We start from the raw sequence: 115,343 nt of genomic DNA on the forward strand, positions 1-115,343 counted from the left end.
CCAGCGATCAGATCGACTTGGGCATAGGCATGTAATTGTGTTGGCGATATTCGCTTCTCCAGCAACTTGAAAGGCAGTAGGAGTCGTAAATTGCTTAAGAAGTTGCAGAGAGACTCTGGAATAGAGGTCACCGAAGATACCTCTGTAGTCTGGGAAAACCTGATCTAAAACGGCTTGGAACTGAAGTTTTACCTGTACATACATTTGCGTAAGAGAGTCATACTGACGCGTTAAATGTCTAAGATTCAATAATTGAACGCCACGTTTTTTATGGTCTTCAAATTCCTCTTTGTAATACAGTTCACATAGCCGGAAGGCATCAACCGCATCCGTTTTCACTTTGCGTAGACTTGATTTCTTGGCTTGATGTGAAATGAGAGGGTTTACGACTAAGAACAAGATGCCGTGCTCCTCTAAATACTGTATAACAGCTTGGTGATAGTGGCCCGTGGATTCCAAAATAACAATCGGGGCCTTTTCAGCCTTAATCTGCACGTTGGTAATGACGTCTAGAAGCTGCTTAAGACCATCTTGATTATGCTGAAAACAAAATGGATGTCCAAAGGGCTGGCCTTTGTCTAAGAAAACTTGTCCATCACTTTTACCTTTTGAAATATCCAGGCCAATGACTGGATTCATGAAAAACTCACCCTCTCATGTATATTGCCGGCACCCCTAAGCACTGCTCATAGTTCCATAACATCGCTTGTTATGCGAGATCTGTTCGTCTCAACCAGCTTAAACATGGTTTCTATAAGTAGGGGGGCGATCAGTTTTAGCGACGGGTTACGGACCCAGGGGAACGACCGATCTGCCCCGGCTACTGACAAATACACCACCAAAATAAAAAGTGGTCAACCAGTAATAACTGGCTGACCTCATAATACGACAGGTAACGATAGTTTAGCGACCCAGTTGAGGTGTTTGCGAAGTTCGCAAGGAGCATGAACTGATAAAAAATAGGTCTTGTTTTCAAGGAGGTAAATCATGGATTACACTTCACTAATTGAAGCGGCGTTAATGGAGAAGCGGTGGCCTAAAGATACCATAGCAGCTGGTCGGCGTCATTCTGTTGGTCTTAAATCGGACGGCATGGTGACGGCTGTGGGCGATAATAAATATGGCCAATGTGATGTGAGCAGCTGGCGCGATATGGTGGCGGTTGCGGCGGGTAATGTGCATATGGCAACGAACACGGGTAATGCTCATACCATCGGGCTTATATCGGACGGCACGGTGACAGCTGTAGGTTGGAATAAGCATGACCAATGCGATGTAAATGACTGGCGCGATATTGTAGCGGTAGCAGCGGGTTGGCGTCGTACCATTGGGCTTAAATTGGATGGCACGGTGGTGGCCGTGGGTCGAAATAATGAAGGCCAATGCAATATAAGCGGCTGGCGGGATATGGTGGCGCTAGCGGCGGGTGACTGGCATACTGTCGGGCTTAAGTCAGATGGCACGGTGGTGGCCGTGGGTAATAATCGATATGACCAATGTAATGTAAGCGGCTGGCGCGACATAGTGGTGGCGGCAGCTGGTTACCTTCATACCGTTGGGCTTAAATCGGATGGCACGGTGGCAGCTGTGGGTTGGAATAAGCATGACCAATGCGATGTGAGCGGCTGGCACAGTATGGTCGCGATAGCGACGGGGAGTAATCATACAATCGGGCTTAAATCGGACGGCACAGTGGCGGCTGTGGGTTGGAATGAGCATGGCCAATGCAATGTAAGTGGCTGGCGGGATATAGTGGCGGTTGCGGCAGGTTGCGCTCATACTCTTGGCCTTAAATCGGATGGCACAGTTGTAGCTGTGGGTGATAATGAATACGGCCAGTGCGATGTAAGCGGCTGGCATGGAATCCAACTTCCCGGCAATTAGTTGAACAGAATAAGGTGCAGTTACTAAGGTAGCTGCACCTTATTTCTATTAAGCTATCGAGAAAACGGGTCCCCTGACAGCAGGAGGACCCGTTTCAACTATTCTAGCGATGCTGCGGCAATTGCTCCGAATGCCCAATGAGAAGCTGGAACATCCTTCCATAACAACTGTACCGAAGCGTTCGCATTTGGCCTACCCAGCACCTTGTTGATAATGGTAGCTGCTTCCGCGCGTGTTAGCGCCTGATTCGGCTTGAACGTGCCATCGTTATAGCCGTTAATAAAGCCGTAGGACTGAACCTTCATAATATCGCTTTGCGCCCAATGCCCCGCTACATCGCTAAAACCTTTGCTGGATTGCGAGTCCGAATCGCTCACAAGCAATTGCGACACAAGCCGTGCCATCTCAGCACGCGTAACAGATTGGCCAGCTCTAAATGTCCCATTGCCATATCCCTTCATTAAACCCATCTGGGTCATGTCGGCTATATACTCCTTAGCCCAATACCCTGCAGCTACATCCGCGTAATTTATATTCGCCGTATCCGCCTTATGGCGCGTCAGTACACGGGACAGGATGGCGGCCATCTCCGCCCTTGTAATCCGATTGTCCGGCTTGAACGTGTCATCCTCGTAGCCTTTCATATAAGCGATGCCTAGACTAGACTGGTCCAGCCCCGATATATGAAGCAGCGTGAACAAGCTGAATTGGGTTACGGTAAATGCAAGCCCTTTGTCGCCCTGATCGTTGTAGGGTACGACAGTCCCCCTGAGCAGTTCCTTCGTTCCGTCGCTATGCTCGATATACACGGCTAGATTTTGCCACTCTGCTTCCTCAAGCTTAATGCCCTTTAACGGTAAAATAATCGTAACTTCCGCATTTTGCAAATTGGTTTCAATGTTCATCGGACGACCAACAACCGTCGCCTCACTATCACCCGTGACAATGCTGACGGCTGCTTGGCGATTCGCCTGACCAGCAAGCTCCTGCTGCTTAACAACGTCCTTCATTGGTGCCAGCTTAAAATACAGCTCATCCTGCAACCCCGCTAATGTGCCGCTGCCGACCGCAATAACAGCATTAGCAGTAGATAACTGCAGCCCAACCTCTGCTGTCGTCAAGGTTTTGACCGCATCCTTGGGAAGCTTAAACGCTGTTTCACCAACTTCATCCAGCGTGTCTGGAATGCTAATGTTCACAGCCTTCGCACCTGATGCCGCCGCGCTTGCCGCCGCTTTGCTAGCCTCCTCTGCTGTCAGCGCAAGCTCATCTTGCTTGCTGCCGCCCACCTGCTTCGTTCTGTTGATGGTCTTTTTGATCCCTTTCCCTACGTCAACTGTAATCAGCTCCGATGATGGAGCCGTACCGTTCCCCCCCGATGCGGGAGGAGCAGTGGTTGCCCCTCCCCCTCCGGCTGGTGCTGGTGTTGGCGTCGCAGGTTCTATAGATGGTGCTGGTGTTGACGTCGCTGTTGGCTCTGTTGACGGTACTGTTGTCGGCGCACTGGTTGGCGTCGTTGTTGGCCCCGTCGACGGTACGGTTGATGGCGTACTGGTTGGCGTTGCCGATGGCTGCGGCTGACCACTTACTGCAAACTTAACGCCGTCCAGCAGCATGTAATCCCCTGTTTTTTTCATCGCTTTAATCGTATGAACGGTGTCAGCCAGGCCGGTCACTGCGTAAATCTCCTGCTGCGTAAATCGGCTTGCGTTGACGGCGCTAACCGTTTGTTGGAATATGTTATCGATGTAAATATCAACATCACCCTGAACGGCTGATTTTGGCGCAATCAGGGCAACGCCTGTGCCAGTAAACGAAAATTCGGCATAATCCCCATTGGTCATTGTACTGTGCAGATCGTTGTGATAGTCGCCACGGTAAGAGATGGCTAAGCTCACAGCTCCATCAGGCTGCGATGCCAAATATTCCTTCTTAATCGTAATATCACTGCCCGAAACGATATAGTCCACACCAGCCGTGAGCGTTGCATGGCCATTCTTCACACCCAGCAGATTGCTTCCATCAACCTGAAGCGTTGTTGTTATATCCGACTGCGCGGTTTTGTCAAAGCTGCCCGTATCCGGGGTAATCATATCCGCCATTCGGAATTTCAATTGGTCGATCAGCATGTAGTAGCCGGATTTTTTGACCGCTTTGAGCGTATGCTCGCCCAGTGTCAGGCCTTCGGCGACAAATACGGTCTGATTCACCTGGCGGCTAGGATAATACGTGCTGACCGTTTGCTGGAATACGCCATCAATATAGATGTCCATATCGCCTTGGGACGAATCTTTTTCGGTTATGAACGTAATGCCTGTGCCCTCAAACGTATATTCCAAATAATCGCCCGTCGTCTCCGTGTAATGGACGTCGTCCTTATAATCACCAAGACCTCTGTTGCGACCATGCTGCCAGGCGCCCTTATACGAAATCTCGCTGTCATCGTTGTTGACTGCCACATAGCGGCCTCTGGAAGAATCGCTAATGGCAACGGCCAGCGTTTGCTCAGCACCGCCACTGAAGGACAACGTCAAATTCGTCATGCCATTTGGCATTTGGGCAAGATAGCCCTTGCGTATCGTGAGCTGGTCGCCGAAAAGCTGGTAGTCTGTTCCCTCTTGCAGCGCTGTCGCGCCATTAGCAATTCCAGTTAGCGTATTGCCGTTCAAACTAACCGTCGTCGCAATATCTGCTTGTGCCGCCGCTTTATGATCAAAGCTTAGTGTGCTTGGGCTAATCGTACTGTTCTGCCCAGTGGTGTCGGTGATCTCGACGGCCAGCGTCTGCGGAGCCCCCGCACTAAAATCAAAGCGCAAGCTTGTTGTGCCTAACGGCTGGCTGGCAAGGTACGCTTTGTGAAGAAGCACATCGTTGCCGGATACGGTGTAGTCCGTGCCCGCTGTCAGAGCCGCTGCATGGTTGCTGATGCCCGAGAGCGTGTTTCCGTTCAGCGTCAATGCCACAGCAACGTCGGTCTGGGCGGAAGCTTTTTTGTCAAAGCTCGCCTCAAAAGGGCTAATCGTGCTGTTTGCCGCCGCTGAATCGCTGACAGCTACAGCAAGCGTCTGCACAGCCCCTCCTGCGAACGAAAACGTCAAGCTTGTTGTACCAATTGATTGTGCCGCCATATATTCCTTCTTCAAGGTAATGTCATTGCCAGATACGGTGTAATCTGTTCCCTCTGTCAGAGCTGCTGCACCGTTTGAAATGCCGCCGAAGCCGCTGCGAGCTCCTGTCGTCGTAAAGACCAAATCTGCCTGCTGACCCGCTGCCTTGTCGAATCCGCCGCCCGCTGCGCTTACAAGATCAGGCAGAAGTACCCGTAGCTTATCGAGCAGAAGAAAATAACCTGATTTTTTCACCGCTTTAAGGGTATGCGTACCGTCAGCCAGGCCAGTGATGTTAAACACAGGCTTCTGCGCCAGTCTTCCAATATGGTACGTACTGATCGTCCGTTGAAATTGATCGTCGATATAAATGTCGATTGCACCTTGGGATGGGTCAAGCTCCGTAATAAATTCAATTCCCGTGCCTGTGAACGTATACGAAAAATAATCGTTGTCATTCACTTCGGCATAATGCACATCATCCATATAATCGCCAAGTCCACGATTCCAGCTGCGATTCCAACCTCCAGTGTAGACGATGGATGAATCATCATCGTTCAGGGTGAACGATCCGCCAACTGCTGTATCCTGAATGACAAGCGATACCGTCTGTTCCGCTCCCGCACTAAAGGTAAAGGTGAGTGCCTTCGTTCCCGCCTGCTGCGCAGCAAGCCACGGTTTCTTGAGCGTCAGCGTATTGCCGCTTACGGTATAGTCAGTTCCTGCTGCGAGCGTATTGCCATCATGCTTGACGTCTGTCAGCGTATTGCCATTGAGCGCCGTTGTGAGCGTTACATCCGTTTGCGCAGACGGCAACAAATCGAAGCTGACCGTTGACGGAGTCACCCGGCTGTCTCTAATGGTCGAATCATTAATCGCAATAGATAGCGTCTGCGGCAATCCGCCGCTAAATGCAAAGGAGAGATTCAGCGTACCAACTGCCTTGCTCGCCAAATACTCCTTTTTAATCGTCACCTCGTTCCCGTTCACCACATAATCCGTACCTGCCGTTAACGCTGTCCCGCCCGCCGAAATACTGGCCAGCGTGTTGCCATTCAGCGTCAATGTCGTTGTGACATCAGCCTGCTCGGATTGCTTTTTATTGAAGCTGGCCGTTGAAGGAGCGATGCTGCTGCTCTGTGCTGCCGCATTGCCTACATCGATAACGAGGTTTTGTGCGCCGCCGGCAAGCTCCTGCCCTCCATTGCGCGTCCAATCCCCCGTATACTTAAAGCCAGTATCGTCATCGTTAGCGATTGAAGTTCCGCCAAGCGACGTAACCTTCAGCAATCTCGAACCATGCGAAGCCAAATTTGCCGAACTGTAGCCTGAGTTAAATGTACCTAAATCCTGATGCGTCCACAGATCGCGTACCTTGGCTGGCCCCTCCAGTCCGATATCGCTCCAGTCCACGTTTACCGTTGCCGCCGAATTTCCCAGATTGAACAGTCCAACGGTATAGGTGCCATCGCCATTGTTGGCATACCATACTTGCTGCTCGGCAGCTGTAGATACGGGATGTCCCGGTCGGCCTGCCTGATTAACAGCGATGACCTCTTCATTGGTCAATAGCTCTAGCCCATAAGCATCGAGGTTGGTCATGTCATTGCCAATGTACAATTGCGCGGATGACAGTGCCCAGAACGACATGGCTGTTCTGCGTTCATCCTGAGACAGGCCATCCATCGAGCCATTTCCAACATTCAAGGAATCGAAGTCATTCCAGCCGCCCGGCCCGGCATGGCGCCAAAATTGTTCGGCTTTCGGGAAGAGACGGGCAATGCTTGACCATACCGTCAAGCCGCCAGTGCCGCAATAACACTCCACATCCCAATCTACGCGCCAGCCGTTGGCGTATTTTTTCCAGTAGTCGATGTATTTGATGTCCAGCGCCCATGAAAGCTCCAGCCAAATATTGTGCGGCTCAAGCGCCTGCGACCATGCTTTGACGTCATCGCGCGCATCAAGCGACAGATCCGATATGCCAGAACCCGGCGTCACACTGTCGAACTTGAGGAAGTCGATTCCCCATTCACCATATAAATTGGCAATCGAATCAATATACTTCTGTGCGCATGGCTGATTGAAATCGATTTTGTAGCCGAGACCCCAGTAGTCCGATTCTTGCAGCGGCTGCGCAGCAATATCCTGCATGGTGCAGCCCGGCGCATCGTAAATCGGCAAATCCTGATCATAGGCCTGCGGCGACATGCCCGGAATACCGTACAGCCCTACCTTTTGTCCGTTGTCGTGAATATGGTCGATCACTTCCTGCAAGCCGTTTGGATAAAGGGTCGTACTTGGAATCGGCCGCCCGTAGCCATCCATGTCACCGTTCCAGGCCGCATCGATATTAATGTATTCATAGCCGTAAGGCTGCAGCTTCTCGTGCATCGCATCGGACTGCGCCTTGATTTGATCAGCGGTAATCCAGTGGCCGTTGTTCGTATACACCTGCATGCTGTAGCTGCTCCAGCCCATGTAAGGCTTCTGGGCAAGTCCATTGTCCGCAGCTTTCGCTACATTTCCGTAAGGCGCTACCAGTCCAAGCTGCATCGTGAGCAGAACGACAACGAGCAGCCAAGGCTGTATTTTTTTCATGAATGGGATCATAATTAAGCTCCTTTTTCAGAAAATAGGACCAGGCCATTATCTCGCAATAATAACCTGATCCTGTCCGTTCTATGTTGCTAATTAATCCGCTGTATCCGCTGTATTATTTAAACGACGCGTCATATGCTTTCTGCAAAATTTCCAGATAACGATCGATTTTCAGATCCTTCAAGCCTTTCACATAAGCGTCCCAGTCCTTCTCCAAGCTTTTGTTGCCGGTAATAAATTGCAAAGCGTTCTGCTCAATGTAAGATTTAATGTTCGTTTGCAAAATGCTTACTTCGTCCACCTCGTTCTGATCGACCCAGATCGACCACAGCGGGAACAGCTCCTTCGGCTCATGGCCTTGGTACAGCAGTGTCGCCTGATACAATCTGCGCTCGTAGCTGGCGGAATCATAAATATCCGTCCCTTGAACGAAGCTGTCCCGGTACTCCTTCGGCATATAGAAATGGGCGGTTCCGCTCCAGCCCGCGTTGCGAGGGGCTTCGCCTTCAGCGGCAGGAATCGTGGCAATTTGCGGTATTACGCCTTCGCCAAGCGCAACCTCGCCATCCTTCGGCTTTCTCCAGTCAATGCCTTCCATGCCGGAGGCGCCATTGGTCTGGCCTTCTTGCGTGAACATATAATCGACTAGCTTAATCAAGGCGATTTTCTGCTCTTCGGATGCTTTATTCGTAATGACAAACTTGGCGCCAGGAGCCACGCCTCCCCCATCATGCGTTGCATAGGAGCCATGTGGTCCAGTAAGCGGCGGTACCGGATTGTAATCGGCCGAATTTTTGTTGCCAGCGTCGATATTTATGAAAATAGCTGGGTGCATGCCCGCTCCCGCGCCCAAAATTTGCGAATCGCCGTTTTCGCCGATTTTTTTGAACGCTTCCGCGTTTTGCGCGAATGCGCCCGGGTCAATCAGCCCTTCATCATACAGGGATTTGATATAGCTCAGCCCTTCTTTCCATTCCGGCTTCACCGCCGCCGATTCCACCTTGCCGCCCGTCATGTTCAAATAGTTGCGATCATCATCGTAGACGAAGCCGTTCATTAGGAATGGAATAACACGTACGCCAAAATCCTCGATCGAGCCGCTGAGCGGCACTTCGTCGGCAACTCCGTTGCCATTTGGATCTTGGGTTTTGAACGCCTTCAGCACCGCTTTAAATTCCTCCGGTGTCTTCGGCATTTCAAGCTGGAGTTTATCCAGCCATTTCGTGTTGATCCACATTTTGTTCGGATACGAGCAATGGAAACATTGGCTGTATGCAACAAGACCATAAATATTGCCGTCAGGGGCAGTATTAAACGCTTTCAAATCTGCGTCCTTTTCCATGGCAGCTTTGATGTTCGGCGCATATTGCTCAATCAGGTCGTTCAACGGTACAATCACGCCCTGCTTGCCGTACTTCAATACATCAGCCTGCGAAAATTGATCGATATAGCCCGGAAGCATGTAAGCATCCGGATAATCGCCGCTTGCGAGCGAAATTTGGCGTTTTTCCTTTGCCCCGTCCGGTGGTGTCGTATCAAACTTAAACTTCATATTGAACTTCTCTTCAACGAATTTGGTGAACTTGTTAGTCGTCAGATCAATGCCCGACTCCTGCACGGCAAACATCGTAATTTCAACCGGTGCGGTGCTTCCCGTCTCTTCCGATTGCGAATCAGGCGCAGTCGTCGCGCTGCCCGCGGGCTTATTGTTCTGCGAGCATGAAGCAAGCATCATGCTAACTACCACTGCAATGGCGAGCAGGCCTAACAGTCTCTTCTTCATTGTTGTTCGCTCCCTTTTCATCTCATAATAATGGCTGTCTGCCTTGCATTCGCGCTTCCGATCCCAAGCCTCACCTCCCTTCATTCTCCAGTTGAGCATCAGCCCTTGACCGAGCCGACAAGCATGCCTTGCACAAAATACCTCTGTACGAACGGATAAATGATAAGCACCGGCAGCGTAGCTACGACGATCAGCGAGTATTTCAGCAGCTCGGATAGCTGCTGGCGCTCCACTTGCTTCAGGGCGTCCGTCACGCCTGCGGTATTATTCATAATGATGATGCTGCGCAGCACAAGCTGGAGCGGAAACAGATTGGCTGACTTCAAATAAATAAGCGCATCGAAATAGGCGTTCCACTGGCCTACCCCATACATCAAGAACAGCACGGCGAGTATCGGCTTGGACAAGGGAATGACGACGCTGCGCATAAACCGGAGATCGCTGCAGCCATCAATTTCGGCCGCTTCCATCAACTCATCGGGAATCGACGACTGGAAGAAAGAACGGGCGATGATCACCTGCCATACCCAGATCGCATTCGGAATGAGCAGCGCCCAACGCGAGTCGATCATGCCGAATTCTTTGACTACCATATAAGTTGGAATGAGGCCGCCGCTGAATAACATGGTGAACGTGATCAGCATCATAATAACGCCACGGCCAAAAAAGGTTTTGCGCGACATCGGATACGCGATCATAACCGTCAGCGCTACGCTAATCAGCGTTCCCGCCGTCGTATAGAACAACGAATTGCCATAGCCCGTCATAATTTGCGGGGTATTGAACAACACCTCAAAGCCGCGGAAGGAAATATCGACGGGCCACAGCCAGACACGTCCAGAAGTCACCGCGGCCGGGCTGCTAATCGAGCTGCTCAAAATATAAATAAGTGGATAAATGACTGCGAGCAGCACAAGTGAAAGCACCGTATAAATGATGAACAGGAACAGCCTGTCACCAGCCGATTCTCTGATTTTCAGCCTGAACGGCCGTTGCTGCCCTGCTGGTTTTGTTGCTGCCATAGGCGTACTCCCCTTCTTCTACCAGATACTCGATTTCGTTAAGCGTTTGGCCAAGCCATTCACCGTAACCAACAACACCAAATTAATAAGCGAGTTGAACAAGCCGACTGCGGTTGCAAAGCTGTAATTGGCATTAAGCAGCCCAATTCGATATACATAAGTGGCAATAATTTCTGAATGAACCATATTCAGCGGATTTTGCAGCAAATATATTTTCTCGAACCCAATCGCCATCACGCTGCCCACATTCAAAATGAGGATTATCGTAATCGTCGGCAGCAGGCCGGGAATGTCCACATGCACAATCTTTTGAAAGCGCGAAGCGCCGTCCACCTTGGCTGCCTCATATAACGTTGGATCGATGCCCGCCAGCGCCGCCAAATAAATGACCGCCGAATAGCCTGCCGTCTGCCAAATATCAGACCATACATAGATCGAACGGAACATGCTGGCCTCGCCGAGAAAGTTGATGGAATCCAAACCAAAAAAATTCAGAGCCACATTGGCAAAGCCAAGCCGCGGCGCAAGAAACAGCATAATAATCGATACCATGACGACCGTCGAGATAAAATACGGCGCGAAAGTAACGAGCTGGACCAGCCGCTTGAATCTGCCACTGCCCACCTCATTTAACATAAGTGCCAGCAAAATCGGCACCGGGAAACCGGCGAGCAGCAAATAGCCGCTGACGAAAATGGTGTTTTTGACGAGCGGCCAGAACATCGGATTATCAAAAAACAGCTGAAAGTTTTTGAAGCCTACCCACGGACTGCCCCAGATCCCTTTAATGACGTTATAGTCCTTGAACGCCAGCACCGCATTAAGCATCGGATAATATTTGAATATAAGGAAAAACAACACCGGCGGTATAACAATCAAATAGAGCTGCCAATGTTTCCTTAAGGTTCTTGCCGCTTCCTCCGTCACTCTTCGCTTAACACCGCCGTTTAACATTTGATGCTCCAGTACAACCTCTTTCTCCAGAACAATCCCCCCTAAGTCACTGCCTGATGATGAATGATAGCGCTTTCTATACGCTTGATCATAGGGGATTCAGCCTCGCTTGCGACAGGTACACTTGCGTCGTTTAGCGTACAATAACGCCATTTTCAGGGGGACAATTGGCTGTGGGGCGTACATTTTGCGGCAGCTTCGGGGGAAGCAAGTGAGGATAGGCTTAATCTAAAGCAGTTGGTCTGAACTAACCTTTTGTCCTGACCTATTCAATAACAACGGACATACGAAAAAAACCGGCTCAACCATCAGCCGGTTTACAAATTTTATTTTTTATATAGATCATAAGCCCTTTGCATAATCTCCACGTACCGATGAATTCTCATATCACGCAAGCCTGCTACATAGCCGTCCCAATCGTTGTCTAAATCCCAATCGCCTGTAATGAAGCGCAATGTGCTTTGTTCGATATAATTAGTTAAATTCGTATGCAATATGCCAGCCTCGTCCGCTTCGGCCGGGTCCAGCCATAACATCCAGAAGGGAAAAATATCTTTAGGCTCATGCCCTTCATACAGCCTCGTGGCTTCATAGAGCCGGCGCTCATAGCCATCAGGCGTATACATATCGCTGCCCGCTACCCAGCTATCGCGATACTCCCGAGGCATATATAGATGCGCCATCCCGCTCCAGCCGGAATTGGTCGACTCTGCTTCATTGATTAGAATGAGGCTTGTGAACAACGGCTTGACGTCTGCACCAAGCGCCTGTTCCCCGGCTTGCGGCTTTCGCCAGCCAATGCCTTCCAAACCGTTTTGCGACGTCGTTTGTCCTTCTGGGGTGTACATATAGTTAATGATTTCGATTAATTTGCGCTGCGCCTCCTTGCTCGCCCGGTTCGTGATGACAAACTTGGCTCCAGGCTGCATACCGCCCCCTTGATAGGTAGCATAGGAAGCATAAGGTCCCGCAAGCGGTGGAATCGGCACATAATCGTTCATGCTCTCGCCTGCGAAAATAGCGGGATGCATCCCAGCCGCCACTCCCAGCATAGGTGCACCATCATTGTCGCCGATTCTTTTTAAAGCTTCCGCATTTTGAATAAAAGCTCCCGGATCAATCAGCCCCTCCTTGTAAAGCGATCTGATATAGGCCAGCCCATCCTTCCAACGCGGCTTATCCGCAGCCGTCTCAACCTTGCCACCTTCCAGCATTAAATAATGGCGATCATCATCATAAATAAAACCGTTCATTAAATACGGAATCATTCGCACGCCAAAATCCTCGGTCGAGCCGCTGAGCGGAACCTCATCAGCCAAACCATTGCCGTTGGGATCCGAGCTTTTGAACGCCTCCAGCATTTCCTTAAATGCCTCGGTTGTCGTTGGTACATCCATCCCTAGCTTCGCGAGCCATTTGACATTTACCCACATTTTGTTCGGATAGGAGCAATGGAAGCATTCGCTGTAGGCTGGCAGCCCGTAAATGTTCCCATCAGGAGCTGTGCTGAGCGCTTTGAGCTCCGAATGCTCCGTCATAGCAGCTAACACATGGGGAGCATATTTCGCAATTAACTCATTTAAGGGCAGGATAATGCCTTGCTTGCCGTACTTCAGCAGATCCGATTGCGAGAATTGATCCATATAGGCAGTCAGAAAATAGGCATCCGGATAGTCGCCGCCTGCAAGCGATATTTGCCGCTTTTCCCTTGCCCCGTCTGGTGAAATAACTTCCCAATTGAAATGCACGTTAAATTTTTGCTCCAGATAACGAGTGAAATCATTTGTCTGAAGCTCAATTCCCGGCTCCTGTAAGGCAAATACATGCAGCTCTGTCGGCGCTTCCTCATGCGTGCCTTCATCTCCGCTCACAGGTTTACTCTCTTTAGCAGAGCATGAGACGAGGAGCAACAGCCCCACAAGCATAAGCACAAGGACAGCCATGCCGGTCCGGATCTTCATTTCTCCTTCACTCCCTCCACGCCTGATGGGCGCCTAGATATGAATGGACTGCCTATAGGAGCTTGGCGCAACGCCCATTACCCGCTTGAAAGCTCTGCGGAAGGAATGCGAGCTGTTATAGCCGACGCGCGAGGCAATTTCGTCAACTGTGCAGCCTTCTGTGCGCAGCAAAGAGGCAGCGCGCTCGATTCGGACCATCTCCAGGTAATCGGACACATTCATATCCGTCACCTCTTTGAATAGCTGTGAAATATACTTCTCAGGACGTTCAACCTTCTCGGCGATTCGGTATAAGGTCAGCTCTGAGTCGCTATAACTTTCGGCAATAAATCGTTTGATGTCACCCGCGGTCTGAATATGGGCACTATTTTTCTTGCTGTTAATAATGCCGCACAACGCTTCGATAATGCCGTTGATCTCTTGCTGAATATCCGGCAGCATATCTGCTGCCTGGATGCCAATCATTTGATTTTTCAACGTATGAAGCAGCTCCGATTGGACGAGCGCCTTCTGATCCAGCAGCTTGAGCAGCGTTCCCTTCAGCTCGCCGACAAGCTGCTGCTTCATTTCCGGAGACAGCTGGTGCTGATCCGAGTTTTTGTCCATCACCGTCGATACGATCCGCTTGGCTTCCTCCGGCTCTCCTGCACGAATCGTACTAATCAGCCGCTGCTCCATGTCTAGCGGATAATAATAGGTCGCCGTTTCCCGGCTGGAATCACTGAACCACAGTATGCTTTGCATGCCGGATAGCTCTGTATACTCCAGCGTTTGTCCGGCCTGCTCGTACGAATGGCTGACATCCATCAGCGTGTGGAAGCATTCTCCAAATGCAGCTGACAAGGAAACCTTGTATTCGGAGTAGGCTGTTCGTGCGAGCCCCGTCAGCCCTTCATCTAACCGTTTACGGAAATCGGTCCCGCTCGTCTGCTCCCCCTGCTCCAACCAGATCATAACTAAACGATCTGATCCAAGCTCGGTCATCAGCAAATTCCCCTCGGTTTCGGACAATGCCTGCTTCATAATCAGCCTTGCCGCAGAAAGCTCCTTTAATATATCGATGCTATCCATGCCAGAATAGCCGTTTATTCGCAATATGCCCACGTAACCTTCCCCACCTGCAAGGCTAACGTCCGCTTGCGCCGCCGCAGCCGCAATTTCCTCCAGCGTATGAAATTCGCCTGCCAGCAGGCGCTTGAGAAAGCCGTCTCGAACGAGCGGCAGTTGACGCTCAAGCTCCAGCTCCAATTGCCGATTGCTCGTAATCATTTTCGAAATATTGCCCTGCAAAAAATCATATTCATTGCGCTCCGCCAAACCGTCCTTGCCGAAATGCTCCTTCATCACGCCAAGCAGCCGGTTAATTGGCACACTGTTGCGATAGGCGAGCAAGAGCCCCGCCAGCAGCCCAAGCACCAATGCAATGCCGGTTACCATCCAGGTCATATGCTTAATCTGATTTGCATTTTCCATTAGCACCTGACGCGGTATGCCTGCGCGATAAGTCCAGCCGCTCGTATCGGATTGAATCGTTATGACAAGATCGTCATGGTAAAATTGGCTGCGCTTCGTCTGATCAAGTTCAGTGGACGTGGACAGCTGTCTTGCCGCTGCTTCCGTAATTCCCCGCACCCCTATCGTATTTCCTTGCGCATCACTAATGTGAGCCCAGCCGCCGTAGCGGTCTTCCAGTCCAGCAAGCAGATTGGAAATATGCTCCTCATCGATCATAACAACGACTGTAGCTGGCGACGAGCCATTGAAGCTGTCGAGCGGCAGCGACTGCATGTAGGTGACGACCGAGCTTTGCTTCTTATTGCTCAAAAACGAACGGAGCGGCATCATCTCGCTGCTATGCGTTTTTCCGAGCACCTCATCCTTCCACTCATCGAGCGAAAGATCCGTGTAGTGGAAATTTTGGTAATAATGCTCTGGCCGGAAGTAGGCTGAGCCTTGGGTGAATATAACGTCATAATTTTTTAGATATATAAAATAATTTTGCAGAAAATCATTCGTCTGGCTAAATGGCGTAACCTGCTTCACCATGCTCCAGATACCATAGACGTTGATTTCGTCTCCCTTTTTCTGCTCATTCATGAGCTTATTCAGGTCGGGATTCAAAGCAAGCTGGCGGGTGAAGCCTTCCACCTCTACCATTCTTCGCTCCAATATTTCTTGGCTGCGCTGCAGCTGGGTCACGCTATTCTCGATGGAAATGGATTGCGTAACCGAAATCGAAGTGCGATACGACACATAACCCGCTATGCTTGGAATGATCAGTATAATTAAATAAGACACCAGAAACTTGCGAAAAATAGTCGTATATTTGGGCACAGCCAACCCACCCCTCTATATAATAGCGCTTTCATAAAAAGCGAAAGCATTGCCATCCCATTCTAAAAACGGCCGCACCTACATCATAACCTAACGAAGCGAAAAGACAACTACTTTATACTAAAGCGTAGTTGTCTTTTCTTTTATAAAATGGACTACCCAGGCTGCTGCTTTATTGCTCTACCGCCATACGCTCCGATATTTGCAGCTCGGCATCAAGCCTGTAAGCCTGACCGGCCTCAAGCTCAACCTTCACAGCAAGCTCACCGAACCGAACGACCACCTGTGCCGAGGCATGTGCGTATAGTGTAGCTTCTGTAAGCCGATTGTTGCCCCATGCGGCATCCACCTCAATGCTGCCTTTCGCACGCAGGCCCTTGAAGGAGCCTGACCGCCAAGCCGAAGGCAAGGCCGGGAGCAGATGAATGTTTCCTGCATGGCTATGCAGCAGCATATCTGCCACCGCCGCCGTACCGCCGTAATTGCCGTCAGCAATAAAAATATTCGTATCTGCCCCGGCAACTCCCGCCTTGGAATAGGTTAGCAGGTTATCAAAGCATAGCTCGCTGATTAGATGGGCAATATGCCACAATGCACGGTCGCCATCATACAGGCGGGAAAAGCCGGTTGCAAACAATACCGCCGTAAATTCAATATCCTCCAGCTCATCAGTCATACGACCTAGCAGCGTCTGCCTCGCGGCTGCGCTTAGCTCAGGCGTATCGCGCGGATTGATCTGGCTGCTTGGATAAAGGGCAAACAGATGGGCAAGATGGCGATGCTCGGGCTGTGCCTCTTCGTAATCCTCCAGCCATTCCTGCAGCTGTCCTCTGCTGCCGATCTTCAGTGGAGGCAGTAGGGAAATCGCATGCTCCAGCTTCGCTTGAAGCTCAATATCCGTTCCGAGTAATTTCGCCGCAGCCAGACAGAAGTCGAATAAATCCCGCACCAGCACCTGATCCATCGTCGAGCCCATCGACAGCTGCTGCGGTCCCTGCTCCCGATCCGCGGGATAAAAGCTGTTCTCAGGCGAGTTGGATGGCCCGGTCACAAGCCAGCCCTTGGCTGGATGGATGGCCATATAATCAAGGAAAAAAGCGGCTGCCTCCTTCATCACCGGATAAGCATGTTCCGTCAAGAAGGTGCGATCCAGCCCATATTCATAATGCTCCTTGAGGTGCATGGCAATCCATAATCCGCCTGTGACATTAAGCCCCCAGCCCGTCTCCCAGCCAGGTGCCGCGAAGCCCCACGCATTGGAGAATACATGTGCGACCCAGCCCTCGCAGTCGTAAAAATCCTTGGCAGCCAGTCTCCCCGCTTCCGCCAGCCGCTCAATGTAGTGCATGAGCGGAACATGGCATTCTGCCAAATTGACGATTTCCGTCGGATAATAATTCATCTGCGTATTAATGTCCAGATGGTAATCGCAGCTCCAGGCCATCCGGTTCGCCTCGCCGTCATTCCATATGCCTTGCAAATGCAGCGGCAGCGGCGAATTTGCGCGTGATCCGGCTATCGTCAAATAACGGCCATATTGGAAAAACAAAGAGATAAGCTCCGGATCGTCATGTCCCTCCTGCCGCAGCAGCCGCATGCGCTCATCCGTCGGAAGCGCAGCAGCCTCGGATGCTCCGAGGTCCAGAGCTACACGGGAATACAGCGAGCGGTAATCCGCTACATGGTCGGCTTTCAATTGATCATAGCCTTTGGCAATAGCGGCTGCGAGCTGTTCCCCGCTTCGCGCTTTCCAGTTCTCATCCGTTTGGCCGTAATCCGTATGCATGGCAAAATAAAGATAGGCTTCGTCTGCGCCTGTCACAACAAGCTTATCCGCCCTTGACTGGACGCTGCCGCCTTGTACGACCAGCTTCACCAGCCCGTCGCACCAAACACCGCATGTGCCGTCGCTATGCATATCCTCTATTGCTTGCCCACGAAAGGCGATAGAATCATCACCTACTGCGACTGCCGCAAACTGTCCTGAGCGGCCGGTAACCCTGAGCGTGAAGCTGACGCTTTCTGCCTGCTCGCCCGCAAACCGCGCTGCAACGATGCCGTCGACATTAGTTGCAAAAGCTTCGCGGGTGAACGTCTGGCCTTCGCTTGAATAAGACATCGCTGCCGTAGCTTGCTCCACGTCGAGCTCGCGAATGATATCTTCACTCTGATGTCCGAACCGCAGCACCATATCGCAAACGGAAAGGTTAGTGCCGAAATTTTGCTTCTTCGGCTGCAGCTGCTCCTTAGCGAGCCGATCTCCCTCATTATAATCGCCTCGGTAGAAGGCTTCCCTCATCCGGTTAAGCCCCGCTTTCCCTCCTCCGTTTCCGGCTATCCGCTCCTTCTTCCCAGACCAATACGTCAGCTCCGTCATACACCAGGTTTCCCGCTCGCTGCCGCCATAAATAACTGCGCCAATCCGGCCGTTGCCAATCGGCAATCCCTGCTTCCAGTCCTCCCCCGGACCGTCGTACCAAAGCTTCGCTTGACTCACTATGCATCACCCTTCAGCTATATCGTTATGTCCCATTAAAGATCTGCCCCTGCTAAGCCTCGCTTACAAATCGGTTGGTCAAGCTGCCTAAGCCTTCAATTTCAATCGTTACCGTATCGCCATGGCGCAAGTAAACCCGCTGCTCCTCTGGCAGGCCGAGCACAACACCCTCCGGCGTTCCGGTCAAAATAATATCGCCCGGCGACAGCGTCATATGCTGTGAAATATAGCTTACAATTTCGGCGCAGGAAAATATCATATCGCTCGTATGGGAATGCTGCCTGACCTCCCCATTGACGGTACACTTTATATCGAGCGCATTGGGGTCCAGGATTTCATCGGCTGTTACCAGATAAGGACCAAGGGGACTGAAGTCATCGCAGCTTTTGCCGAGCAGCCATTGTGCCGTCCGCATTTGAAGATCCCGTGCCGACAAATCATTGACACAGCAATAACCGAACACATGCCGGGGCGCCTCATCCTCGCTAATGTATTTCGCCGTTTGGCCGATGACGATAACAAGCTCCGCTTCATAATCGACCTGTGTCGTTACCCGCTCCGGCAATGCAATATCCCTGCCATGACCAGTAAGCGTGTTGTTAAACTTGTTGAACAGAATGGGGTAGTCTGGAACCCGCGCATTGGTCTCCGCTGCATGCTTTCTATAATTCAAGCCAACGCAAATGATTTTGCCCGGACGGGTGACGCAAGGCCCCCATCTTACCTCGTCTTCAGCCAGAATAATTTCTCCACACGCCACACCCGGCTGCTCTGCCGCTTTCATGACGCGCTTTGCGTAAGACTCCAGCTGCGCAAGCGCCTGTGAACCGCCCGCAATAACCTGCATAACATCGGTTGGAACAGCGGCGCCCGGCAGCCATCGCAGTGCCGCTTGAATATCCAATATGCCTTCGTTCACCTTAAGACCGAGACGATACATTCCGTCCGTATCAATCGTTACCAGCTTCATTTTATCCAACCGCCTTTATAACAAAATGGTTTACGCATCGATTATGCATCCTTGCCGAAGACGACGCCTCCATCGATATACAGCGGAGAGCCCATCATGAAGGAAGACTCATCAGAGGCCAGAAATAATACCGCGCTCGCTACATCCTCCGGCTTACCCAATTGTCCGCCAAGCTGTCTCAGCTTGATGGCTGCAATTGCCGCATCCGGGTCCTCGTAGGAGCTTTTCAAATATTGCTCTACAAACGGCGTCATGATCGTTCCAGGCAGCACAGCATTCACCCGGATATTGTATTTGGCATAATCGACCTGCATCGATTTGGCTAGTGACAGCACCGCCCCTTTGGTAGCCGAATAGGAAGCTCTTCGCGCGAGGCCCATCTCCGCAATACAGGAGGACATATGAATGATATTGCCGCTTCTGCGTTCCATCATATAGGGCAGCACGTATTTGGAGGGCAGGAACACGCCGCGCAGATTGACCCGAACGACACGGTCCCAATCCTCCGGTTCTATTTCATGTATAGCCCCTACCCCGCTAATCCCTGCGTTATTGAATAAAATATCGATGACGCCATATACCGCTATCGCCTGCTCTACCATGGAACGCACGGAAGGTGCGTCCGTCACGTCAGCGTGCAGGAACAATGCCTCACCTCCAGCAGCTTGAATCGCTTTGACGGTTTCTCGTCCCTTCGCTTCATCAATGTCATTAACGATAACCGCAGCCCCTTCACTCGCGAACCGCTCTGCCGTCACTTTTCCGATGCCGGAGCCCGCTCCTGTCAACAGCGCTATTTTGCCATGCAGTCTCATCGCTTTGCTCCTTTCGGTTATCTGATGCGATATTGATCAAAATAACGAGGAATGATCTCAGTCGAAGCTCCCGGCAGCTCCGGCAGTGCATAATACCCATTTTTGACCGTAGCCGGCTCTACAAAAATCGTCCTGATCCACGGAATATACTCCAGCATGATCGCTCCAGATGTCGCTGCGACCAAATGCTGATGAATTTGCCCCATATCTCCCACATGCGGACAAATCGGGATATCATAGGATGCGGCAAGCCCCGCTACCTGCAGCCACTCCGTAATGCCCGCGACACGGGTCACATCGACCTGGCAATATTCAATCGCCCCCTGATGGATATAATCGCGGAACGCATATTTGGAATAGACATGCTCGCCAAGAGCGATCGGCACATTGAGCGCATCGGCCAGCTTCCGGTGGCCCATAATATCGTCCGGGTTAAGCGGCTCCTCCAGCCAAAACAGGTCGAATTGCTCCAGCTTTTTGCCCCACGTCATCGCCGTGTTGATATTCCATTGCTGGTTTACGTCTATCATAAAAATAGTTTTGTCGCCAATGGCCTGACGGACCGCCTTCACCCGCTCGTAATCCTCATGCGGATCGGCCTTGCCCACTTTAATTTTCACCCCAGTGAAGCCCTGCTCGACAATGTCCGTTACATCCTTCAGCAAACGCTCCAAAGACCAGTTCAGCCAGCCGCCATTCGTGTTATAAGCTTTAATTCCCGTTGACTTATGCCCGCCAAGATACTGCCACAGCGGTTTGTTCGAGGCTTTCGCCATAATATCCCAAAGCGCAATATCTACTGCCGCAAGTGCCATATGGGCAATACCCGCGCGGCCAATCCAATGCATTTTGCCGTAACGCAGCGTATCCCATATTTCCTTCACCATAAAAGGGTCCTTGCCGATTAGCTCAGGAGCGTAATAACGCTCGATTGTATCGACGATCATATCGTCACCATGCGCACAAGTGCCTGTGTAGCCATAACCAACATAACCTTCATCTGTAAAAATCCGAACGCCAGCCAGCCCCCAATGCTGCGCCACGTTAATCGCATCGGTTATTGGCGGATCAATCGGCACATGCAGCACGAATGTTTCTACTTTTGTAATTTTCATCTTCACATCTCCTGCCATGTCAGTTAGTAGCCTAGCGATGCGCCGCCTTCGACCGGAAGCGCCACACCCGTAATAAAGGAAGCTTGCTCTGATGCTAAATAGAGTACTGCCTGGGCAATCTCCGAAGAATGGGCCGGACGTCCGAGCGGGTGCATCTCGTCCAAAGTGCGCTGCGCTGCGGCAGGATCGGCCTGCTGCTGCACCCACTCTTCCAGCAGCGGCGTCATTACGCCTGCTGGACATACGCAGTTGATTCTGACGCCGCTTGGGGCTAAATCAAGAGCCAGCGATTTGGTCATAGCGATAACCGCCCCCTTGGATGCGGCGTATACGGCATTGTTCCGCTGACCGACTAGGCCATTGAGCGATGCCAGATTGACAATATTGCCTTTCGTGCTGCGCAAATGTGGGATGGCGTGCTTGATCATCAAATAGACGCCCTTCACATTAACCGCAAAAATCCGGTCGAAAGCCTGTTCGTCGATGTCCTCTATGGGCTTCGGACAGATGATAGCAGCGTTATTGATGAGCACATCCAGCTGTCCATACGTTTGCAGCGTGGCCTCCAAAAGCGAAGTGACGGACTCCTCCTGCGAGACATCGGCTTGGAGCACCACTATTTTTGGAAGCCCTTTCAAAAATCTATATTTTTGCAGCAGACCTTCCGCCACTCGCTGAGCCTCCGAAGCATTCAAATCCGCTATGACAACATACGCCCCTTCGGCGGCGAACATCTCCGCACATGCCTCACCGATACCGGAGCCGCCGCCCGTGACCAGTACAACCTTTTGATTAAATCGCAATAGCTTCCCTCCTTGGACGGGATCACATCTCGAAGCGTAGATCCTAAGCGTTTCTGTTGTTTTCTGTTGTTAATTTATCCACTCATATATCAATAGCGCTATGCTTAACATTGCAGTTATTGTATCATTGATGTAGATATTCGTATTTGATCAGGCATCCATTAATTTGACGATTCATCCGCTAATTTTCAGATGCTATAATCTAAAACGAGGTGCTCGCATGAAGCTTTTGAACGAGATGACCCCCTATGTCGGCGACTGCATGAATTACTTATATGATGGCAGCTCCAACGAGAAGCTCCGCGTCTGCAGCGTGTATGCATTTCATTTATTTACCGACGGACCAGGGGAGATGGAGATTAACGGAGTGCGTTACCCATTCGACAGCAGAACACTTATTTTTCTGAAGCCGGATGAGCCCCATGCCTTTCATATTACGCCCAGCCAGCCGCTGCAATCCTATAATCTCTATGCCGATCTATGGGATGACAAGGAGCCGGTTTCCGTCAATCGAACCTTTATTTATGCGCCCGAACCGTTTGAGCTGCACGAAACCTCTCGCAACCTTCCTTGTGACGAGCTGGACCGTTTGCCACGCGTCTATTCGCTGCAGCCCTATCCTGAGCTGTATGATTCGTTCGTTATGCTCGCCAAGCTTTATCATAACGCGGCGTTTTACCGGACGGAGATGATCAATAGTCTGTTCTATGCGTGGATGCTGAACTGGTACAATACGGTTCACACCCATCAGCCAACCGATTACCGGATTGTCCGTTTGCTCGCTCACTTGAACGACCATCCAGAGCAGCGCGAGCCGGTTGAAACCTGGTGGACATTTTGCGGCTTGCAGCGCACCTACTTCCACGCCCTGTTTCTGCGTGAGACTGGTCTAACGCCCAAAGCCTACCATCACAAGCTGCTGATGAGGCGCGCTTCCAATCTCTTGCTGGAAACCGAGCTGAGTGTAACAGCCATCGCTGAGCGGCTCGGCTACCCCTCCATCCACCCGTTCACGCGCCATTTCAGCGCCTCCTATGGCGTCAGTCCTAAACAGTATCGACTGCAGCCGCAAGCAAGAGTAATGGTGCTCTAACGTTGGGGCTACCTGTCTTACGCGAATAGGCCACCGTTTGCGCGGTGGCCTGCTGCGTTGGTTTATTATTTAGTATAGAGCTGTAACGGTACTATACCTCATACAGCTGTATATGTGAGGACAATCGGATTGATTAGCAGCCCTCCACGTTTCCAAATAATCAGGTGCGGCAAAATAAATTAAGTACATATCCCAGTAATCTACGTTCAGCTTTTTACAAGTTTGTTCAAAAGCCTTCTTGGTCGCTTCATATCCAAGATCCGTATTCCACACTTTAGACGTGATAAAAAATCCCTCGCGCGATAGCCCGCTTTTCTGAATCTCTCTTCCTAATTCTGCTCATTGCCATAAATTTTAGCAGTATCAAAATGCCGATATCCGATTCGAATAGCCTCACTGATCGCCGTTTCAAACTATCTTGCTTTCGTTATTTTGTATACCCCAAACCCCAATTGTGGACTTTCAACCCTATTGATTGCTTTTACTACTCTCGTATCCAGTTCCCAATGTCCAAAAGCTTCTCGCTTGGCTCTAGCGGACCATCCCAATTGATAGAGCACTTCTAGCTGACTTCGCTCTCTTGTGGTAAGATGTTTGTAGCTCATGGCCGATTCTCTTGTGTAGGGGTGGTGTGATAACTTCATTCTACACACGAATCTGTCTTGGGTCATTTTTATGTGTCGCACTTCATATTACAATCCGTCTATTCATTCTTGGGGATCGATCATTTTGGAATAACGATGTTGCCCCGTTGCTTGCCCAGCGCCCCCCCAGCCTCACAAGCCTAATCCTTTGTTCCGGCCATAAAGCCGCGCCCGTTAGTGCCAATATAGACTTTTCCGTATTCCTGACGGTCCGCCACCATAACCTGAGGCTCATTTCCGATTTGCATTTGCGGCGAATTAATCTGTATCCATGTGCTTCCCATGTCATCCGAACGGAATATGCCCTTCATCCCGCCGACCTCTCCATATATAAAAGCTGCTGGCTGTGTCTGTCCCGGGGCCGCTTTGCCGAATGCAAACAATCTCGCTTCCTTAATCTGATCCAGCTTGGTAAAAGAGGCTCCTGAATTGGCTGAGACATACAAGCCATTGGCTCCTAAGCTAATCCAGAGCACGCCTTCCATTCCGGGAGCAGCCTCAACCTTCACAGGGCTTCCCCCTGGCAGCGGAGTTTGGTTAGCTATGGACCAGCTTTGTCCTGCGTCCGAGCTCACATGCAGATAGCCCGATTTATAGGCATAAAATTTGCTTCCGTTCACCCGATCAGCAGCTACGGGATGATTGTATGAAAATATCATACTCCCGCCCACCGTTCCCGTCGGCGCTCCCGTCATGGCCTCCCATGTAGCTCCCCTGTCAGTTGTCCTCACTGGACTGCCGGATTGGGGAAACCATAGGATCGTATTGAGGTCTGTAGCCGAATAAGCAAGTCTGCCCAGCTTAGAGCCCGCAGGTACGGGGCGGGCTTCCAGTGTTTGTCCATTATCCGATGAAACGAACATGCGGGTAACCGTTCCATACCAGTCATCACTCCCGATAAAGGCCACATATTGTGGATTAGCTTCGTGATAGTCGACACTAACCATCTCTCGCATCGAACTCATCTCCAGCCTCGTTGCAGGTGAAGCATTCACATCCATATGACGAAAGCCAATAACATCGGCTACGCCGGTGAATAGCGCCGCTCCGTCTGGCGGCGTAGCTCCTGTGAGGGCAACCACCTCTTCATGGCCTTTGGATAAGGTCTCCCATTTTGTCCACAACGTCCCAATGTCTCTTGTTCTGTAGACGCCAAACCAGTCAGCGGAATAAACGGTTCCGGCATGATGCGGGTCAAACACGACAGTAGAAGTGGCTGAAAAAAACATATTGGGCTGCCACCAACCGGGTTTGGAAGTTTGAGCCTTGTTCACTAACGTCCAGCTCTCTCCCCTGTCTATGGAACGGTACAGCGGAAGCTGGCCTCCGCTTGTCCTGACCGCTGCCAGGAGATGGCTATCGTTATGCGGATCAATATCAATGCCGTAATAGGACGTATATGCTGCATTAGGCGTAATATTGCTCCAGCTTCCGTCCTTATACCTATGCACTCCGTTATTAGGCGTGGTCACATACAACGACCCATCCTGCCCTGTGGCCAAACGAGCCGGATGGGTAGGGCTTCCCGGAATCAGATTCCAAATAGAGCCCTCGCCTCGTGTCTCATAAATCCCGACTCCCATTACACCGACATAGAGTGCTGTCTCCAGGTTAGTTGCCCCGGGAACGCTCCCGAAGATCAGGCTGCGAATCCCTTTGCCACTTGTCCCGGCGGGAACCTCATTTACTTTGGACCAGGTTTGTCCTGCATCCTGGCTTCTATACAACCCGTCATACCGGGTACCCGCATACACAATGTTAGATAGATTGGGGTGAACTGCAATACTCTCCCCCATGGCCCGCTCCACATTGCCATTAGCCTCATTGCGCTTATTCAAATTTGTTCTGGACCACGTATTCCCGCGGTCGGTAGATTTCAGAATATCACTTGGAGATGCACTCCCTGTTTTTCCAGCTGCTACATAGACGATATCAGGGTTTTGTGGATCAAGCGCAATACCGTCAATCCCATACAAATTGCTTTGCTCCGGGCCCAGTCCGTCCATTAGCGGAATCCAGCTTGAATCATTAGGGTCCAGACGGTATGCCCCGCCAACGTCAGTGCGGATATACACCAGATTCGGTTCAGACGGATGAATCACAATTCCTGTCACATACCCTCCTCCCCCGATCGATACATTCTTCCACGTATAGCTTTCCGATGATACAGCATACGCTGTGTTGCCGGGCAGCAACAAAACAACAAAGGTCAACAACGTACCAAGCATTTTTCTCCAGTCCAAATCGGTTCCCTCAATTCCTGCAATATTAGAACGCCAGCACGTTCCCTGCCAATCACATTATGCATACCTCTTTATATCGGTCTATTAACCCCAAACCCTACAACGGTTCCCTCGCCAACCTTGCTCTCAATATTCAGCCCTCGACCGTAAAGCCGAGTCAATCGGCTATGTGTATTCAACAGACCAATCCCACGATTTTCTCTGCCTGCCGGGCTTAGCAGCCTGCTAAGCTGCTCCTCATCCATGCCACTCCCCGTATCACTCACATAAAAAACCACAGTATCGGCTTCTTTCTCAATCCGAATCGTAAGCGTCCCGCCCTTGCGCTGGCTCAACAGTCCGTGCCTGACCGCATTTTCCACTAACGGCTGGATGGTAAGCGGAGGAATCGGCATTTCCTTATTAACGTCCGCCTGTACTTCCCACTCCACCTTAAGCCGCTCTCCAAAACGCTGCTGTTCAATAAATAAATAGTTTTCTACCAGCTCAAGCTCCCGTGACAGCGGTACAAGCTTTCCAGCGGTAAGAAAGTCAAAGCTAATACGCAGGTATGACGTAAACGCCTCTGCTAAGTTTCTCATCTTGTCCGCATCAATTTCGCTTAGCGCCAATATCGAGTTCAAAGCATTAAACAGAAAATGCGGCTGGATTTGCGCCTGCAAATAAGCAGCTTCCATGCTCAGCCGTTCATTCACCGCCTGCTTGAGCGAGGAAAGCGATCCCGCCCGATATCTCAGCTCAAGTGCATCTACGGGCTTGGTGACATAATCGTTCGCTCCTGCCACGAAGCCGGCATAAATATCTTCCGGCTCGCTGCGCGCGGTCAGCAAAATAATCGGCAGCTCATACAGCGTAAACCGCTCGCGAATTAATCGCGTCAGCTCGTAACCTGACATGCCAGGCATCATCACGTCTGCAATAACGAGGTCCCACTGCTCTAGGTGGAGCTTTTCTAATGCTTCCTGCGCGGAAAACGCCATTTCAATATGGTACATATCCGCTGATAAAATATGAACCAGCACCTTCAGATTGACGGGATCATCATCAACAGCCAACACACGAATCCGTTCAGCACTTCCTTCGGACTTGGCAGCAGGCGGATCGACTTCGGTTAAATCATAACGGGCGGCTGCCATGGCGTCCGCAGCTGCTGACAATTGTGCGCCGACAGACGCAAGCGTTTCCGCTTCCTTTTTCATATGAATCATCGGCCGAGGCAGGGCGTCCTCCACACGCTCATCAAACACCGACAATTTAAAGCTGAACATACTGCCCTTGCCTAGCTGGGATTGAACGAACAGCTCGCCGCCATGCAATTCGACCAAGTCCTTGCATATACTTAGCCCGAGCCCAATGCCCCCGACCCCAGAAGCTCCTTGCTCATAACGCTTGAAAGCACGCTTCTGCATCGCCTCATCCATACCTACTCCGGTATCCGTTACACGTATCCATACTTGTCCGTTTACGAGCTCAGCAGCCAGCTCTACGCTTCCCTCTTGGGTGTACTTCAGCGCATTATGCACCAAATTAATAATAATTTGCACTAATCGTTCTTCATCGGCATAAACACGCGGCAAATCTTCCTTTATGTCCATCCGCAGCTTAACCTTCGTCCCCTCGGTCAAAAACCGCAGCATATCCAGCACGCCAGCAGCAACGGACTGGATGTTGACCGCGGACATGCGAACTTGAATCCTTTTATCCTGCAGCCTGACAACGTCGAGCAGGTCCCCTAGCATGAGCGACATTCGGCGGCTGACCATAATAAGCAGCTCCATATCACGCTGGCTCTGCTCATCCAGCACATGTTTTTTTCTTGTCAGCACGCTTTGGGCAATGTTCATAATGCCGTGCAGCGGCGTGCGCAGCTCATGCGACGTATTGGCGAGAAAACGATCCTTGAGCTGGTTAGACTCCGCCAATTGGGCGTTGAGGGAAACATTTTCATGCCAATTGTGATAATATCTTTTAAACCAATGGGCCGAGAAGCTCGTAATTGCAGCAATTAAATCCACCGGATAAAACATATATTGCGACGTTCCGGCGTAATACACCGTTCCCCACAAAATATTATTAATGACACATACGACGGAAAATAACAGAAACAATGCGCCTTCTGCCTGATTTAACACCATTTTCATAAAATAATAGGTCGTCCAGAACAAAGGGAGGTAATACAGCAGCATGAATAGCCCCGATTCTATCGAATAAAGCACCGGCTCTAGCGGACCTATTGCGACAAAAATCGTATACGCCGCGAGTAGGCAGACGTAGCTATTAAACAACAGGCCTTTGCGGTTAACTCCAATAAAAGCCCTTCCCATCATGAGCAGAAAGAAAGAGAACCATGCGTACGCATAAGCTTTCAGCTTCAACGTCCATACAAATTCAGCAGGGATTAACTGGAATAAAAGCCCATGGTGATGGGCGGCAACCGTCATTGCCGATGCAATCATCATGAGAAAAAACATAATAAATTCGGTTTTCTGAACATTAATCAAATAAATGATCAACGCATATAACGCATGAAGCAGGAAAATGACAATGACGATTAGCTGAAAAGCACTGGAATAGGTATAGATTTGGTCAATCTCTTCTTCCGTGCCAATCTGTACAGAACGAATAATGCCGCCGTTCAGCGGCGCTTCATAATTGGAGGCTCGAACGAACAAATCCAGCTCCACTTGATTTTCACCGTCATAGCTCACCTTGAATGACTTATTTTCAGAAACATGTCCTTCCTGCCCCTCGGCAAGCTCGCCGAACTTGGCTAGCAGCTCCCCGTTAATCTCCACCTCCGAAGCGGTATAAATCGATTGAAACCACACGCTAAACGGCTCCACTAAAGGTCGATCGAGCAAAATACGCACATAATACGTTCCATATCCGTATGCCTCTTGATCAGCATGCTCAAAGGCGGCATTCCATTTGCCCGGCACCTGCAGCAGATGTCCCTGAACAGCGCTTTCAACATTAGACGCCCCAACCCATTGCCCCGCATAAAATAACCACTCTCCGTCCAGCGGGAACGGCTTGGATTCATCCAAATCTACACCGCGCAAATCCAGCACGCCTTGCTTTACCGTTGGCGGATTCTCTACGGTGAGCTGGTTTTGCCAGCTCCAGCGCACAGCAATGAGCAGCAAAACAAAAAATACCAAGTAAATCACATGACTTAACTGAATCTGTTTTCTCAAAATGATGATAAACCCCTCATTTACCGTTACATTCTAATTCTCTCAAATATAGCTCATGCCGCCACAAATGAAAATAGTCCGAATCATCGTGCTGCCGAAAGCCATGCCTATAACCTTGATTCAGCAATTTCAATGAATGCAAAAAGGGAAGCACGATTCCTTCCGGCTTCCCTTTCTTTTTATGCTGCGTCAATCGCTACTGTCTTCCATTCGCTTCCTGACCGGTATCCATATCTCGCTTTTAAACGTCGCGGATGTGATGTCCTTATGCTCATTCCACAAAATCTCCGGCCCCTCTACTTGCTCATAGCTGGAAGACGGGAACCACTCCGAATAAATCCGGCCCCAAATTTCTTGAAGCGTACCCGGGAATGGCCCGACTGCTTCAAATACAGCCCAGGATGATGCAGCAACCTCAATTTGTGAAAATGGCTTTGGACACGCGAGCGTTGTGGCCACGCCAATATAATGGTCCAGCTCGCCCTTCTCCTCCATCCGGCCTTCCGAGAAATTCGCCGAGCCGCTGATCATGCCATAGGGCTCGGTATTGGACAGCTGCTTGAGCGCAGCTATCTTTTGCTCATCCAAGCTTTGCCACATCGCCGCGATTTCCGGATTCACCCCGTTAAACTGGATGGGCACCCGCTTGTGAATGCCGACGATGCGAAAACCCGCTTTTTCCTCGATGCGATAATTCATTTCGACTCCTCCTTTAACGATTAGCTGGAAGGTCATGCGAGGGCAAACCTTTAACGATGGACCGCTGCTTCTTGCTTCGGATGGCGTAACCCCATGGTAAAGCTGAAACGCCTTCGTAAATGCGTCCGGTGATTGATAGCCATATTTCATCGCAACATCGATCACTCTAACCTGGCTTTGCTGCAGCTCAAAGGCAGCGAGCGTTAGACGCCTGCGGCGAATATACTCTGACATCGTAAGCCCGGCAAGGAATGAGAACATTCGCTTAAAATGATATTCCGAGCATAACGCCCGCCTTGCCGCCTCTTTAAAATCAATCTCCTCCGTCAAATGCTCCTCCATATAGGCCAATGCCCGGTTCATATGCTCAAGCATCTTTAGGCGCCCTCCCTTCCACACTTGTAGAGTATCAAATTCGCTCCGAAGGAGTCCGACAGTACATGCACCAAATTGACGGGTATTTAAAGTATTTTTAACAATCAAACGTAATAATCAAACGTAGAGTTGAGGGCTCTTCCCTTCCAACCACATGGTTGACGACATCCAAAAAAGCACGGCTACATTCCATATAATTTACGGTATCTATATAAACTTTTCCGTCCATCGTTTCGTCTTCGAACTCAAACACTTGGTTCCAATTGTATTCTAAAAGTTCTTTGGCGGTAAACCAAGTAGTGCTGTGATACTCACCATATTTCATTTGAAGCCGAATTTCTGGACTAACATCGTCAGGCAATCCGCGCGGTTCACTGATAAAAGGCATTTGTTCAGAATTCCGAATATTAGCCAGAATGGCGAAGAGATAATAATTCCTATCTTTAAAAATCATATCCTCCCTCTCGACAAGCCAAGGCGCCTCTTCATTACGTTCCGGATAAAGAATGGCCCAACGGCTTTTAGTCCATTTATCAATTGAAATCCATATTCCTGTATCATCTAGGCCCGCATACCGATACATTTTTTGCTCTACGAAACAATGAATATCCGTCCCCATTTATTCCCTCCATATCTAAGGCTTCAAGTGTAACAAAAGATAATAATGCGCATAAGCCTTCTCGGACAGCTTGTCCTCATCCTCCCAAAACTGCTCATCCTGCTCTTCGAGCGTATCGCTCTCCTCCTCTGTCAGCACCTTCGGAATGTCCCAAAGCGCTTCCAAACGCGGATCATCCTTATAAACATCGATCACCGCATAGCAGCCTGTGAGAATATCCAGCGCTTTTGGCGCTGTAATGGAATTTAAGGCACGAACGGCGTGTAAATAAGCTTCATATCCCCAGTTGCAAAAAAACTGCAGAAACCCGCCGTTATACATATCGGCTTCCAGCAGCCATAAAGCTGCAACTTCCTGCTCCGCCTCCGTTAAGGAGCCCCAATCTCCGCCAGCCTGATTTTTCTTATCCACAAATTGCATGGCAAAATCAAACCATACGTCCGAAACATTTTTCTCCACTGGACTTCCGCCTCTCCTATCCGTTTCCCCTCACCACTCCAAAAAACAATCCTCTATCAGCGCCTCAAACGAGTCTGCCAATGGCTTCATTTCCCCGTTATCGTGATAACAAATGAGAACCTGCCCAGCAGGATTAATGATAATAGGATCGCCTGAGCCATCCATCGATATGACATAACTGCTCTCCAAAACCTCGGCAAATGGGCTGCCTTCGTATTGTTCTCGAAAATCCAGCGTCAAATCGACAACCGTTTCTTTTCCTATGCTGGAGCCGTTGGAGAACGCATGTACAGCTAGACCTGCATACGCACCGCCAAACGTTTGGATAAAATGAATATAGTCCGCATGAAAGCTCACATTCAGCCGCTGCTGCGCACTTGCGATTTCTTCTTGGCTGGCAGCAATGCCAACTAACGTACTATTATCCTCCCGATGAAGGAACGCCTTTAGTCGTCCCATAAGCTTCTCATTCATATCATCCATCTCCTCCTTGCCGATAATAACTAGCTTTTAAGCCATATTAGCTTCTACCATTCCTGCTTCCTACTCACTCTGCTCTTGCTTCCTATTGTACCATCCGATTAGCGTATTCTACCAATTCTTCCTCCCATATTTGCATTGGCCATGCGTTGCTATTAATCTTATATTTGAACAGCATTCACCTTTAATTCTAATAGACAAGGAGTCTACATAATGGATAAAAAACTGCTGAAAGCGCTCAAAAAGCTGTATAAATATAACAATTCCAAATACGATCGTGAGCGCAGCATCAGCCTTTATAACACGGATATTTTGGAGCCAAGCGAGCGCGAGTTGCTTGAACATTATAAGTGGGAAGCTAATAAAATCGAGCTGCTTACCCATGACGAGCTGAACCGCAAGCTCATTGCGCTTCAATCCACCGAATCATTTTCATGGGCCAGCATTGCTGGTATTTTCGTTGCTGGTGTGGGTGGAAGCTTTCCAGCAGGCATCTCCTCTTTAATCAACTATAAACAAATGATCCATATGCAGGAGCATCCTTATGAGCAGGCAGAGCGTTTCATGTGCTGCAAATATTGCGGATTCACCAGTGACCAGTACGAGCACATAGCCTATATTCGGTACGCCGTTCATTTGGGGAATGCCTATGATTCAACAGTTGGCGCTTACGCCCATTTAACTGAGTTAGCTGAGCTGACTGCGCAGGGCCCAATTATTCCAACCGCTGAGGATATGCAAAAATTTGTCCAGCTGCTGCACCTATTAGATGAAGCAGAAGTGGGTGAAACACCCGGCAAATTGGAGAAGCGCCTTACCGCAGCGAAGCTTCTGAAAGGAACGCCCGGCATGCGCCGCAGCATTTTGCAATCCCTCGCATGGGTAGGTATACTACCCAATACAGTTCTCCTCCTCGCTCCTGACTCCTGGACGAATATCGAGGACGTTTTGAACGGCGGGCTCCAGCTAAGCAATACGAAAGGACGCTCCGATATGGAGATGCCATGGGCAGGCTGGAAGGGCGAGCTAGGCGTAGACTGGAATAAAGCGCATCAGCTGTTCGGGGAATATATTTAAGGCCAATAATATGCAAAAATATCAGGTAGCGACTAAAATATGCCGAGTAAGCAGGGGGTAAACATGCAGGTGCAACGAATAGAAAAAATGATTGCGGAGTGGGCGTCCGCAAACGCCGCTGCCATTGGTTTAGACCCGAATGCTATTCGGGCGTCATACATCTATAATCCTGGGGGCTTCGACAACTTGTCTATCCGTCTGACGGACGGCCGCACTCAGCTTCACGTCAAGCTGGCTCCACCTGACAATGCCCCGCGGCTGCGCCAGTGGGCTGGCGTCAGTGATTATCTTGCTGAGTCCTACACCGCGCCAAGCTTGGTCTATGAGATTGACCGCGAGATCGTGCCGGGATACCCCTATGGACTCGTTTTTGAATATATCGCGGATGCAATCCCGCTTATGGAAACACCGAATCCCGAGGTTGCGCTAACGGGTGTCATAGAGACCATTGCTAAGCTCCATCGCGACGAGCGTCTTCGCGAAATGCTGCCTAAGGCTGAGACTCGTACTTATGCGGAAGCATTCGAGGACGAGTACATTTCCCGTTTTACGGAGGATCTCGACGGAATTCTAAGCTTACGCGATCTGATCAGGGATTTCGTGTCGGACGAGACGATTTTGTGGTTCGGGGAAGAGATTGGGAGACTGAGGGACACCGTCCTGCGCACACCTGCATTTTTACTCCCTGCAAGCGATGTTGTTCATAACGACCTGAACAGCAACAATGTACTGACCTCCAGCAGGCATGGCTTCAGAATAATTGACTGGGATGACCTATCCGGTCAGGGCGATGCGGCGATGGACTACTCGGTACTGCTTTGGCCACTATTGCATGATCCATCTTGCCCGTTATGGAAAGAAAAGGTGCTGGCAGGAGCAGGGGCTGAGGTTATTGAACGACTGGAGCTGTATTTTCGGGCGAAGCTTCTAGATGACGTTATTGACGTGCTGGCTGACTATGTCGAGGCTGAGCAGGTGCCGGAGCATCGGGAGGAAGCTCAGCGCAAGGCCAAGGCTATCCATCTTCATGCTTACCCGCAGTATCTCGCCAAATATGGCCCCGGTTAAAGCGATTGCGCCGTGGTCAGCTTGTCCCCGCAAGAAAATAGATGTTTTCGACTCATGGCGTTCTTCCTCTGTATAAGGCTATAATATAATCGAACACAAATGTTTATATTTTGTCATCGCGGAGGGCTTATGAAGCAGCTGTTCGAACCTGTCTTTTTTCAAAATCAGCAGTCGCTTGTGTGGAATTATAATATGTACACGGACGACCACTACAAAGGTTATTACCACTGGCATCAATGCTGTGAAATCATGTACATCCACCGCGGCCAGGGGCATATTGTCGTCAACCAGCAAATGTACGATATTCGCGGAGGCATGCTGTTTTTCTTTCAGCCGTATCAGCTGCACCGCATTTATTCGGACGTATCGCCGGAAAATCCGTTTCAGCGCTCGATTTTTTACATTGACCCCCATGCTGCAGAGAAGCTGCTGCTCTGTTTTCCGAATCGCAAAACGATTTTTTCGGCGTTATGGCAAGGGTCAAACGATCGCTGCGGCTTTGATCTGAGCGAGCGTGCCACGGTTATGGAATGGATGCTCCAGGCTTACGACTGCACGCAACAGCCCAGTGGTTCTATTCATCGTGAAAATGTTGAAAATATAACAATGCTGCTGCTTCAGCTCGTAAGCTGCCTGGAGCTTGGCGACAGCACCCTGCTGCCTGCCGAGCAGCATCGTTCGCTGCGCTATTCCGAGCGCATGATGAGCTGGATTGAGGACCATTACCATGAAGAAATTCATTTGGAGCAGCTTGCGGCAGCTATGCATTTGTCCAAATCGTATATTTCCAGACTGTTTCATCAGGAAACGGGAAGCCGGCTTGTCGATTATTTGACCGCTCGGCGCATTAAACAGGCTTGCCGGCTGCTGCGCACGACCGATTTGTCTGTCGAGCAAATTGGCATTGCCAGCGGTTTTCCTAATGCCTCTTATTTTAACCAGCTATTCCGCAAGGCGCTCGGAACCACTCCGCTCAAATACCGCAAAAATCAGTAGCAACCCGTACAAAGTAAACCTAAGCGGCGCCAAAGCTTTGCAGCGCAATGACAAAATATAAACATTTCTTTATATTCAATTGCAACTTTCTATGTCTCATACGGGCTATACTCAGGTCACCACATATTCAAAGTGATGGAGGCCTGTACAATGACTACAACCTATTGGCAAGAAATAATGAATCGGCTGGATGGCAAGGCTGAGCGAATGGTTCAGCAGATCGGAGCGAAATGTCCGCATTTCGCTGGCAAGGACGGGAAATTTGACGATATTGGGTCCGACTGGTGGACGACGGGCTTCTGGCCGGGGCTGCTCTGGATTATGCACGATATGACGGGCAAGCCAGAATACAAGGATGCTGCTTGGCATTGGGATGAAACGCTAGAGCAATGGTTTATTAAGCCGACGGTTGAGCTGCATCATGATGTTGGCTTTCAGTTTTTGCCGACTGCGGTGATTAAGCATACGCTCACGGGCGATGAGGATGCTTTGCGCCGAGGAATCGAAGCGGCGAACTTCCTCGCTGCCCGCTACAACCCGGTTGGCAAATTCATCCGTGCCTGGAATGAGGACAAATATGGCTGGGTCATTATCGACTGCATGCTGAACATCTCCCTCTTGTTCTGGGCGAGCAAGGTGACCGGAGATCCGCGCTACAAGCATATTGCGATCAGCCACGCGGAGACGACGCTGCAATACGGCATCCGTCCAGACGGCTCAACGAAGCATATTATTTCCTTCGATGCTGAAACTGGCGCCTACCTCGAAAACTTTGGCGGTCAAGGCTATTCGCCGGAATCGTCGTGGAGCCGCGGCACCGCTTGGGGGCTGTACGGCTTTACGAATACGTATCGCCATACCGGAGATGAGCGTTTTCTCGATGCGGCGAAGCGGATCGCCCATTACTTTATCGCGGGCCTGCCGGGTGATCAGGTGCCGTATTGGGATTTCCGTCTCGGAGACGATGAGCGCCTGTTCCGGGATAGCTCGGCGGCAAGCATCGCCGCATCTGGTCTGCTGGAGCTGGCAGAGCTTGTGGCCCCCGGCGAGAAAAGCTTGTATGCGAATGCCGCGGAGCGGATTTTGCGTTCGCTGACGGAAAATTATGCGACATGGGAGCAGCCGGAGCATGAGGCGATTTTGCTGCACGGAACAGGCAGCGGCACCAGCTTTATCGATGTATCGCTTATCTATGGCGATTATTATTATGTCGAAGCGATTGCCAAGCTGAATGGCTGGAAGCACCGCATTTTTTAACGGCTGGCAGCCCTCCCCCAAAAAACGATTCGAATGAATCAAAAAGAATGCCCTCCGGACATTCATTGCAACGCCCACAAGGGCATTGCAATGAGCTTCCAGAGGGCATTTTACTTAAATAGGAGCGACAGCGAGAACAGGTGCGCCGGGTTTAACGCTAGCTGTTAAATAGTGTCGTCATTTCCGCAGCGCTGAGCGCTCGATTGTATATACGGAAATCGTCGAGTCCTCCATTTAAATACGGATCTCCCGTATATTGCGAACGTCCCAAATAGTTAAGCGTCGTGTTGCCAAGACTGGAAGGCTTAAGCGTCATATTCGCATTGGTGCCAACGAGGACGCCATCTACATACAGACTTGCCGTATTGCCCGAGAGGGTAACTCCGACATGCTTCCATACCCCTGTCGGGAATGCCGTCGTCGTTGAAATTCGCTGTTCCCCTCCGCTGCCGCTATTCGTAATGGCAAATCTTAAGCCTGCACCGCCTGGACTTGGCGTTAAGAACATGTTGGCCGTTGTTCCTGTGCCAAAATCAAAAATTCGCGTCCAATCGGATACCGAATTCAGCTTCACCCAAGTCGCAATCGTAAAATCATTCAAGCTGCTTATGATGCCGGCTGGCAAGCTGCCATAGCCAGTGGTACCGTTAAAATTGACCGCGCCCGACGCATGCCCTGCGGCCCAAGTGATGCCGCCGCTCAGCGTGGCTGTTTTTCCATTGCCTGATGCATCAGCGGCCGAAGCTCCGCTTGTTTCATTGAATAAATATTGGGCCACGACATCGCTGACTGTCCCGCCTCCGCCTAAATTAATCGTAAACGATTTGGTGACAGGCGTGCTTTGCGCGTCATAATCCCTCAACTGAACGGTGAACGTATAGCTGCCTTGCGGCGCATTATTGTCAATCGTTCCAGTTAAAGTGCCTTTGAAGCGATCTAACGTCAGTCCTGGCGGCAGCGAACCGCTCGTTACATTCCAATCATAGAATGGCACACCGCCCTTGGCAGTAAGCTGCTGCGAATAAGCAGCACCCTTCGTTCCGCTTGGCAGCGAGGTTGTTACGATGGACGGCGCTACGAACGGCGACAGGTTTTTATTCAGCTTCCAGCCCGCATTTTCAGCGATCAAGAGGCTCAGCTTCGTCATCATCCAGCGCTGGGAAGGAAACTTGTGGTTTCTGCCTCCGCTTTGGCCGCTGATTCGATCCCAATAAAGGGAATTGGCATCCGAAATATGATAGCTGGAATCTAGCGGAACCGCGTTCCCTTGATATGCGATGACTTCTGCATCATTGCTGCCGCCGGCGCTATGGTAATTCACCATGCCGTTCCAGCTGCTGTGGAAGGCAACCGCATGGCCAAATTCATGAGCGATTAAGCCTAATACATCGGTCTGGCAGTTTGAGGTACAAGCAGATCCCGGCATTTGAGCCAAATAATACTCTTCATCATTCAAAGAGGAGAACGGTGTAAACCCTGAGTAAAAGTCCAAAATCAGTCCATATGAGCGGTGAATCGGACCTTGAACCCCTGCCCGCTTGTGGAACTTGCCGTTATCTGCAGGATAGCCCGTAGAATATGGATCATTTAAGCCGCGCAGAAACACCCATACGCCGTTGTAGGCGGCATTGTTGGTAGCCGTAATGGGATTCAGCCAGTTGTCGCCCGGAATTGAAATATTTTCAGCTCCTGCAGCTACTGTGTCATAAGGCGTCTCATCAAAGAAATAAAACCAGTCCTTGATGCCCTGCTCCGTGGCAGCCTTCACCCCTGCATCGGCAAATATGCCCGTAATCGTATCAAAACGATAATCAAAGTTAATAGGCAGCGACGGTTCTGCATTATCATCCTGATCCAGCACCCGAATCGGAATCGTCTGCGTGCTCTGGGTATTATTGTTTTGGATGACCTGCATGCTCAGCGTATAATTTTCGATTTCATTCGGCCCGCCAATACGATCGGGGTGAATCTCTAATTCAAAGTCTAGCTGCTGGGATGCATTAGTAAAAGTTAGCGTTTTGGCCGAGCCCGTCGCCGATAGCGTACTCGGCTTATTCATCATCAGCCGGGTCGTTCCCTGTGTACGCAGGTTAATCGTAACGGGGAAAACAGCGCTCGATGGCGGCTTAACCGTGAGCTTAACTGAAGGATTCGCAAGATACCCCTGCCAATCGACCAAGTCAATGCCGTTGTCATTAACGGTCCGCCCGAATATATCCACCACTTCCGCAAAATTGGCCGCCGCATACACCGGTTTTTGCGGAATCGTGCCTATTACGCCTAACAGCAAGGCCAAACAAACAACTGCTGACATCATTTTTTTAACGGATATGCGGTTCGTACCTCTTTTCAACATCGCCAAGCCTCCCTTTTATTTGTGGTTGCCTGCCTTCTGTGTATAATCCAGCTTAATCTGTTTCTGTCACGCGGATGACCTTCCACTGCTCAATGCCCGTTGAAGTTGTTGGCTTTGCTTTCATCGTTAGCCGAATTTTGGTCGTCGTCTCCGGATCAAAGGTGGTCACATTATACTGGTCCGGCAAAACGCCATATGCAGACGGATTGGACACATGCGCCCAATTCGTCCCATCCCAATATTGGATGTAGAACGACTCCGGCAAATCAATGCCGTCATTATCATCAAACCAATACACTTCACTTGATGATAGGGTAAAAGGCTGGTCAAAATCATACTGCACCCATTGCTCGGTTCCGTGCGTGTCCCAGTTGCCATATACCGGATGGCCTCGGTCTGCGGAGCTCTCCGGTTCGTACTCGTCATTCAGCCCTACCAAGCTCTCCCATGGCGAGACGTAGGAAGTCGTAATGCTTCCTTCAATCGCCACATTAGGGTTTGCGGGCTCTGGCGGATCAACAACTGGAGGCACTGGCTCATCTGCTGCAAGACTGGCAATCTCAGCGGCAGACAAAGCGCGATTATAAAGCTTGATCTCATCCAAAATGCCATTCCAATACCGTTCATCGCTTTGAGACTTGCCAATGTAATGGTGCTCGCCCTTTAAAAGGGATTCGATCGCTCCCAGGGTCAAATTAGAGGTCCTCGCTACTTCCGTCCCATTTACATAAAGGACCGCCGTATTACCCGATGCTGTCACCGCCACATGCTGCCATTTTCCAGAGGCTATGCCGCCCCCTGAGATGATTGCTTCCTCCTTGCCCCCTTTTCTCGAAACCTTAAAGCTCAAGGCGCCTTGGGAATCTGTGGATAGTGCCATATACTTCGCATCCGATATGCCAAAATCAAAAATCCGCGAGCTCGTGTCATAGACCGAATTCGTCACGCCAACTGAGCTTGGAGAATAGACGCTATCCGTCACATTCACCCATGAAGAGAACGAGAACGCTTTTGCTTTTTTTAGCATGTCACGTGGCAGATCAACATAATTGGAAGCCCCATTTAAGGCTATCCCACCCCCTCTCGCCCCATCTGTTCTGCTTGCATGCAAGGTCGAGACATCGTGCCCCGCTCCCGAATAATCTAGGGCGATCTCCCCGTCTGCTTCATCAAACAAATAGCTTCCTAAAAGCTCGCCTTGGCCCACATTTAATGTGAATGTCTTTTGAACGGGGGTTCCAAGCTCATCGTAATCGCGAAGCTGTACCGTAAACGAATAGCTTCCTTCTGCTTGCCCAGACACTTTTCCCGCGATTTTGCCGGTGAAGCGGTCCAAGGTCAGCCCTTGAGGCAGCGAGCCATCTACAATCGTCCAATCGTAAAAAGGAACGCCGCCCTCCGCCTGCAGCTGCAGCTCGTAATTTTTCCCCTGCTTCGCATTTGGAATCGGCATGTTTTTAATGGATGGGCTCAGGAATGGAGTCAGCTTATCGTTCAGCTTCCATCCTGCTTTTTCTGCAATCAGCAGCGTCAGCTTCGTCAGCATCCAGCGCTTATTGTGAAAAAGATGCGTCCGTCCGCCATTTTGACCGCTGATCCGGTCCCAATAAGGCTCCTCTCCCGGAATATGATAGGTGCCGTCGAGCGGAACGGGCCCGCCTTGATAGGCGACGATATTGTCTGCCGTGCCCCCGCTTCGCTTATAAGCAGCTACCCCTTTCCAGTTGCCGGAAAATACGAGCGCATGGCCAAACTCATGCATAATGAGGCCATACACATCGGTAGACGTATTGGACATTTCCGTGAGGTACCACTCCTCATCATCCATAGAGGTAAATGGCGTCGCCGTATCGTAAAAATCAAGAATCGTCATTAATGAACGATGAAGCTTATCCGGAATCGTAATGCCGCCGCGCTTATGATATTTTCCATTGTCCGTCGGAGCGCCTGTTGAATAAGGGCCACTCAGCCCTCTTAGAAAAATCCACATCCCGTTGAATGGCTCATCATTCGTTACTTCAATATGGCCGTCAAAGTTATCTTCGGGAAGCATGCTTACTTCGGAGTTTGCAGGAACGGTATCAAATGGCTCCATATCAAAAAAATAAAACCAATCCTTAATGGCCTGCTCGCCCGCCTCGCGGATAGCAGGATCACTAAAATAAGGCTGTATCGTATCGAATCGGTAATCGAATTTTAAAGGAAGCTCAGGCTCCTTTTCGTCATCCTGATCCCATACGCGAATAGGCGTCGTCTGCGAACGAACGGCTCCCAGCACATCGGTTATCGTCAGCTCAAGCGTATAATGCTCGATTTCGCCATTGCCGCCTATTCGATCCGGATGAATTTCCAGCAAAAACGGTTTGCGCTCGCCAGCAGTATCAAAGGCCAGCGTTTTTTGGGCACCTGTTGCGCTGAGTGTACTTGGCCGATCCATCATCAAGCGTGACGTGCCTTTAGCTTTAATGTCTATGGTGAGCGGATAAGCAGCATCGGCAGGCGGAATGACGTTCAACTTTACATAGGGGTTGGCAATATAGCCTTGCCAGTCAACCAGCTCCACACCGTAATGATTGACGGTTCTGCCAAAAATATCTTCGAGCTTCGCTTCGCCGCTCGTTGGTTCCGGCTGAACAGGCTTAGGCTTCGCAGCAGCGGGCATAGCAAAAAGCGAAACGAATAACATACAGCAAATGACGAAAGAAATCCCTTTTTTCATCAACAAGCCTCCCTCTACTTCCGCATATTAGCTTTCCCGAATCCACACCGCCATTTCTCCTTCACCACGATTCGCCCAAGCATAATAAGGGATAGCCCGAATGCTGCAGACATGCTCCCCTCGCTTGCGGGATTCATATAGCCTTTGGCTGCTGCCCGGCTGTTCGCCCCGCACGGCCTGCCCTTCAATAATGACGACACCGCCAAGCAGATCCGGCTTAAAATGCGCAGCAAGCGCCGCTTGCTCCGGCAGCGCGATATGCGATAAGGCCGCCCCGTTATCCGCTTCCTCCAAGCAATAAACGACAGGCCCCCGCTGCAAGGCCACCTTGCCTGCGTTCGCACGAACAAGAGGATGCGCATATAGGCGCTTAATGGCCATCGGAAATTTCAGCGCAATTTGATCTCCCTCCTGCCAGATGCGGTTTATCGCAGCATAACCTTTGTGGAATTGCAGCGAGTCTGGCGATATCGCTTGACCATTTACATTCATTTCTGCTCCCTCGCACCAATCCGGGATGCGAACGGCGATCGTAAACGCTTCGTCACGCTCAGGCGTCACGTTAATGGCGACCGTCTCTTCCCATGGGAAATTAGCTTGCAGGGAAAGGCTTACGTTTTGCCCGGCAACCTTTAGCGTAGTCTCGCTGCCGATATATTGATGGACATAAACCGCATGCTCGTTTTGGGAATAAATATAAGAGCCGAGCGATGCGATAAGACGGGCCAGATTGGGCGGGCAGCAAGCACAGCCGAACCATTTTTGCCGGGCGGTCTTTACATGCCGTTTATCTGTACGTTTGCAGGCGGCAGGCCACACCTCCAGCGGATTGACGTAGAAAAAGCTTTTGCCATCCAGCCCCATGCCGCTAATGGTTCCGTTATACAATGCACGCTCAATGACGTTTGCATATTTGCTGTCTGGATCAAGATGGAGCATGCTCTGTGCCCAGAAAACAAGGCCGATAGAAGCGCAAGTCTCGGTGTAAGCGGTATCGTTAGGCAAATCATAGTCGAATGAAAAAGCTTCCCCGTCGTGATTCGAGCCAATGCCTCCCGTTACATACATCTGCTTTTGCGTCACGTTTTCCCATAACCTCTTGCAGCTTTCAAGCAGCTCTGTATCATTCGTCGCGCCAGCCAAATCCGCCATGCCGGTATACATATATACCGCCCGCACGGCGTGCCCTGTCGCCACCAGCTGCTCCCGAACAGGCAGGTGGGCTTGATTGTACTCATAATTGTTTTTATATAACGAATAGTAGCCTTCTCGCAGCAGCGCTTCCCGTCCCCGTTTCTCAGCCCGCTTCTCTGCTTCAAGCTTGAAATAATGAGGCTCCTGGCCGCGCTCGTCAATAAAAAATCGGCATAGCTTTAAATATCGCTCCTGCCCCGTTGCGCTATAAAGCTTCATTAAGGCAAGCTCTATTTCCTGATGTCCGGGATAGCCGCGCAGCTTGCCCTGCTCTTCGCCATACACCGAATCGATATGATCCGCCAGCTTGCAGGCGATATCCAGCAGCTTGCGCTTGCCCGTCGTCTCATAATAAGCAACAGCTGCTTCAATCAGATGGCCTGCGCAGTAGGTTTCATGATTATCGCGTTCATTCGTCCAGCGCTGCTCCTGATTTTGAATCGTAAAATAAGTATTAAGATAGCCGTCCGGCTGCTGGGCTTTCCCTAGCAACTCTATCGTTTCATCCGCAAGCTTTTCCAGCTCCGCATTTGGATCGGCTTGCAAGCTGTAAGCGACAGCCTCTAGCCATTTGGTTACATCGCTATCTTGAAAAACATAACCGTAAAACGCTCCTTCCGCTTCGCCAGCCGCTATGCGGTAATTTTGCAGCGCATGGCTGGGAGAAGCGCCCTCAACCCGGTCATTGATGGCCTCCCATTGATAGGGAATGACCTCATCACGAACGAGGCTTCTATAATGGGACCAAAAGGGATCATGAATTTTGACCGACTTATATGAAACCTTTCGCCATTTTTCTGTGTTTTCAGTTATTTTCAACATTGCCACAGCCTTTCGTCCACATTTTGTAGACTTGCTCTCTCGCCTTTGGAATGCCCGGATGAAATTGAATTAAAGCGGAAGCCCGCACTTGCTGAACCTTCTGCTTCGCCTCTGCTAGTTTGGTAGCGCTTTGCTCGCCAAGCAGCCCAACATCTCTGCAAATGGAAGTGGCTGCAAGCTGTCCCTGGGCCATCGCTACAAGCGCACTTTCGACACCGGTAATATTGCCGGCTACATACAGCCCTGCCATAGGCGTCTGCATCGCTTCGCTATGAAGCGGAATATGGCCGCCGAGCTCTTTCATATAAACAAATGGACAGCCGGCCACCGAAGCTAGCTCAGCTAATGGATATAATCCGCCCGCAAGAGCGACGAAATCAACCGCTTCCTCCCGCTCGCTTCCGGCAATCGTTTCACCGCATCCATTTACGTCGGCAAGCGTCACGGATTCCACCTGATCTTTGCCATTGATAGCTACAGCCGTTGTCCGCAGCTTTAAGGGAATATCCCACAGCTTGATCCCTCTTCGCGGAAAAAAATGGGATACTACCCCCGCCATTTTTAGCGAATGGGCAGCTCGGCCTCCCATTCTCATAAACGCGGACGGGGCTAAATGGGACAAGCTGAGCAGCTTTTCTACATTTTCTTTAGGCAAAGCGTCTGTTCCAGAAAGCGGGCTTTGCGAAGGCAGCACGATGGCTGCAATGGATACCCCGCTTATAGACAGCTCACGAGCGATTGCCATCGCTAGCACGTTAACCCCGATAATAAGGCCGCGACGTCCGGGTTTAACGAAATGTACGTTAGCCATAACCTGCGCCGCGCCAATGGACATGACGCCAGGCAGTGTCCACCCGGGAGACGGCTGCGGAATTTCGGCACCGCCCGTTGCCAGCAATACGTTAGCTGCCGTGATGGAACCGTCTGACGTTCTAATCACCCAATGCTGATCGTTTTTCCACATGCCGTGAACCGATACGCCGCAGCGGATATGAACACCTAATGCGCAGCACTGCTCGATGAGATGATGGGCAACCTGCTTCCCTATCCACCAGTGGCCCTTCTCTTCATGAAACTGGCCGAGCATGCGTCCGCCGGGTTCGGGAAATTCATCCAATATGGTGACGGCTAGGCCGTGTTCGGCAGCTACAACAGCTGCCGACAAGCCAGCTGGCCCAGCACCGACAATAATGAGATCAGGCTCTCTCTCCTTCGTCATAGCAGCTTCCTCCCTGTTATTTCGTTTGGAAGCTGCAGCCCTTCAGCTATACACATTCCTTCTTCAAGCGGAGTAAGACAGGAACGTACCATTCCTTTTCCTGCTACGCTCAGCCGGCATTCCATGCAATGGCCAATGGCACAATAAAGCCCGCGAGCATGCCCCGATTCCTCATGCCTGCGCAGCGTGCGAATATCTGCTGCGAGCAGTGCCGCCGCTATTGGCTCTCCCTTTAGCCCTGTCATTGGCTTCCCATTAAAGGAAAAGGCAACACGTTCACGCGGCGTCTGCCAACGGCCGAGTAACGGATGGTTCTCAATCCTTTCCATTACGCTTCATCCTTTGCTAGCTGGCCAAACGTTATAGGCCGAATAGGCGGACGGTACGATAATAATTCAGCGTCTCGAGGACCATCTGGATTTTTCACATGAATCCATGTTTCTACAAGGGCTCGGCAAACCCGTCCCTGGCAAGCGCCCATCGTAGCCCTTGTTTTCATCTTCAATTGACGTGAAGTGCAGCTTCCAGACGCATAAGCTTCTTCCAATTGCTCCATGGTCACTTCTTCACAGCGGCAAACGACTAAGGATGGATGCTTCATCGCAAAAGCCCCCCAAGCGTAAACGGCTTTCGACGTCCTCTGGCGGCAAAGCACCGTTTCGCGATGAAATATAGAGAAAGGATGACACTAGGATATCCTTTCCTATATTTCAAGGTGAAACGGCTGCCGCCTTCCTTTGGCGGCACAGCGCGTTTCAGTCCGAGAAATAGAAGAACAAGTATGGAAAAACTTATACTTTCTTATATTTTAAGGTGAAACGGCTACCGCCTTCCTCTGGCGGCGCAACGCGTTTCAGTCCGAGAAATATAGAGAAAGGATGGAGAAATCTCATATCTATCTATATTTTAAAAATAACGAATAGCACATGTTTTTAATTCGGTATAGAAATCCAAAGCCGCTTGCCCTTGCTCGCGCGAATGCGAGCTGGAAAGCTTCATTCCGCCGAATGGGGACTGATATTCCACACCCGCTGTTTCCTGATTCACGCGAACCATGCCCGCCTGCGCTTCGTCCAAAAACCGATGGGCGTAGGATAAATTTTGCGTAAACAGCGAAGCGCTCAACCCAAAAATCGATTGATTGCATAAAGCGATAGCTTCTTCAAAATCGGATGCCTGAAGCAGCGCTGCAACTGGCCCAAAAACCTCTTCCTGAATGAGAGGATGCCCCGCATCCAAGCCTGCGGCCACGATCGGCTGAATGTAATATCCCTCGTTTTGCTCAGCTGCAGCTACAGCTGGACCTTGGGCAACAATCTCCGCCTGCTGCTGGGCCATATGGACATAAGACATGACCGTTTCATACTGGCTTGCGGAAGCAACGGGGCCTAAATATGCGGCAGGATCGAGAGCAGGTGCCAGCTTAATTTGCGATACTGCCGTGCTGAGCGCTTTCGTAAACGAAGCATAAATGCCTGATTCGACGATAATTCGGCTCGTTGCTGTACATTTCTGCCCTGCCGAACGGAAGGCTCCGCTGACAATAAGCGGAATCGTCTTTTCAAGATCAGCGTCGTTTAAAACAACAGCGGCATTTTTCCCGCCCATTTCGGTCTGATATTTAATATTTCGCTTGGCACAAAGCTGGGCAATATGAGTGCCCGTTGATGTGGAGCCGGTAAAGCTTACCGCATCGAGCGAAATTTGCTCTAGTAATACGTCTCCGATTTTGCTGCCCTTGCCAATAACGAGATTAATGACGCCTGCAGGAAGTCCTGCCTCTGCAAAAATCTCAATAAGCTTCGTTGCCGTTAAGGAGGCAAATTCCGCAGGCTTCCATATAACGGTGTTGCCGCAAATAAGCGCAGGCGCGATTTTCCAAATAGGTATGGCAACCGGGAAATTCCATGGGGTAATAATGCCCACGACGCCCAAAGGAACCTTTTTCGTATGCTGCAAAACGTTTGGCTCGCTCGAAGGTATGACAACCCCATTGGCTCGTACCCCTTCCGCCGCGTAATAACGGAGCAGATTTACTCCACGCATCACTTCGCCGCGCATTTCCATAATTGGTTTGCCCATTTCCAAGCTTGCGAGATTCGCTACCTCAGCCAGCTTGGCTTCCAGTGCGGCAGCAAGCTTATACACATGCTCTGCTCGAGCAGCACCTGTTAAACGAGACCAAACTTCAAACGCTTTACGCGCTGCCTGCTCCGCCTGTATAACATGCGACTGATCAGATAGATGAAGAATGCCAACCTCCTCTTTAATGTTCGATGGATTAAGAACGATAGACTCGCCTGCAGCAGGCGTAATCCACTCGCCTCCGATCCAATTTCGACTGCTCTTCATTTTGCGATCCCTCCTGTTCGGACTAGGCTACTTTAAACTCATCATTCCGTTAATTTGCTGGCTGATTAGGTCTAACCGCGTATTCAAAAGCTTCTCTAATGAGCTGGTAATCTGCTTCTGGCAAAGGCAGGCGCGGCGGACGTGTAGGACCGACCGGGAATCCCGCCAACTCCATCATATATTTGATCGATTGAACGAGCTGAGGGCTGGCATCCATATGGAACAAAGGCAGCAGACGGCGATAAAGCGCGCTTGCCTCTTGCATTTTCCCTTGTCTGGCAAGGTTAAACAACTCTACGCCTTCCTTCGGCAGCGCATTGGGCACACCGGAAATCCAGCCTGTTGCGCCAAACAGCGGGCCTTCCATCGCCAAATCATCTACGCCGATCATAACTTCAAGATTGGTTTGGGCCAAAATATCATGCACGCGGCGGATGTCGCCAGAAAACTCTTTTACCGCAACGACATGATCAAATTTGGAAAGCTTCGCAAGAAACTGCGGCGTCAAATCTACTTTATAATCATGAGGATTGTTGTACGCTACAATGGGAAGTCCTACCTCATTCAGCGCTTCGTAATGAGCGACAACTTCATGCTCAAGCGGCTTGTAATTAATAGGAGGCAGCGCCATAACCCCTGCCGCACCTGAATCTTTGGCATGCTGAACCCATGCGACCGCCTGCTTCGTAGAAGGCGCGGCCGAACCAACAACGACAGGCACCCGCCCTGCTGCGGCTTCTATGACCGTCTCCACTACCTGTGCTCGTTCCTCATTGCTCATCGTTGCATATTCGCCAAGAGATCCAGTAGGAACAAGCCCGCTTATGCCATTTGCGATAAGCCAATCGCAATGCTCCGTCAATCGCTTATAGTCGACTTCATAGGAAGCAGTGAAAGGGGTAACGATTGCCACATAAACACCTTCAAATTTTGCCATTTCAAAATTGCTCCTCTCGAATGTTAATCGTTTAGATTTTTGACCTTCTAAACCCTATATGCAAAAAGCAGCTTCATGCTGCTCGTTTCAGGTGGATGCTCCCTGCACGAAGACACAAAGATAGACTTCGTGGACACAGCTTGGAGGACACAGCAGCCGTTATTTCAATCGAATCACTGGTTTTGGCATAGTCTGCGGACTCAGGTGCCGCTAATGCGCTGTCCATCGTCATTTTCAGAGGATTATGAAGGCAATAGCGGATCTCCTGTCCGCTTAAGGCCTAAAATGGGATTAAAATCCAGAATAGCGGAACCTCAGTCCGCGAAAAAAGGAATGAACTTCCAAAACGGCGTACTCTGAGCCGCATTGCTCTCTGCAACTATGTTCTCAGCCACAATCGCATACTGTGGTTCCTTAAGCCTTGAATTGTCAGAAGAAATTGGCATCGAATAGGCACAAAGCAAGGAGCAGCAGCAAGGGCCCCCTTTTTCATACACGTTCTAGTACAGTACGAATCCATCAGCCAGCGGATCGTTAGAATCGAGTACAAAATTCATAAAGCCCAGCACATAAGCACTTCCTGTTAGCTGTGGAATGACGGCTTTTTGCCCGAACGCACATATTTCCTCCTCCACGCTGCCAACTGCACGCGTTCCAGCGCTGCCTTCATAAACAACCTGCTGCCCGCGCTTCAGCAGCCCCTTATGGTTCAGAACCGTCATATGGGCGCAGGCCCCCGCTCCTCCGGGAGAGCGATCAAGCTGTTCGCCAGCAAATATGGACCAGCTGCGATAGACCGGATTAACCGAATCGCCCTCAGCCTTTTCATAAAAAAACACGCCATGAATGCCGCTAACCCCTTCCAGCACGAGATGCTTAACCTCCAGCTGCGCTTCAATGGCTTTGCGGATTAACCCTCCGCATGCTTGAAGCTCAGGGATCGACCGTCTACCGCCAAGCCCGGCAGCATCGACAACCGCATAAAACTCCCCGCTGAAAGCAATATCGACACGTAGTTCAATGTCTTGGATGGTCAATGCAAGAGACTCCGCATAGACGAAACTCGGAACATTGTGGAAGGATACCGTTCGTACTTCCTGCCCTTCGCAGCTAGCAATAGCTTTTACCTTTCCCGCTGGGCAGTCAATTAATATACCTTCGGCGGCAATAGCCGCATCCAGTTGCCCCGTCGCAACCCATGCCGTTACGACCGCGAAGATTCCATGCCCGCTTATAGCAGCAAATCCTCCCTGATTCAAAAACAACAAGCCGAACTGGGCTTCCTCCGATACGGGAGCTGTAACGATGGCACCTGTCATGCCGTAATGTCCTCGCGGTTCAGCCATAAGCAGTTTCCTTATGGAATCATAATGCTGCTTGAAAACTACCGACTTGGCTTGCTGTGAGGCGCCCGCCATTTGCGGCAAGCCGCCTGTCAGGATGCGAAGAGGCTCTCCCCCGGAATGCGTATCAATCGCTGCATACCATTTGTTAATTTCCATATCCAAGCCTCCATCAAACCAGCGTTAGAGCAAATTCAGAGTAGAATTAAAGCAAGAAAAAACCGCTATCCAGCTCATCCTGCTCGTGAAAAACAAACTGGTGAAAGCCTGTTACCCAGGCTGACCCTGATATTTGCGGGATGACGGCCGGCAAGCCGCCTACCGTTGTTTCCTCCAAAATTTTAGCCCGGAACACAGAGCCTACAATGCTTTCATGCACAAATTCCTGCTCCTTGGAAAGCTCGCCCTTGGCATGCAGCACAGCTACCTTCGCCGAGGTTCCCGTCCCGCATGGCGAACGGTCAATTCCTCCCGGAGGCACGACGACCGTATTGCGGCAATGGGCAGCAGGCGATACGGGATCGCTGTAAAACTCAATATGGGTCAGCCCGCGAATGACTGGAATTTCGGGATGCACTACTTCCATGCTTTCGTTAATCGCCTCCCGAATTTTGATCGCCAAGCGGACGATTTCCGAAGCCCGATTTGGCACTAAGGGCAGCTGCAGCAGACGCGCATCAACCAAGCCGTAAAAATTGCCGCCATACGCAATATCAACGGAAATTTCTCCAATTCCTTCAACTTGGAGCCGGACATCCTTTTTGTACAAAAAAGAAGCAATATTCGTGAACGTCACTTCTTTGACTTTTCCCTGCGCGATGTCAAGCTGGGCTTCCACAAGCCCCGCTGGCGTATCCAGCCGAATGACGTTTTTGCTTTCAGGGTAGATCCCGCCCTCAATCAGCGCCGTGCAAAGGCCAATCGTATCATGCCCGCACATCGGCAAATAGCCGCCCGTCTCAATAAAAACGACGCCGATATCGGCTGTTTTATCACACGGTGGAGTCAAAATACAGCCGGACATCACTTCATGGCCCCGGGGCTCAAACATCAACGCTTTGCGAAAATGGTCAAAATGCTCGGACATATAAACCATCTTCTCGGTCATCGTGCTTCCGATCAGCTCCGGCGCTCCGCTCGTAACGGTTCGGGTCGGATTGCCTCCCGTATGGGTATCGATGGTGGTCACCAGTTTGGAAAGCTTCATAGGACTACCTCCTGATTAACGTCGCCACGACGGAATCGGTCATAGCGCAGCGGCTGGGCCGGAATGCAGGTCTCGGCTTCGCTTAACATTTCACTGATGACCTTCCCCGTAACCGCGGCGAGGCTGATTCCATCCCCTTCATGACCGGCTGCTACATAAAAACCTGGTATTTCGTCGATTGGTGAAACGATAGGCAAATGATCGGCTGTCCATGGCCTTAGGCCAGCGTACGTTCGAAGCATCGGAATATGCTCCATGACCGGAAAGAAACGGATCGCTCTCTGCGCAATAAGCCGAATGACCTCCTGATCCACGCGGGTATCCATACCGGCAAATTGGCGGCTCGATCCGATTAAAAAGTTTTGGGAAGCGGTTGGTTCGAATACGAGGGCAATGCCATACGCTTCGAACTTGGGATCGACTTGCCGCTTCCCGCCAAACTTGCTAATCAAATAGCCGAATTCCATCACCTTCCGTTTCCCAATGTTGGCTGAGCGGGCAGCGACGAGGATATGGCCTTTTCGCGGCTCAATTGGAATATCGATACCTACCATTTGTCCAATAAGCTTCGACCATACGCCAGCCGCATTAATGACGATTTTCGCTTTAATCGTGCCTGCCGCTGTCTCTACTCCCCGAATTCTCCGCTTCTCATCGAGCAAAATCGCTGTCACCGCCGTATGCGTTCGAAAACGGGCACCATGACGGCGAGCGGTTGCAGCCAAGGAGTAGGTTAGCAATACGGGGTTAACCGTAGAATCCGTTGCACACTCTAAACCGCCTAATAAATCCTCGGCCATATAAGGCCATTCGTCTCTGAGGTCCTTCTGATCGAGCATCCGAAAGGGGAGTCCTGCCTGCTTTTGCCGGGAAACCCAGCGCTCAGCAGCGATCATCTCTTCCTCCGTCTCGCAGACGAGAATGCTTCCGGGTGCCCGATACTCGAACTCCTCATCAAGCTCCTGCACCAGTTCAGCGACTAATTGCTGGGATTTCAAGGACATTTGGCTGTCGAAGCCGGGGTCTTTATCAATGGCTAAAATATTGCCGTCGCATTTGGAGGAGGTTCCCCCCGCAATCTCCCCGCGCTCGACAACGAGAACGTCCATCCCTAATTTGGCCGTATAATAGGCGATGGCCATCCCAATGATGCCTCCGCCAATGATGACGACTTCCGCAGATTCAGCATGCATGGACGAGGCCACCTCCTTCTACATTACAAAACGATTAATTCCTTATTCGACTTCGTCAGCACTTCAATGCCTGTGTCTGTGATCAAAATATCATCCTCGATACGGACGCCTCCAAAATCAGGGATATAAATGCCAGGCTCGACTGTCAAAATCATCCCCGGCTGCAAAACATCATCCGACTTCTGGGAAAAGCCCATCCATTCATGGATTTCCAAGCCAAACGCATGACCGAGCCCATGGCCAAAATACTCCCCGTACCCGTAGCCAGCAATGCAGTCCCGTCCCAGCGAATCGCCTTCCTTGCCTGTCATGCCCGGCTTTAGTCCATTTAAGGTGGTCTCGTTCGCTTCCAATACAATCTTATAAATTTCTTTATGCCGCTCTTCCGGCTTGCCAATAAACACCGTCCTAGTCAAGTCGGAGCAATAGCCTTCATAGCTCGCTCCAAAATCAAGAGTAACGAATTCGTTCGTTCCCAGCAGCTTGTCGCTCGCGAGCCCATGCGGCAATGCCGAACGCAGGCCGGAGGCTACAATCGTAGCATAAGCCGAAGAGGTCGCCCCATTTTTACGCATAAAATATTCGAGCTCGGCAGATACGTCCCTCTCAGATAGGCCCGGCTTCATGACGCCTAAAATATGGTCAAACGCTTTTTCCGTAATGTCGATCGCCTTGCGAATATGCCCTTGCTCGCGCTCATCTTTAATGCCGCGCAGCTTTTCAACGATATTTTGGGTCGGGATAAGCTCTAGTCCGTTAAAAGATTCCTCGTAGGCTTCATAGCCTGCCAATGTCACATGAGTTTTCTCAAACCCGAGCTTGCGGGCTCCCGCCTCGTCCAGCTTTTCCCGAATAAGCTCAAATGGCTTGCCTGCATACTGGATAACCTCGTATTCAACCGCCTGCTGCGCCGCTTGACGCGTATAGCGAAAATCAGTGATAAGCAGTGCCTGATCCTTCGTAATTGCCACAAATCCCGCTGTACCCGTAAATCCGGTCAAATATCTGCGATTGTATGGACTTGCAATCAATATCCCGTCTAGCTGCTCGCGTTCCAGCTGTTCCCTAATCCTCTTGAGCCGCTGGGCTTCCATTTGCTTCACGCTCCCTCCAGTCCATTCTTTCATTCCGCTTCGCCTATTCACCATGCTTTTAAATAGAGTCGCTTTGCACGCCCAGCTGCTTATATTGCTCGCGATCCACTATCCGAAGGCCGAATACGCGGCGAATGCGTTTTCCTTCTTTGCCTTGGAATGTAACGGTTACCTTCTCGGCACCAGCAAGTGCTGCAGCCGGGAGCGGGAAGTTTACATTATAGAACTTATCCTCTTCCGTAAAACCTTCCTCCACCTCTGTCAGCAGCTCGCCATTCAAACAGACATCAAACTCGCAATTCGGCATCTCTTGTGCCGATGTATAAGTCACGACCAGCATCATTTCGCTTTCGGGCTTCACCTTCAAATCGAACGAGAACCACCCGCCTTGGCCCGCCATGCGGAATGCCCTGCGGTTCAACATGCCGACGCGAGTCGAGCTGTCGCCTTTAAAATCATGGTCACGCTCCGGCTGCATTTCTCCTGGCTGCGCATAATCAATTGTGCATTGCTCCAGCCTTTGCATCTTTTCCATCACTTTTCTGTAATCCGCTTCCGCTATTGCCCAGCCATCCGGCGTGAACAAGTCCCAATAAACGGTATAGGAACGGTCAACCATTTGGTAAAATGACGCAAGCTCCACATTGCGGGGGTAACCGACCAATTTGCTTTGGAAAGCCAAGCTTTTGCCAGGCACAGCTTCCAGCCATGTATCCAGCGGCTTCCCTTTTGCCAGCAAAACAGGCGCATAAAGATACTCGGAAGCATGGGGATCATCATGGCTCCCCAGATCACCCGCAAGCAGCACAGGTCCATAAAAAATCGCTGCGCGATCGGCATTGTCTGCCATAGCCTCCAGCCTTAGCGACATCGGAATAACAACCCGAATCAAATCCCCGTCGATCCATAAACGGTTGATCGCAATAAAGGAGCCAGGGGATTGGTCAACCGCTATCGGTTCACCATTAATTTCAATGGAAACCCCTTGCTCCGCCCAGCCCGGATAGCGAATGTTGAGACTGAACTGAACAGGCTTCGCGCACGATAGCTTGAGCCCTATCACATCGTCCAACGGATATTCCGTCTCCTGCAGCAGCGTGACGCCCTTTTCCGTCCACGCCAGCTCGGAATGGATAAACTGGTTCACAAACAGTTGGTCTTCCCCTTTAAAATAAATCGCGCTGCCATAGCTGGCCTGGCTTTCCATTCCTGTGCCGATGCAGCAGGTGAAATCGTCGAATTTGTCATCAAAAATTTTATGCCCGCCCATTGCCAGCGACAAAAAATACGTCATGCCGCCAGACTCCGGATGCTGGGACGCGAGTATATGATTAAACAGCGCCCGTTCATAATAGTCGGCTTCCACAGCTGATGCTTTCCACTCAAACAGATGCTTCGTCAGCTTCAGCATATTGTAGGTGTTGCACGTTTCCGTCGTTTGCGGCCCCAGCCTGTCATTAAACGAATCCGCATCGCCAAAATATTCGCCAAAGCTATTGCCGCCATTCGCATAGGAATGGTGATGAACGACGCTGTTCCAGAAAAACTCAGCCGTATCCCGGCGCTTCTCGTCGCTAGTCCATTCATATTCCTTCGCTAGGCCAATCAGCTTCGGAATTTGGGTATTCGCATGCTTTCCGGGCAGGCAGTCCACATGCTCAGCAAGCGGATCAAGGACAAGCTTATGCCAAAATTTCTCGGCTAACGTTAAATATTTGTATTCATTCGTATCGGCATATAGATCAGCTAAAACCTCGTTCATGCCGCCATACTCGCAAATCATCATTTCTTCCATTTGCTCTGTAGACAGCGGCGCGAGAATGCCTTCAACCCAGTCGGCAAGCTTCCTTTCCACAACGAGCGCTTTCTCATTGCCGGTTAGCCGGTAAGCATCCCTCAGTCCCGCAAACAACTTATGCAGCGTGTACAAGGGCGCCCAGGCCCCATTCAAGTCAAATCCCTTGGATTGAATATTTCCGGAAGCCACTTCATGGAAAACTTCCTTGCCGCGCGGAATGCCAGAAACATAACCATCCCCATGCTTATTTTGGCAAAGCTCAAGCTCATCCGTAATATAATCGACTCTTTCCTTGAATTCCGCCTCTGTCAAAGAGCTATACATCATCGAGCACGCGGATAAATAATGCCCTAACGTATGTCCCGACAAGCTCTCTGCTTCCCAGCCCCCATATTGCGGCGCTCGCGGCTCAAGTCCTGCATATTCTCTAAATCTAGCCAGCAGTCGGTCTGGCTCAAGCTCCAGAAGATAACGGCGATTCGTTTCCATCGCATGCTTAAATGGCCCCTCCAGCAGCTTAACCTCGCCTAATGCGAAAGCTTGTGCCGCTTGCTTAATTCTCATGCTTGCTTTCATTTGGTTATCACCCTTTCATACCGGTTAACGTAATGCCTTCAATAAAATAACGCTGCCCTATAAAAAACACGATGATGACAGGCATAATGACAAAGGTGGAAGCGGCCATTAGCAAATGCCACTGCGCACTGTGCAGCGACTGAAACATTTGGAGGCCAAGCGCCATCGTAAATTTGCTTTCCTCGTTCAAATAAACGAGCGGCCCCATAAAATCATTCCAGGAATTCATAAACGAAAACAGTCCAATGACGATTAAAGCCGGCTTAGACAAAGGGATAATGATGCGGTAAAAAATAGTCCAGGGGCCCGCTCCATCGACATACGCCGCTTCATCCAAATCTTTTGGAATGCTCGAATAAAACTGTCTAAGCAAAAAAATGTCAAACGCTGAGCCAAACCAGACCGGCATAATAAGCGGGAAATACGTATTAATGAGATCTACCAATCGCCAGCCAATAAAGGTAGGAATCAAGGTGACTGCGCTAGGCAGCATCATGCTGGCTAACAGCAAGGAGAAAAAAATATTTCTCCCCGGCCAGCTCAGCCTGGCATAGCTATACGCGCCAAGCGAGCTGCTGATCAGCGCTCCTGCCAAGCAGCTCACCGTAATGGTCAGCGTATTTCGGAAAAAGCGGAAGAAATCGATCGATGTCAGCGCCTCCACATAGTTTTGAAATTGAAACGGGGCAGGAATCCACTTGGGCGGCATTTCAAAAATTTGCAACGACGTCATGAGCGAGCTGCGTATAAGCCAGAACAGCGGCAGCAGGCAAAAAGCGGCTCCTAGGAGCAGGAAAAAATAGACGATTATTTGCGAAATTCGGCGACTTCTCAGCATATGGGCTACACCTCGCTTTCATAAAATACCCATGATTTCGAAGTCCGGAAAAAAATCGCCGTTACAATGAGGATGATAATAAAGAGAATCCAGGCAATCGCCGAAGCATGCCCCATTTCCCCAAATAAAAAGGCCTCCCGATAAATGTAATAGTTATAGAACAAGCTCGCATTGTTTGGTCCGCCCTGGGTCATAATGAGCGCTTCGGTGAACACCTGAAAGGCGCCAATCGACCCCATAATCAAATTAAAGAAAATAATCGGCGTCATCATCGGTATCGTAATGTGCAGAAATTTGCGCATGGCGCCTGCACCATCGACGATAGCCGCCTCGTACAACGATCTCGGTACACCTTGCAAGCCCGCCAGAAAAATGATGATCGTGCTCCCCATCCCCCAAAGGCTCATAAGAACAATAGAAGGAACGACCGTCTCCTCTGAATAAAGCCAGTTTAAAGTTGGGAGATTGAGCGCTTCCAGAAAGCTGTTGAATAGTCCCAAGTCAGGACTGAACAACCAAATCCAAATCATTGAAGAAGCGACAGCAGGGACAATCACGGGCAAATAAAAGATCGTTCGAAAAATCGACTTGCCGCGAATAAACTCCATATTAAGCAAAAAGGCGACGATAAATGAAAACATAAGCCCGAGAGGAACTCTTAAAATCACGTACTTAAAAGTAACCGCTAAAGAGTTGTAAAAATATTGATCCGTGCCATCAAAAAGCCTCGTATAATTGTCGAATCCGATAAATTTCGGCGTATTCACAATGCGATAATCCGTGAAGCTTAGCAATAAGCTTGATAGCATCGGCAAAATGGTGAAAGTGAGCAGGCCCAAAATGCTGGGCAAGGCAAACAGGATGCCAGCAAGCGCAATACGGCGTTTACGAGTGATAAAAAAACCTCCTCTCCGGGCGAATGGCTATCCCCCTGGCTACCTTCCGTAATAGCCCTGAATCAGCGGCTCCACTTTAGGTTCAACCCCTTTTAACGCTTGCTCGGCCGTTTCCTTGCCCGTCCATACCAAATCAAGGGCAGGCGTGACGAGCGCATTGATTTTAGCTAGATTTTTCACCTCAAAGCCTGGCGTCCGTATGCCGTTCTCCAGCGTTTGCTTCATAAAGGATTCCGTATAGCCCTCTGGATGTGCTTTGTTTCCTGAAGCCCATTTGCTGATCAGCTCTGGATCGGTATACCACGCTTTTTTGAGCGGCATCCACAATCCGCCTGCGATCAGCGGCAGCACCGATTCCGGATCAGCCATATATTTATAAAGCAGCCATGCTTCCGCAGGATGTTTGGTTGAGCTGAATATGACCGTCGGTGCGCCATCCAGCAGCGTATTGCTATCTTTTAATTTGGGAAGAACACCTACGCCTAGATTAAAGTCCTGTTCGGCGAATGCTTGCAGAGCCCAGTTTCCAGATACGGTCATGGCGACTTTTTTCGTCTGCAGCGCCATATCGGGAAGGCTTTTCGTTTGGAGCGGGGTAGGTGAAACATGGTGAACATACATTAAGTCCGCAAGCTTTTGAATCGCTTCGATCGCTTCCGGCTCCACTAGTCCAAAGCCCTTGCCGTCTTCCGTTAAGAAGTTGCCGCCATTGGACACAACCGCTGCCATCATGTTGTAAGGATCATATTGGAAGCCGTACTGTTTGATTTTATTTGGATTAAAGGCAGGGTCCAGCGCATTTTTTCCCGTGTCATCCAGCGTTAATTTTTTTGAATATTCGATAAACGTATCCCAGTCCCATGCCTTGCCTGCTTCTGTCGGAGGCAGCTCCACGCCCGCGTCCAGCAGCATATCCTTGTTGTACATGAGTCCGTAGCCTTCGACTGCCGTGCTCATTCCGATCGTCTTGCCAGGCGCGTAATCGTACCAAATTTGATCTAAATAATCTTCCTTCTTAAAATCGGGATCGCCTTCAATGAGCGGGGTGAGATTAAGCAGCTTTCCATCCTCTGCCCAGGTGAGCGCCGCGCCAGAAGACAAATAACCGAGATCGGGTGCCACATTTCCGGCTACCATCGTCGTCAGCTTCGTCAAATAATCCGATGGCACATGCATAGGCTCAACGATGATGCCCGTTTCTTGCTCAAAACGCTTAAGCGCATCCGTAACCGTCTTCTTCTCGATCGTATCGCCCCAAAAGGAAAATTTAAGCGTAACCTGCTCGCCGTCTTTCGGTGGTTTTACGCCGGATTGATTTTCAGGAGACCCTTCATCGCTGGAGCAGGCTGTCAGTAGGACTGTCATCGAAAAAACTGCCGACAAAGCTAATGCGGTTAAACGTTTAGCTTTTTTCATTGGCTCGCCCTCCATCATATTTACAAATGGTTTATAGTTTTATTGTAAATAAGAGCCGCTATAAAAAGAATTCGAACATTTTTGTATTGGTGGAGGATCTTCGCTTTTTCTATATAGGCAAATGAATTTTCACCACCGTGCCCTGTTGAGGCTGGGAATGAATGGTAACGCCATATAAATCTCCGTAGATAAGCTTTATTCGTTTGTCGACATTTTGAATGCCGATCGAGCTGCTTTCCGTTTCGGTCAAAGACGCAATTTGGCTCTCTGGAATGCCGATGCCGTTATCTTCGACCGTGAAGCAGCGCTGCTTGTCCTCCAGCCAGCCGCGAATGTGAATAAGCCCGCCGCGATGAATATGGGCAAAGCCATGCACGATCGCATTTTCAACAAAGGGCTGTAAAAAAAGCTTGGGCACCGTGTATGTATAAAGCTCGGGAGCAATGTCATAGGTAACGGCAAATTTCCCTTCAAAGCGTTGATCCGTGATAAAAATATAATGCTTGAGCCAATTTAAATCATCATTGAAATCGCCTATGTCCTGGCTATTTGCAGATGTGTATTGCAGCATCGCAGATAAGCTGACGATCATGCTGCTTAATTCCTTCTGATTATTTTCCAAAGCGGTCCAATTCATAATGTTTAAGGTGTTATACAAAAAATGAGGGTTAAGCTGTATATTCAGCGACATAATTTGCGTTTCTTTCTCCCTTAGCTTGACGATGTAATTTTCTTCGATTAATCGATTGATTTTCACATTCATTTGATTGTATTTGTGAATGAGATAACCCATCTCGTTATAGGACTCGACGGGGATTCTAGTATCAAATTCGCCCTCTCCTGTCTTTTTTATCGCTTTCAGCAGCTGATGAATAGGCTTCGTAATGGAGCTCGCGAATATATAAGCCAGCAGAAGCGATACGATAAGCAGAAATACAGCCAAGTACAGCGTATAGGATTTTATTTCCGGCAAAAAAGAGGCCATGAGCTTTCCTGGGGAAATCGTAATGCCCGATATCCAGCCCGTTACTTTAGACGTATCAAAGCAAACGATCAGCGGCTTTCCATCCTGCATAACGGTTATCGTGCCGCTTTTCATCGCTGCGATCTCATCGAGCCATGCGGGCTTGCCGAGGCGGGCTTCTTTAAACATATCCGTGCCAGATATGGGCTCGCCTTCCGCACTCATAATAAAATAAGAAGCGCCATCAGCAGGAAGTGCTCCCGACAAATGTGCGCCGTACATCTCAGGATTATAGGTCACGACCAGCACCGGCAGCTCAGCCTTCCCTTGCAGCTCGATCACTTCGCTATTATTAATCTGAAACAACTTGAGCAGGCGTACACCCGACAATAGATGGGCATATTCTGGCGGCCTCACTTGGCTCGTTTTCCGGTCAAACATCCGATCGAATGAAAACGTCGGCACCCATGCCATCCCCCCGTTTCCTGCCCATGCCCTTTGATATAAAGCGGTCTTATTAAAATCCTGATACGGAATAAAAGTAGACGTGCCGATATTCGCATAGCTCGTCATCAAATGAATCGAGTAGATTTGATTTAAATCGAGGAAATATTTGCTGATGACTTGATTCACTTTTTTCTCCATCGTAATCATGCTGTATTCGTCCTTTGGGTCCGCATGCAAGTATTGCTCATACAGCACCTGATCGGCGAACATGGCCAGACTGCTTTCTTCCACCCGCGAAAGCTCTTCATCAATGATTTCATTGTTCTGCTTCACGATCGAATAAAGGTTTTGCCGGGCAAAATCCGAAACAAATTCCCTGCTGGAATAAAAATATTTTGAGCTCAATATGACGAGCGGCAGCGTGACGATGAGCGCATAGGTGAGCAAAAGCTTAGACCGAAAGCTAAAATACTTTTGAAAGCGATGTAAAAAATAAGGCGTACGCAGCTAAACCCCCTCCTTTAACGAGAAGCAGATAAATGACGATATTCCTCTGGACTGCTGCCATATTCCTTGCGGAACAGCCGGATGAAATATTTTACATCCTTGTATCCGACGTTTTCGGCAATTTGGTACACCTTTTGCGAGGTTTGCAACAATTGTCCGGCGGCAGCCTTCATTCTCGTTTGCATAATATATTGGTTAATGGTCGTATGGGTATGCGTTTTGAATAACAAACAAAAGTAAGAAGCATTAAAATGAAATTTCGCAGCGATCGTACTGAGGGACAATTCTTCGTCATAGTGGTTTTCAATATAGGCTTTGCAGGCAACAATGATAGCTTCGCTGCGATAAGAGGTTCGATTATCCAAACAATCGGCCAACTCGAAAATCCATGCCTGAGCCGCATTTTTTAATTGCTCGACGGTATGGCATTGCAGCAGCGCTTCCTCCAATGCCGTGCTATTGAAAGAAAGCAGCCCTTTTTCCATTAAGCAGGAGGTTAAATGATGGATAGCAGCAGCGATGGCATATACTAGCTTTTCAGGCTGGGGGAAGCTGCTTGCGGTCGCTTGATTAATGATGGAATCCAAATACGAACGAATGCCGGGCTTATCGCCCGATACAACAGCGTCTGTCAAAAAACGCACCTCTAGCTTCAGCAGCGCCCGATGACTGCTGTCATTCATTTGCTCGGCTTCGAGCAGAACGCCTCCGCCCTTGTAAAATCGCGTTTGTAAGGCGAGATTAGCTTGTTTAAAAGATTCCCTGGCTTCATGCTCCCAACTGGTGAAGCTGCTCCCCAAGCCAAACGTTAATTCGGCTGCATGCTGGGCAGAGAAATGGCGGATGAGCATTCGCAGCCTGCCTTCCCATTCGGGGGTGACGATTGGTGCGTTTTCCCCGCTAATGATCATGGTGTGAAGCACCTTATCAGACTGGTAGAAAGCGAAGGAAAATCCTTGCGCCTTCAAGGCTGCTTCCAGCTTCGCTTTGAGCTCACTCAGCATCCATTTGCGATCGCCAGTCCCGATTTTCGAATTCAGCACTGCGGCCATAACCATACCCTGCTTAACAGCGGGAAAGGCTCTTTCAAGCCGCTGATAATCGTCCTTATCCGGCAATCCTTCAAACAATTCGGCAAGGGAAGCCTCCACGGAGGCGAGGCGTATAGCGTGCATTTTATTTTCGGTTTTCGCGAGCAGCTGGACGATTTTTTGTTCTTCAACCGGCTTCAGCAAATAATCGCTAGCTCCTAATTGCAGAGCACGCTGCGCGTATTCGAAGTCCGAATAAGCGCTCATTATAATAATGCATTCGCTTCCCCCGCGTTCGATGAGATGCTCCATAAATTCGAGGCCATCCATAATCGGCATCTGAATATCTGTGAACACCAAATCAATGGGATGCACGCTCATGCTTTGCAGCGCCTCCGCCCCATCCATCGCATCATAAATGGTATATTCCGGCCTTAAATGTTTAAGCATCCGGGATAACCCTCTTCTGTGCTTTGGTTCATCATCCACTACTAAAACGTTCAACATCTTCCATCCCCCTTCATTTCAATAGCTTTTCTATAGCAATATCAACGGGATGTTTCTAGCTGTTTTCATTTACACGTCCTATTCTATATACAATCTTAATAATTACAATAAAGATTCAGAAGCAATACTTTCATTTTTTCAACCAATTGCGTTTATAAGCGTTCCTTTGCCCGGTTATGCAAACAGCGGCAAGGCTGCGCACCTTATCCCATTTGCCGGGACGAAGATGCGGCTGCCTTGCCGCTGCTTTAGCTGATACAGTCGAACGATTCTCCATTTTGCCACTTTTTCACTCATACCTTCAGTTGTGAACCATTCCGAATCCCTTCGCGTTCGGCTACCACCTTATAACTTGAAGAACCCTCTAAATACACTCTAACTGCATTCCTTTTGAATTCTTCTGTACACGCCTGGAATGTTTGCCCTTTTTTCGCCATAAAAATATCCCCTCCAAGTGTCACTTAAACCCTCATCATATCATGAAGGTTTTTTTAAGTGTCTACTTAAAGGGGATAATACCAAAGTGAGCGCGGTTTTTTAACTCATAAATATGTTGATTAAATTTGATCCCTTTAGATTTTGAAACTAAAACCTTGTCGATTTAAGCATTATCTTTATAGTGCCCATCCAAGATCAAATCATAGTGATTAGGAATGTTCATACCATTCCATTCTTCTCCGTATTCTGTTCCAATTAAAATTAAACCCAGCAATCTCAATGGATCAGAAGCGATAAATGTATTACTCTCCTTTTTCGCTTCCCAATCAAACAATTCTTCGTGATCTAAAACAGAAATTGAAAAACCAAATTCTTTGATTATGTTTAAAGCATGATTATAAGTATTCATTGCATCTGCCATTTTCAACAAGATCACTCATGTTCATAAATTATTTATGAAACAAACACTGGTACTAATCAAAAATATAATCACATTTCCATGGTGTTACAAATCCTTCTGGATTCACATTCATTTCTTCACAACTTTCATATAAAGATAGTTCATTCTCTACTGGTCTTGAGAAGACTACCTTTAAATCTCTTTCATATAAGTCAGAATCCCAAGAGTTATTAAAGATTTCTATATACTCATTCGATATATCAATTATTATCATTAGATATTTGCTTCCCAATCCGTCCTTAATTAATTCTAATAAATCCTCTCTTTCTAAATTTTTCTCCATTATATAAACCGCAGCAAATCTCCTATAATTTTTTTCGCAACTCTCTAATTCTTGTGCTATAACATTATATGAATTGTGTACAAATACACCATACCAAAGCTTTTCTTCAAGTTTTCTCAACTCAAATCATCCTTTTTTACACGTATTAGGATTTTCAAAATCATCCCAAAAAACACGTTGAGTGCCCCCATCATGATTATGAAATTGAAGATGTGGATTTCTAGCGTGTTTATATAATTCTGGATTTTTACTAAAAGGATCATGGACATCAATAACATACTCTTTAAGTATGTTGTTAAATACCCACTTATCATCCCAATGGTAAAAATTCCTTTTCTCTATACTTGTGTTTTTCCAAAACCATGTCTTAGCTGAAGATGGATCAAATCCTGAAGAACTGGTATAACCTTTAAATAATTGCATTTGATACAGTATCAATTCTGCTTCCTTTCTAGATTTCACAGATATTTCAAGTCTTCCTTGTATTAAACTATTTATAGCATCATTCACTGATTTTGATTTCAAACCTAACGGATCGATCCAAACATTCGGATCTAACACATACCCATACAACCTAATCCCGCCCGCTAGTCCGATCGGATCTTGCTGCGTGTACATGCCCTCTTCCGGCGAATAATAGCGGAAGCGGTTGTAGTACAATCCCGTTTCCTCATCCTCATATTGTCCCGGGTAACGGAATGGACAAGCGTTTCTTTTTCCTTGCAGATTATACCAAGGAATTTGCCCATAGATATCCAACTCACACGACCACGTTTTCGTCCCGTTCTCATCATACATCTCCACGGGCGTCCCTAAATGATTCGTTATAATGCTATACGTGCCCTCAGACGTAATTTTCGCCGCTGGATGGAACGTCCCCTCATCAAAAATCCACGTTATCAATGACTCAGAGATCGCGCTCGCAACTTCTGCTTCCTCGACTTTTTCCTTTTTCCATTCATGCAGGATATGATTCCCATCCCACACATAACAGTTTACCATACCTGCAAATTGCTTTTCTATCCGTCTTCCTAGCGGATCGTACTTAAATGTTACTTCTTGCCCGTCTGGGCGTACGACCCTGCTCATCATTCCATTTCCATAATAATCGTATTGCCAGCGCTTTCCTCCCGCTTCGAGCTTTTCAACTAATTGCCCTTCCTCGTCGTAGCGATAGCGCGTCCCCTTCATGCTTAGTAAGCGACCACCTGAACCATATTCCCGATCGGGCTCAAATCGGTCTCCATACAAATTCCCAACCTCATCCGTATGCCGAAAAAGCCTACTGAAGTTCTCGCTGCTATCCGACCCGACCAGATCACCAAAATCATTGTAGCTATACGCCGCTCGCTTACCGTTCAGTTCATCCTTAATCCACTTTAACCGATTGTTGATGCCCCATTCATACGTACTCTTCCGGCTTTCGCTCCCTCCTGCTTTCACCTTGTGGCGCTCGGGACGACCAGCAGCATCGTATTGCCAGCTACTTATCATGCCTCCCGGCAGCAAACGCTCGATTTCTTGCCCCAACGCATTATATTTCATTCGGGCTTGCCATGAAGTATTTTCCCTCGTAGAAGAATTATTCCCTCGCTGCTCCTGATGCGCTTGCTGTGCTTCCATCCGCTTAACCTGACCTATCTCGTTTCGGTCAATCGTAAGCTGCGCGCCCAAACTGCTGCTCATGGCTATCCGGTTACCCTGCTTATCGTATTCGCTCGCGACCCAATTGTCGTCTTGCCATTCCTTCATCAGTTGTCCGGCTTCATTATACTCGAATTTCACAGTCGTGTGTGGATTCGTCGTTTCCAGCAAATGACCGATCCGGTTGTAGACGTATGTCTCCCTCCAACCATCGCTATATTCCGTTTGTGTAATCTGACCTTGCAGATTATGGCGGAAGGCTGTCCAGCGGTTGCCTGGTCGTGTAATCCGTTTCAACAATCCGCCTGGGCTGTGCGCATAGCTTCTGACCAGTCCATCAAAACCAATCTCCCTTACAATCTGACCGTTCGCATCACGCTCTAGCTCATAGAGCTCTTCGCGCTCATTTACAACGCCGACCAATTCCTCTTCCTGATTATAAAGAAGATCGACCCGTCTGTTCTTTTCCTCTCGCCAGCGCAGCTTGCCTAGTGGGGTATACCCGAATCGTACGCGCTGCTGATTATTTTCTGCTAGAATGACATCGTCATAGGCATTGTATTGCAGGTTCATCACATCGCCATCCGGCAAACTGATCTGCGTCACTCTTCCCAAGGCATCATACGCAAAAATTTGCTTAGCTCCCGCAGCATTGCTTTCTTTCAAACATGCCCCGTGATGATCATACGTCCAGCGGCTGATCGCTCCATTCGCAGAAATGGCTTCAATTAAATTGTATTGCTCGTCATAACCGAACTTCGCAGTCGCCCCGAGTGGACTTTTAACTTCGATTAAACGATGCTGCTCATCGTATTGAAAGGCAGTTGTTGCCCCATCCGTTCCGCAAATTCCCAACACATTCCCATTTGCATCATACTTCCAGCTTTGCATGCCGCCTTCTGGATCAATCACCTTCAGCAGTTGCCCCTTCTCCGTATAAGCGAAGCGCCATTCACTGCCATCCATCTCCATCTCCATCTGCTTCGTCAATTGACCTTGCTCATCGTATTCATACGCAGTCTGAATGCCATCTTCATCCGTTTCACTTATTAAATCGGCCTGGTCATTGTACGAATAGGCATAGATACCGCCAAGCGGATTCACCAACCGCGTACAAAAATAACGCTCATCATATTCAAACACCGTCCGGTGTCCTTGGCTGTTCTCTACCTCATTAAATCCGTTGTCATAACGGATTCTGCCTTCCAGCAAGCCATCATCACCATACGTATGGACGCATCTTGCCCCCGTCGTTGGACCGTCATAATGCCAGTGGAAACTGTAGCCGTTGCGATCCGTCTTGCGCACCATCAGATGCTGATCATAACGGATATGCGTGGTTTGACCGAGCGCATCCGTGATCGCGATCAAATCACCTGCTTCGTTATACGCGTAGCGCACCAGCAAGTCCCGCTTGCGGCTGTATCCTTTTCCATATACACGAGTCACAGCTGTCATGCGCCCCACTTGATCCGTCTCCACTTCCAGCTCCCGACCTACGCTGTCCATCACCTGTCGTATAAATCCACATTCGTCATAAGATAAGGCAATATGATGGCTAAATTCATTTTCCACTCGGTGCAGTCGATACAACGGCTCTTGTCCATCTCTCTGCTCCTCAGCAGCAAGTGCATTGGCTGATGTACCCGCAAACTCTACTTGCGGCTTCGCTGGCACAGGTCTAGTCAGCCGGTAGCCTTTCCCCGCAATAATCCCCTGCTAGGGCTGCTGCGAATTGATATCCAGATGTACCTTCGCTTTTTTCGGAGCAACCATAATGACCTTGCCTTCTACGGCAAGTCCGACCAAAAGCTGTGCTAGGAATTTCCGACATAAAAAGCATCTACCTATTCATCCAAAAAAACCTTGCAGTGGCTTAGACCTCTGCAAGGTTTTTTGGGTTCTACTGCTCCGCTATCACTTCGATTAACTCCGTATAATCACCGAACCAAAAGTTAAATGCTTCTTTATTAATTCCATCCTTCCCTTTCCACCAGTCCACGGGATATAGCCAATCGGAGCTATGTCTAAATCTTGGCGCAGTCCCTAAATAAGTGAATCCATTAAGAAATCCTTTATGATCTGGTGTCTCTAAAATACTGCATATGCCAAGCGTATCTAACAGGGCCTTTCTGCTTTCCCCAGTAGATTTAAATCCCTCTACTTTCTTTAATTTCTTTTCTATTTTGGAAGGCCCCTCATTAGGCTCCGCATTCAAAAGAATTTGCAATATGGACTTGAATATTTGAAAATCTGCTTCCGTGGGTTTTTGTCTAGTTAGTTTATTATGCTGCTCTAGTAGGAAAGGAAAATCGTAAATACTATCCGAAATAACCCCTCCTGCTTTATATCTAATTTGATTCACAAAAGTTAGATCGACAAGGCTATTAGCGGATTCAGAACAAACCTCACAATATCGACTATCCCCTTTAAATGGATGAACCGGGGAAACACGTACAATGGAAAATGCAGATAATCCAATCCGCCATTCTAGTCGGTTTGTGCTTAAACTAGCTAAAAACAAATCAGTTACATGTCTTTTATCACATTTTTCCGCTTCTTTAACTGCTTGTTCAATAACATAATCATGTGTCAGTTCCACTTTATCAAACATCAATCCTGCTTGTTTAGCATACTCATACTCTTCTTGTGATGTATCCTCTGGTTTCAAAGGATCGTAGGTCAAAAAAATATTTAAAGCTTTTTTGTCTACGTTCATTCATTCTCCCCCTCAAGACTACTTCTTACATTTAAACTCTTTATAGCTTAAATCATCTAGACTAGGTAGACCACTCACTTTTACCCCATTAAGAAAATCATCTGCTTTTAAAAGCCTTCTCTGACCAGTAGTCGTTTTTTGTTTTGTTTTAGCAATTCCATCAATCAAATTGCCTCTAACATTAACACTTTTCCTACCCAATAGTTTATTTTCCTCAACTCCTCTTTGCTCAACTCCTCTTACCATATCTATTTTGGAACCAAATTCAGTTACTCGCTCCATCTTATCTCCTTGGCCAAATCGATAGCCGTCAGAGCCTTTGTTTTTGGAATGTCTCCTTGCAACATCCCTCATTGTCTGTTTATCAGATGCACGACCAAAGTAATATGCGTGCCCTCCCTTGTTAACTAGACGGTAGTTCCAATCTAAGCCAAACGGATCAATAATGATATTTGGATCAGAAACATAGGCATACAAATTATAAACACCACTGTTTAACCCAATAGGATCTTGCGAAATATATATGCCTTCATGGGGCGAATAGTAGCGAAAACGATTATAATACAGCTTCGTTTCCTCATCCTCATACTGTCCTGGGTAACGGAATGGACATTCTTCACGTTTTCCTTTCACTCCTAGCGAAAGGATGCCACCATATATGTCCAATTCACATGACCAGATTCGTTCTCCCCTCTCATCGTACATCTCTACTGGCGTTCCTAGTTGATCCGTTATTATACTAAACGTGCCATTGCTAGTTATTTTCGCCGCTAGACGAAAGGTTCCTTCCTCAAATACCCAAGTGATCAAGTTTTCAGCAGAAGCTTCTTTACCTACAGAAGTAAAAGAAATCGAATCCAACGCCTCATTTGAAGGTATGCCCTCTCCTTGCTCTATGTTATTCTTCCATTCATGCAGGATATTATTCCCATCCCATACATAACCATGTGCCCTACCATTAAAACACTTCTCTATCCTTCGTCCCAAGCTGTCATACGTAAACGTAACTTCTTCCCCATCTGGACGTACCACTTTGCTAAGCAGCCCATTTCCATAATACGCATAGCTCCAATACGTCCCATCTGCATTCGTCTTCTGGCTCAAATTCCCTTCGTCATCATAGCTATAGGTGGCTCCGTTGCAGCTAAGCAATCTCCCTCCCGCACCATAGGTTCTATCCTGCCGGGAATGGTCACCGTATAGATTGTCGACTTGGTCTGTGACACGGAACAAACGATGCCAGTCATAGGGCTGATTAGATGATGATCGAATCAGATTTCCATAAGGATCATGCTGATAGGAAATTCGAATATTATCCAACTCATCATTCGTTGTCGTTAAGCGATCATTGGTCGCCCAATTGTAATTTCTTCTTCGACTCTCCCTTCCTCCTGTTTTCACGCTATGCCTGACAGGTCTCCCTGTTGTATCATATTGCCACTCGCTTATGACACCACCCGGCAGTAACCGTTCTATCTCTTGGCCTAATGCATTATACTTCATCCGGGATGTCCACTTAGACTCCTCTGTCTGAAGTTGCTGCTTAGTCACCATACCCTTAACCTGACCGACTTCATCACGCTCCAACTCAAGTTGTACGCCTAAGCTGCTGCTTAATTCCACGCGATTTCCTAAGGCATCATAGCGACTGTAAACCACATATTGGTCTCTCCATTCCTGAAGGATACGCCCCGCCTTATCCCGTTCAAAGCGCAAAGCCGCAAACGGATTTCGCGCCTCCAGCATCTCTCCTAAACGGTTATAACGGAAGGTTTCTTCCAGCCCATCACTGTACGTCGTTCGCACAATTTGTCCACTTGCATCATAGTCATACTCTGTCCATTTATTTCCTGGACGTTTCACTCTAACCACTTGTCCACTCGCATTACGCTCGTACTCTCTTTTCAGCCCATCGAAGCCCGTTTCACGCAAAATATTGCCGTTCCTGTCTCGCTCAAACGTGTAACGCTCACCGTTTTCATTTATAACCGCAGTCAACTCTGTTTCTGCGTTATAGCCAAAAGATATGCGCCGACCTTTTTCTTCTCGTGATGTCAGATCCCCCAGCGGCGTGTAAGTAAATACAACACAGTGGTCGTTATCTTCTACCTGTACAATTTCGTCGTAGGCATCATAAAACAATTTTATAATGTTGCCGTCTGGCAACTCACTATTCACTATGCGACCCAGCTTGTCGTAATAAAAGGTTTTCTTCGCCCCTAGCGGACTTCTCGATTGCGTACACTCACCGCGATGATTATATTGCCATTCTTCGCTGCTCCCATCCGGCAGCACGATCTGCGTTACATTACCATCCTCATCATAATGCATAGTGGTAGAGTCACCTTGCTCATTGCGAATCTCACTTAGCAGATGTTGGTCATTATAAAAGAATAATGACGTTCCGAGATCACTTCCACGCATTCGCTCAACATGTCCCTGTTGGTCGTATTGCCATATGCGAGAGCCACCCTCAGGATTGAGTATTTCCTTGATTCGTCCGGCTTCATCATAGCTTAAAGCCCATTCGCTTCCGTCAGGCTGTATGCTTTTCAGAAGTTGGCCTTTATCATCATAATCATTTTCTGTTACATTCCCTGCTTCATCTACAAACGCTAATAAATCACCCAAATCATTATAAGTGCTCGACACGGAATTTCCATAAGGATCTACTACACGCGTACAAAAATAACGCTCATCATACTCAAATACCGTCCGGTGTCCCTGACTATTCTCTACCTCATTAAATCCGTTGCCATAACGGATTCTGCCTTCCAGCAAGCCATCATCACCATACGTATGGACGCATCTTGCCCCCGTCGTTGGACCGTCATAATGCCAGTGGAAACTGTAGCCGTTGCGATCCGTCTTGCGCACCATCAGATGCTGATCATAACGGATATGCGTGGTTTGACCGAGCGCATCCGTGATCGCGATCAAATCACCTGCTTCGTTATACGCGTAGCGCACCAGCAAGTCCCGCTTGCGGCTGTATCCTTTTCCATATACACGAGTCACAGCTGTCATGCGCCCCACTTGATCCGTCTCCACTTCCAGCTCCCGACCTACGCTGTCCATCACCTGTCGTATAAATCCACATTCGTCATAAGATAAGGCAATATGATGGCTAAATTCATTTTCCACACGGTGTAGTCGGTACAACGGCTCTTGCCCATCTTTCTGCTCATCAATGGCAAGTGTATGAGCTGATTTGCCCGCATCTGGAGCGTCATCCCGCAATGGCTTAAAGGCGTTATCCTTACCCGTAAACTCTACTGGCAGCTTCGCTGAGACAGGTCTCGTCAGTCGTTAGCCTTTCCCCGCTATAATCTCCTGTTCAGGCTCCATTATGGTGCGTTGCGCAAGCCCTGAAGCGGACCCAAGCTTCCGTTTAGGCTGCGCCTGTTCCTTATTCCTCATCGTTTCAGTGATTACCGCTGGCTCAAAATAATACGTCAACCGACTCTCGTGGTCATACAGCGCATAATTCTTCCCCAGACGGCGCAGCGTCAGACGCTCCAATCGGTTAAACGTCTCGATCTTGCCGCGATGCAGCAGCTCGAACGAAGCGACGCGCCCATCTCCGAGTAGGACGCCGATTCCGTCCTCCATCACACTTAGGCGCATATCCAGAGCGTGATGCCCCCCGTGCCCAAGCCAGCCGTTATGACGGCTGTCGCTGATCCAGCGCCGTTCCCAGCTCAGCGGCAGCGGTCCTGGAAAAGCAAAATCCTCCGCTTCGCTCATCATCCGCCCTGTAATCAGATCGACCGGCTCAAAGCCCCATTTGCAGAACTTGTCCTTCAGCCCCTTCGTTCCACCGAACTTGGACAATACTTTATGATTCAAGGCGGTCAGCCCTTTATTCACCATCGTATTTTTCGCAGCTGCCGCAAGCAGCGACTTCGTCTGGTCCGCAAGCTGCTCCTGCATTTTTGCGATTTTGTCCGCGACCTGCTTTTGAAGATTGTCCGCTTGTCCCTTGACCTTCTTCGCAGCAGTCAGCACCTTGTCCATCTGGCTTTTCGCCAGCACCAGTGCCTTCTCACCGCCCTGCTTCAGCACGGCTTTGCCGACCTTTTTTGCTACTTTGCTCGCAATCTTCGCTGCGCCAAACGCATCCCCAACACCCGGAACCATACATAACAGCGAGTTACTTATGAACGCGATATATTTGCCGGAACTAAAATAAAACCCGTGCAGGCACGCCTAAGCAGGCTCTCGGCCACATCCAAATGTACAAAGCAGCAGCCTGCTGCAGTAAAGAGCTTACTGGTGGTTAAAGCAAGCTTGCCTGCATCCAGCACGATTTTCCGCCATATGCCCATCGCATCCCTCTCGCTTGCATGAGAGAGAAGATCACGCTCGGGCGGATCAATGCGCCAGTACAGCTCCTGCCGCTGTGCCTCCCGTGCATTCAAAATGACCGCGCTGCTGCGAAGATCCAGCTCATACAGCTCCAGCAGCCGCTTTACCCGGTCAGAAACGATTCGCTGCGGCTTATCGCTCCAATCTGTGAAAGCAAATGCTGCATGTTCCCTAACATATAAATTGCTGTGCTCCCTGCTGTCTCCTCCGCTTCTCGGTTCAATTTCCATCACCTGACGCATCTGCTCATCCTGCTTCAGCATAAAATAATGCATTTGCTCCTCGTAACCTCCCCGAATGTTGTAGGTGTCCTGATCGTTAGGCGTCAGCCGGGACAGGAACCCCGCTTTCATCCTCTACCATCCACCGAATATTTCGCTTCTGTTCTTCACTCAGCTGCCATTTATGTGCATCGCTGCTCATGACCAAAGCCCCGTTCATGCAAGCTCCGCTAAAGTCGGCGTTATAAAAGTCCGCATACAGCAGATCAGCTCCCTCTAAATCTGCATCCCTAAAGCTAATGCCTCTAAAACCAAGAACCATGCCATCCCGTACGACTTGTCTCCCGCCAGCCGCTTCCCGAAACGAAGCACCGCCGAGCTTGCAGCTGCTAAAGTCTGCGTCAAACAATAAGCTTTGACTGAGATTAGTACCGCTCAGCTTGCTACCGCTAAAGTCGGTTCCGATACAGGTAGAACGCTCCATTATGGCGTTGCTCCAATTCCCGCTTGTGCAGTGGCTGTGCCTGAGATCAATGTCGGCATAATTTCCGCCGCTCAAATCCAAGCTTCGCAAATCGCACGCGATATAGGCGGTAGGGTGCTTTTGCTCCAGCCACTCCTGCACAGCCTTGGCATCCTTGACTGCCAGATCCTCCATCCATAGCTGCTCGCTATAATCCTTGTATTCGCCTGTTCGAATTCGCAATATTTCAGCTCGCTTCACGGCTGCAAATTCCGGCAGCGCTAGCAGCTGCGGAAGCGCTCGGCGCAGCCACTCGCGTACATATTGATGCAGCGTCACGATTTCACGAAGCCTGACCGTTCGGGAATCGAACGCTGCGCCATGTTGCGTATACGGGCGTGCTGCCATAGCCCCCTCTTCCATGCGCTCCAAGTATGGATACAGCCAGTCGCATTCATAAAGCTCTATACATTCGCAGCGGTCCATATACCAAGTGTCGTCATAGGCTTCCAGTGCATATTTCAGCTCCCCCTGCATAAGCCATGACCGTAAATAGGAGAAATGAATGTAGCCAATTGGCCCCTTCTCCCCTCGCGTCTGCTGCTCGCTGATACGCAAGCATAAAGCACGAAAGACTGCTTTAAGCTCTTCGATATGCGCATCCATTCCACTGCGCCAGAGCTTGTCCAGCTGCGCCAGCATTTGAGCGCGCAGTGGTGCAAGCTCCTCCTCGCCAGCCTCGATCCCCTGTTTAAAAGCGTTCATGCTTCACCTCTTTCAAGCGGATTATGTGCGGTTTTCTATCTAGTTGTTGCGCACCTGATTGCCCTTCAGCACGATATCCTCCTCAATGAGCAGCGAGCTTCCCTTGCAGGTCATCTCTACTTTTTCACTGGCGGCGATAACTAGCGTTTTCGACTGGATCGTCACATTTTCCACAGCGGTCACTTTGACATCTTTGCTGCTCATAATCGTAATGCCGTCCGCATCGCTCAATACAATCGATACGCCTTCACCCGTTATCGTAATTTGATCGGGGGCGAGCACGATCATTTTCCCGTTTTTGGTTTTTATCGTTTTGATTTCCGGATTATCCATGGGATCGCCGCCCCCGGCCGCGCTGCCAGCTGCTCCAACTGAGCCTCCCCCAGCCCCGCCGACTGCAGCGCTTCCTGCCGCCGAACCTGAGCCGCCAGTTGCACCCGCTCCGTCGCCTGCTTCCGGTCCGGGCTTCGGCACTGAGCTCATAGCTAGTGCATCCTTCTCCTTATGGGTCGGAAAATAAATTCGAATATCGTCGCCTTGCTCCGGCATACAGTAAAAACCAGCATTATCCGCCGACGCGTAAATCGTGGAATAAGGAAACCAGCAAGCTGCTCCTTCATCCTGCTCCGAATCCATATTCAGATGAACCTTCAGCTGATCGCGGCTCACCGCAAGAACCGTTCCTTGAATGGAAGCCCCAACAATGTCGGTGTTGTACTGCTTGGGCAGCGACAAACCGCCTTTCGGAGCGAGGGTGTACCGCCTCAGCAGCACCGATTTTTCGAGGATAAGCACGACCTTGCTTACAACCAATTTTCTATTTTGGAACGCCACCTCATGCCCGATATCCAGTACCTGCTCGGACTGCGCCTCATAAAAAACAAAATCATGCTCCGTTACGTTCGGAATACGGCTGCGCATCGCTTGATGGTACAAATCCATTCGCTTATGCACGCGGTAATTATAAACGGACAATTCCCCTCTGCTGCCCAGCTCCGGTACTCCGATATAGCACAAAGCCCGCTCATCCATTGCAACGGGTACGAGGCCCGTGTGAAAATGGGACGCCAGCCGCTTGAGCAGCTGCCAATCCGTCTCCCGATACTGAAGCACCATATGGCCAATCGCCGCTCCGTCAGATGCAAAATCAACAACCTGCGCTCTGGCGTAATCGCCGGTCATTTGCTTGGCTAGCTGTTCATACAACAGCCCTTTGTTCTGGAATGACCTATCCTTCGGTGCCGCATCCCATAAATACGTGTGCGATACAGCCTCCGCCCGAATCGTATATACGCCATTCGCCTGCAAAATCTGCACACTCAGAACCATGCCATGAAATAGCGTCACTTGATTTCCCTGCTCATCGACATCTGTGACCTTAATCGAGGTTTGCGCATCGGCCATATGCACGTAGCTGTCCCTGCTGCTTTCAGGTACGATTCCTGAAAAAGTCAATCGCACATGCTCATTGATGGCTTTCACAATCTTCAACTCATGCAGCCGTTCCACCGCAAAAGGTGTAATTTTAATATGCGAGTTTACAGCCTCTCCTTCATTCATCTCCTAATCCTCCTTCCCTATCTGGCACGCAAACCCGAAGAGAGGCCATAATGCCATGGGCAATGGGACGCCAAAGCTTCATATGCTTCTCCGTGCAATTCACGCTGAAAAATAGTCCCTTCTCTTCATAAGCGATAAAGAAAGTCAGACTATAAATGCTGCTATCCATCGCAGGAGTGATGCACTCGTAAAACCCAATTTGCTTTTGCTCTTCTCCGATGACCTGTTTTTCATGATAAAAGTCCATACACTCTCCGAGCTTAAGCACACCTTGCCCCAGCCAAGAGGCATTCGGCTGCATCCGCCCGAGCATACCCATCAATTCCGTATGCATTTTCTTCATCTCATCGTTGTACATCCGGTTTTCTGTTGGATTCACATTGACATTGATGCATAAACTATCGTCGGTAAAAATAGACTTGGGACGCCGCGCTGCGGGATACTTAATAGCGACATATTCCTCAGGCATAGGAGAAAAGGACACAGGAATGCGCAAGCTTATTTTCCCATCCAACAACATCGTTTCCGTAAAATGCAGCTCTTCTGCTCCTAAAACAAGAAGGCCGGATTGTATCCCTGCAACGACATTCGGAGTGGACAGCTGCTCCTCCAGCGCCTGCCTTCGAGCATCCCGTTCCCGCTCTTGCTGCATCTCAAGAAAAGCCTCATCTATAAACTCAGACAAAGTCGCACCCACTTTCTTTGCTTAATAAGAGAAAAATACCCATAAAAGCAATATCCTATCTAGTACTATTGTCGGATATAATTACCATAAAATGAATATAAAACACTAAAAAATTACATGTAATGCTTGTGAAAATAAATGAAAAACTCCCCCTACGAAGTAGGAGGAGCGCGTATTTGGTGGTACGAGGAAACCCTTGTCTCATCTGCCTTGGCGAATGCCTTGAGGCTACAATATAAAGAACGTCATGTCGTGGAATGTTTTTTTCAACAAACTCAAACCATTCCGCGGGATCGCAACACGCTATGATAAGCTTTCCCGAAACTTTTTGAGCTTTGCCTTTCTGGCTTCTGTGATGATTTTGTTGAGGTAGCTCCATGAAGATGAGTTTTCAGACGCGCCCTAGCTGACTAACTGCCTGCCCTTACCCTTTAACCGAACCGAGCATAACGCCCTTGGCAAAATGCTTTTGCAAAAACGGATACACGAGCAAAATCGGAATCGTAGCAAATACGATGACCGCCATCCGAATCGTTTGCGGCTGAATCGCCGTCTCATCGAATCCGGTATCGCCGATCCGGCTTTGCGCCAAAATAACGATTTCCCGCAGCAGCACCTGTACCGGCCATTTATCGCTGTCATTAATATAAATGATGGCGCTGAAAAACTGGTTCCAATGCGATACCGCATAAAACATGCCAAAGGTCGCAATGGCAGGCATCGATAGTGGGATAACAATTCGGAACAGCACGCCGACATCCGTACAGCCGTCGATTCGCGCAGAATCCTCCAGCCCATCGGGAATTTGCTGAAAAAAGTTTTTCAGCACAATCAGATTAAACGCGCTTATGGCATTCGGGATCATCAGCGACCACAGCGTATTCGTCAGCCCCATGCCGCTTACGACAAAATAAGTCGGAATGAGCCCGCCGCTGAACAGCATCGTAAACAGCACCGCCATTAAAATCGGCTGCCGCCCGCGCAGCGTCTGCTTTGCAAGCGGATAGGCCATCAGGCAGGTCAACAGCAGATTGATGGCCGTGCCGAGCGTTGTCACATAAATCGAGACGAGCAGGCTGCGCATCAGCGTATCGGTCGAGAAAATATATTGATAAGCCGACAGCGAGAACGACTTCGGGAAAAGAATAAAGCCCCCTTTTGCCGCCTCCTCTGGACTCGTAAAAGATACAGCCAAAATATAAATGAACGGCAGTACCGTCACCAAAGCAATAATCGTCAGCACGATGAAATTGGCGCCGTCAAACAATTTGTTGCCCAGCGTATTGTCAACGCGAACATAAGACTGATCCTGGCTCATTGTCCTCTCCTCCTGCTCTCATAATGGCGCTAGTAAACCCCTTCCTGCCCAAACTTCTTGGCCATCCAGTTCGCTCCCAGCACCAGAATGAGGCCGATAAAGGATTTGAACAAGCCAACTGCCGCGCTGTAGCTGTACTGGGCCTGCGTCAAGCCTTTCACGTACACATACGTGTCGAATACTTCGCCTACATCGCGGTTCGTCGGAGCAAGCATGAGGAAAATATGCTCGAACCCGGAATCGAGAAACGTGCCGAGCCGCAAAATAAGCAAAATGACGATTGTGCTGCGAATAGCTGGCAGTGTAATATGCCACAACTGTCTTAGCCGATTGGCTCCGTCCATTCGCGCTGCTTCATACAGCTGCACATCAACACCCGACAGCGCTGCGAGAAAAATAATCGTGCCCCAGCCTACTTCCTTCCAGATCGACTGTGACATAATAATCGTTCGGAACCAGCTCGGCTCCAGCAAAAAGGCGATTTTATGCCCGGTTAGCGCAAACAGCATTTCATTGATAATGCCGCCTTCCGTCGTCAGTATAATGTAGAATACCCCTACGACGACGACCCAAGAGACGAAATGGGGAATATAGATCATCGTCTGCACAAACCGCTTGAAGCGCTCGACCCGTACTTCATTCAGCATTAAAGCAAGCACAATCGGCAGCGGAAAGAAGAAGACGATGTTGTAAACTGCCAGCAGCAGCGTATTGCGGAACAGCTGCCAAAACTGCGGCTCCGAGAAAAATCGTTCGAAATGCTTAAGTCCCGCCCAGCTGCTCCCCAGCACGCCCTGAAAGGGCTGATAATCCTGAAACGCGATAATGACGCCGTACATCGGGACGTATTTGAAAATGATGAAAAATAGTACGCCTGGAAGCAGCATCGCATACATCCATTTATCCTTGATCAGCTCCCGCAGCCACTCGCTGCGTCTGCTTACCCGCTCCTTGCCAAGCGTTGATCCGCCTGGCCTGCTACTGCTGCTGCCCGTCGTGCGGATTTGTGCGTTCATGCGCGTCCCTCCCTTGTTAGCCTCCAAGCTCTACGAAGGACGACTCATATTCCTTCACGACGGCATCGCCGCCAGCCTTCGCCCATTTGTCTACTTCCGCCTGAAAGCCTGCATCGTCAATTTGGCCCATAATATATTTCGTTTCCGCATCGCGAATAATGAGATCAAGCTCTACTCCACGTTCATTATACGTTGGCGAATTGAGCGTCAGCGCGGGATTCGGCACCGCATATTGAACGTTATCCCTCGCCATTTTTGTCCCTTTTAGAGCGATTGGCGTATCATCAATTTCCGGTACATTGTAGCCTTCAATGTTAAGCAGTCCGTCACGATATGGCTTGACCTCCCGCTGGAACAAAGCAAAATCTGTAAACTTCGTTTTAGTGCCATCCACAACCTCATAATGCTTGCCTTCAATGCCGCGCATTTGCAGCGTGGACATCGGCTCATCCATCAGCTTGTCGAGGAAGGTCAGCACGCGCTTCAGCTCCGCCTCATCCTTGACTGCCGATTTGGGAATCGCCAAAAATCCAAAGTTGCCCGGCTCGCCCGCGATGCGCGGACCATCTGGCCCAGCAAACGGGGCAATATCCCATTCTGCCGTCGGAATCGTATCCTTCATGGCGACAGAGTAGCTCTGTACATTTTGCGCCGACACATTCAACCGCATGCCGACCCTGCCGTCATACATCGCCTTATCCAGCTCCGTTACATCGTAGACGGCAAAATCCTGATTAATCAGCTTGTCAGCATACAGCTTGCGGAACAGCTGGAGCACATCCATATATGGCTGTGTCTTAAACTCCGGCGTGAATTTGCCATTGTCCTCTCCCCAGCGATTGACGCCGCCAATGCTGACCGCCAGCCTTGTAATGACGGGCTGCGTTCCAGCGTTGTAATTTTTGAACAGCATCGTGCCGTAAGAATCCTGCTTGCCATTGCCGTCTGGATCACTTTCAGAAAACGCTTTCATAACGTTATACCAATCATCCATCGTTGCGGGTAGTGTTAGCCCGGCTTTATCAAACCAATCTTTGCGGTAGACGACGGCTGCCCGGCCAATGTCGCGGTAGTTCGGGATGCCGAACAGCTTTCCGTCAATTTTTATATTGTCATAGTAGCGCTGATCCTGCGCCGCCAAATTCGGATAATCCTTCAAATACGGCCCCAGCTCCCAAAACAAGCCGTTGCGCGCGGCATTCATTACGTTTGGCACATAGTTGACCTTTAAAATTTGCGGCAGCTCATTGGAAGCAATCATGACGTTGATTTTATCATCGAATGCTGCTTGCGGAATCCACTGAATCGCAAGCTCCGTATTCGTATACTTTTCAATCGCCTGCTCCACCTCATTGCCCTTTGCTGGAATATCGCCCACCTGGCGCAACGCAATCGACAGCTTATATGGCTTGCCCACACCTGCATTTTCTCCGGAATTTTCCCCGCTGCTGCTGGCTTTCTCTCCTGTTCCCGCACAGCCCGCGGCGAGCCCCAGCGTCAATACGCCGGAGCAGATGAGGTTCACCCACCGCTTGCTGCTGCTGCTTGCTAAAGGCTGAATCGGCTTGCTTGTCATGAGTCGTCTCCCCTTTTAATTAGGAATGCTTGCCACAGCTTGCCTCTGCTGTTCTCTGCTGCTCTTTACAACCTTTTACTGCTTCGTTTGCGACGTGCGGTCCTGCAGCTGATGGACGGATACCGCTCCCCAGCTTAAATCCGGTACACGGTATTGCTCGATTTTATCTGGGTCCAGCTCCATCCCAAGCCCTGGCTTGTCAGCCCCTGGCACGATCAGGTAACCTTCCTCATAACGAACCGACTTCTTAACCACATCGCCGACATATAGCTCCGGTCCCGTCGGGTCCGATGTATAATTCAGATTGACGAGCGTGCTGCCGAGATGCGCCATGGCGGCTGTGCCGATCGACAGCTCCTGCGTCGTGCCTAGCAGGCAGCCTTTGCCAGCTACTTCCGCGGCTGCTGCCGCTTTCCGGGCAGAGGTCAGGCCGCCAATGAATATCGGCGAAATATTGAAAATATCTACGCTGTCCTGCCGCAGCATCTCATGCTGCTGGCGGAAGCTCCACACATGCTCGCTCACGGGATAATCCGATTTCATGCGAACTTGCCGCAGCCCTTCGAAATCATTTTGCGGAGCCGGGCTCTCGACCATTTCAAAGTCATAAGCAGATAAGCGGCGTATCGCCTTAAGCGATGCCTTCCAGTCCAGCAAATGGCTGAAATCGAGCGATTTAATTTTCACCCGTGAGCCGAACTCGCGCTGCACCCCGTCCAGAAACGCCTCATCCGCATCAAGGTTTTTGCCGACATACAGCCGGAATACGTCAAACCCCTGTGCCAGCCGCTCGCGGACGACAGCGATATTTTCCTCAACCTCCTCCATAAACCGGTGTCGGAAGATCGGAAAGCATACTTTAATTTTGTCCTGAATAGCCCCGCCCATAAATTCTGACACCGACATATTCAGTGCCTTCGCGCACAAATCATGCAGCGCCGCATCAATGCCATTGCGGATAAAATTACCTTTCTCGTAATAAAAGTTGGCTTCGGGAAAATGGCTTTTCAGCTCCATATTGATGCGCGACAGCTGGAAGGGATTTTGTCCGATCAGGATGCCCTTGAGAACTGTCGCCAGGTCATTCAAATCAATCGAATAATAAGGAAGATGGGAAAAATCCGACATTTCGCCGATGCCCGTCAAGCCTTCATCGGTCATTAGCTCCACTATGACATGCTTGCTGACAAAGCCGGTAGAACGCGGCACGCCAACGACGGTTAAGCGCAAATCAGACAGCTTCATGAATCGAAACACTCCCTTTTTTGTTAGGCTGTAGTCCTTCTTGAAGGGCAAGCAATGCCAAGCCTTGCGTAAACGGCGTAATTTCATACGGGATTTGGTTATAGGCTTCGGCATCCGCCTTCACCGGGGTACCTGATGAGCCGCCTGTTACATAACCTTCTTCATCAATGCTTGCCACTACTGCATCAAGCGCCCGCTCCGCCACCTCGCGGTATTGCTCCGAAATAAGGCCTAGCCTGATCCCTTTCAGCAAGCCATAAGCAATGCCCGCGGTAGCAGACGTTTCCGTATACGTGTCCTTCCGGTTCAGCACTGTTCTCCACAGCCCTGAAGCCTCTTGCAGCTCAGCTAGCCTCTTTACTTGCGCATGGAGCGTTTCCAAAATCGCCTCCCGCTCCGCAAACTCGGACGGCAGCAGCTCCAAAATATCAACGATGCCCGCCGTCATCCACGCATTGCCTCGGCCCCAATGAACACCGATCCACTTCCGCTGCTTATCGTTCCAGCCATGATAAAACAGCTTCTCTTCAGGGTCGAACAGCAGCTTGCAATGCAGAGCAAGCTGTCTTCCGGCTTCCAGCCTGAACCGCTCATCATGAAGGAGCGTTCCCCGCTGCGCCATATAAAGCAAGCTCATAAACAGCGTATCGGCCCACACCTGATCTGACCAGTCATTATCCAGCACCGTATGCTCCAGAGCTCCTGAATCGGTGCGCGGTCCGCTATTCAGCAAATAATCGTCAAATGTCTGAAAAAAACTCGCATATTGGCCCTCATCGTCCTGATCCCGCAAATGGAGCATCGTCAGCAGCAGCGAGTTGGAGTTTACGCATACTTTCTCAAAATGCGCTTTGATTCGCCCATCAATCCAGCCTTTCAGCATCAGGTCATAGGGTGCATCTCCCGCTGCCTCTCCTGCCTTCACTACCCCATAGAAGGCAACCCCGATGCTCCAATCCCAGCGCCGCCAGCGAATGCCTCCGGGTTCATCCGAAAAGGTATGGCTAAGCGCCAGCGTCCGCTCAGCGGTTCGACTTAGCAGCAATTGCAGTTCTGATCTGTTTTGCCCCGCCATTCAACTTCCTCCTTTTTGATTAAAATCCATTTAATGCGCTTACACAAGGTGAAACGGCTGTCTCCGTCTTTTGGCGGCGCGGCGCGTTTCATTCCGAGAAATATAGAGAGGAGATGGGAAAATCATATACTCCCTATATTTTATAAAAAGAATTGCCCTTATACGGGCTGCAGCAAGCCCCATTCCCTCAGCATGCCTGCTACCTCTTCACATTCCTTGCTCGTTAATGTGCTGATAGGCGGGCGCACCGCTCTCGTTGCTATCAGCCCCAGCTGGTACATCGCTTCCTTGACTACGCTTACATTATTGCCGTTTCGATGGCTTTCCCGCAGCTGCTCGAATGGAAGCACCTCGCGCCAAATTTCCATCGCCCGCTCATAGTTTCCTGCATTCAGCGCCTCCAGCATCGCAAACGATCTTTGGGTATCCACATTGACCATTCCCGACGTAAAGCCCTTCGCCCCGGCCGCATAAAACGTCGGTGCCCACATTTCAGCCGTTCCGCATATCCACACGATGTCGTCCTCCACAGCTTGTACTGCGCGGCTAAAGGATGGCGGATGATTAATCGCATATTTGATGCCCACGACATTCGGTATGGCAGCAGCCTGTACAATCGCCTCATGCGTAATTTGCTCGCTGCGGATATAAAGCACCATGGGCAGCGAGGTTGCGGCCGCGATTTGCTTGTAATAATCGACTACGCCCTGCGCCAGCAAATAGGGATGAACCGGCTGATGCACCATAATGCCGTCGGCGCCGCATTTTTCCGCATGAAGGGCTAGCTCGGAAGCTGTACTCGCATCATAGCCCACCCCGGCAATGACCAAACTTTCGTGGTTAACGGTGTCTGTCACAAACCGCGTAACCTCCTTAGCCTCCTCCACGCTCAGCGCATAAAACTCGCCTGTGTTACCGCATGGATAAATCGCTTGAATGCCTTGGTCAAGCAAATAGCGAATGTTGCCTTGCAGCGATGTCCAATCAATGCCGAGCTGTCCATCAAATGGTGTCACATTAATCGCATTGATGCCTCTTAGTTTAGCTTTAATGCCTTCATGCATCGTCACAGCATCTCCTTTCTCTTAATCTTCTATTGTTTGCTCCAGCGGTTTGCCTGCGGAATGAAGATCAGCCATCGTTTCATCCCGCCCGCTGCCGAAGCTGCTATTGCTTAGTGCCTGTCCCGTCTACTCCCAGCATGCTAGCTCTTCGCTTTCGCCGCCGCCTTGCTTTCCTTCACAAACTCAATCGTCCGGCGAATATGCCCGATCATCAGCTTCTCGGCTAGATCAGCATCTTTTGCCACAATCCCCTGATAGATGGCATAATGCTCCTGAAAGCCCCGCTCCAGCTCATCCTCATGCGACAGCGCCTTTTTGCGGAAGGAACGGTCAAAGGAATGAATCGCTTCAATCTGTTGAAAAATATAATTATTTTTCGCATACGTTCGGATCAATTTGTGAAAATGCCCATTAAGCGCAATGAGCTGCTCTGTATTTTTCGCTTCGGTATAAATGCGCATTTGCTCCGTTGTTTCCGTTAGCACGCTGGCTTCCTCGTCCGTTATTTTGAGCGCCGCGAGCCTTGCGGCTACACCCTCCAGAGCCGATCGCGCCCAGTTGATTTCCTCAACCGAGTTCATAATGTCGCTGGAGACGAACGTTCCCCGTCTGGCACTTGTCGTAACAAGCCCCTCCTGCTCCAGCCTTCTTAGCGCTTCCTTCAGCGGCGTTGTGCTGATGCCGAACTGCTTCGCCAGCTCCCGTTCCTTCAAATGATGGCCCGCCTTATATTGCTCGGACAAAATCGCTTCCTTCAGCTTCTCGTATATGACGTCGCGAATCGAGCGCGTCTGCAAAGCTATATCTACCTCTTGACCATGTATGCTCATCATTACCGCCCCCTAATTTTGCAGCAGGCCTCGCGCCTGTTTCTCAGGATTTAATAAATACGGTTTTGATAGAGGTGAAAAATTCTATCGCTGCCTGCCCTTGTTCCCGCGAATGAGAGCTGGACTGCTTCATGCCGCCAAACGGCGCTTGCAGCTCCACACCCGCACTCTCCGAATTGATTCGAATAAGGCCCGCATCCATGTCCTGAATAAAGGATAGCATATGAGCGATATTTTGCGTAAATATGGAAGCGCTTAAGCCAAATTCCGTGTCATTTGCAATCGCTAACGCTTCCTCTATCGTATCAAATCGCATAAGCGCCAGCACTGGGCCAAAAATTTCCTCCCGCGCAATCGCCATACCCGCATCTACCTGATCAAAAATCGCCGGCTCAATGTAATAGCCTTCCTGATCAAGCCCTTCCGGCTTCCCGCCGCCATGCAGCAGCACCGCACCTTCCTCTACGCCTTGGCGAATATAGGAAGCAACATTATTATATTGCTGCTCGCTGGCGCAAGGCCCCATCCATGTATCGGGCGCCAGCGCGCTACCGACTTTAAGCTCTTTCGTGCGGGCCAGCAGCTTCGCAACAAAAGGCTCGAAAATATCATTTGCGATAATAACCCGGCTCGTAGCCGTGCATTTCTGACCGGTTGAGCGGAAGCCGCCGTTTACAGCCGCTTCTACCGCTTGATCGAGATCAGCGTCAGCAGCGACGATTAGCGGATTTTTGCCGCCCATCTCCAGCTGATATTTCGCTCCCCGGGCGAGCGCCGCCATGCCAATCCGTTTTCCCGTCTGGTTCGAGCCGGTGAACGTAATTCCTTGGATGAATGGATGCTCAGCCATCGCTTGACCAACGACGGTGCCTTTACCCGTTACGAGATTGACCGTCCCGGCTGGAAAACCCGCTTCTGCCAAGCATTCCATCAGTTTGACAGCGGTTACAGCAGTTTCCGTAGCTGGCTTAAGCACAACCGTATTGCCATAAATAAGGGCAGGAGCCATCTTCCAAAGTGGAATAGCTATTGGAAAGTTCCACGGCGTAATGACGCCAACGACGCCAAGAGGAACACGGGTTGTCAGCATAAGCGCTTCGCTGTCCGTTGACGGAATGACATCGCCTGTCTTGCGCATGCCCTCGCCAGCGTAATACCGCAATATCGCCACGCCTCTTGCCGTCTCGCCCTTCGCCTCTGGCAGCGTCTTGCCCATCTCGCGTGCCATCGTTTCAGCAACTTCATCGAGCCTTCGCTCAAGCGCCGCTGCTGCCTTAAACAAATATTCGCCTCTTGCCGGAGCGGCCAGCTTGCGCCATATGGGCTGGGCTTCTTTCGCGGCCAGCACTGCTGCATTCAAATCATCGGTGCCGGAGCTTTGCACCCAGCCGACAATTTCGCCTTTGGCAGAAGGATTCAAGCTCGCTTCTACTTCGCCCGACGAGGAAGATATCCACTCTCCCCCAATGTAATTGAAAGCGGTATGCGTAGACATAGTTACCAATCGCCTCACCTCTGCAATTTTATATTTGATATCTGATATATCAGATATTATATTGAATCTCTTTAATCGTCAACCCCTTTCACGAAAAAAAACTCCCGCCAGCGAAATGGCAGGAGCTTCTTACGGCTATGCTTGAACAATTGCTATCCTTATTCAAATTCATGAATTCGATAGCCTGCACGCGCGGCGAGCGCTTGAAGCTTGCTAATCTCCTCGGTACGGACCGTAATCAGCACGTAGCTGTCACTATTAATATCCATACAGGCGAGCGTGATGGAATGCGCTTGAAGCAGCTTGAACATTTTCACTAAAAAATCGTAGGTTGGGATCATTTCTTCCACTTCATTCTCCCAATTCCACTCTTCTTCAGGCAGCAGCTGCTTTCTTGCAAGCAAATCTTCAATGACGCTAGCCACCTCATAGCTGTCCTCTTTCCAGTCGATTTCCCTTGCAAGACCTTCCGCTTGCAAGGAATCGACGAGCGCAAACCATGGAAGCTCAGGAATTGGGCAGCTAATTCCACGCTCATCCAGCCGATCAAACCACCGCACAAAATAGTCCTCTTCATGCAGCATAGCCTCAGTCACTTCGTCCACGATCTGCGACTGACCGAAGGCAAGCCGTCTGCTCAGCTCCAGCAGCGCTGAGTTGTGAAGCTGCGGGTCATCCTTTTCAGCCGGAGAGGCTTGCTCCAGCCTTTGCTGCTTCAATCCTTTTTTCCGCGCAAATCCGAATCCGAACCATCCCACGCTGCTCGCCCTCCCTATTACAAACGGATTATACGTCTAAAACGCAAATTGCCGACAATATCCTCGAAGTCTAGCTCAAACGCATTCGGATCGCGATAATAGACCGCTGCCGCTGGCAAATAACCGACAACCGGGCCTGTTCCGCCGCATACCAAGCTGCCCCCATCTCCGCCCTTTGGGAAAAACTCCGCATCCTTCAGCGTCATTTCATATTGATAAGGATCACCTGAGAAGCAAATGCCGAAAGCATTCGGCAGCTCCAAATCGTAAGGCCTGCTCTCGCCTTCGGCGAGCTCCTCAAAATGCCTGAGCTTCATCCCATAGTCAAAGCTGTCGCCCCATGGATACAACGTCCGGCAGCCGCCGCCGTAAAGATATTCCCACTCATCCTCCGTAGGCAGGCTAAAGCCGGATTGCTCGATTTGCTCAGCGACGCTATCCGCGTCCAACTCATCGTTAAACAAATAAGCGATAATTTCCTCTCCATCGCGTACGAAGCGGAAATTTTGGTGACGCTCATATTCTGAATAGGTGCTCAGCTTGAATTTTTTCAATTCCTCCTGAAAATCTTCATCCTCCGCCAAATCCTCGTCATCAAGCTCTACCTCGTACCAGCCTAGCGAATGCGTCTCGCATTCGACGAGCAAAGCGCCAATCTGCTCCTCGCGGACCGGCGACATTTGATCACGAATAAAGGTGTCCCGATCCTCAACACCAAACTCGTCCAGCGTCGCTTGAAAATCTTCAGCTGTTGCAGCATCCAAGCCTTGCTCCCAGCGCTCCCAGCCCAGTGTTGCTTTATCTCCTGGCACATAAACGAACTTATAGCCCGCATAATCATATACACCCGTTTCCGCCTTGCTGCCATAACGTTCGAACGTTTCCAATCCTTTATATTCAAAGCCTTCCGGAAGCTTTTCCAGCAGCATTTTCAAGACGATTTCCTTCTCCTGGCTCGGCAGTCCGTTCCAGACGGATCGATTTAATGTTTCCATTGTGCGCCCACCTTTTCCATTAAGTTAACGATTTACAATTATGAGCTCCCAAAAAAGCGGTTATTTGTTGCAAAAGCCGCTCCTGCCCCTCCTCATAGAAAACGGCAACCTCCAGCCTGTAAGCATAATTAAACCGAATATATCCGCCCAAACGCTGCAAAAACAAAGTGCACGTATAGGCATTTTCAATTTGAAAATCCGGCTGGAAGCTTTCCTTGCACTCACGTGCCAGCTCCGGCAGCTCATATCCGGCCTTATCCGGGGCAAAATGAAAAAATTGGTGCTTACGCGTTTGTGTCCATGGCTCAAAATAAGGCGGAGCCGCCGCTTCCTGAGCAAGCTTTTCGCTATAAATCTGATCCAGAAGCTCCGTATAGTCGGCATGCTCATTCGCAACCTCAGCATACAGCTCAATGATTTCCGAATGCCGCGGCAGCCAGAGAATGCCCTTTACATCGGAATGCACCGCGAGAAAATCGCCATCAATGGTCGTGCCAATCGACACGCATTCGGCAATTTGCTGCTGCGTAATCGCGGAAGCATCATTATGCTCCCAAAACTCCTCCTCGGCAAACGGCTCCAGCACGCCGGGATCGGGTACTTCAATATTAAACCAGCCGCGATAAGTGCCGGGCCCGTTAAGTGTCAAAAAGCGGACATAGGCTTCAGGCAGCTTCAACTGCCGCTCCTGTTCCAATTGATGCAGCTTCGCTGCCGATATAGGTGAACCATTAGGCGATACGATATACATGGGCAGGCCTCCTTTTATAAAAAACGCTTCATATAGCTCATTGCTCATTAATCATAGCTCATTTGCTCCCGCTCCTGCATGCGCTGCTCGCGTTGTATTAATAGGCGGCTTGCAGCAGCTGCTCCATAAGCGGCTGGCGCGTATCCTTCGTTTTGCGAGCTGCTGCTTTCAGCTTGTCGGTCCCGCCCCAGATCAAATAAATGAGATGCTCCACTTCATAATTTTGCAGCCCCGCCGCTTGCTCCAGCAGCAGCTCCAAATTGCCTTCTTCTTCAAAGGCCGGCTTGATTTTGAGCTTGAGCTCCTCCGTGCTATGCAGCATGCAAACAACGAGCGTTGCGATAGAATCGGCATTAACACCATAGCGGGCCGCGAACTCGGCGGTAAATTTATTTTGCACGGATTGATGCTCTACATCAACTAGCTTCATATACTGCTCGACTAGCGAAAAATACCGAGGATCGGCTAGGCCCAAGCCGAAAACAGCATAGCTACCCGGCATGCAGCTTTTCTCATCCTCCGCATCGCCATACCATTCGAACTCCTCCATTGCCTCGCGCGCATATTGCTCCAGCTGCGAATGCAGCTCATCAAAGGCGAGTGCATTTGCAAAGAAACGGTGCGTATCCGATTTGGCCAGCCCTTTCAGCGGCAAATAGTGCTTCTCGCTCGACTTAAGCTTGATCTTATAGCTTTTGGGGAAGCCCTGCTGCAGCAATCGAAGGATGAACGACACCGCTCGTCCGTAGCTCTGCTGCTCCTCCTGCTTGATGACGATCGTAATCGTTGAAAATACATCATTAGCTTTACAATGTACAAACGCATCACTATAATCGCTATCTTCCTTCGGATAGGCGCCGCTGCCTTCTTCAAGCAGCTGTGTTGCTTTGTCGCTTCCTAGTTGCCGAGCACAATCGATAAAGCTGAGCCCTCTTGACTTGCTATAGCTTGGCTCGAAGCGGAGAATAGCGACAGCCGCATAAAGCAGCAGCGTGATCAGCCCAGGCTGTACAGACTCGGCAGCAGCCTCTGGCTTCAATTTATAATGCTTCCGCCCATCCTCGCCCTCCTCTATGGCGAAATACGTAGGCAGCAGTTGGTTTTCCACCCAGGCTTTCAGCATCATAATGATGTAGCTGCGATGTTCTTGGAGCGCTTCTTTACGGGATTTATTGAGCTCTAAAATTTTCTCGAATTTGGCAATGATCCATTCGCCGTCCAGCTGCGGGAAAAGCTGCTCACTCAGCAGGTGCCGCACCAGAAAAAACGTATCCAGCGGCTTCGTCGGAAATTTGCCGGCATCCAGCTTTTGCGCCACATAAGTTTGAATATTTCCCAGCAGCTCCTGCTTTTTCGCCTCATTCACGTATTCTACGAGCGTGAGCTCGAAGACGCTTTCCACAGCCCGGAACTTCCCGCAAAAAGTAAAGCGGTAATCCGTAACAGGTGAAGCCGCCAGCAATTCCAAACGTTCCCCGATTGCTTCCGCCAGTTGAGGCTTAATGAGCGTCTGGATCTGCTCTATCGTAAACAGCGCATGCGGATCAGGCTGCTCATCCTTTTCATCCGGCCAACCAAATCCCAGATCGTGATCTACAATTTGTATAGGCTCCGCCGTACAGTCTATTAACGCGTAATCAGAGACGCCTACTTGCAGCTTCGTACGTTTAACAGTATCCGCTGCATCCTGCTTCTCCAATTGGTCGAACCATTGGTGAATCTCTCGTTTCATCTCATCTATTGCCGCTCGTTGTGCTGCTTCCATCCAACTGTTCACCTTCCACTTTCCATATTTAAAGTTAAAGCAATAACCGTTATGTATCCCATCCATTAAATACCCGATTTCATTAAACCTGAACAGCCCGCTTTTAAAAAAATGAAAGGGCACCCGCTGCGGGTACCCGGCTTTTAAGCACAGCTATGATCATCTTCAGGGGCATGCTTCCAGCGTCAACTGCAAACGAAGCTTGTCCTCTTATTTTATCTGCGGCAGATGCCGGGAACAATAAGTCTTATGGACGGTTTTCCCCTAATTGCTGGTAAAGAAGCCCTCAGCTTAGCTGCACAGATTCCAAGTTTGAACATGCTCGGTTTAATGATACAATAGGAGCGTAATTGACCAAGCTTAACCCCAACTCAAACCTACGAAGGAGTGACGTAAGTGGCTGTTCAGGCGTATTTGAATTTTAATGGCAACTGTCGTGAAGCGGTATTGTTTTATGCAGAGGTTTTCGGAACGGACAAGCCTGAAATTATGACATTCGGGGATTCTCCTCCAAATCCGGAGTATGAGATGCCGGAAGCAGTAAAACCTTTGGTTATGCATACGCGGCTGAAAATAATGGGCAGCACAATTATGTTTTCTGATGTATTTCCAGACTCTCCTTACGTTGAAGGCACAAACATCAGCCTCTCCGTCGTCAGCAAGGACCTTGAAGAACTGCAGTCAGTCTTCAACAAGCTCAAAGAAGGCGGCACTGTAGAGATGGAGTTACAGCAAACCTTCTGGTCTAAAGGCTACGGCAGCCTGAAGGATAAATTTGGCATTCAATGGCTCATCAACCAATCCGACGAAGAGCTTTAATCAAGCCTCATTCATAAGGCTTTGCATATAAATACCCGCCTGCCCTGTTTGGAGTTCGTCCAAGCAGCGGCAGGCGGGTATTTTTCTGACATTTACTTGAACGTTTGTGGTCTTGCGCAGTGAGCAGAATATCGTATAGCCTCATTCCTGTTTCAAGGGAACGCTGAATTTAGCGTGATTTATCAAAAGTCGGTTTCAAGCTTTCGCCGACATCTTCAAGAAATGTGTCCATATGCCACTTCAGCCTCGTGCCGAGCTGCCTTCCATAAGGCGTTTCTGGCGGAAGAGCGCAGGGCCTCAGTCGATTTTAACCTTCCGCACTCTCGATTTTGCCGATGACACCTGTGAGCGATTCAATGTGCTCGGCGTTTGTCCAACCGGAGAGACCTCTTCTCCATACCATGAGCATCTGCCAGTCGACCTGCCGCGTTTCTATCGCCCAAAGCAGCTCGTTCGTCCGCATCGGCGTTAGCGGCATGCCGTTCTCTGCCGGTATCCAAAGTGTATCGTCCGAATTGGAGACGATCGGCATTGCTCGAACGTTGGAATAGGATGCGTCGTAGGCGTAACGGATCGGGCAGTCATCCGCCTCCAAAGCCTCCAAATACAGCCTGATATCGTCCAGTAATTTCTTTGCGGTTGATACATATTCCACAGGACCCTCCAGCAGCGGCGCTCCTCCCGCAGTAATGCTGCGGTCCGTCATTTCAAGCTCCGCATTTCTCAGCGCCGACCAGCTCCAATTCACTGGCGGGTAATCGTCCTTTTTCCACTGCACGCCGCGCGATTCGACAACCATACCGTAACGCCCCGACTTGAAATTGCGAGGATACACGATCCCATGGACCAAACTGGTATGGCCGATTGAATAATGGCTCCGTATTTTGTCCAGCTTTTTCGGCGACAGCGAAGCGCCCGCCGAAAAATGAGGGGTCCACTGATGCCGCGAGCAAAGCTCGCGCAAATACAGCTCGTCAACCCTGGCGTCGAGGCTGGACGGTTCCAACAACAGTGAACCGCCGTTAACGCCGAGATCGATTATTTCGCCGCTATCGTCTCCTTCAAGAACAATCATTTCCTCGACAAGCGGTACCTTCACCGCTTTAATCTTATCCACGCGTTGAACGGCTAGCTTCTGTATTTCCCGCAGCATTTCCTCCAGCAGATATGCCGACATTCCTTCCCTCGTATTGACGCTTTCGTATTTCGAGAAATAGACGGTTTTTTCGTTACGGGCCTTTATATCCAAATGAACATAAGCCTCCCAGGAACAACGATAACGAAACCACAATATTTTTTCATACAATGCCGTATCGGTTACGACAAGACTGTCTTTTGCACTGTTCATTAAGGATTGATCCAATACAGCGACGATGGTTTCGCTAGAGGGAATGCGATGCGCTCGCCGTATAGCCGGCTCCTTATTCGCCGGAATCTTACTCCAGTAATGCTTGTAGCCTTGCATATAACGGTCGAAAACCGCTCTCAGCTCGTTCTGCCATTCCATGCTTGTTTCGTCCACGATCCCCCCTCCTTTCGAACACTATACGGATAAAGAATTTTTACGATCGGCGCGTTTCTGACTCAGGTTTTGGAAATACGTGATAGAAAATGCGATAGCGATAGGAATGCTAATAAGCATAATCCACAACGTCATTCCTATCGCAATAATCGTAAAGCTTCTGGCCGAGCGAAGCGGGTTGGCAATCCAATAGCGGTAACGCACCTCGCCAGGTGTAAGATTCGATACTTGCTGAACCCACGCTTCAACTTGCGGGTGACCAGGATGCCGTTCCGAGCATTGCTTGAAATGCGCAATCGCTTGTTGGTAAAACTTACCCTTATACAGTATATTTCCGTAATGCAGGCTCATTTCCAAATCATTGGGATGCTTCTTCAAGTATTCCTTCAACAACGTATTCGGACTAATTTTCTTCTCTAATTGTGCGATCCTGATGCCCCGTAACAGTATTGCCGGATCGTTGTCGTTCAGTTTGGCGAGCACAAAGGTTTCGCTGAATAGACTGCGTAAATAATGGATATATCGTTCTTGGTTTTTGCGAACGCTATCGTGCGTGCCAACGACGAACTTGTTGAACGGATCGAGCTCCACAGCCGACTCTACCACCTGTACAGCCTCCTCAAGCCTGCCCAAATTTTGCAGCACGACTGCATGCTCCGCCAAAAATTCGGCGTTTTGCGGTTCAAGCTGAAGTGCGGTTACAATGAGCTTCTCCGATTCTTCCATCCTTCCTACTATCCGAAGCACATAGGAGAGGTAGGCATACGACCAACTGTATTCTGGATCGAGACGAATGCTCGTCCGCAGCAGCTTGCATGACTCGTCCAGCCGTTCCTTCAATCTTTTTTTCCAACTGACACGAAACCAAACTCTCTGGTATGGCTTTCTGCCGTAACGATATACTGCCTGTTCGCAGAATGTAACGGCCAAATGATAGTTGGATGGCGCATCGTTCGGGTCCAGCTCCAGGCTGCGCGTCAACGACTCTACCGATTCTTCGAATCTTGTAAGCTTTCTATAAATAAAGCCAAACAATCGATGCACATACAAATCGTCGGGCTGCTGCTTGATTAACAGTCTGCCAAACTCCAATGCCTCGCCGTATCTTGCTAGCTCGTAACAATTCCATCCGCAGGTGTACAAGGCGTCGTAATGCTCAGGATCGATTCGCAGCGCTTCGGCTGCTTGCTCCAACGCGGCCTCATGCTTGTTCATGTCCCAATAGTTTCTCGCAAGCTCCATTATCTTATCGATTTGACGTTCCTGATTTGTCATATGCTTATCTTGCCTTTCTGTTCCGTTAGTAAAATATCTAGTCCGTACGCGGCTTCCATTAAATCAATCTCCCGAATTGCCGCAGATAATGCTCCACCTCGTTGTAGATACCGCTCTGATTGGAATATTTGACGTAGTTTTTCGCCGTGCGTAGCCATTCCAGCGTCGTCGGACGAATTTCTCCGAGCGCCTGCTCCATATCCTTTATTCCGATCGGCCGCTCGACGCCCGTCTCGAGAATATGCTCCAGCACGATTTCCGTCGCTCTTTCGACGACGTTGTCGATATCGGCGCCCGAATAAAACTCCGTGGACGCGGCCAGCTTTGCGATATCCATTTGCTTGACGTAACGGCCATGCAGCTTCATTTCGAACGTACGTTTTCTCGCTTCCACATCAGGCGGTGCCACAAATACCATCCGATCGAACCGGCCCGGCCGCTTCAGCGCGCCGTCCACATCCCACGGCAAATTCGTCGCTCCAAGAATAAGCACTTGATCTGTGTTCGTATCGATTCCCTCCATCTCCGTAAGGAAGGTGTCGATCACGCCTCGCATCGAGCTGCTTGAAGATTTGGAACGATTGTATCCTAACGTATCGATTTCATCGAAAAACATAATGCTGGGCTTTTGAGAACGGGCCTTATCGAACATGTCTTTTAAGTTTCGTTCGCTGACGCCTATGTAAGGATCCAAAATATCCGTAATATGGACGGGAATGAAGGACGCCCGGCACTCTCCCGCCGTCGCTCTCGCGATATATGTTTTGCCACAGCCGGGCGGGCCATACAGCAGTACGCCTCCGCCGATTTTTTTACGAAACTTGGAAAAGAGCCCTTGATTGTAAAACGGACTAATAATGCGGATATGAATCGACTTCTTGAGCTCGGTCAAGCCCGCGACATCCTCGAACGTAATTTTGGGCACGCTGACCGCTTCCTGCTTCGGGTCCACTTGTCCACCGTCAATCACCTTCAATCCGATATGTCCCTTTGTTAAAAAAGACCTGCCGTCCGCTCCCGGCTGTTCGGCGATACCACGATCTTCGTCGTTTTCACCATCTTGTCCATCTTCCTCGAACTCTTCTTCATCGTCGCTTGCTACAATACTATCGGATTTGTCCGTCCATCCGCTTGCCGAATTCTGATTCTGTTCGCTCTTCGCTTCGCTAGCGGCAGCAGCTAGCGCCACCGCGCCACCTTGTAGGCGCATCGACGCATGAGTAAGCTCCTGCAGCAGTTGAGCGCGAAGCTCTTCTTGCCCCGTACAGCATGAAAGCCCTGCGGAATAGGCGCCAATTGCTTCCACGTACTGTCCGTCTGCGGCATATTCCATCCCCAGCCAATAATGGGTTTGAGGGTCTTCCGGTCTTTCGGACGCCATCTGGCGCAGCCAATCGATTTTGTTCATCTGTGTATGCTCCCCACTCCTGAAAAATAGTCTCTCTATATATGTCGTATACTTTCTGTCCAATTTCAATAGATGCACAAAAATGTACCTTAATTTCCACCTGAACTCCATCATCATTCAAAAGGATACAATAGCGTTTCATTCATGATTTCTGATTTTTTATACTTTCTATCTCAACTTAAACAGCATGAAATCGGTAAACAAGCCTTGATATAGCTATCCTGAAAATGTGTTCACGTTTACCATAAGTAGAGCGCAAGTTTTTTCCTATTATTCGATCCATCTAATATTTATATCAACCTTTCGTATGAAGGTATAAGTAATATCGGTAAAATATGGATGTATTATTATATTAAATGACGAAGATGAGCGCAATACGGGGAAATCCTTCTTTTAGCTTCATTCAGGCCTCAAAACAAAGAGAAACCCAAGCGTCTTGAGACAAGACGTAGGGTTTCTCTACAATTTGACAAGAAAAGCCGTCAAAACGGCGACTTTTTTTGTTAGCACTATTACAGTACACTCGCTTCCAGATTCTGCTCTACAGCCTGTTGCTCCTCTTCTAATAAGCTGACTAACACATCCGATAGCATTTCAATCGTGTTGCCGCTGAGAAGATCGCCCACCATTGGCGCACAGCCAAATTCGCTAGTAATGCGATTACGGAGTTTAATAGCCATCATAGAGTCGAGGCCAAGCTCCGGAAGGCTGCGTGTCGTTTCAAGAAATTCCTGATCGTAGCGAAGCAGCTCCGCGATAATTGCCGTGAGCTGTGCCAATACAGCAGCCGCTCTTCCTGCTGGCTCTAATGCTGCCAATTTCTCTGACCAGTTAATGGTTTCCTCAATCTGCTGCCCCTCGCTGCGCGCCTTTTGTTCTAGCAGATTAAGCAGCGGCGTGTCCGGGTACAGCATGCGGACGGAATTCCATTCTGCGGAAAGCACAGCCACCTGAGCAATCGGTTGACCGAGCAAATGCTCCAGCAGTCGCTCCCCTTCTCCATCGAGAATGCAGTCTATTCCATTTTCCTGAAAATGGGCTGCTAAGTTCAGTCTGGTGACCATACCAGACAGCCATGGCCCCCAGTTAATGCTCATAGCTGGCAGCCCTTGACTAAGACGATAATGGGCCAATCCATCCATGAATGCATTGCCTGCGGCATAATTCCCCTGTCCCGCTGGCGGAAGCAGCGCGGCAATGGAGGAGAACATCACGAAAAATTCCAGCGGCTCGGAGCGTGTTGCTTCATGCAGATTCCAAGCCCCTTTCACCTTCGGTTCATAGGCTTCATCGAAAATATGTGCCGGCATTTGTCTCAGCAGCATATCTTGGACGGTGCCTGCACTATGAATGACGCCTCGAACTGGTGGGTGGCCACTGCTGATATAATTCTCCATAAAAGCTTTTAGGCTCTGCTGATCTGTAATGTCGATGCAAAGGGTCTGCACATAAACACCAGCAGCTTCCAGCTCGAGTACGAAAGCGATTCGCTCCGCTTGCACAGCCTTTGTCGGATCATCGGCAAGGTTCGCCAAATAGCCTTTCCATTCATGCCTTTCCGGCAGCGGGCTCCGACCGAGTAAAATCAACCTTCTAGCCCCCCGCTTGACAAGCAAGCGCGCAGCATTCTGGCCGAGCGAGCCGAAGGCGCCAGTAATGAGATATGCGCCGTCCTCACGGCAGCGCAGCGGAAGTGACGTTCCCGGAATGCGAGTTGCCTGATTGAGGCGAAGCACATGGCGCCCACCATCCCGGAAGGCCAGCTGATCCTCGCGTCCCGCTTCTTCACTGACCAGCTCCCGAACAAGCAGCTGCGCCGCTTCTGCAGCGGCCGCATTCGGATCGATATCGCAAATGCCGCCCCAATAATCACGAAACTCTTGTGCGATCGATCGTCCAAGCCCCCATGCTGCGGACTGGAAGACTGCTGGCGGCTTTGTAACGGCGAGTTCATCCAAGCGATGGACGAGCTGTGCACCGCGCGTCAGCGTCCAGAGACGTACCCTCGCATGATGACTGGCTATGCTCTGCACCGTATAAAGCATGGAATAAAGGGATAGCGCTTTATGCGGTGTAAAGCTCTCATTCCCTTCCATCCATGGACTGCTCCAGCACCTGCTGCCCTGCTCAGCTTCCGCTTCAAGAGCATGCAAATGCATGCTCACCGGTTCAGGAATATCCAAATTCCAGGCATGAACAATGCCGCGAAGACGGCTTCCAAATGCCTGTAGTGCATCCTTCACCATGCTGTCGTAATGCTGCTTCGTGCCAGGGTGTATTTTACTCCCATTCAAAGCAGGCACAAAATGATATTCTCCTTCAACAGCGGGCCATACAATAACCGCCTCAAAATTCTGCTGTCGCAGTATTGTGCTTGCTGCCTCCGCCACACCGCTGTCATCGGCGAGAAACAGCCAGACATCCTTCTTTGTCACGCGCAGCGGCGAGTCGCTCAGCTCAGGAGCAGGCTGCCACTGCGGCTCATAGAACCAGCGCTTTAATTGTGCACTCCTGATCTTTCCTACTCCCGCATCCACCGCCTGTTTGACGAAGCCGAGAAACTCGGCTACCAGGCGTCCATCTTCGTCATAGACGCGCAGGTCTCCCTTTGTTATCTTATCGTTGCGCTCCGTCAATCGGCTGTGAGCCCATAGTTTCCCTTCTACCTTTCGATAAAAGCGAATTTCCCCAATTCGCACGGGCAGACGAAACTCATCTCTCGTTTCCTTTGGCGCCTCGCCTTCAAGCGGGAATTCAGCAGCCAGCATCGCCTGAAAACAGGAGTCCATTATCTGAGGATGGAAGATGTAACCCTCTGTCTCCGCTGCCGCTAGGTCCATTTTAATTTCTGCCCAGGCCTCATCCATTCCAATATAAGCTTGTTGCAAGCCTTGGAACATGGCTCCGTAATCAAAACCCATACGGTTTAAAATCTGGTAGGCCTGATCGCGCCCTACGGTACGGCGCATCGTTTGACTCGCAAGCTTCGGATTCTGCTGTGCCGCTGGCGCGACCGGCTGGAGCTGCCTTACCCGACCGGAGGCATGTAGCGTATATGGACTTCCTGACGTATCTGCCGCCGAATAAATTTGGAACGTGCCGTTCTCCACGTCGAGATAGTGCTGGGTAAGCATGACCGTGGAGAGCTGAGGTAGCGTAAGACTGCGGTGCAGTTCGATCTGCTCAAGCGCATACCCGCTTCCGCCCAAGGTGTGCTGAACCGCCGCCATTGACGCTTCAATATATGCTGCCGCCGGGAAAACCGTCTGATCCAGTACCCGGTGGTCACGCAAATAGGGAAAACGAATGAGCGAGACCTCACCCTCCCAAGCTGCCGCTGCGCCAAGCAATGGCCTGCCAAGCAGCGGATGATCACGCAATCCTAGACGAATTAGCCGGATGACCTCCGGCTCATGCCAGTAGGCCTCCTTCCGCCATGGATAGGCCGGAAGCTTCGTCCACTGCGCTTGCGGATAAAGGGCGGTCCAGTTCGGCTCAAATCCCCAAGCATAAAGCTCAGCAAGCGACAGCAGCATTGCTTCATGCTCGTCCTCCTTGCGGCGGATGGAGGCAACAGCCAAGGCCCGGCGGGCACCAAAGCATTCATTCAGCGCTCCAGTAAGAACAGGATGCGCTCCGATTTCCACAAAAACCGTATAGCCACTCTGCAGCATTTGTTCAATGGCCGGTGCGAAGCGCACCGGTTCACGAACATTGCGCCACCAATAATGAGCATCTACAGACGCGCCGTCAACAAGCTCAGCAGTGACGCTCGAAAAAAGCGGGACGGACGCTGACTGTGACGGAATCCCCTGCAGGCTGTCCAGCAGCTCCTCCTCAATCTCCTTCATGAAATGGCTGTGAAAAGGGGCTCGCACCTTCAATTTTCGGTTGAATAATTTCTGCTCTGCCGCCAAGGCCAAAACATTGTCCAATGACTGAATTGTTCCTGCAAGCGTGACCGATGAAGGGCTGTTAATCGCAGCAATGCTCACCGTTTCTTCAAAGTCCTCCACTAGCTTCTTCGCTTCCTCCTCGCTGGCGCCGACAGCCGCCATGCCGCCTCTTCCACTTAAGCGCTGAAGAAGTCGGCTGCGGTGGTAAACGATCTGAAGCGCATGCTTTAAGGGATAAACGCCCGCCGCATAAAATGCAGCAACCTCGCCTGCACTATGGCCTACGATGGACTCCGGCACGATTCCCCATGAGCGCCAAAGCTCTGCCAATGCGATCTGGAGAGCACAGCTGATCGGCATTGAAATTTCGGTTTCGTCCATCAGACTGTCCGCTTCATCCTTCTCGAGCTCAGCCAGCATCGACCAGCCGGCAATTTCTTCAAACAAGCGGTCACACTGCTCCATCGTCTCTCGGAACACAGGTTCAAGCTTCAGCAGCTGCCTTCCCATGCCGTACCACTGCGGGCCCATACCTGAGAAAACCCAAGCAAGCCGCGGCTTGTCGCTTGGCCTATTCATGCCGGTGATGACGCCCTGTGCCGCTTTTCCTTCGCCAGCTGCAGCCAAAAGCTCTGCCAGCACATCACTGTCTTTCGCAATACTCGCTTGACGGTGAGCGTGATGCTCGCGGCGCTCGCCAGCGCTCCAGCACAGGTCTTCCAGCGCTAAGCCGGGACTGCTAAGCCGATGCAAGTAGCTTTTGCTGAGCAACTGCAGTCCTTCCGCTCGCCTTGCCGAGAACGGCAGCAAATACGAGCGCTGTGCAGCAAATCCTTTTTGCTCCACAACGGCTGATGGACCTGCTGCTGCCCTTGTGTCAACATCTGCCGCTGCCTGCCGCTCGCCATCACGGCGATAGCCAGCTTGAACGGCTATCAAGGACGCCTCTTCTTGCGGCAAAATATCCTTTTCGCTCACAGATGGCTCCCGGACGATCACATGCGCATTTGTGCCGCCATAACCGAATGAATTGACTGCCGCAATGGCTTCACCGTCATGCGAAGGCCACGGCTCAAGCTTGACGGGCACGCGGATGCCCCATTCATCAAATCGAATGGCCGGGTTCGGATTATGAAAATGCAGGTTCGGCGGAATTTGCTTATGCTGGAGGCAAAGCACCGTTTTTATTAGACCAGCTACACCGGCCGCTGCTTCGGTATGGCCTATATTCGTTTTACAGGAGCCAATGAACAGCTTTTCCGATTCCGTCCGCCCTTCTCCATAGGCTGCGGCAATGGCCCGCGCCTCGATTGGATCTCCGACCGGCGTGCCTGTTCCGTGCGCTTCAACATATTGCACGTCCGCTGCAGAAATGCCCGCCTTGCCCAGCGTTTTTCGAATCAGCCGCTCCTGCGCCTCGGAGCTGGGAACGGTAATGCTAGCCGTATGTCCATCCTGGTTGACACTGCTTGCCATAATAACCGCCTGAATCGGATCGCCATCTGCTAGAGCATCCTCCAATCGTTTCAGCACGAGCATACCAACGCCTTCGCCCCGGACATAGCCGTCCGCAGAGTTGTCAAAAGTTTTGCACCGGCCTTCCGGCGACAGAAATCCGCCTCTGCTTTCTACCAGCGTGTATTGCGGGGTGAAAATCAGCACAACGCCACCAGCAACCGCAAGCTCACTCTCGCCCTTACGCAGGCTTTCGCAAGCCAAATGCAGCGAAACAAGTGAAGACGAGCAGGCTGTATCAATGGTCATGGACGGGCCGCAAAAATCATAAATATATGAAATCCGGTTTGAAATCATCGTGGTCATACTGCTTGCGGCGGTATACGGCCCGGCGTCCCGCTGGAATGGATCGCCGAATTGCAGCGCGTGATAATCGAGCGCGAATGCCCCTACGAACACACCTACCTCCCGGCCGCGAAGAAGGGCGGGGCGCTGCCCGCCGTCCTCCAGCGCTTCCCATGTAACCTCAAGCAAATGCCGCTGCTGTGGGTCCATATGATGCGCTTCATGCGGCGATATGCCGAAGAACTCTGGGTCAAACCGGTCGATGCCGTCAATAAAACCGCCGTGCCTAGTTACCATTTTACCCGGTTTGTCACGATCGGGATGATAGAAATCCGTGTTCTTCCATCGCTCTGGCGGAACCTCCACGATCGCGTCTGTACCATTTTTGAGCAGCTCCCAGAATTGTTCCGGATTGTTCACCCCGCCGGGAAAACGACATCCCATGCCGATAATCGCAATGGCCTCCTCATTAGTGTGAGTCTGCTCCTTCGCGAACTGCTGATGCTTTTGCTTATACATCGTGATAGCCTTCCTTTCCAACCTCAAGTCGTTATCGGCGTCCATACCCGAATGGCAGGACTTGTATCTCCCTGCGGCCCTTGCATTAGGCTGTAGTCGAGCGCATATAAATTCCGCCATTCATCTACGGCAATTTTCGCTGCATTTACGCCCTCCGTTGAAGAAAGAAGCGCTCCCTGCCAGCTGTACACGTCAAGCAAATACTGACTTGCCTGATTTCCGCCGCCGGAATAAGACAGCACATACATATTGCCGTCCACATCGATATCTAGATCAATGTACGATATACCAGACGTCTGGCGAAGCTGCAGCACAGGGGACATAGCGAAATAATTCTGGCTGTTGCCGAACACGTCGAAGGCCTGCAGCCGCTTGTTCCCTGCCTCCAGTACGATAAGGGTACCGTCAGGTGCAGCTGCAACTGCTACGGGCTGCTGCATAAGCCCGGGCCGTGTCCCCACTCCACCGACCGAATAAGGTCCCGGAGCTGCGCTGTCCGCCACCGGCTGCGCGCTTAGCTGCACAATTTGCAGCATGCTTGCGGCTGTGCTGACTGCAGCCGCAAATCCAGCTGGATGAGCGGTCAAATCATCCACTGTACTAAGCGTTAAATACCCTCGGCACGTTCCCGTAGGGAACTGAAAAACGCCAGCATCTCCGAGCGCGATGTTCCTGAGCGCATATGGCTCCGTACGTGTATCGAAGAACAGATTATTATCACAGTTGTGGCCAGCTGCAATGGTCGTCATCGTATAGAAGCCGCATGATGCGGGCTTAAGCGAATGGGCAGGCGATGACGAAACCGAAATGGCTTGGAGCCTGTACATTTGCGCCCCTGCCCCGCCGCCGCTGCATGGCGCACACGTCTGGCCCGATGCCCTCCAGCCATACACAAGCGCCGAAGCAGCAGCATTAAATGAAATGCCAGTAAGTTGACATAGATTGGTTCCGACATTGCTGCAGTCCAAACTTGCAATCGTCGAGGGGTCTGCCTCAGTTGCCGGCTGCCAATTGAAACCCGCCTCAGGGCTAAAGGCCAGCGCCATCGTTTGCCGATAGCCCTTTGCTGCTGCAGCTGGGGCATTTTCTTGAATCACGATGCTGAGAGTGGAGGATGCTCCTCCACTTGCTTCACCCTGCCCAACTAAAGCTCCAGAAGCGTCGTAGATGAACGCCTGCGCGGACACGGCAGCATTATGTGGAACATTAGCAAACGACGACTTTAACAGCGGATCACTCCAAATGCCGTTCATCAATCCGCTCTCTGTTTGCACATCGCCATTTCCTGTCCATTTAACTGTATATGAAGCAGCTGAAAGCGGCCATGTGCCATGGGCTGGGTCAGGATATACCTCAACCGTTGAAACCACGATCATATTCATGCTATAAACCTGCGCGAAAGTTGCAGGAACAGACAGTGTCTCTACCACACCGCTTACTGCGCCGCTCTGCAGAGAAGATAACAAGCCCGCTAGCGGCCAATATGTGCTTTGCGCTGCCTGAATAAGCGCATCGTCTTTATATTTGAGACGCAGCGCGGCGAGCAGCTTAGGCAACGAGCCGCCGAACAACAGCTTGCCTATCTGCGCACAGAGCAGATTGATGGCATCCAATGTTGAGACCGCAGATGACAAAATCCCTGCTGTCTTTTCCAATTCCATTACAATTCCGCTGTCGCTAAACAGCTCGTAATACCATGCCGCTGTCGCCGAAGTATACTCGCCGGCGGACTTCATGATCCAAGGGACAGCGTAGCCGAGCACGGCCGAGAAAAAAAATGGCAGCGGATTGGCAACGCTGTTCCATCCAAGCGCACCCAATGTTCCGAAGGTAAGCCGGACAGATACCGCTGCACTCGGGATTTGAAATGACTGCGTCGTCTGCTGGGCAACGGCAGGCATACCTGCTATCCCGAGTGTTGGCGGCACCAGTCCTATGAATTTCAACGTTGCTGTTTCAAAGGGCGAGCCTGATTGGAGTCTTGATGTCCATTCCCCAGCTTCAAGCGTAATGAGCGCACCGGAAGCATCGAGAAATTCCGCGTATAGACTGTAGAAAGCCGGAAAACTATTTTGCAGAACAATTTGGAACTGCTTCGATTGAGGGTCGGCGCTGACTGATTGCACCATAATGCCGCATTGCGGCTGGAAATTATCCGCCGTCCACTGAAAACCAGCAGCTGGCGGAATAACCGGCTGATAAGCACCGGTGACGCCCTGCTGAACAGACCATAGCCTATTTAGCAAATTGTCGTCCTGTTTGACGAGTACAAGCGTTCCTTCAATAAGCGGGCCAGCTGCCGAGGTGATTGCAGAAGACAGCGTATATTGATAAACGGCATTCGTGCCGAGCTTCCCGATCTGCTCTATTGTGGCCCAGCCTCCGCTAGACGAAGCCGGCCCCTGTTTGCTGATCGCTGTCGCGAGTCCATAGAGCAGATTGGTCTGGCTGTTGATCAAGCTGTTGACCTCGGTTTGAATAACCGGATCCGGCGAAGACAGCTCCGGATGCGCCCCCGCAAGCAGAACCGCGTAATCCATCGGTGCTGGGATGACCTGGCTTGCCATTTTATAGACCTCCTTATAGGTTTATATGCACCAATGAAACGGGTCCGGCACACATGCAGGCGGCTTCGGCGGCGCAGCAGCCGTCATCATCTGCTCCCATGTAATATGCTGCGGAGGCAGCTGGTTCAAATACTGCTTCAGCTTTTGCCCATTCGGACAAGTCGTCGTGCCGTCCATGACATCCTGAGTCATCTGTGTCGTAGCCAGCACGATTCGGACCTGTTCCAGCGTATGGGTATCATCGGGACGAATGACCATCAGCACCGAGCCGTATATATGAAGCGTTTGATCTTCGTTTGCAATAATATAAAATTCCACATAGCCCTGCTGTAATTGTGAAGTATCCGTGCTGATATTACTTAAATGCCATTTGCTGCCCGGGATGATGACTTGGTCGATGCTTGCAGAGGATACGAGCGGATATCCCGCGCTGCTGAAAGCGTTTTGAATGTCAGAGGCCAAATTTTTCGCATCAAGCTCCTTGCTCATGGACTGAGGCAAATTAAACAGATGAACGCCAATCGGGCCGCCGGATACGTATAACTGCGTACCTATTTTGACTATGGAATAGATCGGATAAATGGGATTAGAAGCGTTTTTAATCGTCCAATAGCTGCCCAGCGTTACAACTGTCACAGTCGCCCCCGGGTCCAGCGGAAAATGGTTGGTTTGGAACTGGCTGCGCAGCGCTGCTGATATCGTCTGATTGTCCAGATCGACGGCATACGATGACGCCAGTGTAAAAAAAGGCCCTTCGTTCAGCGATACCGCTGCATTCGTTAATACAGCATTCTGCAGCTGCGCCTGCTGGAAGACTGCACCTTGAATATTGGCAAAAGCAAGCGAAGCCTGCTTCTTGTTAATCGATGGCGTCAAATACGTGCCGTTCAACGTCGCTGCGATCAGATTGGCTGAATCCAAATTGCAGCCGTACATCCGGGCCTGCGAGAAATCCATGCTGCCAAGATTGGCATTGGCGAGATCAGCTTCCTCCAGATCGGCGTTATCCGCTTTTGCCGAGCTTCCGTACCAGTTGACGCCCGACATATTGACCGCATACAGGTTCGCATCGGTGAAAATGGCATTAGGCATATAAGCCCCCGCTAGAACGGCAGCATCATTGCTTGATACATAAAGCCATACGTTCAGGACATCCCCGCCGTTCGTAATGGTATATACCGTGTTGTTATCGGTGATGATCCAGTTCTGGCTCGGAATGCGGACCGTAATGGTCGCGGCTTTCGAAAGCGGATACCCTGCATTCTGAAAAGCCTGACTGATCGCAGACGTGACGGCGCCGCCGTTCAAATCGGAGATGAGCGAGGTGCTAAGCGTAAATGCTTCCTGCTTGGCTCCAAGCTGCGCACCCGTCAAGTTTGCGCCTGTCAGCGTCGCATTGGACAATGAAGCGCTGAACAGGGCGACCCCGTTTTGCAGGGAAGCATTGGTCAGTGTCGCGAAGCTGAGATCAGCGCCGGTCAGATTGCTGCCGTCCAGCAGTGCGCCGGTCAAATCCGCATGCGTGAAGGTTACGTTCTTTAACGAACATTTGTTGAGACGAACCTTTTGCATGCTAGCCCCCGTAAAGTTCGTTTGGGCATCGATGATGGCTGTCGTCAAATCCTGGTTGTTTAGTGTCGAATTAGTCAACGTAGCCCCCGGAATTTGAATGCTGTCCAGATTCGCCAGCAGCAGATTCGCACCGGTCAGGTCGGCTTTCGTCAGGTTAGAATGAATCAGCACCGTACCATAAAGGTTTGCACTTGCCAGGGATGCTCCTGTCAGGTCGACACCGTCTACAGAAGCGCTAGACAGGTCGGCAGATGTAAAATCACAGCCAGCCAGGCTCGCATCGGAAAGCGATACAAATTTCATAGTGGCGTTGCTGAAATCAACGTTCACAGCCGTACATTTATCCAGAATAGCGTAGCCCATCGACGCGCTTGCAAAGCTCGAATAAGAAATAATCGTATCCGGTCCTTGGAATGTCGCTTCAAACAAGTTGCAGGAGTCTAAATTTGCACCGCTAAGATTGGAGCCAGAAAAATCAATTTGGCTGAGATCCGCTCCAGCTAAGTAAGCCCACGACAAATCGGCCGAATGAATAACCGAGGCCTGCTGAATTTGCACCAGACCAGGTGTGATTGACTGCTGATGGAATAAAGCCGTCGCTGGCGGATTGTTCGATGCTATTCTGCTAATCGTGCCTCCGCTCATATTAACGTCATACTGTGTGCCCGATACTTGCTCGACGAGCAAGACGGCAGCGCCGCTTGAAACCAGTGTAAATATAGCAGGAGCCCCGCTCGGATCCTCTGTTGCCGCATAGCCGCTTCCAGCATAGACAACATATTTGCCATTATTGGCCTGCAGCCAAAAACCGGTACCCATATCCCCATAAGCATTGAATCGCTGGTCAGGAGAGGCGGCGGTAGCCTGGACAGCCACCAACTGAGAGGTAGATCCATCCAGGCTCATATACGTGCTTTCAGCTGTATCGCTGAATATCCATTTTCCAATAAATGTCATCATGGTCGAGGACATTCGGATTCCCCCCGCCGATTATTAATTAAGTTTGACTGCCTTCCTTGATTGAGACTTTACCGTTTGCGCCCGAATTACCGTTCACGCCAGGTAATCCGTTCGTTCCAGAGGTGCCATTATCGGCATTGGACGGATTTTGCCCCGGTGCCGTGCCATTCGCGCCGCCTACCCCGCCTACGCCTGCAAAGCCCGCACTGCCTCCTTGCCCGCCAATAGCACCGTGTGATTGGGCAATAACCGGGACGGTAAGCGATGCGCTCACATAACGGACGGTAATATCGCCGCCGTTGCCGCCATTTCCGCCATACCCCCCGTTTCCACCGTTGCTGCCATTTCCGCCATTGCCTCCTGTAGCTGGGGGTATGGAGCTGGAGCATTTGGAATTTTGCTGGCCTGCGCTGCCGCCGTTGCTGCCATTGCCGCCGTTTCCTCCATTACCGCCATTTCCGCCGCTGCCTCCTGCGCTGTAGATGGTAATGGGACTCTGAGCTACAATGGATTGACACTTGAAAATGAAATCGGAGGCTGAGGCGCCTGCGCTGCCTTGCTCGCCATTTTGACCCGAGGTTACCGCATTCTGTCCCTGCTGACCGTTCGTAGCACTGATACAATGCGGTGTATCCAATTTGTTATACGTCCCATTCGTGCCGTTGCTGCCGCTTGTGGCCGCACTCTCACCTTGCGTGCCATCCGCCCCATTGGTTCCGCTTGCCCCTTGAATGACAATATCGTAGCTTGCGCTCATGATCTGCTGGCCTCCTTATATATAAATAACGATTATTGCTGAGGGACGTTGTTAATATAAACCGTTCCATTCGTGCCGTTTTTGCCGTTTGCCCCTGGCGATCCCGCCGTGCCGCCGCCGCCGTTTGGATTTCCTTGACCGCCGTTGCCGCCGTTTCCTGCCGCTCCTCCTTGGCCGCCTTGTCCTTTCGTCGGAACGCCGAGTGAAATGGAGCCGTTCGGTCCAAGCGATTGATACGTACAATAAATATTTTGGCCATTGCCAGAATCACCGCCACTGCCGCCGTCCGCACCGTTGCCGCCTTGACCTCCTTTGCCTTGCGCGCCTGCCGAACAATGAGAGGTCGAGCTGCCACCCGTGCCGCCTACACCGCCAGCTCCGGCATTGCCGCCTACGCCGCCAGCCCCGCCATTCCCGCCGCAGGACATTAGCGATATCGGCCCTTGCACAACAGTTAGAGTAGCTTTGACCACTTGAGAGTCAGAGCCGCGAGAGCCGTTGCCACCTTGCGTACCCGGATTGCCCGTTCCCCCCGTGCCGCCTTGTCCCGCTTGCGTATCGCAGGAATTTTTACCGTCAGAGCCTGCGCTGCCCTGGCTGCCCGGATTGCCGTTGCCGCCGTTGCCGCCTGCCGCCCCGCTTTGCCCGTCAGCTCCGATGCTTACAAAGCTGTTGGTCGGCTGCGTGTCCCCCAACTGGGTACCGCCCTCTTCTTGAATAAGCGTATCCACAAGCAATGTGGCATTAGCCTGGCTAATGATTTGACCGCCCGGCTGAATCGTAATGGTATTAAAGCTGTAGGTGATCGGATTATCGCCATCGCCAGCCAGAATTAGCGGATTGCCTGGCGTGACAACGACATCTTGCCCTGCACAGACGGCAAGCTGCGCCGGAAAGAAATGCTTCTGCAGCACAGCCTTATAAGATTTGACTTTGCTCGAGTTGCCGTAGATATAGGTCTGATAGGCGCTGCAGACAGCCGATTTCTCAAGTACGGACAGCTCCGAGTAAGCCTTTTCATTCTTGCTTGCATCCCATTCTGCGAGCGCTTCATGATGCTCTTGAAGCGTATTGTTCGCGTAATGCTCGTCGGAATTCCCGCCAAATGCCTTGAAATCGTCAATAGATTCTACCGTTACATAGAACGGCTTAATAGCAGTGTCATGATTGGGATTGGCCGAGATGTACGTGCCGCCTCCGCTCGTTGTTAGCGTTCCTTGTTGTATAATCTCCTCGGTCAAATTGAATTTCGCCATAAAACGGTTGCGGATATCTTGTGCAGTCAGCATTTTTTAGTTCCTCCTAAGTTATCGGGCGTGCCCGCTAGTTTTTGATAAACGTATTGCAGGTCAGAATAACCGGTGCTTCGCAGATGATTTGGCCGCCTTGCTCCAGCGTCAGCGTATTGCATGTGACCGACACTGGATCATGCCCTTGAGGGGATATAATAAGCGGGCTGCCTGCCGAAACGACTATGTCTTGAGTAGTGAAAACGCTTAAGCTCATTGGAAAATACCGTGCGTTCAAAATATCAGCGTAGCTCTGCACCTCGTTTTGCCGACCAGCCAGGCAGGCACGAAGCGCGTCATAGAGCTGCCGCTCATCCAACTCGGTCAGATCCTGAGTCTTCATGCCAGATTTGCTTGCCGGCCACGGCTTAGGAATATCAAGCTCCCCGCCGTTCGAATCGTTTGTCCCGATAATCGACTGCAACTGTTCCAAACTTTTCACAATAATCCTCTTGGCGGACAAGGCGGATTCATATTCCGGCCGCGTGGATAGATAGTTTGGCCCTGGCTTATCCCCTGTTCTAAGTGTGCCTTTGCTTACATCCGCTTCGGTCAAACCGAGTAGTTGCAGCGTTTGGCTAAATAAATCCCCCATGTTCATTCCTCCCGTTCCTCTGCCCATTAGTCTTGCAGACTGGCGCCATACAGCTATAGTATAAAAAGCTGTATGGCGCTCAAGCTGCATCACATGCTCTTGCAATACTTCAATAGCTGCTATTAAAGCGAAGATTGCTCTTAGGTTACTGGAATGGAATAGACCTCAAGATTCGATCCGCTGCGGATGACATCATACGTCTGCGTCGAATCGGATACTTTCCAGTAGTCACTTGGATTTATCGTTTGGATCGTAGTCGGATTCGCCAGCGTAATGCCGTTTGCTGAGAAATCAGCCTGAACTGCCGCAACATTGGCATTATTGAAATCCGACTGGTCGCTGAGCGGCAAATCGAACAGCGGCGGAGTCGGAATCCAATGACTGATCGACGGCTCCGTCGTATTGTTCGGGCCGATAATAGGCTCGTAGTTCAGCGTATAGACATTGCGCCATACGTCAACGACAAGCTTCGCTGCGCTGATAAACTGCGGTCTCGTCGGCTGTAATTGCGAATCCGGTGTACGGACAAGGAACGTGCCGTCTGGGTTATAGATATCCAAAAAGTAGTCACTTGGCTCCTTGCCGCCGGCTACATAAGAAAGCACGTAGAGATAGCCTTTCGCTTCAACAGCTACATCCAAATACGTAATGTCGGTGCGGTTCTCAGGGTTGTAAAGCAGCATGAAGGACAAATAGCGATTGACGTTAAGAGTCTGGCTGTCCGCTGCATCGGTGGAGATGTAATACGATTGCGCGCCGTTCCAATCCTCTACCACCCAGCTGCTGCCCTTCGCGCGGACATCAACGGTCACATTGTTCAGCACATCAAATACGTTGAGAACCAGGTCGTTTTTCTTAATATTGTAAACTGCATTCTTGTTCGGGTCGGTAATCGTCCATGCCGCTCCAGAAGTTACGACCGTGACGTACGTACTGACCTCATGATTGCTCATTTGATCGCTTTCGTAGGTCAGGAACACACCTTGGAAAGCGAAGGCATTGATGATATTGTCCGAGAGTTGGCCTTGATTCAAACTCGCGACAAGAGATTCATCCAGATCAAAAATATGTGTAAGGCCATTTTCCTGGAACTGGAGCTGCAGCGCATCCGAGAATATGCCATTATCCAGGTCTGATGAATAGACCGAAGCCTCAAGCGTGAACAGCTTATCACCCAGGAAGCTGGAAACCGGATTGCCTTTCGTATCGAAAGCTTGAATCCGCTTATTAAGCGTTTCCAGAATAAGCACGCGACCGTCTGGTGTTACGGAGATGGATTTTGGCCCTTGCAGGAGCCCTTGGCGAACACCAAGCCCGGATACCATCTGAGCGTCAGGCGCATGCGCATCGTCGGTCGGCGAATCTGGAATTTGAAGAATTTCCATCTTGCTGTCTTTCCAGCTGACTGCAATGACCGCTCCATCCGGATGAACGACCATCGCGTCGATATTGGACAGATTGAACCGTCCCCAGCTCTTCAAATTCGGATCATTCAAACCGAATCCGCTTTCGCCGTCCATCAGGTTAACCTGGCGCAAATTCATTTGGCTATTGCGGGTATCTAGAATGAAATTGTTCAGGCTGACAGTCTCCTGTCCACTTCCATCTGGCTCAAGACCAAATTGGTCATAGGCGATATAAGGCTGCACCGTGAGTTGAACCTCGGACGACTTGTAGCGTGACTGCGGATCAGCCAGCACCGAGACGTTCTGGGCCATATAATTCTGACCTGAGGCGCTCCATACATAGCCAATCTGGTAAGCTTGGTCATTCAGCGTAATATCGACCGGCTTGCAAATGTAATGGCCGCCGCTGCTGCAGTCCAGACTGGATAGGGTGGCCGTTGGCAGATCACCGGCATGCCACACATGCTTGTCCGAGTTTTGGTCGTATATGATTTTCTCTTTGTAGTTGTACTGTGTATCCTGGGTAAGCGGCACTAGAATTTCGGTAATATCCGCACTCAGCGAAAGGGAAGAGGATCCACTGCTCGGGAAGGCGTCCATCCATTCACTCTGGTATTTGCCACAGAGCCAGCCGTTGGCCGAATAGATGCCGGCTGTGATTTGAATGCTCCCGCCGACAGGCAGATCCGCGAAGGTCAGCTGCAGCGGCGTGTTCGAGGTTGTGGCAGGCATGTTGCCGCTAAGAACGAAGTTCGTGCCGCCCTTGTATTGCACCGTCACTTGGTAATGGTCAGACACGGCGGGCCATACGGCTGTCTCGGGATGCCCGGGCTCGCCATGGGTCGGATCCGGATGAAGCGTGAAATTCAAATTCATCGAACGGCAGATGTCAATGGAAAGAGTAGCCGGCGAGGACAGAATTTCTCCAGTCGTAACGGCCATTTCCGCAAAGTTGATCGCCATGTTGGCCGCACGAAGCGCCCAGCCGACAAACGGAACTTCATCCTCCAGCTCCGCAACCGTGATCTGGCCCGTTATATAAAGCGCCAGTTTCTCAAGCCCCTTAGCAAGCAGAATGCCGGCCATAGCGTCCGCAAAGCTGAATAGCACGGATTTTGCATTGGTTAAGGCTGCTGCTGTTGCAACGCCCCCGCCGACAATTGGGAAAGCAACCGCAAGGGCAGCTACGACATTTTCAGTGTCAGACACAAACTCATTAAACCATTTGGAGCTCGTAATCGCTGCCCCAGCAATTAGAAACACCGAAGGAATTCCGTATTGGAAAATACCTGTCAGTATTGCGCCTGAAGGGTCGACGTCTCCATCCCATTTTGAAGTGCCGAGACACCCGAAGAGCAGCTTAAGCTGAGTTGCTTCCTCCGGAAAGACGAACGAGAGCGTCTTCGGATCGGTCGGCATCGGAATGCCAAGAATCGTATTGACGGCGGATACGCTTGAGATATACTTCTTCTTGTCCGTCTCGAACCAGCTGGAAATCGAGGATGGCAGTTGATCCACCCAGCCTGACGGGTTGGAGATCGCATCCCCGTTCTCATTGAAAAATTCCGCATAAGCAGTCAATGTGCGCAAATACGTATTTTTCACCTGTATCGAAAACTTGCCGTCGTCGCTAAAGGAAATCGTATCGGCATAAACGCCTAAGCCGTGATGCGGGGTCTCTTCTTTTACCGTCCATTTGAACGTCTGATCTCCCACCGCTGCGAGTTTTGCACGGGACGCCGAGAACGATTTTTCAACCGAGCCCGTTGTGGATCCTCCATCCTGCTGGTAGGCCGTCTTGCCCTGATTGACCGTCCATGTCTGATTTTGAAGGGAATTGTCGTTGCTTGCACTTTGCATGGCGCCAGTCATTGGTGAGGTTGCATTTTGTACGGTTAAATCTGACCAGCTGTAAATGAGGATTGGATCCCCCGCTTTATGCGTACCCATGTCATAGCCATAAGTAAGCGGAGTGCCGTTCTGGTCAACCGAATTTGTAATTTTAGCCCAGCCGCCTGTGGAGGATGCAGGACCCTGTTTGCTGATGATTGTCGCTAGATTGTACACTTGGTTATACTGGGCCGGATTAACATTTTGAGGTGGTGCGATGTGATCGTTCATCACGATATTCGCTGTATAAGGCTTATTAGAGGATAACTCTGGGTAGTGGAACAGAATCGCTGTTGCAATATCCCATGGGCTTAACAGATCTTCGGCATCAAGATTGACCTGAAGGGCATCAAAGGTGTTAAGCTGGGCGACACCAAGACTTGTTAGTTTGGGATGTAAATGCAGCGAGTTTGCGGCAAGCTTGCTCTTTATGTGATTGACTCGGTGTACTTTCGGAATGTGAAAGGAAACATGATGCAGCTTGGGGAGGTATACATTCGGATCGTGATCAGGAGAGGTTACACGGATGCGGGTTAGACGATCACTTTGGAACAGGGACTCGGAAATTTCAACAAAATGCGTGAATCTCTGTCTCTGCTGTTCAGGTATTAGTGCGAGAGCACTATTGGTCCGTGTCGAATCGAGCAGCGTCTGCGGCGTGTGATTGTGCAGCGCATACTTGTACTGCCCGATATGCAAGGTGAGCGGTACCTCCGTAGAATGAGATACGAGCTCAAAATGCAAGGTTTTGTTCATGGCTTCAGTCTCCTCTGAAAAATTAGTTATTTCCAAAAAAACTAGCATTTTCTGACTGCGCCATGCTGTTATGAAATTGGGGTGCGAATACTGACATCCGCCTTCTTCGTGGAAGAGTATTGCAGGTACTAGGAATGAAAGTCTCTTGCCCATTCGCAAGGAATATTATATCAAATTATATCGAATTTTGGAATAAAATATAAAAATATCCTTGTAAATTTTTTGCTATAATTCAACCCATACTCAGAAAGGCGCACAAAAAGACAGCTCTAAATACTTGCCGCTCTAGGAGCGTTTATTTTTGCATTGCATCCAATACCCGAAGCATCAGCCTATAGGACAAACTCGGAGTGGAAACCTGATTGACCGTACCTGTCAAATACAAATCCTTCTCTGGACAATAATACGCGAATGCTCCCGATAAACCGGAATGTCCGATTAGCTCTGGAATGGATCGCAGCGGCGAGAAAAACCTAGGAAGCTTGAATTTCGCGATTCCAATGCCGTACTGTAACGGAAAAAAGATTTTATTCCAAACATAAAGCTCGCTCAAATCGTGTTTAGGAAATAATTCACCTTCAAAAAAAGCCCTCAGAAAGCGCATCAGCTCGTCTGCAGTGGAGACAATCCCTCCATCCGGTCCGAAGGAGGCCATGGCCTCTGGTACATGCAAGGAAGATTTTTTATAGTAAAGAGGCTTAGGAGTTTGATCATGGTTGTTTGTATAGATGTAGGTTTTGGATAAAGCCAAGGGCTCGTAAATGAACAACTTGAAAACATCTTCTAATTTATTATTCATTACGTTCTCGATAATCTTGCCAAGCAATTGATAGTTGGTATCGGAATATAATGCCTTGCCTTTCTTACCAGGCGGGAAGTGTGAATTCATTTGCTTCACATCCTCCATCACCTTGTCGAACGACCATGCAGTATCGTATCCGGCAAGGAGTTCAACCTTTAGACTCTTACTGTTTTGTCTTACTTGCTCAAAGTAATCCGGCAGACCCGAAGTATGGGCCATCAATTGTCGAATCGTAATGTCGTAGGAATATTCGGTTCCTTGGTAGCGATGGATTCCCGAGAGAATCTCAGTGTCTAGGTAACGGCTTATTTTGTCAGTCAACTGGATTTTTTTCAGCTCTCTTAGCTTTAACATGGTTGCGGTTACAAAAAGTTTGGTCGTGCTCGCGATAAAAAACTGATTATTTTGATTCATATCGCCAGCCGCTCCGGTCCATATCAACTGTTTATTTCCCGATTCCATTCTCAGAACCGTCCCAAATATGTTTTTATGATCTACAGAAGAGACAAGAATCTCCTCAAGCTGTTGATGCAATCGTTTCTTTATTGAAACCAACTCCTTCCCCTGCTAATTTATAACGTGTACTGGTTAAGCTTATGTTATAGATAGAAGCAAAATACTGGATAGTAGGGCAACCATTTATTTTGTCATCCCTTATGATACTGTTTATCGCTCATGCTCTTAAACTTTCACTTAAACTTTCTTTTAAATGTCAGAAAAATACCCGCATGCCCTGATTAGAATTCGTCCAAGCAGTGGCAGGCGGGTATTTTTAATATGTATAAGAGTGAAAATATAAGTATAAAATGAAAGTCAATTGTTCTCCATTGTTATGCAATCCCCATCAACTCTTAGACGAGCTGGATGTATATTTTATTTTGTCAGGGAGCGCAAATCGGATTGCGGGACGTCTAAGAGCGGACTGTCAGTTGCTAGTTCAAAGGTATTATTCATCTTTCGTCCATTCAGTAAAGCCAAATGCTTCTTTGGCTTCTGGAATTTCAAGTTTATTGCCGTCAATAGTAAACTTGAACACATGACTTGTAGTATCCTCTCGAGTATTTTTATAGGTTCCAACGTGTATAGTCCATTTCTCATACTGGAGCTTCAAACGTGAGTTATCGCTAAATGAGTACGTTCCCGAAAATTCATTGTAATCGTTTTTAGCTTCATAAGTTCCTTTTGTAAATGTGCCATCCCGAAAAAACTCAAAGTATGCCTTCGGATTATCCTCAACTGTCCATCTACCAATAATGAGAATACTTGGATCCTCGGTTGAATGAACACTCGGCGCTTGTTCTACTAAAGTAGGTTCCGGAGAAGACTTCGGCGTTTCTTGTGCCTCAGTAGGTTCTGGAGATGGCGTCGTCGTTTCTTGTACCGCAGTAGGCTCTGGAGATGGTATCGACGATTGCATAGCTGTCGGTAGCGAAGGATTGGATTGATTAGGCGATGGTGATAATTCTAATGGTTCCTGATTAACAGTGACATCCACATCATTAGAATTTTCTAGAGAAGATGCCGTTGTATGCAGCCCGTCATTCGCCTTTAATTTATCCGGCTTGCTTACTACGATGTAAACGACTGCTACTGTAAATAACAATGCGAATATGGATAGAGTGATACTAAAAACTTTCAAGAATTTCATACGAAACCTCCGCTGATGTAAATTCATACCAATATGAAACCAAATTAAACATTATCACTATAGCCTTGAATGTTCCTCCAGCTCTCCGTCTTTTTCCCTGAGCGGATCAGTCAGCACCTACGTTAACTTTTGCTTCAATGAGAGTCTACACAAAATTTTTGACAAACCCAGTCGTTACACTTACCGTCGTTGCCGCTACTCTATGGCTGCATTCAGCAATCAATTTCTTCCCTATAAGGAACCGAAATTCGTCAGTGCAGTATTTGTTTTGCTCATTATCGCGGCAGTTGTATCACGCTTTGTGAATTATAAAGGACTTTAAAGATGAATTCTCCATAACGGAGGTGAGCATGAAACTATTTAAGGCTGAAAGGACCTTGTGCTTTCCAACGTTCGCATAAAAGCCTCTATATTGTCTTTAATAAACCCCGTATTATCAAAACCGGCATTGGCAGTGATGTCCTTGATATCTTTGACGAACGCAGTCAAGCTGGCAGTAGAGGCCTTCTCGAATCTGTTCTCACCGGCAATGTCCCCGATCGGTTTGGCAGCTTCCTCTCTGTATGCCTTCAGCCAATCCGTATTTGTCGATGCTTTCTTAGCAAAGGTTTGCAAGATGCTGTTCCAGTCTTTTCCGTTCACAATTGCATCTTGCAGCTTGTCCAGCGTATTCGGCTCGAATTTCTTCATCATATAGTTCAAATCAATATAATCGTCTGGAGCCCCAATAGGCCTTTGCGGCGGGGTTTCGTAATGGAATTCATTCGTTTCAGGGTCTACCGTTCTCGTTTGGGAGATGGCGCCGATTTGACGAATCGTATTCATAAATTCCGCCGCTTCATCATCCTTCATATAGTTGTCCGCGATATACTTAGCTTGGGTAAGTCCCAATTCTAATA

At 49.9% G+C, this 115,343-nt stretch carries 79 protein-coding genes (1 of these 79 running past the window's edge); 7 read left to right on the plus strand and 72 right to left on the minus strand.

Annotated features, from left to right (window positions below):
• Window positions 1-639, minus strand: a 639-nt coding sequence (locus AC6B99_RS26530) for an IS110 family transposase (protein ID WP_496664626.1), incomplete at its 3' end; no start/stop codon positions are given.
• Window positions 640-987: 348 nt separating this feature from the next.
• Between AC6B99_RS26530 and AC6B99_RS26535 the strand changes: the two genes are divergently transcribed.
• Window positions 988-1,884 (plus strand): RCC1 domain-containing protein, encoded by an 897-nt coding sequence (locus AC6B99_RS26535; RefSeq protein ID WP_496664627.1) that lies wholly within the window; start codon window positions 988-990, stop codon window positions 1,882-1,884.
• A gap of 98 nt (window positions 1,885-1,982) precedes the next feature.
• Here AC6B99_RS26535 and AC6B99_RS26540 read toward each other — a convergent pair whose 3' ends face one another.
• From AC6B99_RS26540 to AC6B99_RS26590, 11 genes are all read right to left on the minus strand, one after another.
• On the minus strand, window positions 1,983-7,604 hold the full coding sequence (locus AC6B99_RS26540; RefSeq protein WP_496664628.1) for a X2-like carbohydrate binding domain-containing protein: 5,622 nt from the start codon (window positions 7,602-7,604) through the stop codon (window positions 1,983-1,985).
• A 103-nt stretch (window positions 7,605-7,707) separates the two neighbouring features.
• Window positions 7,708-9,375, minus strand: coding sequence for an extracellular solute-binding protein (locus tag AC6B99_RS26545; RefSeq protein WP_056032604.1), 1,668 nt, complete (start codon window positions 9,373-9,375; stop codon window positions 7,708-7,710).
• Window positions 9,376-9,473: 98 nt separating this feature from the next.
• Window positions 9,474-10,397: an ABC transporter permease subunit gene (locus tag AC6B99_RS26550; RefSeq protein ID WP_494864583.1), complete on the minus strand. Its 924-nt coding sequence runs from the start codon at window positions 10,395-10,397 to the stop codon at window positions 9,474-9,476.
• 18 nt (window positions 10,398-10,415) lie between these two features.
• Window positions 10,416-11,351, minus strand: coding sequence for an ABC transporter permease (locus AC6B99_RS26555; RefSeq protein WP_496664629.1), 936 nt, complete (start codon window positions 11,349-11,351; stop codon window positions 10,416-10,418).
• A 326-nt stretch (window positions 11,352-11,677) separates the two neighbouring features.
• Window positions 11,678-13,312 (minus strand): extracellular solute-binding protein, encoded by a 1,635-nt coding sequence (locus tag AC6B99_RS26560; protein WP_496664630.1) that lies wholly within the window; start codon window positions 13,310-13,312, stop codon window positions 11,678-11,680.
• Between the two features lie 33 nt (window positions 13,313-13,345).
• The gene (locus AC6B99_RS26565) at window positions 13,346-15,646 is read right to left on the minus strand and encodes a helix-turn-helix domain-containing protein (protein WP_056032609.1); all 2,301 of its coding nucleotides are present in this window, start codon (window positions 15,644-15,646) and stop codon (window positions 13,346-13,348) included.
• Between the two features lie 172 nt (window positions 15,647-15,818).
• A complete protein-coding gene (locus tag AC6B99_RS26570) occupies window positions 15,819-18,143 on the minus strand; it encodes a glycosyl hydrolase family 95 catalytic domain-containing protein (RefSeq protein ID WP_494864578.1) in 2,325 nt (774 codons plus the stop codon).
• Window positions 18,144-18,195: 52 nt separating this feature from the next.
• Window positions 18,196-19,113, minus strand: coding sequence for a fumarylacetoacetate hydrolase family protein (locus tag AC6B99_RS26575; RefSeq protein WP_496664631.1), 918 nt, complete (start codon window positions 19,111-19,113; stop codon window positions 18,196-18,198).
• 41 nt (window positions 19,114-19,154) lie between these two features.
• On the minus strand, window positions 19,155-19,928 hold the full coding sequence (locus AC6B99_RS26580; protein ID WP_496664632.1) for an SDR family NAD(P)-dependent oxidoreductase: 774 nt from the start codon (window positions 19,926-19,928) through the stop codon (window positions 19,155-19,157).
• A gap of 17 nt (window positions 19,929-19,945) precedes the next feature.
• Entirely contained in the window at window positions 19,946-21,043 is a 1,098-nt protein-coding gene (locus AC6B99_RS26585) for a mandelate racemase/muconate lactonizing enzyme family protein (RefSeq protein WP_496664633.1), read from the minus strand.
• A 23-nt stretch (window positions 21,044-21,066) separates the two neighbouring features.
• A complete protein-coding gene (locus AC6B99_RS26590; RefSeq protein ID WP_496664634.1) occupies window positions 21,067-21,846 on the minus strand; it encodes an SDR family NAD(P)-dependent oxidoreductase in 780 nt (259 codons plus the stop codon).
• 220 nt (window positions 21,847-22,066) lie between these two features.
• On the opposite strand from AC6B99_RS26590, the gene AC6B99_RS26595 reads away from it, so the two are divergent.
• Entirely contained in the window at window positions 22,067-22,939 is an 873-nt protein-coding gene (locus tag AC6B99_RS26595; RefSeq protein WP_496664635.1) for an AraC family transcriptional regulator, read from the plus strand.
• A gap of 69 nt (window positions 22,940-23,008) precedes the next feature.
• Here AC6B99_RS26595 and AC6B99_RS26600 read toward each other — a convergent pair whose 3' ends face one another.
• The 7 genes from AC6B99_RS26600 to AC6B99_RS26630 form a co-directional block, all read right to left on the minus strand.
• Window positions 23,009-23,260: an aldo/keto reductase gene (locus AC6B99_RS26600; protein ID WP_496664704.1), complete on the minus strand. Its 252-nt coding sequence runs from the start codon at window positions 23,258-23,260 to the stop codon at window positions 23,009-23,011.
• Between the two features lie 463 nt (window positions 23,261-23,723).
• Entirely contained in the window at window positions 23,724-25,826 is a 2,103-nt protein-coding gene (locus AC6B99_RS26605; protein WP_496664636.1) for a WD40/YVTN/BNR-like repeat-containing protein, read from the minus strand.
• 71 nt (window positions 25,827-25,897) lie between these two features.
• Complete coding sequence (locus AC6B99_RS26610; protein ID WP_494864564.1) at window positions 25,898-29,023, minus strand: ATP-binding protein; 3,126 nt, start codon at window positions 29,021-29,023, stop codon at window positions 25,898-25,900.
• Window positions 29,024-29,212: 189 nt separating this feature from the next.
• Complete coding sequence (locus AC6B99_RS26615) at window positions 29,213-30,097, minus strand: AraC family transcriptional regulator (RefSeq protein WP_496664637.1); 885 nt, start codon at window positions 30,095-30,097, stop codon at window positions 29,213-29,215.
• 97 nt (window positions 30,098-30,194) lie between these two features.
• Window positions 30,195-30,716, minus strand: coding sequence for a hypothetical protein (locus AC6B99_RS26620; RefSeq protein ID WP_494864560.1), 522 nt, complete (start codon window positions 30,714-30,716; stop codon window positions 30,195-30,197).
• Window positions 30,717-30,731: 15 nt separating this feature from the next.
• Complete coding sequence (locus tag AC6B99_RS26625; RefSeq protein WP_494864558.1) at window positions 30,732-31,175, minus strand: DMP19 family protein; 444 nt, start codon at window positions 31,173-31,175, stop codon at window positions 30,732-30,734.
• Window positions 31,176-31,205: 30 nt separating this feature from the next.
• A complete protein-coding gene (locus AC6B99_RS26630) occupies window positions 31,206-31,649 on the minus strand; it encodes an SMI1/KNR4 family protein (protein WP_056028326.1) in 444 nt (147 codons plus the stop codon).
• A gap of 219 nt (window positions 31,650-31,868) precedes the next feature.
• Between AC6B99_RS26630 and AC6B99_RS26635 the strand changes: the two genes are divergently transcribed.
• From AC6B99_RS26635 to AC6B99_RS26650, 4 genes are all read left to right on the plus strand, one after another.
• Window positions 31,869-32,732: a hypothetical protein gene (locus AC6B99_RS26635; RefSeq protein WP_496664638.1), complete on the plus strand. Its 864-nt coding sequence runs from the start codon at window positions 31,869-31,871 to the stop codon at window positions 32,730-32,732.
• A 63-nt stretch (window positions 32,733-32,795) separates the two neighbouring features.
• Window positions 32,796-33,800: a phosphotransferase gene (locus tag AC6B99_RS26640; protein ID WP_494864553.1), complete on the plus strand. Its 1,005-nt coding sequence runs from the start codon at window positions 32,796-32,798 to the stop codon at window positions 33,798-33,800.
• A 129-nt stretch (window positions 33,801-33,929) separates the two neighbouring features.
• On the plus strand, window positions 33,930-34,796 hold the full coding sequence (locus AC6B99_RS26645) for a helix-turn-helix domain-containing protein (RefSeq protein WP_496664639.1): 867 nt from the start codon (window positions 33,930-33,932) through the stop codon (window positions 34,794-34,796).
• Window positions 34,797-34,946: 150 nt separating this feature from the next.
• Complete coding sequence (locus tag AC6B99_RS26650) at window positions 34,947-36,053, plus strand: glycoside hydrolase family 88 protein (RefSeq protein WP_056028337.1); 1,107 nt, start codon at window positions 34,947-34,949, stop codon at window positions 36,051-36,053.
• A gap of 157 nt (window positions 36,054-36,210) precedes the next feature.
• Here the strand turns inward: AC6B99_RS26650 and AC6B99_RS26655 are convergent, their stop codons facing one another.
• The 40 genes from AC6B99_RS26655 to AC6B99_RS26850 form a co-directional block, all read right to left on the minus strand.
• Window positions 36,211-38,409 carry a LamG-like jellyroll fold domain-containing protein gene (locus tag AC6B99_RS26655; RefSeq protein WP_496664640.1) on the minus strand — a complete coding sequence of 733 codons (2,199 nt, stop codon included), beginning with the start codon at window positions 38,407-38,409 and terminating at the stop codon, window positions 36,211-36,213.
• Between the two features lie 52 nt (window positions 38,410-38,461).
• On the minus strand, window positions 38,462-41,128 hold the full coding sequence (locus AC6B99_RS26660) for a LamG-like jellyroll fold domain-containing protein (protein ID WP_496664641.1): 2,667 nt from the start codon (window positions 41,126-41,128) through the stop codon (window positions 38,462-38,464).
• A 27-nt stretch (window positions 41,129-41,155) separates the two neighbouring features.
• Window positions 41,156-43,144, minus strand: coding sequence for a glycoside hydrolase family 127 protein (locus tag AC6B99_RS26665; protein ID WP_496664642.1), 1,989 nt, complete (start codon window positions 43,142-43,144; stop codon window positions 41,156-41,158).
• On the minus strand, window positions 43,128-44,363 hold the full coding sequence (locus AC6B99_RS26670) for an FAD-dependent oxidoreductase (protein ID WP_494864541.1): 1,236 nt from the start codon (window positions 44,361-44,363) through the stop codon (window positions 43,128-43,130). Before AC6B99_RS26670 ends, AC6B99_RS26665 begins: the two co-directional genes overlap by 17 nt.
• Window positions 44,360-44,692, minus strand: a complete 333-nt coding sequence (locus AC6B99_RS26675) for a 2Fe-2S iron-sulfur cluster-binding protein (protein ID WP_494864539.1) — start codon at window positions 44,690-44,692, stop codon at window positions 44,360-44,362. Before AC6B99_RS26675 ends, AC6B99_RS26670 begins: the two co-directional genes overlap by 4 nt.
• Entirely contained in the window at window positions 44,692-44,964 is a 273-nt protein-coding gene (locus AC6B99_RS26680; RefSeq protein WP_099520054.1) for a (2Fe-2S)-binding protein, read from the minus strand. The genes AC6B99_RS26675 and AC6B99_RS26680 overlap by 1 nt, the downstream gene beginning before the upstream one ends.
• A gap of 305 nt (window positions 44,965-45,269) precedes the next feature.
• Window positions 45,270-46,715, minus strand: coding sequence for an aldehyde dehydrogenase family protein (locus AC6B99_RS26685; RefSeq protein WP_496664643.1), 1,446 nt, complete (start codon window positions 46,713-46,715; stop codon window positions 45,270-45,272).
• 49 nt (window positions 46,716-46,764) lie between these two features.
• Window positions 46,765-47,652, minus strand: coding sequence for a dihydrodipicolinate synthase family protein (locus AC6B99_RS26690; protein WP_056028356.1), 888 nt, complete (start codon window positions 47,650-47,652; stop codon window positions 46,765-46,767).
• Window positions 47,653-48,152: 500 nt separating this feature from the next.
• On the minus strand, window positions 48,153-49,154 hold the full coding sequence (locus AC6B99_RS26695; RefSeq protein WP_496664644.1) for a proline racemase family protein: 1,002 nt from the start codon (window positions 49,152-49,154) through the stop codon (window positions 48,153-48,155).
• 46 nt (window positions 49,155-49,200) lie between these two features.
• The gene (locus AC6B99_RS26700) at window positions 49,201-50,202 is read right to left on the minus strand and encodes a proline racemase family protein (protein ID WP_496664645.1); all 1,002 of its coding nucleotides are present in this window, start codon (window positions 50,200-50,202) and stop codon (window positions 49,201-49,203) included.
• On the minus strand, window positions 50,199-51,395 hold the full coding sequence (locus tag AC6B99_RS26705) for an NAD(P)/FAD-dependent oxidoreductase (RefSeq protein ID WP_056028365.1): 1,197 nt from the start codon (window positions 51,393-51,395) through the stop codon (window positions 50,199-50,201). The genes AC6B99_RS26700 and AC6B99_RS26705 overlap by 4 nt, the downstream gene beginning before the upstream one ends.
• A gap of 23 nt (window positions 51,396-51,418) precedes the next feature.
• Window positions 51,419-52,489, minus strand: coding sequence for a M24 family metallopeptidase (locus tag AC6B99_RS26710; RefSeq protein ID WP_496664705.1), 1,071 nt, complete (start codon window positions 52,487-52,489; stop codon window positions 51,419-51,421).
• 58 nt (window positions 52,490-52,547) lie between these two features.
• Window positions 52,548-54,863, minus strand: coding sequence for a beta-L-arabinofuranosidase domain-containing protein (locus tag AC6B99_RS26715; protein ID WP_496664646.1), 2,316 nt, complete (start codon window positions 54,861-54,863; stop codon window positions 52,548-52,550).
• A 7-nt stretch (window positions 54,864-54,870) separates the two neighbouring features.
• Complete coding sequence (locus AC6B99_RS26720; RefSeq protein WP_496664647.1) at window positions 54,871-55,701, minus strand: carbohydrate ABC transporter permease; 831 nt, start codon at window positions 55,699-55,701, stop codon at window positions 54,871-54,873.
• Between the two features lie 5 nt (window positions 55,702-55,706).
• A complete protein-coding gene (locus AC6B99_RS26725; RefSeq protein ID WP_155972917.1) occupies window positions 55,707-56,510 on the minus strand; it encodes a carbohydrate ABC transporter permease in 804 nt (267 codons plus the stop codon).
• A gap of 126 nt (window positions 56,511-56,636) precedes the next feature.
• Complete coding sequence (locus AC6B99_RS26730; RefSeq protein ID WP_496664648.1) at window positions 56,637-58,013, minus strand: ABC transporter substrate-binding protein; 1,377 nt, start codon at window positions 58,011-58,013, stop codon at window positions 56,637-56,639.
• A 109-nt stretch (window positions 58,014-58,122) separates the two neighbouring features.
• On the minus strand, window positions 58,123-59,871 hold the full coding sequence (locus AC6B99_RS26735) for a sensor histidine kinase (RefSeq protein WP_496664649.1): 1,749 nt from the start codon (window positions 59,869-59,871) through the stop codon (window positions 58,123-58,125).
• A gap of 74 nt (window positions 59,872-59,945) precedes the next feature.
• On the minus strand, window positions 59,946-61,469 hold the full coding sequence (locus AC6B99_RS26740; RefSeq protein WP_496664650.1) for a response regulator: 1,524 nt from the start codon (window positions 61,467-61,469) through the stop codon (window positions 59,946-59,948).
• 601 nt (window positions 61,470-62,070) lie between these two features.
• Complete coding sequence (locus tag AC6B99_RS26745) at window positions 62,071-62,334, minus strand: hypothetical protein (RefSeq protein ID WP_496664651.1); 264 nt, start codon at window positions 62,332-62,334, stop codon at window positions 62,071-62,073.
• A 46-nt stretch (window positions 62,335-62,380) separates the two neighbouring features.
• The gene (locus AC6B99_RS26750; RefSeq protein WP_496664652.1) at window positions 62,381-62,770 is read right to left on the minus strand and encodes a hypothetical protein; all 390 of its coding nucleotides are present in this window, start codon (window positions 62,768-62,770) and stop codon (window positions 62,381-62,383) included.
• A 6-nt stretch (window positions 62,771-62,776) separates the two neighbouring features.
• On the minus strand, window positions 62,777-65,971 hold the full coding sequence (locus AC6B99_RS26755; protein WP_496664653.1) for an RHS repeat-associated core domain-containing protein: 3,195 nt from the start codon (window positions 65,969-65,971) through the stop codon (window positions 62,777-62,779).
• Between the two features lie 226 nt (window positions 65,972-66,197).
• On the minus strand, window positions 66,198-67,013 hold the full coding sequence (locus AC6B99_RS26760) for a hypothetical protein (protein ID WP_496664654.1): 816 nt from the start codon (window positions 67,011-67,013) through the stop codon (window positions 66,198-66,200).
• Window positions 67,014-67,031: 18 nt separating this feature from the next.
• Window positions 67,032-70,253 carry an RHS repeat-associated core domain-containing protein gene (locus AC6B99_RS26765; protein WP_496664655.1) on the minus strand — a complete coding sequence of 1,074 codons (3,222 nt, stop codon included), beginning with the start codon at window positions 70,251-70,253 and terminating at the stop codon, window positions 67,032-67,034.
• A 69-nt stretch (window positions 70,254-70,322) separates the two neighbouring features.
• Window positions 70,323-71,153 (minus strand): DUF6531 domain-containing protein, encoded by an 831-nt coding sequence (locus AC6B99_RS26770; protein WP_496664656.1) that lies wholly within the window; start codon window positions 71,151-71,153, stop codon window positions 70,323-70,325.
• A 17-nt stretch (window positions 71,154-71,170) separates the two neighbouring features.
• Window positions 71,171-71,734 (minus strand): hypothetical protein, encoded by a 564-nt coding sequence (locus tag AC6B99_RS26775; RefSeq protein WP_496664657.1) that lies wholly within the window; start codon window positions 71,732-71,734, stop codon window positions 71,171-71,173.
• A complete protein-coding gene (locus AC6B99_RS26780; protein ID WP_496664658.1) occupies window positions 71,700-72,830 on the minus strand; it encodes a pentapeptide repeat-containing protein in 1,131 nt (376 codons plus the stop codon). The genes AC6B99_RS26775 and AC6B99_RS26780 overlap by 35 nt, the downstream gene beginning before the upstream one ends.
• A 39-nt stretch (window positions 72,831-72,869) precedes the next feature.
• Window positions 72,870-74,390 carry a hypothetical protein gene (locus AC6B99_RS26785; protein ID WP_496664659.1) on the minus strand — a complete coding sequence of 507 codons (1,521 nt, stop codon included), beginning with the start codon at window positions 74,388-74,390 and terminating at the stop codon, window positions 72,870-72,872.
• A complete protein-coding gene (locus AC6B99_RS26790) occupies window positions 74,383-75,075 on the minus strand; it encodes a hypothetical protein (RefSeq protein WP_496664660.1) in 693 nt (230 codons plus the stop codon). Before AC6B99_RS26790 ends, AC6B99_RS26785 begins: the two co-directional genes overlap by 8 nt.
• Before the next feature lie 424 nt (window positions 75,076-75,499).
• Window positions 75,500-76,393: a carbohydrate ABC transporter permease gene (locus AC6B99_RS26795; protein WP_056028386.1), complete on the minus strand. Its 894-nt coding sequence runs from the start codon at window positions 76,391-76,393 to the stop codon at window positions 75,500-75,502.
• Between the two features lie 29 nt (window positions 76,394-76,422).
• Window positions 76,423-77,409 (minus strand): ABC transporter permease, encoded by a 987-nt coding sequence (locus AC6B99_RS26800; RefSeq protein ID WP_056028389.1) that lies wholly within the window; start codon window positions 77,407-77,409, stop codon window positions 76,423-76,425.
• 16 nt (window positions 77,410-77,425) lie between these two features.
• On the minus strand, window positions 77,426-78,985 hold the full coding sequence (locus AC6B99_RS26805) for an extracellular solute-binding protein (protein ID WP_056028392.1): 1,560 nt from the start codon (window positions 78,983-78,985) through the stop codon (window positions 77,426-77,428).
• 75 nt (window positions 78,986-79,060) lie between these two features.
• Window positions 79,061-80,230 (minus strand): enolase C-terminal domain-like protein, encoded by a 1,170-nt coding sequence (locus AC6B99_RS26810; protein ID WP_494864516.1) that lies wholly within the window; start codon window positions 80,228-80,230, stop codon window positions 79,061-79,063.
• Complete coding sequence (locus tag AC6B99_RS26815; RefSeq protein ID WP_496664661.1) at window positions 80,217-81,305, minus strand: glycoside hydrolase family 88/105 protein; 1,089 nt, start codon at window positions 81,303-81,305, stop codon at window positions 80,217-80,219. Before AC6B99_RS26815 ends, AC6B99_RS26810 begins: the two co-directional genes overlap by 14 nt.
• Before the next feature lie 158 nt (window positions 81,306-81,463).
• Window positions 81,464-82,369: a dihydrodipicolinate synthase family protein gene (locus AC6B99_RS26820; RefSeq protein ID WP_056028401.1), complete on the minus strand. Its 906-nt coding sequence runs from the start codon at window positions 82,367-82,369 to the stop codon at window positions 81,464-81,466.
• 140 nt (window positions 82,370-82,509) lie between these two features.
• Window positions 82,510-83,202 carry a GntR family transcriptional regulator gene (locus AC6B99_RS26825; protein WP_496664662.1) on the minus strand — a complete coding sequence of 231 codons (693 nt, stop codon included), beginning with the start codon at window positions 83,200-83,202 and terminating at the stop codon, window positions 82,510-82,512.
• A 40-nt stretch (window positions 83,203-83,242) separates the two neighbouring features.
• Window positions 83,243-84,694: an alpha-ketoglutaric semialdehyde dehydrogenase GucD gene (gene gucD / locus AC6B99_RS26830; RefSeq protein WP_496664663.1), complete on the minus strand. Its 1,452-nt coding sequence runs from the start codon at window positions 84,692-84,694 to the stop codon at window positions 83,243-83,245.
• A gap of 158 nt (window positions 84,695-84,852) precedes the next feature.
• A complete protein-coding gene (locus AC6B99_RS26835) occupies window positions 84,853-85,452 on the minus strand; it encodes a DUF6630 family protein (RefSeq protein WP_496664664.1) in 600 nt (199 codons plus the stop codon).
• Between the two features lie 17 nt (window positions 85,453-85,469).
• A complete protein-coding gene (locus tag AC6B99_RS26840) occupies window positions 85,470-86,447 on the minus strand; it encodes a hypothetical protein (protein WP_496664665.1) in 978 nt (325 codons plus the stop codon).
• 19 nt (window positions 86,448-86,466) lie between these two features.
• Entirely contained in the window at window positions 86,467-87,198 is a 732-nt protein-coding gene (locus AC6B99_RS26845) for an SMI1/KNR4 family protein (RefSeq protein WP_496664666.1), read from the minus strand.
• 97 nt (window positions 87,199-87,295) lie between these two features.
• Window positions 87,296-88,963 (minus strand): DUF6138 family protein, encoded by a 1,668-nt coding sequence (locus tag AC6B99_RS26850; protein ID WP_496664667.1) that lies wholly within the window; start codon window positions 88,961-88,963, stop codon window positions 87,296-87,298.
• Window positions 88,964-89,359: 396 nt separating this feature from the next.
• Here AC6B99_RS26850 and AC6B99_RS26855 point away from each other — a divergent pair, with 396 nt between their 5' ends.
• A complete protein-coding gene (locus tag AC6B99_RS26855) occupies window positions 89,360-89,782 on the plus strand; it encodes a VOC family protein (RefSeq protein WP_056028419.1) in 423 nt (140 codons plus the stop codon).
• Window positions 89,783-90,089: 307 nt separating this feature from the next.
• Here AC6B99_RS26855 and AC6B99_RS26860 read toward each other — a convergent pair whose 3' ends face one another.
• From AC6B99_RS26860 to AC6B99_RS26920, 13 genes are all read right to left on the minus strand, one after another.
• Window positions 90,090-91,304, minus strand: a complete 1,215-nt coding sequence (locus tag AC6B99_RS26860; protein ID WP_056028422.1) for a hypothetical protein — start codon at window positions 91,302-91,304, stop codon at window positions 90,090-90,092.
• Window positions 91,305-91,325: 21 nt separating this feature from the next.
• Complete coding sequence (locus AC6B99_RS26865; RefSeq protein ID WP_056028425.1) at window positions 91,326-92,579, minus strand: tetratricopeptide repeat protein; 1,254 nt, start codon at window positions 92,577-92,579, stop codon at window positions 91,326-91,328.
• Window positions 92,580-92,637: 58 nt separating this feature from the next.
• Window positions 92,638-93,987 (minus strand): AAA family ATPase, encoded by a 1,350-nt coding sequence (locus AC6B99_RS26870; RefSeq protein WP_494880398.1) that lies wholly within the window; start codon window positions 93,985-93,987, stop codon window positions 92,638-92,640.
• A 512-nt stretch (window positions 93,988-94,499) separates the two neighbouring features.
• Window positions 94,500-100,202 (minus strand): type I polyketide synthase, encoded by a 5,703-nt coding sequence (locus tag AC6B99_RS26875; protein ID WP_496664668.1) that lies wholly within the window; start codon window positions 100,200-100,202, stop codon window positions 94,500-94,502.
• 23 nt (window positions 100,203-100,225) lie between these two features.
• Entirely contained in the window at window positions 100,226-102,769 is a 2,544-nt protein-coding gene (locus AC6B99_RS26880; RefSeq protein WP_494864500.1) for an NHL repeat-containing protein, read from the minus strand.
• 21 nt (window positions 102,770-102,790) lie between these two features.
• Entirely contained in the window at window positions 102,791-105,313 is a 2,523-nt protein-coding gene (locus AC6B99_RS26885; RefSeq protein WP_496664669.1) for a pentapeptide repeat-containing protein, read from the minus strand.
• 25 nt (window positions 105,314-105,338) lie between these two features.
• Window positions 105,339-106,058, minus strand: a complete 720-nt coding sequence (locus AC6B99_RS26890; protein WP_496664670.1) for a hypothetical protein — start codon at window positions 106,056-106,058, stop codon at window positions 105,339-105,341.
• A gap of 32 nt (window positions 106,059-106,090) precedes the next feature.
• Window positions 106,091-107,347 carry a hypothetical protein gene (locus AC6B99_RS26895; protein ID WP_056028445.1) on the minus strand — a complete coding sequence of 419 codons (1,257 nt, stop codon included), beginning with the start codon at window positions 107,345-107,347 and terminating at the stop codon, window positions 106,091-106,093.
• A 34-nt stretch (window positions 107,348-107,381) separates the two neighbouring features.
• Window positions 107,382-107,942 (minus strand): hypothetical protein, encoded by a 561-nt coding sequence (locus tag AC6B99_RS26900; RefSeq protein WP_496664671.1) that lies wholly within the window; start codon window positions 107,940-107,942, stop codon window positions 107,382-107,384.
• 140 nt (window positions 107,943-108,082) lie between these two features.
• Window positions 108,083-111,994, minus strand: a complete 3,912-nt coding sequence (locus AC6B99_RS26905) for a hypothetical protein (protein ID WP_496664672.1) — start codon at window positions 111,992-111,994, stop codon at window positions 108,083-108,085.
• A gap of 295 nt (window positions 111,995-112,289) precedes the next feature.
• Entirely contained in the window at window positions 112,290-113,351 is a 1,062-nt protein-coding gene (locus tag AC6B99_RS26910) for a serine hydrolase domain-containing protein (protein WP_496664673.1), read from the minus strand.
• Window positions 113,352-113,742: 391 nt separating this feature from the next.
• The gene (locus AC6B99_RS26915) at window positions 113,743-114,444 is read right to left on the minus strand and encodes a hypothetical protein (protein ID WP_494880381.1); all 702 of its coding nucleotides are present in this window, start codon (window positions 114,442-114,444) and stop codon (window positions 113,743-113,745) included.
• 360 nt (window positions 114,445-114,804) lie between these two features.
• A protein-coding gene (locus tag AC6B99_RS26920; RefSeq protein WP_496664674.1) for a hypothetical protein crosses the window boundary here: on the minus strand, window positions 114,805-115,343 show its 3' portion. Its footprint extends 322 nt past the window's final position; the window shows 539 of its 861 coding nt (coding positions 323-861); its start codon lies beyond the right edge, outside the window — the gene reads right to left on this strand; the stop codon is at window positions 114,805-114,807.

Source organism: Paenibacillus liaoningensis, from assembly GCF_059609455.1.

What these genes read in the sequence shown, in the direction of transcription:
- AC6B99_RS26535 (WP_496664627.1), top strand. Translation starts at nt 988, where the DNA reads ATGGATTACACTTCACTAATTGAAGCGGCGTTAATGGAGAAGCGGTGG.
- AC6B99_RS26540 (WP_496664628.1), bottom strand. Translation starts at nt 7,604, where the DNA reads ATGATCCCATTCATGAAAAAAATACAGCCTTGGCTGCTCGTTGTCGTT.
- AC6B99_RS26545 (WP_056032604.1), bottom strand. Translation starts at nt 9,375, where the DNA reads ATGAAGAAGAGACTGTTAGGCCTGCTCGCCATTGCAGTGGTAGTTAGC.
- AC6B99_RS26550 (WP_494864583.1), bottom strand. Translation starts at nt 10,397, where the DNA reads ATGGCAGCAACAAAACCAGCAGGGCAGCAACGGCCGTTCAGGCTGAAA.
- AC6B99_RS26555 (WP_496664629.1), bottom strand. Translation starts at nt 11,351, where the DNA reads ATGTTAAACGGCGGTGTTAAGCGAAGAGTGACGGAGGAAGCGGCAAGA.
- AC6B99_RS26560 (WP_496664630.1), bottom strand. Translation starts at nt 13,312, where the DNA reads ATGAAGATCCGGACCGGCATGGCTGTCCTTGTGCTTATGCTTGTGGGG.
- AC6B99_RS26575 (WP_496664631.1), bottom strand. Translation starts at nt 19,113, where the DNA reads ATGAAGCTGGTAACGATTGATACGGACGGAATGTATCGTCTCGGTCTT.
- AC6B99_RS26580 (WP_496664632.1), bottom strand. Translation starts at nt 19,928, where the DNA reads ATGAGACTGCATGGCAAAATAGCGCTGTTGACAGGAGCGGGCTCCGGC.
- AC6B99_RS26585 (WP_496664633.1), bottom strand. Translation starts at nt 21,043, where the DNA reads ATGAAAATTACAAAAGTAGAAACATTCGTGCTGCATGTGCCGATTGAT.
- AC6B99_RS26595 (WP_496664635.1), top strand. Translation starts at nt 22,067, where the DNA reads ATGAAGCTTTTGAACGAGATGACCCCCTATGTCGGCGACTGCATGAAT.
- AC6B99_RS26615 (WP_496664637.1), bottom strand. Translation starts at nt 30,097, where the DNA reads ATGCTTGAGCATATGAACCGGGCATTGGCCTATATGGAGGAGCATTTG.
- AC6B99_RS26620 (WP_494864560.1), bottom strand. Translation starts at nt 30,716, where the DNA reads ATGGGGACGGATATTCATTGTTTCGTAGAGCAAAAAATGTATCGGTAT.
- AC6B99_RS26630 (WP_056028326.1), bottom strand. Translation starts at nt 31,649, where the DNA reads ATGAATGAGAAGCTTATGGGACGACTAAAGGCGTTCCTTCATCGGGAG.
- AC6B99_RS26635 (WP_496664638.1), top strand. Translation starts at nt 31,869, where the DNA reads ATGGATAAAAAACTGCTGAAAGCGCTCAAAAAGCTGTATAAATATAAC.
- AC6B99_RS26640 (WP_494864553.1), top strand. Translation starts at nt 32,796, where the DNA reads ATGCAGGTGCAACGAATAGAAAAAATGATTGCGGAGTGGGCGTCCGCA.
- AC6B99_RS26645 (WP_496664639.1), top strand. Translation starts at nt 33,930, where the DNA reads ATGAAGCAGCTGTTCGAACCTGTCTTTTTTCAAAATCAGCAGTCGCTT.
- AC6B99_RS26650 (WP_056028337.1), top strand. Translation starts at nt 34,947, where the DNA reads ATGACTACAACCTATTGGCAAGAAATAATGAATCGGCTGGATGGCAAG.
- AC6B99_RS26655 (WP_496664640.1), bottom strand. Translation starts at nt 38,409, where the DNA reads ATGTTGAAAAGAGGTACGAACCGCATATCCGTTAAAAAAATGATGTCA.
- AC6B99_RS26660 (WP_496664641.1), bottom strand. Translation starts at nt 41,128, where the DNA reads ATGAAAAAAGGGATTTCTTTCGTCATTTGCTGTATGTTATTCGTTTCG.
- AC6B99_RS26665 (WP_496664642.1), bottom strand. Translation starts at nt 43,144, where the DNA reads ATGTTGAAAATAACTGAAAACACAGAAAAATGGCGAAAGGTTTCATAT.
- AC6B99_RS26670 (WP_494864541.1), bottom strand. Translation starts at nt 44,363, where the DNA reads ATGACGAAGGAGAGAGAGCCTGATCTCATTATTGTCGGTGCTGGGCCA.
- AC6B99_RS26675 (WP_494864539.1), bottom strand. Translation starts at nt 44,692, where the DNA reads ATGGAAAGGATTGAGAACCATCCGTTACTCGGCCGTTGGCAGACGCCG.
- AC6B99_RS26680 (WP_099520054.1), bottom strand. Translation starts at nt 44,964, where the DNA reads ATGAAGCATCCATCCTTAGTCGTTTGCCGCTGTGAAGAAGTGACCATG.
- AC6B99_RS26685 (WP_496664643.1), bottom strand. Translation starts at nt 46,715, where the DNA reads ATGAAGAGCAGTCGAAATTGGATCGGAGGCGAGTGGATTACGCCTGCT.
- AC6B99_RS26690 (WP_056028356.1), bottom strand. Translation starts at nt 47,652, where the DNA reads ATGGCAAAATTTGAAGGTGTTTATGTGGCAATCGTTACCCCTTTCACT.
- AC6B99_RS26695 (WP_496664644.1), bottom strand. Translation starts at nt 49,154, where the DNA reads ATGGAAATTAACAAATGGTATGCAGCGATTGATACGCATTCCGGGGGA.
- AC6B99_RS26700 (WP_496664645.1), bottom strand. Translation starts at nt 50,202, where the DNA reads ATGAAGCTTTCCAAACTGGTGACCACCATCGATACCCATACGGGAGGC.
- AC6B99_RS26705 (WP_056028365.1), bottom strand. Translation starts at nt 51,395, where the DNA reads ATGCATGCTGAATCTGCGGAAGTCGTCATCATTGGCGGAGGCATCATT.
- AC6B99_RS26710 (WP_496664705.1), bottom strand. Translation starts at nt 52,489, where the DNA reads ATGGAAGCCCAGCGGCTCAAGAGGATTAGGGAACAGCTGGAACGCGAG.
- AC6B99_RS26715 (WP_496664646.1), bottom strand. Translation starts at nt 54,863, where the DNA reads ATGAAAGCAAGCATGAGAATTAAGCAAGCGGCACAAGCTTTCGCATTA.
- AC6B99_RS26720 (WP_496664647.1), bottom strand. Translation starts at nt 55,701, where the DNA reads ATGCTGAGAAGTCGCCGAATTTCGCAAATAATCGTCTATTTTTTCCTG.
- AC6B99_RS26725 (WP_155972917.1), bottom strand. Translation starts at nt 56,510, where the DNA reads ATGCTATCAAGCTTATTGCTAAGCTTCACGGATTATCGCATTGTGAAT.
- AC6B99_RS26730 (WP_496664648.1), bottom strand. Translation starts at nt 58,013, where the DNA reads ATGAAAAAAGCTAAACGTTTAACCGCATTAGCTTTGTCGGCAGTTTTT.
- AC6B99_RS26740 (WP_496664650.1), bottom strand. Translation starts at nt 61,469, where the DNA reads ATGTTGAACGTTTTAGTAGTGGATGATGAACCAAAGCACAGAAGAGGG.
- AC6B99_RS26760 (WP_496664654.1), bottom strand. Translation starts at nt 67,013, where the DNA reads ATGAACGTAGACAAAAAAGCTTTAAATATTTTTTTGACCTACGATCCT.
- AC6B99_RS26770 (WP_496664656.1), bottom strand. Translation starts at nt 71,153, where the DNA reads ATGGTTCCGGGTGTTGGGGATGCGTTTGGCGCAGCGAAGATTGCGAGC.
- AC6B99_RS26775 (WP_496664657.1), bottom strand. Translation starts at nt 71,734, where the DNA reads ATGAAAGCGGGGTTCCTGTCCCGGCTGACGCCTAACGATCAGGACACC.
- AC6B99_RS26780 (WP_496664658.1), bottom strand. Translation starts at nt 72,830, where the DNA reads ATGAACGCTTTTAAACAGGGGATCGAGGCTGGCGAGGAGGAGCTTGCA.
- AC6B99_RS26785 (WP_496664659.1), bottom strand. Translation starts at nt 74,390, where the DNA reads ATGAATGAAGGAGAGGCTGTAAACTCGCATATTAAAATTACACCTTTT.
- AC6B99_RS26795 (WP_056028386.1), bottom strand. Translation starts at nt 76,393, where the DNA reads ATGAGCCAGGATCAGTCTTATGTTCGCGTTGACAATACGCTGGGCAAC.
- AC6B99_RS26800 (WP_056028389.1), bottom strand. Translation starts at nt 77,409, where the DNA reads ATGAACGCACAAATCCGCACGACGGGCAGCAGCAGTAGCAGGCCAGGC.
- AC6B99_RS26805 (WP_056028392.1), bottom strand. Translation starts at nt 78,985, where the DNA reads ATGACAAGCAAGCCGATTCAGCCTTTAGCAAGCAGCAGCAGCAAGCGG.
- AC6B99_RS26810 (WP_494864516.1), bottom strand. Translation starts at nt 80,230, where the DNA reads ATGAAGCTGTCTGATTTGCGCTTAACCGTCGTTGGCGTGCCGCGTTCT.
- AC6B99_RS26815 (WP_496664661.1), bottom strand. Translation starts at nt 81,305, where the DNA reads ATGGCGGGGCAAAACAGATCAGAACTGCAATTGCTGCTAAGTCGAACC.
- AC6B99_RS26820 (WP_056028401.1), bottom strand. Translation starts at nt 82,369, where the DNA reads ATGCATGAAGGCATTAAAGCTAAACTAAGAGGCATCAATGCGATTAAT.
- AC6B99_RS26825 (WP_496664662.1), bottom strand. Translation starts at nt 83,202, where the DNA reads ATGATGAGCATACATGGTCAAGAGGTAGATATAGCTTTGCAGACGCGC.
- gucD (WP_496664663.1), bottom strand. Translation starts at nt 84,694, where the DNA reads ATGTCTACGCATACCGCTTTCAATTACATTGGGGGAGAGTGGATATCT.
- AC6B99_RS26840 (WP_496664665.1), bottom strand. Translation starts at nt 86,447, where the DNA reads ATGGAAACATTAAATCGATCCGTCTGGAACGGACTGCCGAGCCAGGAG.
- AC6B99_RS26845 (WP_496664666.1), bottom strand. Translation starts at nt 87,198, where the DNA reads ATGTATATCGTATCGCCTAATGGTTCACCTATATCGGCAGCGAAGCTG.
- AC6B99_RS26850 (WP_496664667.1), bottom strand. Translation starts at nt 88,963, where the DNA reads ATGGAAGCAGCACAACGAGCGGCAATAGATGAGATGAAACGAGAGATT.
- AC6B99_RS26865 (WP_056028425.1), bottom strand. Translation starts at nt 92,579, where the DNA reads ATGACAAATCAGGAACGTCAAATCGATAAGATAATGGAGCTTGCGAGA.
- AC6B99_RS26870 (WP_494880398.1), bottom strand. Translation starts at nt 93,987, where the DNA reads ATGAACAAAATCGATTGGCTGCGCCAGATGGCGTCCGAAAGACCGGAA.
- AC6B99_RS26875 (WP_496664668.1), bottom strand. Translation starts at nt 100,202, where the DNA reads ATGTATAAGCAAAAGCATCAGCAGTTCGCGAAGGAGCAGACTCACACT.
- AC6B99_RS26880 (WP_494864500.1), bottom strand. Translation starts at nt 102,769, where the DNA reads ATGGCAAGCCAGGTCATCCCAGCACCGATGGATTACGCGGTTCTGCTT.
- AC6B99_RS26885 (WP_496664669.1), bottom strand. Translation starts at nt 105,313, where the DNA reads ATGTCCTCGACCATGATGACATTTATTGGAAAATGGATATTCAGCGAT.
- AC6B99_RS26890 (WP_496664670.1), bottom strand. Translation starts at nt 106,058, where the DNA reads ATGAGCGCAAGCTACGATATTGTCATTCAAGGGGCAAGCGGAACCAAT.
- AC6B99_RS26895 (WP_056028445.1), bottom strand. Translation starts at nt 107,347, where the DNA reads ATGCTGACTGCACAAGATATCCGCAACCGTTTTATGGCGAAATTCAAT.
- AC6B99_RS26900 (WP_496664671.1), bottom strand. Translation starts at nt 107,942, where the DNA reads ATGGGGGATTTATTTAGCCAAACGCTGCAACTACTCGGTTTGACCGAA.
- AC6B99_RS26905 (WP_496664672.1), bottom strand. Translation starts at nt 111,994, where the DNA reads ATGAACAAAACCTTGCATTTTGAGCTCGTATCTCATTCTACGGAGGTA.
- AC6B99_RS26915 (WP_494880381.1), bottom strand. Translation starts at nt 114,444, where the DNA reads ATGAAATTCTTGAAAGTTTTTAGTATCACTCTATCCATATTCGCATTG.